Genomic DNA, 98,027 nt, shown 5'->3' with positions numbered 1-98,027 from the left:
GGGTAGAGCCGTGGTCTGCCGAGGTAGAGCCCTGGTCGTCGTGAGCACCGACCGGGTGAGTCGACACCGGGTCGGGGTGGGTGGTGGTGCCGCGTCGTGGTCGGGCCTGGCGGGAGCGACGCGAGGAACGAGCGGCGCGGATGGTAGACGCGGCACCACCACCCACCCCGACCACCCAGGGCAACCACACGCCGTCGTGAAAGGCGACCACGCCTCTACCTCGGCGGACTCCCAGCCGGGACCCAGCGGCGCGCGGTAGGTTGTGCCCTGCGCGCACCGCCGTGCGCCCCGTCACGTCCGGCGCGAGCCGGTGACCCACGAGGAGCGTCCCCGTGAGCAAGAGCGCCACCGCCGGTGCGAGCGTGTCCGCCGACCACGACGACGAGCCGCTGCCGTCGTCCGGTCCCCGCCCGATCAGCACGCGCGCGATGGGCTGGTTGCTCGTCGTGGCCGGCGCGATCGGTCTGGCGGGCTCGGCGGCGCTGGCCATCGAGAAGTTCCTCAAGCTCGCGGACCCGAACCACGTGCCGTCGTGCAGCCTCAACGCGTTGCTCGACTGCGGCGACGCGATGGACTCCTGGCAGGGCTCGCTCCTCGGGTTCCCGAACCCGCTGCTGGGCATCGCGGCGTTCCCCGTCGTCATCACGACGGGCGTCGTGCTGCTCGCGGGCGCGCGGCTCCCACGCTGGTACTGGCTCGCGCTCCTCGGCGGGACGACCCTCGGCATGGGTCTGATCGTCTTCCTCATCTGGACGACGATGTACGCGATCTCGGCGATGTGCCCGTACTGCATGGTCGTGTGGTTCGCCATGCTGCCGCTCTTCTGGTACCAGGTGGTCCACGCCGTCCAGGAGGGGTACCTGCCCGCGGGCGACGGCGTGCGCCGCACGCTCGTGGGCAACCGGCACCTGTTCCTGGCGATCGGCTACGTCGCGCTCGTCGCGTGGATCCTGCTGGTCAAGGGCCCGATCATCATGACGCTGTTCTGACGCGCGCCGCGGCCCCGCGAGGGTCCGGCCGCGCGGACCGCCGCTGGCGTCAGCGCCAGGCCGGCTGGTCCGGCGCGGCGTCCTGCGGGTAGCCGTGACCGCCCGGCTGCGGGGGAGCGGACGGCGCACCTTGGGCCTGGTGGGCGGACTGCGCCGTCGCGCCGGGCTGGCCCGCCGGGATCGGCGTGACGACGACGGCGGTGCCGTACGCGCACACCTCCGAGAACGACGCCGCGATCTCGCCCGTGTCGAAGCGCATGCCGACGACGGCGTTCCCGCCGCGGCGCTGCGCCTCCTGGACCATGCGGTGCATGACCTCCTGGCGGGACTCGTAGACGAGCTTCGTGTACTCCGTCACCTCGCCGCCGCCGATCGAGCGGAACGACGCGACGAAGTTCGCGCCGATGTTCGCGCTGCGCACGGTCATGCCCATCACCTCGCCGAGCACCGCGTCGATGCGGTAGCCGGGCACCTCGTTGGTCGTCACGATGATCACGGCGCACATCCTCGCACGGGCCGGACGGCCGCCGTCGCGCCTCCCGTCGGCCGGTAAACTCGGCCGGGTGACCACGCCTGACACCGCCTCGATCCCGCACGCCTCGGACGCCCCCGCCGCGGGCGGCCCCGCACACCGCTACACGCCGGCGCTCGCGGAGCAGATCGAGCTCAAGTGGCAGGAGCTCTGGGAGCAGCGCGGCACCTTCTGGGCCGCCAACCCCACGGGCGAGCTCACGGACGGCGACGGCCAGGGCCCCGAGGGCGCGAGCCCGTACTTCATCATGGACATGTTCCCGTACCCGTCGGGCGCGGGCCTGCACGTGGGGCACCCCCTCGGGTACATCGCGACGGACGTCGTCGGGCGCTTCCGGCGCATGCGCGGCGAGAACGTGCTGCACGCGCTCGGCTACGACGCGTTCGGCCTGCCCGCCGAGCAGTACGCGGTGCAGACGGGCCAGCACCCGCGCGTGACGACCGAGGCCAACATCGCGAACATGCGGCGCCAGCTGCGCCGCCTCGGCCTGGCGCACGACTCGCGCCGCACGTTCGCGACGATCGACCCCGACTACGTGCGCTGGACGCAGTGGATCTTCCTGCAGATCTTCGACTCCTGGTACGACGCGGAAGCGCTGCGGCCCGACGGCGGTCGCGGCCGGGCGCGCCGCATCGCCGAGCTCGAGGCCGAGCTCGCGTCGGGCGCGCGACCGGTGCCGGGCGGCGTCGACGGTGTCGAGGAGGGGGCCGACTGGGCGACGCTCACGCCCCAGCAGCGCCGCGCCGTCGTCGACTCCCAGCGCCTCGCGTACGTGGACGAGTCGCCCGTGAACTGGGCCCCCGGCCTGGGCACGGTCCTCGCGAACGAGGAGGTCACGGCCGACGGCCGCTCCGAGCGCGGCAACTTCCCGGTCTTCCAGCGCAGCCTGCGCCAGTGGAAGATGCGCATCACGGCGTACGCCGACCGCCTCGCCGACGACCTCGACCTCATCGACTGGCCGGAGAAGGTCACGGCGATGCAGCGGAACTGGATCGGGCGCAGCGAGGGCGCGCTCGTGCGGTTCGCCGTGCTCGGCACGCCCGACGGCGCGAACGACGTCGCGGCGGAGTCCGGCGGCGAGATCGAGGTCTTCACGACCCGCCCGGACACGCTGTTCGGCGCCACGTTCATGGTCGTCTCCCCCGAGCACCCGCTGCTCGACGAGGTCCCGGCGCACTGGCCCGACGGCACGTCGAGCGCGTGGACCGGCGGGCACCGCTCGCCGGTCGAGGCCGTCGCCGCCTACCGTCGCGAGGCCGCGGCGAAGACGGCGGTCGAGCGCCAGGCCGACGCGGGCAAGAAGACGGGCGTGTTCACCGGGCACCTCGCGGTGAACCCGGTGAACGGCCAGACGATCCCGGTCTTCACCGCCGACTACGTCCTCATGGGCTACGGCACCGGCGCGATCATGGCCGTCCCGGGCGGCGACGAGCGCGACTTCGCGTTCGCCGAGGCGTTCGGGCTGCCGGTCGTGCGCACGGTCGAGCCCGAGGGCGGGCTCCCCGAGGACTTCACGGGCCCGTACACGGGCGACGGGGTCGCCGTCGGCTCGTCGAACGACGAGGTGTCGCTCGACGGTCTCGACGTGGCGGAGGCCAAGCGACGCATCACGGAGTGGCTCGTCGCCAAGGGCCTCGGCGAGGGCACCACGACCTACCGCCTCCGCGACTGGCTGTTCAGCCGCCAGCGCTACTGGGGCGAGCCGTTCCCGATCGTCTGGGACGAGAACGACCAGCCCGTCGCGATCCCCGACGCGCTGCTGCCCGTCGACCTGCCGGACGTCCCGGACTACGCGCCCCGCACGTTCGACCCGGACGACGCCGACTCGTCGCCCGAGGCGCCGCTCGGCCGCAACGACGAGTGGGTCAACGTCACGCTCGACCTCGGCGACGGCCCTAAGCAGTACCGCCGCGACACCAACACCATGCCCAACTGGGCGGGGTCGTGCTGGTACTACCTGCGCTACCTCGACCCGCGGTGGGACGGCGGCGCGGACGACGTCGTGGTCGACGGCGGCCTCGAGCGCTACTGGATGGGCCCGGAGCACAACCCGAGCGCGGGCCGCGCCGGGGGCGTGGACCTGTACGTCGGTGGCGTCGAGCACGCCGTCCTGCACCTGCTCTACGCGCGCTTCTGGCACAAGGTCCTCTACGACCTGGGCCACGTGACGAGCGTCGAGCCGTTCCACAAGCTCTTCAACCAGGGCTACGTCCAGGCGTACGCGTTCACCGACGCGCGCGGCCAGTACGTGCCGGCCGCCGAGGTCACGGAGGAGCCCGCGTCCGACGGCTCGGGCGAGGTCGTGTACCGCTGGAACGGCGAGGTCGTGCAGCGCGAGTACGGCAAGATGGGCAAGTCGCTCAAGAACGTCGTCACGCCCGACGAGATGTACGCCGAGTACGGCGCCGACACGTTCCGCGTCTACGAGATGTCGATGGGTCCGCTCGACCTGTCGCGCCCGTGGGAGACGCGCGCCGTCGTGGGGTCGCAGCGGTTCCTGCAGCGGCTGTGGCGCAACGTCGTCTCGGAGGAGACCGGCGAGCTGACGGTCGTCGACGAGCCCGCCGACGCCGCGACCCTGCGTGCCGTGCACCGCGCCATCGCCGACGTGCGCGTCGAGATGGAGCACATGCGCCCCAACACGGCGATCGCGAAGCTCATCACGCTCAACAACCACCTCACGTCGCTCGACCGCGTGCCGCGCGAGGCCGTCGAGCCGCTCGTGCTCATGACCGCTCCCGTCGCGCCGCACATCGCGGAGGAGCTGTGGGAGCGCCTGGGCCACGACCGCTCGCTCGCGCACGAGCCCTTCCCGACGGCCGACGAGCGCTACCTCGTCGAGGACACCGTGACGTGCGTCGTCCAGGTCAAGGGCAAGGTGCGCGCCCGCCTGGAGGTGCCGCCGTCGATCACGGAGGAGGATCTCACCGCCGCCGCGCTCGCAGAGCCGAACGTCGTGCGAGCGATCGACGGCGCCGAGGTCCGCAAGGTCATCGTCCGCGCCCCGAAGCTGGTCAACATCGTCGTCTGAGTCCCCGACCTGGTTGTGGGCATGAAATGGGCCCGGTTTCGACTCCGAAACCGGGCCCATCTCACGCCCACAGCACGTGGGGGTCAGCGGCGGCGGGTGCCGAAGATGGTGCGGGTGAGCTCGCGGCCGAGCTGGGTGCCGGCGGAGCGGAGGAACGAGTCGAGCGGGCTCGACGACCGCGACCGTGACGACCTGCCCGATCCTGAGCGGCTCTTCGCCGCGTCACGCTCGAGCTTCGCGCGCATCGTCTCCAGCTCCGCCTGCTCCTTCTTCGCCGCGCGCTCGGCCTCCTTGGCGGCGTCCTTGGCCGCCTTCTCCTGGGCCGCCGCCTCGGCCTCAGCGGCCGCGGCCGCGTCCCGCGCCGCCGCCTGCTCCTGCACGCGCACCTGCAGGAGCTCGAACGCAGACTCGTTGTCGACCGCCGTGCCGTAGCGCGCGAAGGCCGGCGACGCAGCCACGATCCCCTCGAGCACGGTCGTGGGCGCGGGCTCCATCGACGACTGCGGTGCCCGCACGCGCGTCCAGGCGACCGGGGTCGGTGCGCCCTTCTCCGTGAGGACCGTGACGACGGCCTCGCCCGTGCCGAGCGACTGCAGCAGCCGTTCGAGGTCGTACGGCGAGGTCGGATACGTCCGTACGGCCGCGCGGAGGGCGGCGGCGTCGTCGGGCGTGAAGGCGCGCAGCGCGTGCTGGACGCGGTTGCCGAGCTGCGCGAGCACGTCGGCGGGGACGTCCTTGGGGCTCTGCGTCACGAAGAACACGCCGACGCCCTTCGACCGCACGAGCCGGACGGTCTGCACCACTTGCTGGAGGAACTCCTTCGACGCGCCCGTGAACAGCAGGTGCGCCTCGTCGAAGAAGAAGACGAGCTTCGGCTTCTCCGCGTCCCCGACCTCGGGCAGCTCCTGGAACAGGTCGGCCAGCAGCCACATGAGGAACGTCGAGAACAGCGCGGGGCGGTCCTGCACCGCGGGCAGCTCGAGCGCGGAGATCACGCCCCGGCCGTCGGGTGCGGTGCGCAGCAGGTCCGACGTCGCGAACGCCGGCTCACCGAAGAACACGTCCGCCCCCTGCGCCTGCAGGGCGACGATCTCGCGCAGGATGACCCCCGCCGTCGCGCTCGACACCCCGCCGATCCCCTTGAGCTCCGCCTTGCCCTCGTCCGACGTGAGGTACGCGATCGTCGACTGGAGGTCCTTGAGGTCGAGCAGCGCGAGACCCTGGGTGTCGGCCCAGTGGAAGATCAGCCCGAGGCTCGACTCCTGCGTCTCGTTGAGCCCGAGGACCTTGGACAGCAGCAGCGGACCGAAGTCCGTGACGGTCGTGCGGATCGGCACACCGGTCCCCAGACCGCCGAGCGAGTAGAGCTCGACGGGAAACGTCGTCGGGCTCCAGTCCTGCCCGATCGACGCCGAGCGCTCCACGATCTTCTCGTTCGGCTCGCCGGGCACGGCGAGCCCGGACAGGTCGCCCTTGACGTCCGCGAGGAACACGGGCACACCAGCGGCCGACAGCCCTTCCGCCATGCCCTGGAGCGTCTTCGTCTTGCCGGTCCCGGTCGCGCCCGCGACGAGCCCGTGCCGGTTGAGCATGCTCAGGGCGAACCCCACCTGCACGTCGGCGCGCGGCGTCGGGTCGCCGCCCGGGTCGCCTTCGAGCAGCGCGCCGAGCGCGAGCGTGCCGCCCCGGTACGCGTAGCCGGTCGCGACCTCGGCGGCGTAGCCCTCGAGCGGCCCGGTGCCCGACGGCGCAGCCTCCTCGGCAGGCGCGCGACCCCCCGCGCTCGGCTCGGTGCCCGACGACGTGCCCCCCTCGCGGGATCCGCTCGCCTCGGCTGGACCGGCGATACCCGGGGGCGTGCCGGTCGCCGACGCGTCGGCGCCCTCGGGAGCCGAGGTCTCCGGGGCCGTGTCGGCCCGCGCGGCCGCCTCCGCGGCCTCGAGGGCCGCCTGCGCGGCGGCGGCTCTGGCCTCGGCGGCCTCGGCGGCGGCCTGCGCGGCGGCCGCGCGCAGGGCGGCGAGCTCGGTCGGGGACTGTGCGGCGTCGTCGGCCATGCTCGGATCGTAGGGGCGGCACCGCGGGGGCGCAGCCGGGCCGGGATGCGCGACGGCCCGCGCGGGCCGTAAGGTGGCGCGGCCATGACCGACCACCACGTGCACGTCGTCACCGACTCGACGGCGTCCCTCCCGTCCGTCCCCGAGGAGCGGCTCCGGTCCGTCCCGCTGCACGTGATCGTCGACGACGAGTCCTCGCTCGAGGGAGTCGGGCTCACCGCCGAGGACGTGGCCGCGCACCTGCAGGCCGGTCGCCGGGTCACGACGTCGCAGCCGACGCCCCGGGCGTTCGCCGAGGCGTACGCCGCCGCCGTCGCCGCGGGCGCGCGCGAGATCGTCTCCGTCCATCTCTCGGGCGAGCTGTCGGGCACGGTGCACGCGGCCGCGCTCGCGGCGGCGGACGCACCGGTCCCGGTGCGGGTCGTGGACTCCCGGACCGTCGCGATGGGGCTGGGCTTCGCGGCGCGGGCCGCCGCCCGTGCCGCGGGAGCGGGGGAGAGCGCGGACGTGGTCGCCCGGCGCGCCATCGAGGTCGCCGACGCGAGCCGCGCCGTCTTCCTCGTCGACTCGCTCGACCATCTCCGCCGTGGGGGCCGCCTCAGCGCGGCGTCCGCGGCGTTGGGGACGGTGCTCGGCGTGCGGCCGCTGCTGGCCGTGCGGGAGGGCAGGATCGAGGTCGTGCAGAAGGTCCGGACCAGGGCCGCGGCGGTCGAGCGGCTGACGACGGTCGCCGTCGAGTCCGCGGCGCGCCGGGCGCTGCCCGCGCTCGCGGTCCACCACGTCGGGGACGAGGCGGGCGCGCAGCGGCTCGCGTCCGAGCTGACCGCCCGCACCGGCCTGGACGTCGTGGTCACCCCCGTCAGCGCCGTGCTGGGCGCCCACGTGGGACCGGGCGTGCTGGCCGTCGTCGTCGCCGAGCTCGCGGACCGCGGCTCGGGCGTCGAGGGCGGTTCGACCGCGCGCTGAGACCCGGGCGTCGCGGACAGTTCGACGCGCGCCGAGACCCGTCGGTCCTCCGTCCGCGGCGAGAGCGGGCCGGTCGTGGCCGTGCACAGGGCCGTCGACGGAGCGTCCCGTCCCCAGGAGCCTTCGACGAGCGGGATCCTCCCGACCCATGCTCCGTACGGTCGCGGCGTGAGCACCCCACGACCCGAGCCGCGTCAGCACGCCCGTCCCGGTCGCGACCCCGCCCGAGAGGGTGCGGTCGTCCGCCAGCGCCTGCGCGCGGTGACCGGGGCCGAGCGGCCCGCGCTCGCCTGGCACCCCGCGACCGCGGCGCTCCCGCAGCTCGGACCGCCGCACGACGGCGACGCCGCGCCCGTCGTCGACCCGTGGCCGGACGGTCTCCGCACGGCGGAGCCCGACCCCGTGGGCGACGGCGCGGCGCCCGCCCCCGTCGCGGAGCTCTCCGCACGCCGCAGCGAGCCGCTCATGCGCGAACGGGGCGGTCACCGCGGGCGTGGTCGTGCGGGGGAGCCGGAGCACGCGGGGCCGGGCTGGCTCCCGCCGCGTCCCGACGTGGACGAGGGTCGAGGCACCGACCCGGCGGGAGCAACCGGACCTCACGACCCCGACGGCCTCGCGGGTCCGGACGGCGAGGCGGTCGACCGGCTGCGCTCCCGCGCTGCCCGGACCGCGTCCACGGCCTACACCGCGGCGTACGGGCACCCCACGTCCCACGCGGGGTTCGCGGGGCTCGGCGACGAGGGCAGGCGCCGGTGGGCGCTGCGGCCCCGGGTCGCGGCCGCGGCGCTGGTCGTCGTGCTCCTTCTCGCGGCCGGGGTCGTCGTGCTGCGGTCCCCGGCCGGCGGCGTCACCCCGGTCGCGCCCCTCGACGCGGCGCCCACGGGCGGCTCCTCGACAGAGGCCGCCGTGACCTCGTCGGACGCCGACGGGACGGTGGGCGGCGCGGCCCCGGCCGGGGCGGGCGACGAGGACGCGAGCGCCGCGTCCGAGGGCGTGCCGTCGGGCGGGGTGGTCGTGCACGTGGTGGGCCAGGTCGTCGCGCCGGGCCTCGTGACCGTCGCCGCCGACGCGCGCGTCGCCGACGCGCTCGACGCCGCGGGCGGGGCGACCGCGGAGGCCGACCTCGCCGCGCTGAACCTCGCCCGGACGGTGACCGACGGCGAGCAGATCGTCGTCCCGCGCCCCGGCGAGGCGGTGCCCGCCGCGGGGTCGGCACCACCGTCGGGAGGGTCTGCCGCGGACGGCACGGTCGACCTCAACACGGCCGACGCGGCGGCGCTCGACGCGCTGCCCGGGATCGGGCCCGTGCTCGCCGAGCGCATCGTGGCGTGGCGGGAGGAGAACGGTCCGTTCACCACGGTCGACGAGCTCGGCGAGGTGAGCGGGATCGGGCCTGCCGTCCTCGCGGACGTGCGCGACCTCGTCCGCGTGTGAGCGACCTGCGGCTCGTCCCGGCGGCGCTCGCGGCGTGGGGGACGGCGTTCCTCGCGGCCGGCGCGACGCCGGCGGCGGCCCTGCGCGGTGCGTCGGTCGCCGTCGTGCTGCTGGGCGTCGTGCTCGGGGTGCTGCTGCTCGGAGGACGACGTGGCCGCCGCGGGACGCCGACGGCTCCGCGGACCGCCACCTCCCCGGGCGCCGCGCGCGTGCCGTCGGGGCCGGGAGACCGACGACGTCCGGCGCGCCCCGACCGGCCCACCCGGTCGGGGCGGGCCGGGAGCGTGCTGGCACAGGGCGCACTGGTGGTCGCGTGCGTCGCGGCGGTGCTCCTGTCCGCAGGGGCGCAGCTCGCCGACCGGCAGGCGCTCGCCGACGTGGCCGGCGAGGGCGCGACGGCGACGGTCACCGCGGTGGTGCGCTCCGCCGTCGTGCCGCGGACGAACCCGTGGTCGGGTGCCGCCGACCGTCACGAGGTGCGCGTCTCCCTGCGCGAGCTCACCGCGCGCGGCGTGACCACCGTGGCGGCCGGCACCGTCGTCGTGACGGGGCCCGGCGACGGCTGGGACGACCTCGCCTACGGGGCGGCGGTCGTGGTGACGGGCCGGCTGGCGGTCCAGGGCGACCGGACGTTGCTGCGGACGGAGGGGGCGCCGCGCATCGTGGAGCCACCGGGCGCGTTCCTGCGCGGCGTGCACGCCATGCGTCGGGGGCTCCTCGACGCGACCGACGGGCTGAGCCCGCAGGCGCGGGGGCTCGTCCCGGGCGTGGCGGTCGGTGACACCTCGCGGCTCGACCCCGCGCTGGACGAGGCGATGCGGACGACGTCGCTCACGCACGTCACGGCCGTCTCCGGCGGCCACTTCGCGATCGTCGTCACCTGCGTGGCCGCGCTGTGCGTCCTCGCCCGCGCGCCCCGCGGGGCGCGCGTGGTCGTCACGGGTGCGGCCATGGTCGGGTTCGTCGTGCTGGTCCACCCGGAGCCCAGCGTGCTGCGGGCGGCGGCGATGGGTGCCGTCGGGGTGGTCGGCATCGCGCTCGGCAGGCCGTCGCGCGCCGTCGCCGCGCTCGCGGCGGGCGTCATCGTCCTGCTCGTCCTCGATCCCGGGCTCGCCCGCTCGTACGGGTTCGTGCTCTCCGTCGCGGCGACGGCCGGGCTCGCGCTCCTCGCGGCGCCGCTCGCCCGCCGGATGGCGCCGTGGTGCGGGCGGACCGCCGCGCACGTGGTCGCGGTGCCCGTCGCCGCCCAGGCCGCGTGCGCCCCGGTGCTCGTGCTGCTCGACCCGAGCGTGAGCACCTGGTCCGTCCCCGCCAACCTGGTCGCGGCCCCGGCGCTCGGTCCCGCGACCGTCCTGGGAGTGCTCGCGACCCTCGTCGCGCCGTGGTGGCCGGGCGCGGCGACGGCGCTCGCGTGGGCCGCCGGGATCTTCACGGGGTGGATCGCCGGCGTCGCCGAGGCGTTCGCGGGTCTGCCCGGTGCGCGGCTGCCCTGGCCCGGGGGCGTCGGCGGTCTGGTCCTGCTGGCGCTCGGGACGGTCGTGCTGCTCGCCGTCGTGCTCCGGTCGCGCGCGCTGCACGAGGCGGGGGAGCGGCGCGCCCTCCGACGCGCGTCGTCGCCACCCCTGCGCGACCGCGTCGCCCGGACGGTCCGCGTCGCCCGACGGCGGGTGTCGGGCGGGCGCGGACGCCTCGCGTGGCCGGGTGCGGCGCCGCGGCGCCCTCGCCGGAGCCCGGGTCAGGTCGTCGCCGGCGGGGTCGCCGCGGCGGTCCTGGCGGTGCTCGTCGTCGTGCTCGTGCGACCGCTCGCCGTGTCGGCCGGACCGGTGCCGTCGGACTGGGCCGTGGTCGCGTGCGACGTCGGGCAGGGCGATGCCCTCGTGCTGCGCTCCGGGCCCCGGTCCGCGGTCGTCGTCGACGTGGGGCCACCCGGAACCGCGGCGGGCGGCTGCCTCGACCGGCTCGGCGTCGACCGGGTCGACCTGCTCGTCCTCAGCCACTTCCACGCCGACCACGTGGGCGGTCTCGACGCCGTCCTGCGCGGCCGCGCGGTCGAGCGCGCGCTCGTGACCGCCACGGCGGATCCCCCGGAGCAGGCCGAGAGGACGCTCGCCGCGCTCGCCGAGGCGGGCGTCCCGGTCCAGGTGGCGACGGCGGGCGCCGTCGGCAGCGAGGGCGGTGACGGCACCGCCGCGGGTGTGCGGTGGGAGGTGCTCCAGGCCGGGGTGGGCGGCGGACGCTCGGGAGCCGCGCGGGGACCCGGCCCGTCGCCCGCCGGGTCAGGTGCCGCCTCGTCGGGCGGAGCCCGGACGGAGTCCGACGGCGGGGCGAACGACGCGAGCGTGGCGCTCCTCCTGCGCGTGGCGGGGATGGACGTCGTCGCGCTCGGCGACCTGGAGGACGCCGGCCAGGCAGCCCTCGCGCGGACCCTCGCGCAGCGCGGCTCCGGACCCGTCGACGTCGTCAAGGTCGCGCACCACGGCTCGGCGACGCAGTCCGACCGGCTCGCCGGTCTGCTCGCCCCGACGGTCGCGCTCGTCAGCTCGGGCGAGAACACCTACGGTCACCCGACGGACCGGGCCCTCGACCTCTACCGGGGCGTCGGCGCGACGGTGCTGCGGACGGACGCCTGCGGGACGTTCGCGCTCGTCGTGCGCGACGGCGTCCTCGCCGCGGCGGGCTGCGGCTGAACGGAGCCGGCGTTTCTCGTCCGGTGGGTGGCTCGTGGGAGGCTGGTGCCATGCCCGCGCCGACCCGCACCGCCCGACCGTCCGCCGGCCCGTCGCTCGCGTGGGACGACGTCCGTCTCGCGCCGGTCGTGCTGGTGCAGGGCCCGGAGTCGCTCCTGGCCGAGCGGGCCGTGGACGCGATCGTCGGTCTCGCGCGCGAGCGGGACCCCGAGGTCGAGAAGGTCACGATGGAGGCCGCCACGTACCAGGCGGGGATGCTCACCGTCGCGGCGAGCCCGTCGTTGTTCGGCGAGGCGAAGGTCGTCGTGGTCGAGGGCGCGGAGGCGGCGACGGACGCGCTCGTCGCCGACGTCGTGGACTACGTCCCGACCGCCGACCCGGAGACGACCGTCGTCGTCGTGCACGGGGGCGGGGTGCGGGGCAAGCGCATGCTCGACGCGATCAAGGCCAGCGGGGCGCCCGTCGTCGCGGTCGAGGCGATCAAGAAGGACTCCGACAAGACCGCCTTCGTCACCGCCGAGTTCCGCCGCGCCCGCCGACGCATCGACGCGTCGGGGGTGCGCGCCCTCGTCGAGGCGGTCGGCAACGATCTCCGCGAGCTCGCCGCCGCGTGCAGCCAGCTCGTCACCGACACGGACGGCACCGTGAGCGAGGCCGTCGTGGACCGGTACTACGGAGGCAGGGTCGAGGCGACCGGCTTCCGCGTCGCCGACGCCGCCGTCGCCGGGAACGCGGGGGAGGCCGTCGCGCTCCTGCGCCACGCGCTCGCGACCGGCGCCGACCCGGTGCCGCTCGTCGCGGCGCTCGCCATGAAGCTCCGCGCGCTCGCGAAGGTCGGCGCGATGCGCGGCCGGGGCGGCGTCGCGGCCAAGGACCTGGGGCTGGCCCCCTGGCAGGTCGACCGGGCGCGCCGCGAGCTCGTGGGCTGGACCCCCGAAGGACTCGCCACGGCGATCAGCGCCGTTGCGCAGGCCGACGCGGAGGTCAAGGGCGCGGGCCGGGACCCGGTGTTCGCCGTCGAGCGCGCGGTCCTCACCATCGCCCGTGCCCACGGCCGCTGAGCGCGCGACGGGCTGTCGGCGCCGGACCACGGCTCTACCTCGTCCGACCACGGTTCTACCTCGGGCGGCGTGGGTGCTCTCCCGTCGCACGCACGGAGGGGCGCCGACCCGTGCGGGTCGGCGCCCCTCCGTGGGAAGCCTGTGCGGCCGTCGTGACGTTCAGCGTGTCACGCCGACGCGGGCGAACCGTGCGCTCAGAGAGCGTTGACGGCCTTCGCGATGGCCGACTTGCGGTTCGCGGCCTGGTTCGCGTGGATGACGCCCTTCGAGACGGCCTTGTCGAGCTTGCGCGACGCAGCCTGGAGCGCGGTGCTCGCCGCCTCCTTGTCGCCCGCGGCGACGGCCTCGCGCACGCGGCGCACGTACGTCTTGAGCTCGGACTTGACCGCCTTGTTGCGCAGGCGAGCCTTCTCGTTCGTGCGGATGCGCTTGATCTGGGACTTGATGTTTGCCACGTGTGGACTCTCTGGTTCTGTTCGCCGGAGCGAGCGGATAGGTCGTAGAGGGCGGCCCTAGCTCCGGGACTGGGGTGGGGAACCCGTGGAGAGGTGCTGGGGCTGTGCCCGCCGACCTGGGCGGACACGCGACCACCAAGACTACCAGCGGTCGTGGTCCGAACTCCAATCCGGAGGGACGCTCCCGCTCCGCGGGATCAGCGGTGCTGCGAGATGCCCGCCACCACGCGGTCGAAGACGTCGCGCCCCACGACGGCGCCCTCCCGTCGGACGGCGGCCGGGTCGACGCGGAGCACGCGGTCGAGCCGGACCTCGCTGTCGCGCCCCTTCGCGTCCCAGGGGCCCGACCCGATGTCGAGCCAGTAGCGGCCCCAGCGCGCCTCGTCGCGGGCGTCGCGCGAGTGGTCCTTGCTCGTGAGCATGACGCCAAGCAGCCAGGCGCCGTCCGACCCGACGAGCAGGACCGGCCGGTCCTTGCCCTGCGTGTGGTCCTCCTCGTAGGGCACCCAGGTCCAGACGATCTCTCCGGGGTCCGGGTCGCCGTCGAGCCGCGGCGCGTACTGCGCGCGCACCCGGCCCTCGTAGTCGCCGGGGTACCCGCCGACCGGTCCGTCGCCCGACCCGCCGCGCGCGGGCGTGCGGGGCCGGGCCGGGGACGACGGTCGCGGTCCCGGGCGCGGGGAGGGGGTCCGCGCCGGCGACGGGCGCTCGCGTCCCGGCGCGCGCGTCGCGGCCGTTCCCGAGCCGCCCTGCGCACCCTGCGACGAGCGCGTGAGCCCGGAGACGACGGCGCGGGCCGCGTCGGTGAGAAGTCCCAGCCATCGGTTGCGTGCCACGCGCGCACCCTACCGGGCGGGCGGTGTCGCGGTGCCCGCAGCGTGCGGACGGCGTCGGTCCCCGCCGCAGGTCTCGGCCGCGGGACCGTCGAGCACCGGCCTGCTCAGCCGGCCAGGACGGCGTCCACCTCGCGCAGGAAGGCGTCGAGGTCGCCGGGATCGCGCGACGTGACGAGCGTGTAGCCGTCGTCGTCGCGCACGACGGGGCGGTCCACCCAGGCGCCGCCCGCGTTGAGCACGTCGGTCTCGAGCGACGGGTAGCTCGTGAGGGTCTTGCCCTCGACCGCCGCGGCCTCGACGAGGGCCCAGGGCCCGTGGCAGATCGACGCGACGGGCTTGCCGGCGGTCGTGAACGCGCGGACGAGGCTCACGGCGTCGTCCTGCAGGCGCAGCGCGTCGGCGTTGATCGTCCCTCCGGGCACGAGCAGCAGGTCGTACTCGGCAGGGTCGGCGTCGGCGTGCGTGAGCGTCGGCGTGACGGTGCGGCCGGGGTCCTTGTCGCCGACCAGGGTCTGCACGTCGTCCGCGGACACCGCGGCGACGTCGACCTCCACCCCCTCGCCGCGCAGGTGCTCGAGCGGCACGACGAGCTCGTCCTGCTCGACGCCGTAGTTCGTCACGATCGCCAGCACGCGACGGCCGCGGGGACGGCCGGAGGTCCGGTGCGCGGTGTCCTGGGCCATGAGCGCTCCTCTCGTCGCCGGTCGGCCCGGTGCGGCCGGCCGGTCCTCCACGCTAGGTCGGCTCGCCGCGCCCCGCAGGGCGGGCGGGTGCCGGACGCCGGACGTGGGACAATGGATGCTCCCGCCCGCCCGAGAGCGACCGTCGGCGCGCCGCCCCCGAGCGCGCGGCCCGACCCGCACGCCACTCCCAGGAGCGCACCCGCGTTGTCCCCGATCCCCAGCGCCCAGCTGAGCACCCGCATCCAGCCCGCGGCCACGCCGCCCGAGCTGATCCGGAACTTCTGCATCATCGCCCACATCGACCACGGCAAGTCGACCCTGGCCGACCGCATGCTGCAGCTCACCGGTGTCGTCGAGCCGCGCGCCATGCGTGCCCAGTACCTCGACCGCATGGACATCGAGCGCGAGCGCGGCATCACGATCAAGTCGCAGGCCGTCCGCATGCCGTGGGCGGTCGTCGAGGACGGGGTCGAGACGCCGCACGCGCTGAACATGATCGACACCCCGGGCCACGTCGACTTCACGTACGAGGTCTCCCGGTCGCTCGCGGCGTGCGAGGGCGCGGTGCTGCTCGTCGACGCGGCGCAGGGCATCGAGGCGCAGACCCTCGCGAACCTGTACCTCGCGATGGAGAACGAGCTCGAGATCATCCCGGTGCTCAACAAGATCGACCTGCCGGCCGCGCAGCCCGAGAAGTACGCGGAGGAGCTCGCGAACCTCGTCGGCGGCGACCCGGACGACGTGCTCAAGGTCTCCGGCAAGACGGGCGCGGGCGTCGAGGCGCTCCTCGACCGGATCGTCGAGCGCGTGCCCGCCCCGGTGGGCGACGCCGACGCGCCGGCGCGCGCGATGATCTTCGACTCGGTCTACGACACCTACCGCGGCGTCGTGACGTACGTGCGCGTCGTCGACGGCAACCTCAACCCGCGCGAGCGCATCGTCATGATGTCGACGCGCGCGACGCACGAGCTGCTCGAGATCGGCGTCATCTCGCCGGAGCCGATCGTCACGAAGGGTCTCGGCGTCGGGGAGGTCGGCTACCTCATCACGGGCGTGAAGGACGTGCGCCAGTCGAAGGTCGGCGACACGGTGACGAACTCCGCGAAGCCCGCGGCGGAGGCGCTCGGCGGCTACTCCGACCCCAAGCCCATGGTCTTCTCGGGCCTGTACCCGATCGACGGCACCGACTACCCGGTCCTGCGCGACGCGCTCGACAAGCTCAAGCTCAACGACGCCGCGCTCAACTACGAGCCGGAGACGTCGGTCGCGCTCGGCTTCGGCTTCCGCGTCGGGTTCCTCGGCCTGCTGCACCTGGAGATCGTGCGCGAGCGCCTCGAGCGCGAGTTCGACCTCGACCTCATCTCGACCGCGCCGAACGTCGTCTACGACGTGACGCTCGAGGACGGGACGACCGTCAAGGTGACCAACCCGTCGGAGTTCCCCGGCGGCAAGATCAAGCAGGTCAGCGAGCCCGTCGTGCGGGCGACCATCCTCGCGCCGAGCGAGTTCGTCGGCACGGTCATGGGTCTGTGCAACGACCGCCGCGGGCAGATGCTCGGCATGGACTACCTGTCCGAGGACCGCGTGGAGCTGCGCTTCACCCTGCCGCTCGCCGAGATCGTGTTCGACTTCTTCGACCAGCTCAAGTCCCGCACGCGCGGGTATGCGTCGCTCGACTACGAGCCGTCGGGCGACCAGGTCGCGGACCTCGTCAAGGTCGACATCCTGCTCCAGGGCGAGCAGGTGGACGCGTTCAGCGCGATCGTGCACAAGGACAAGGCGTACGACTACGGCGTCATGATGACCGCCAAGCTCAAGGAGATCATCCCGCGCCAGCAGTTCGAGGTGCCGATCCAGGCGGCCGTCGGCGCGCGCGTCATCGCGCGCGAGACGGTGCGCGCGATGCGCAAGGACGTCCTCGCGAAGTGCTACGGCGGCGACATCAGCCGCAAGCGCAAGCTGCTCGAGAAGCAGAAGGAGGGCAAGAAGCGCATGAAGAACATCGGGTCCGTCGAGGTCCCGAAGGACGCCTTCATCGCCGCGCTCTCCTCCGACGCCGCGGGCGGCAAGGACGCCAAGGACAAGTCCAAGAAGTGAGCCCGGCCCTGCCCGACGGCGAGCCGGTCCCGCCCGACGGCTCGCTCCCCGCGTGGGTCGCGCCGGGCGGGAGCGGGTCCGTCGCGGGGGTGCCCGGCCCGACGGCGCCGCGCGGGTTCGGCGTCTACCTGCACGTCCCGTTCTGCTCGGTGCGGTGCGGGTACTGCGACTTCAACACCTACACGGCGTCCGAGCTCGGCGGCGGCGCGAGCCAGGCGTCCTACGCGAGCACGGCGCTCCTCGAGGTCGACCTCGCGGCGCGCGTCCTGCGCGACGCCGGTCTGCCCGAGCGGCCGGTGTCGACCGTGTTCGTCGGCGGCGGCACGCCCACGCTGCTGCCCGCCGGCGACCTCGCGCGCCTGCTCCACGGCGTGCGGGACGCGTGGGGCCTCGCACCCGACGCCGAGGTGACGACCGAGGCCAACCCGGACTCCGTGACGCCGGAGTCGCTCGCCGAGCTCGCGGCCGCGGGGTTCACGCGCGTCTCGTTCGGCATGCAGTCCGCCGTCCCGCACGTGCTCGCGACGCTCGAGCGCACGCACGACCCGCGCCGCATCCCGGACGTCGTGCGCTGGGCGCGCGACGCGGGCCTCCAGGTCTCGCTCGACCTCATCTACGGCACGCCGGGCGAGAGCCTCGACGACTGGCGGGCGAGCCTCGAGGCCGCGCTCGCGACCGGCGTCGACCACGTGTCCGCGTACGCGCTCGTCGTCGAGGCGGGGACGAAGATGGCCGCCCAGGTGCGGCGCGGGGAGGTCGCGCTCCCGAGCGAGGACGACCAGGCCACGAAGTACGAGCTCGCCGACGAGCTGCTCACCGCCGCCGGGCTGACCTGGTACGAGGTGAGCAACTGGGCCCGCACCGACGACGACCGCTGCCGCCACAACCTCGCGTACTGGCGGGGCGACGACTGGTGGGGGATCGGGCCCGGCGCGCACTCGTACGTCGCGGCGCCGGGGGCGCTCGGCGCGGAGCCGACGTCCGTGACCGACGACACGGGCGCGTCGGTCCAGGAGCCGCGGGTCGGCGTGCGATGGTGGAACGTGAAGCACCCGCGCCGGTACGCGGCGCTGCTCGAGGCGGGCACCAGCCCCGCGGCCGGGCGTGAGCTCCTCACGCGGGACGAGGGACGGCTCGAGCAGGCCATGCTCGGCGTGCGGCTGCACGAGGGTCTCGACCTCGCGGTCCTGTCCCCGGCCGGACGGCGCGCCGTCGCCGGGCTCGTCGCGAACGGGCTGCTCGACGGCCGCGCGGCCGTGGCCGGTCGCGGGGTGCTCACCCTGCGGGGGCGGTTGCTGGCGGACACGGTGGTACGGGAGATCACGGACGAGTGACGACGACCTACGAGGCACCTCGACCCGGGACGACCCCTGCGGGGGCCGGTCGCCCGACGCTCGAGGAGCCTCGCGTCGTCGGGCACGTGCGGGCGCCCGGCGCCGCCCGACGGCCGGGCCGCCCGACCGTGCGCTACCGCCGGATGCCCGGGCTGGACGGGCTGCGGGCGCTGGCCGTCCTCGTGGTCGTCGCGTTCCACCTCGCCCCGGCGACGCTCCCCGGCGGGTACGTCGGGGTCGACGTCTTCTTCGTGCTCTCGGGCTTCCTCATCACGACGCTCCTCGTGCGCGAGCACCGCGACCGGCACCACGTGGGGCTGCGCTCCTTCTGGGCGCGGCGCGCCCGCCGCCTGCTCCCCGCGCTCGGGCTGGTCGTAGCGGTGTGCACGGCTGCCGCGGCCGTCGTCGGGGGTGACGTCCTCGTCGGCATCGGCCCCCAGCTCCTCGGCGCCGCGACGTTCACGAGCAACTGGGTCGACGTCGCGAGCGGGGCCACCTACTCGGGTGCGCTGCTCCCGCACCTCTTCGGCAACCTGTGGTCGCTCGCGGTCGAGGAGCAGTTCTACCTCCTGTGGCCGCTCGTCGTCGTGCTCCTGTGCGTCGTGCGGCCCCTGCGCCGCCGGGCGCCGTGGATCGTCGCCGGTCTGGGGCTCGTGTCCGCGGCCCTCATGGCGCTGCTGTACGCGCCCGGCTCCGACCCGACGCGCGTCTACGTCGGCACCGACACCCATCTCTTCGCGCTCATGGCCGGGGCTGTGCTCGCGTTCTGGCACGTGCGCCCGGTCCAGCGGCCCGACGTCGACCCCCGGGTCGGCGCCGACGCGTCCGCCCTCCTGCCGGGCGGGCCGCGCGTGCGCACGCCGCGCGGCCGGGTCGCCGTCCTCGGCGCCGGGGCGGTCGGCGCCGTCGTCCTCGTCGTCGCCGTCGCGACGATGCGCTGGGACGGCGAGCTCGCCTACCGCGGCGGGCTGCTCGTGTGCGCGGTCGCGGCGACCGCGGTGCTCAACGCCGTCGTGTGCCTGCCCGGCATCGGCACGCAGCTCGACCGCGGTCCGCTCGGCTGGGTCGGACGGCGGTCGTACGGGCTCTACCTGTGGCACTGGCCCGTGCTCGTGCTCGCCGCGGCCGCGCTCGGGACCGTGGTGGGTCCCGTGACCCCGGGTGCCGTGCACCCGCTCGTCGTCGTCGTGACCCTCGCCGTGACGACCGTCGCGGCGGCGCTGTCCTTCCGGTACGTCGAGCGTCCCGTGCTGCGACGCGGGCTGCGCGGCGCGGCGCGCGACCTCGCCCGCCGCCTCCAGCCGACGCCGGGCGAGGCGGGGCCGCGCGTCCTCACCCGCCGCGGCTGGGCGCTGGCGGCGTCGTGCGCGCTCGTCGTCGGCCTCTCCGCGGCCGGGGTCGTCAACGCGCCCGCCACGACGAGCGTGGAGCAGCAGATCGCGGCGGGGGAGCAGGTCGCGCGGGCGACGCAGGCTGCACCGCGCGCCGCGGCGCCCGCGGCCGGCCCGGAGGTGTCGCCCCCGGCAGCGGGTCCCGACCCGGGCCCGGCCGACGCGCCCGCACCGGGACCCGAGGCGGCACCCGCCGAGGCCGCGGCGGCCCCGGTCGCGGCACCGACCGGCGACCAGGTGACCGTCGTGGGGGACTCGGTGACGCTCGCGAGCGCGCCCGCGCTCGCTGCGGCCCTCCCGGGCACGTACGTCGACGGCGCGGTCTCGCGCCAGGTCAAGGACGGGCCGGCGGCGCTCGCCGCCGCGCGCGACGCGGGCGCGCTGCGGCCCTACGTCGTCGTCTCCCTCGGGACGAACAGCACCGCGAGCGCCGCGGCGATGGACGAGCTGCTCGCGGCGGTCGGCCCCGGCCACCGCGTCGTGCTCGTCACCGGGTACGCCGACCGGCCGTGGGTACCGGGCACCAACGCCGAGATCATCGCCGCGGCGGGACGGCACCCCGGTGTGGTCGTCGCGGACTGGTCGGCAGCGGTGGCCGCGGACCCGACCGTGCTCGGTCCGGACGGCGTGCATCCCACGGACGCCGGAGCGACGGCGTACACGGCGGTCGTCGTCGACGGCCTGACCCGTGCGGCGGCGCTGGGCTCCACGACGAGCTGACCCTCCGCGGCGTCGTTCCGGTCCGCCCGGCGTTTCCCCTCGCGCCGCCGTCGGAATCCCGACAGGCTGGAGGGCGACAGCGAAATGTGCGACCGACACACGACGTCCACATCCGGTGCGTGGCCCGGTTCCCCCGCGGCCCGTCGACCGACCGAGGAGACCCATGAGCGACAGCACCGCCGGCGGCCCGCCGCGCGACGAGAACGAGCCGCAGCTCCCGTCGGACGCCCCGGCGCCCGAGAACCCGTACGCGGCGGCCGAGCCACCGGTCCCGCCCCAGGAGCCCGTCGCGCAGGAGCCGCCTGCACCCCAGGCCCCGCCCGTCCCGCAGACGCCGCACGCACCGGCGCAGCCCGCGTCGCCGCCCCCGGCCTCGCCCTCCGGTGCTCCGCCCGCGGGCGCGTACCCGCCGCCGGCCGGGCCGCCGCCGGGACAGCCGTACGGTGCCCCGCCGGCCGGTGCGTACCCGCCCCCGGCGGGACCGCCGCCCGGGCAGCCGTACGGCCAGCAGCCGCCCGGGCAGCCGCCCTACGGCGGGCAGCCCGGGTACCCGCCGCCGGCGGCGCCGTACGGGCAGCCGGGGTACCCGGGTCAGCCGATCCAGGTCCAGGACGCGTTCTCCTACGGCTGGAGCAGGTTCACGCAGAACGCCGGGGTCATCCTCGGCGGCGTCCTCACGTACGTCGTCGTGCTCGCCGGCCTGTCGGTCGCTTTCTGGGCGCTCCTCGTCGGCACGGCGACGACCACGATCGACCCGCAGACGGGCGAGATCAGCACGGCGGGCGGGTTCGCTTTCGGGTTCGGGACGTTCCTGTTCGTCGCGATCCTCGTCGTGCTCGGGTTCCTCGTCCAGGCCGCGGTGGTCAACGTGTCGCTCCTGGTCACCCGCGGGAAGAAGCTCGAGTACGCGGACTTCTTCCGGTACCCGAACCTCGGCACGGTGATCCTCGTGGCGCTGCTGATCGGTCTCGCCACGGGCGTGCTCGCGATCACGATCGTCGGACCGCTCGTCTTCGTGTTCTTCGCCCAGTTCACGCTGTTCTACGTCATCGACAAGAAGCTCGGCGTCCTCGACGCGTTCAAGGCGAGCTTCTCCGTCGTGAGCACGAACCTCGGCACGGTCGTGCTGCTGTTCCTGGGCGTGTACCTGGCCGAGCTCGTCGGGACGCTCCTGTGCTACGTCGGCCTGCTCGTGGCGCTGCCCGTCGCCCAGATCGCGACGGCGTACGTGTACCGCCGGCTCAACGGCGAGCAGCCCGTCTGAGGCGGAGGGTGGCACTGCTCCCCGCGCGCCCAGGCCCCTGAGCAGCCAGGATAGGACCGAGCACGTCGAGGACGCGTGCTGCCCGCAGCACGTGACGACGAGGAACGAGGTGCACGATGACGGACCCCACGAACCCGGGCGGTCAGCCGCCCCGCGACGCCGAGCCGACGCCGGCGGACGGCTCCGGCGCTCCGGAGCAGCCCATCCAGCCGCCGGCCGGTCCGAGCCCGGCGACGCCCGAGGGCGACGTCCCGCCCGCGTCGCCGTACGGCCCGGGCGGCGCGACGCCGCAGGACCCGTCCGCCCCGCCGTCGGGGCCGCCCGCGTACGGCGCGCCGCAGGACCCCGCCGCCCCGCCGTCGGGCCCGCCCGCCTACGGCGCGCCCGGGGCGTACGGCGCTCCCGCGGGCGCACCGGGCGACCCCGCGGCCCCGGGGCCGACCGCCCCGCCGCCGGGCGCGTACCCGCCCCCGTCCGGCGCCTACCCGCCGCCGCCCGGCTCGTACCCGGCCGCGGCCGGCGGCTACGGCGCCCAGCCCGGGTACACGGGGCCCGCCTTCGCGGTGGGCGAGGCGATCTCCTACGGCTGGCGCAAGGTCACCTCGAACCTCGGGCCGTGGATCCTCGTCGCGCTGATCTTCCTCGCGGTGAACGTGGCGTGGAGCTGGATCACGGGCGGGTTCGACCAGTTCCAGGACCAGTACGACTTCAGCGACACGAACTTCGCCGCCGTCAGCGGCATCACGTTCACGAGCATCCTGCTCGGGATCGTGGGCACGGTCATCGGCTACCTGATCACCGCGTTCTTCACGCGCGGCGCGCTCGACGAGGTGGACGGGCGCCGCCCGGACGTCGCGGCGTTCTTCCGCCTCGGCAACGTCGTCAACGTGCTGCTCGCGGCGCTGATCGTCGGCATCCTCACGGGCATCGGCTTCGTGCTGTGCATCCTGCCGGGCTTCGCGGTGCTGCTCTTCTCCGCGTTCGTCTACTACGTCGCGCTCGACCAGGGCGTCGACGCGATCACGGCGATCCGGACGAGCTTCTCGCTCGTCGCCAAGAACTTCGGCCAGGTGTTCCTGCTGCTGCTCGCGCTGTTCGGCATCAACATCCTCGGCGCGATCCCGTGCGGCCTCGGCCTGTTCGTCACGATCCCGCTGAGCTACGTGGCCGTGGGCTTCGCCTACCGTCGCCTCACCGGGGGCGTGCCGGCCGCCTGACGGCCGGTCGTCGTCGTTCACCACGCCCCGGTGCCGCCCGTCGGTGCCGGGGCGCGGCGCGTCCGGACCGGGGCGAGGTCAGGACGCCGTGACGAAGTCGATGAGCTCCTCGACGCGGCCGAGCAGGGACGGCTCGAGGTCCGCGTACGTGCGCACGGTGCCGAGGATGCGCTGCCACGCGCGGCCCACGTCCTCGGCGGTCTCCGCGGGCCAGCCGAGCTCGCGCAGGATGCCGCGCTTCCACTCGGTGCCCCGCTCGATCACGGGCCAGCGCTGCAGGCCGACGCGCGCGGGCTTCACGGCCTGCCACACGTCGACGTACGGGTGCCCGAGCACGAGCACCGTGCCCGCGGGGGAGCGGCGGACCGCGTCGTCGGCGATGCGGCGCTCCTTGCTCCCGGGCACCAGGTGGTCCACGAGCACGCCGACGCGGCGCTGCGGCGTCGGGCCGAAGTCGGCGAGCGCCGCCGCGAGGTCGTCGACGCCGTGCAGGGGCTCGACGACGACGCCCTCGACCCGGAGGTCGTCGCCCCACACCTTCTCGACGAGCTCGGCGTCGTGCTTGCCCTCGACCCAGATGCGGCTGCCGCGAGCCACGCGCGCCCGCTGCCCGACGACGGCGCGCGAGCCGGACGCGGTCCGCGTCGGCGCGGCGGGGGCGCGGGACGTGACCGGGGCGGTGAGCTCGACCGGCTCGCCGTCGACCCAGAACCCGGGCCCGAGCGGGAACGTCCGCGTCCGGCCGGCGCGGTCCTCGAGCACGACGACGTGCATCCCGCCCGACTTCTCGACCCGCACGACGGCGCCGACCCACCCGGTCTGCACCTCCTCGACGACGAGCCCCCGCTCGGCGGCCTGCGGTCGGGACACCGGCCGCGCACGATGATGAACGGGGGCGGGCGTGCCGCCGCCGAGGACGTCGGACCCATAACGATCGAAAGCCACGCCGTCACCCTAGGTCAGCGCCGGACACACCCCGGCGAGATCGGCCCGTGCGTCGCGACATCGACCTCCCGAGGGTCGATCTCGGACGCTCGGGTCGATCTCGGCACGCAGCGCCCGCCGCGCGCGGTCCCGGGGAGGGGTGGTACGACGGAGCGGTGAGCCCGCAGCGCGCCGAGCCGGACCCGAACCGCTGGCGCGTGCTGCCCGTCTGCCTCGCGGTCGGCTTCGTCACGACGCTCGACGTGTCGATCGTCAACGTCGCCCTCCCGTCGATCGAGTCGTCGCTCGACGCGGGGCCGACGCAGCTCCAGCTCGTCGTCGCGGGCTACACGCTCGCGTTCGGGCTCGCGCTCGTGCCCGCCGGCCGGCTCGGCGACGCCGGCGCCCGGCGTACCCTGTTCATCGCCGGGCTGGTCGGGTTCGCGCTCATGAGCCTCGCGTGCGGGCTCGCGCCGACGGACGGGTGGCTCGCCGTCGCGCGCCTGCTGCAGGGCGTGAGCGCTGGCGTCCTCAACCCGCAGGTCGTCGGGCTCATCCAGCAGCAGTTCTCCGGGTTCGAGCGTGGCCGCGCGTTCGGCATGTTCGGCGCGACGATCGGGGTCTCGACGGCGCTGGGCCCGCTGCTCGGCGGCCTCATCATCGCGGCGGCCGGCTCCGCGGACGGGTGGCGGTGGGTCTTCCTCGTCAACCTCCCCGTCGTCGCGGTCCTATTGCCCTTCGCGTGGCGCCTCGTGCCCGCGCCACCGCCCGACGCCGCGCGCTCCGCGCGGGGCCCGCGCCGCCTCGACCTCGTCGGGCTGGCGCTGCTCGGTGCGGCGACGCTCGGCGTCATGATGCCGTTCGTCACGACGACCGGTCGCGGCGACGACGCCTCGCGCTGGTGGTGGCTGGTCGTGGCCGCCGCGGCGGGGACCGCGGCCGTCGTCTGGGAGCGGCGGTACCAGCGGCGCACCGGCGAGGCGGTGCTCGACCCGCAGGTCGTCGGGCTCGGGTCGTTCCGCAACGGCGCGCTGCTCGGCCTCGCCTACTTCGCCGGCTTCACGGGCATCTTCCTCGTGGTCACGCTCTACCTCCAGGACGAGCTCGGCTACACGCCGCTCCAGGCGGGGCTCGTGGGGACGCCGTTCGCCGTCGCGTCCGGGGTGTCCGCGTGGTTCTCGGGGCGCTGGGTCGCGCGCTGGGGCCGGCAGCTCGTCGTCGGCGGGCTGACGCTCGTCCTCGTCGGGGTCGTCGTGGCCGACGCCGTCGTGCGCCTCCTCGGGGACGAGCCGGGCGCCGTGGGGCCGGCGCTCGCGGGAGCCCTGCTGGTCGCCGGGGCGGGCAGCGGGACGGTCATCGCGCCGAACCAGACCCTCACGCTGTCCGAGGTTCCCGTGAGCCGCGCGGGGGTCGCGGGGAGCATGCTGCAGCTCGGGCAGCGCATCGGGTCGGCGGTCGGCATCTCGATCGTGCTCTCCGTGTACTACGGGGGCCTCGCGGGAGGCGACACGGCGGCGCACGCGACGGGGAGGGCGCTGCTCGTGACGATCGCGCTCGTCGCGCTCGCGCTCGTCGTCGGGCTCGCGGACCTGCGTTCGCGGCGAGCGGAGGACCGCGGGACGGGCCGCGCGGACGCGTAGGATTGGCACTCGGAGGTCGAGAGTGCCGACGCCCGCGCGCCCGCCCGGGGCGGCGACGGTGCGGCACACGGAGGTGGACGTGAGCGAGGAGCGCCGGCTCGAGGTGCTGCGGGCGATCGTCGAGGACTACGTCCTCACGCGCGAGCCCGTGGGGTCGCGCGTGCTCACCGAGCGGCACGGCCTCGGCGTGTCGCCCGCGACGATCCGCAACGACATGGCGGCCCTCGAGGACGCCGGGTACATCGCGCAGCCGCACACGTCCGCGGGCCGCATCCCCACGGACAAGGGCTACCGTCTCTTCGTCGACCGGCTCTCGGGCGTCAAGCCGCTGTCCGCGCCGGAGAAGCGCGCCATCGAGACGTTCCTCTCCGAGGGCGTGGACCTCGACGACGTCATCGCGCGCGCCGGCCGGCTGCTGGCGCAGCTCACGGGCCAGGTCGCGGTCGTGCAGTACCCGTCGCTGAGCCGGTCCGGGCTGCGGCACCTCGAGCTCGTGCCGGTCGGGGACTCGCGCCTGCTCGTCGTGATCATCACCGACACCGGGCGCGTCGAGCAGCGCACGCTCGAGGTCGCGAGCGTGCCGGACGAGGGCACCCTCGTCGAGGTCCGTGCGCGGCTCAACGCCGCCGCGGCCGGCAAGCGCCTCACGGACCTCGCCACGGGCCTCGCCGCGGTGACGGAGAGCTTCCACCCCGACGACGCCCCGCTCGTGCGCGCGGTCGGCGACCTCGTCGCCCAGACGCTCGCCGAGGAGAGCGAGGAGCGCCTCGTGCTCGCGGGCACGGCGAACCTGGCCCGTGCGGGCATGCGGTTCGAGCACGCGCTGCGCCCGGTCCTCGAGGCGCTCGAGGAGCAGGTCGTCCTCCTGGGCCTCCTGACGGAGATGGCGGCCGAGTCCGGCGTGAGCGTGCGGATCGGGCACGAGACCCAGCTCGAGGGCCTCGTGGAGACCTCCGTCGTGACGACCGGTTACGGTAACGACGGCGACACGGTCGCCCTCGTCGGCTCGATCGGGCCGACCCGCATGGACTACCCCGGGACCATCGCGGCGGTGCGCGCCGTCGCGCGCTACCTGTCACGGGTGCTCGGCACGTGAGCCTCGCCGCGGCCTCCCCGCGCGCGGCAGGCATCCACGACGACCGACCTCGTGCCGGTCTCACGACCCGCACCAGACCCTTCACGACCGGCCCCCTGCCGGCCTCACGACCCGCACCAGCAGAGAGTGACGTGTGAGCGACTACTACGAGATCCTGGGCGTGGCGCGCGACGCCAGCCAGGACCAGATCAAGAAGGCGTACCGCAAGCTCGCGCGCGAGCTGCACCCCGACGTCGCGGGCGAGGAGGCGGGCGACCGCTTCAAGGACGTGGCGCGCGCGTACGAGGTGCTCTCCAACCCGGAGAAGCGTCAGCAGTACGACCTCGGCGTCGACCCGAGCGCCCCGGGCGGCGGCGCCGGCCCCATGGGCGGCGGGTTCGGCTTCCAGGACATCTTCGAGACGTTCTTCGGCGGCGGCCAGGCGCAGCAGGGGCCCATCCCGCGCGCCCGGCGCGGCCAGGACGCGCTCGTGCGGCTCGACATCGACCTGTCCGAGGCGACGTTCGGCGCGCAGCGCGAGCTCCAGGTCGACACGGCGGTCGTGTGCGGGACGTGCGGCGGCTCGTGCTGTCGCCCGGGCACCTCGCCCCGCACGTGCGACGTCTGCCACGGCCGCGGCACGGTCCAGCGCGTGGCGCGTTCCTTCCTCGGCCAGGTCATGACGAGCGCCCCGTGCGCCGCGTGCCAGGGCTTCGGCACCGTCATCCCCGAGCCGTGCGCGGAGTGCTCTGGCGAGGGCCGCGTGCGCAGCCGCCGCAGCATCACGGTGAACGTCCCCGCGGGCGTCGACACGGGCACGCGCATCAAGCTCACCGCGCAGGGCGAGGTCGGTCCGGCCGGCGGCCCCGCGGGCGACCTGTACGTCGAGATCCGCGAGCGCAACCACGACACGTTCGTGCGCCGCGGCGACGACCTGCACTGCACGCTCCAGGTGCCCATGACCGCGGCCGCGCTCGGCACCGTCCTCGAGCTCGAGACGCTCGACGGCGCGCAGGAGATCGACCTGCGCCCGGGCACGCAGCCGGGCCAGATCGTCACGCTCAAGAACCTCGGCGTGGGGCACCTGCACGGCAGCGGCCGCGGCGACCTCAACGTCCACATCGAGGTCCAGGTGCCGCGCGAGCTCACCGAGGAGCAGGAGCAGCTCCTGCGCTCGCTCGCCGCGATGCGTGGCGAGGAGCGGCCCGAGCCGCGCCTGTCGGCCGCGCACCCCGGCGTGTTCTCGCGCCTGCGCGACAAGCTCTCCGGGCGCTGAGGGGAGCGGTCGCGTGAGTGCTCCGGTGTTCCTCGCCGAGACCGGGCTCGACGCCGTCGCGCCCGGCGACCGCTACGTCCTCGACGGCGCCGAGGGCCGCCACGCGGGCGTCGTCCAGCGCCGCGGGGCGGGGGAGCGGGTCGACGTCGTGGACGGCGACGGCCTGCGCCTGCGCTGCGTCGTCGAGCACGCCGACGCGGGCCGCGTGACCCTGCTCGTCCAGGAGGTCGACCGCGAGCCCGCGCCCGCCGTCGTCGTGACGCTCGTGCAGGCCCTGGCCAAGGGCGACCGCGACGAGATGGCGATCGAGGCGGCGACCGAGATCGGGGTCGACGTCGTAGTGCCCTGGCAGGCGGAGCGCTCCGTCGTCGTGTGGCGCGGCGAGCGCGCCGCGAAGTCCCGTGCGCGCTGGCTCGCGACGGTCCGCACGGCGACCAAGCAGGCGCGGCGCGCGCGCCTGCCGCAGGTCGAGGTGGCCGTCGACTCGCGCGGCCTCGCGGCGCGCGTGACCGACGTCGTCGCGGCCGGCGGCCGGGCGATCGTGCTGCACGAGGAGGCCGTGACGCCGCTCGCCGACGTCGCGCTGCCCGACGGCGCGACCCGTCCCGGCGGCGCGGCGCCCGAGGTGCTGGTCGTCGTCGGCCCCGAGGGCGGGATCTCCGACCGCGAGGTCGCCGACCTCACGGCGGCCGGCGCGGTCGCGGCCCGGCTGGGCCCGCACGTGCTGCGCACGTCGACGGCCGGTCCCGTCGCCGTCGCCCTCCTCGCCGAGCGGCTCGGCCGCTGGGGCGTGGCGGCCGGGCCTGCACTAGCCTCGGGGTCATGACCAGCACCGACGTACGCACGGACCCGGACTGCCTCTTCTGCCGCATCGTCGCGGGCGAGCTGCCCGCCGACGTCGTCGCGACGAGCGACCGCTCGATCGCCTTCCGGGACATCGATCCCCAGGCCCCGGTGCACGTGCTCGTCGTGCCGCGCGACCACCACGGCGACATCGCGCAGCTCGCGGCGGCCGACCCGGCGCTGCTCGCCGACGTCGTCGCGCTCGCCGACGAGGTCGCGGGCGACCAGGCCGACGGCCAGTTCCGCCTCATCTTCAACTCCGGCCCGCGCGCCGGGCAGAGCGTGTTCCACGTGCACGGGCACGTCATCGCCGGCGCGGAGCTCGGCTGGACGCCCGCCTGAGCCCTGCGCGAAAGGACGTGTGGCGCCCCGGCGCGCTCGGTACGATGGAGGCGATCTGCGGGGCCGTGGCGGCCCCGGCCCCACCGTCCGACCGAAGGAGCGCAGCGGCGCAAGCCGGCTCATGACCTCTCTGTCCCGAGAACCCGACCCTCAGCCGCACCGGGTCGAGCACCGCATCGTCATCCCGACCCACGTGCCGATGGTCGCGCTCCTCGGCAGCCGCGACTCCGTGCTCCGGGCCGTCGAGGAGGGATTCCCCTCGGTCGACGTGCACGTGCGCGGCAACGAGATCGCGGTCTCCGGTCCTCCGGGGGACGTCGCGCTCGCCTCCCGCCTGCTCGACGAGCTCGTCGAGGTCGTGGAGGCCGGCACGCAGCTCACGGCGGACGTCGTGTCGCGCTCCATCTCGATGCTCACGGCCGCGACGGCGTCGCGGCCGGCCGAGGTGCTGACGCTCAACATCCTGTCGAGCCGCGGTCGCACGATCCGGCCCAAGACGGTCGGGCAGAAGCGCTACGTCGAGGCGATCGACGCGAGCACCATCACGTTCGGCATCGGGCCCGCGGGCACGGGCAAGACGTACCTCGCGATGGCCAAGGCCGTGCAGGCGCTCCAGTCCAAGCAGGTCAACCGGATCATCCTCACGCGCCCGGCGGTCGAGGCGGGGGAGCGGCTCGGGTTCCTGCCCGGCTCGCTCACGGAGAAGATCGACCCGTACCTGCGCCCGCTGTACGACGCGCTGCACGACATGATCGACCCCGACTCGATCCCCAAGCTCATCGAGGCGGGCACGATCGAGGTCGCGCCGCTGGCGTTCATGAGGGGTCGCTCGTTGAACGATTCCTTCATCATTCTCGACGAGGCGCAGAACACGACGACCGAGCAGATGAAGATGTTCCTCACGCGCCTCGGGTTCGGGTCGCGCATGGTCATCACGGGCGACGCGACGCAGGTGGACCTGCCCGGCGGCACCCAGTCCGGGCTGCGCGTGATCGAGGACGTCCTCACGGGCGTGGACGACGTCGAGTTCTGCCGCCTCACGTCGTCGGACGTGGTGCGCCACCGGCTCGTGAGCGAGATCATCGACGCGTACGCGCGGTGGGACCTCGCGTCCGGCACCGGGGCGCGACAGGGGACGGGCGGCGCACCGCGCCGCCGGGACGACGAGCGCCGCGGACGCCCCGCGGGCAGGGACCGACGGACGAGGGACGACGCGTGAGCATCGAGGTCAACAACGAGACCGAGGCCGAGGTCGACGAGGCCGAGTTCGCGGCGCTCGCGCGCTACGTGCTCGACGCGATGCGCGTGCACCCGCAGAGCGAGCTGTCGATCCTCTTCGTCGACACCGACGTCATGACCGAGCTGCACGTGCGCTGGATGGACGAGCCGGGGCCGACGGACGTGCTCTCGTTCCCCATGGACGAGCTGCGTCCCGGCCGGGACGGCGAGGTGTCCGGCCCCGGCCAGCTCGGCGACGTCGTGCTGTGCCCGGAGGTCGCCGCGCAGCAGGCGGTGACCGCGGGGCACTCGACCGCGGAGGAGATGCTGCTGCTCACGACGCACGGCATCCTGCACCTGCTCGGCTACGACCACGCCGAGCCGGAGGAGGAGAAGGAGATGTTCGCGCTGCAGCGCAAGCTGCTCCTGACCTTCCTCGCGGGCCGGTGAGCGGCGAACCCGTCGCGCTCCTGGCGGTCCTGACCGTCCTGACGGTCGTGCTCGCCGCGGCGCTGAGCGCCGGCGAGGCGGCGGTGCTGCGCGTGACGCGCGCGGCGGTGAGCGAGGCCGCGCTCGGCGACGACCTGACGACCCCGCCGCGGCCGTCCGGGCGTCGCGCGCTGGCGCTGCTCGCGGACCCGGCCGCGACGGCCCGTTCCGTCGGGTTCGTGCGCGTCGTCGCCGAGGTCGCCGCGATCACGTGCCTCACGCTGCTCGTCGCGGCGTGGCTGGAGCCGTGGTTGCAGGTCCTGCTCGTCGCGCTGGCGGTGAGCGTCGTCGTCGGCCTCCTCGTCGTGCGGGTCAGCCCGCGGTCGCTGGGCCGCCGGCACGCCGTCCGCGTCCTGCTCGCGCTCTCGGGGCTCCTCACGGGGATCGTCGCCGCGACCCGCTGGCTCACGCGCCTCGCGCCCGCCCCCGACTCGGGGGCGCACGAGCGCGAGCTCCAGGACATGGTGGACCGCGTGAACGAGTCCGACGTCATCGAGGAGGAGGAGCGCGAGCTCATCCGCTCCGTCTTCGAGCTGGGCAGCACCCTCACGCGCGAGGTCATGGTCCCGCGGACGGACATGGTCACGACCTCGCGGGACACGCCGCTGCGCAAGGCGCTGTCGCTGTTCCTGCGCTCGGGCTTCTCCCGCATCCCCGTGACCGGGACGTCCGCGGACGACCTCGTGGGCGTCGCCTACTTCAAGGACGTCGTGCGGGTGCTGCAGGGCGGCCCGGGGGCGGACGCCCGGCCGGTCGACGACGTCGCGCGCGCCGCGATCTTCGTGCCCGAGTCCAAGCCCGTCGACGATCTCCTGCGCGAGATGCAGGCGTCGTCGTCGCACATCGCCATGGTCGTCGACGAGTACGGCGGCATCGCCGGGCTCGTGACGATCGAGGACGCGCTCGAGGAGATCGTCGGCGAGCTGACCGACGAGCACGACCGCCCCGAGCCCGAGGTCGAGGACATCGGCGAGGGCGTGCTGCGCGTGCCCGCGCGGGTCGGCGTGGACGAGCTCGGCGAGCTCTTCGGGCTCGACCTGGACGACGACGACGTGGACACCGTCGGCGGCCTGCTCGCCAAGGCCCTCGGCAAGGTCCCGCTGCCCGGCTCCGTCGCCGACGTGCACGGCCTGCGGATCGAGGCCGACCGGGTCGAGGGCCGGCGCAAGCAGCTCGCGACCGTCCTCGTGTCCCACGCCGCGGCCCCGACGCCGCCCGCGGCACCCCACGAGCCGGAGACCCCGGCCGACACCCGACCCTCCCTCCCGACCGTGAAGGACACCCCGTGAGCACGACCACCCCCGAGCACCGCTCCGGATTCGCCTGCCTGGTCGGGCGGCCCAACGCGGGCAAGTCGACCCTGACGAACGCGCTGGTCGGCCAGAAGGTCGCCATCACGTCCGGGCGGCCGCAGACGACCCGCCACACGATCCGCGGGATCGTGCACCGCCCCGACGCGCAGCTCGTCCTCGTCGACACCCCGGGCCTGCACCGGCCCCGCACGCTGCTCGGCGAACGCCTCAACGACCTCGTGCGCGAGACGCTGACGGAGGTCGACGTCATCGCGTTCTGCCTGCCCGCGGACCAGAAGATCGGGCCGGGCGACCGGTTCATCGCGAACGAGCTCGCCGAGCTGATGCGCGGGCGCCGCGGCACGCCCGTGGTCGCCGTCGTGACGAAGGCCGACCTCGTGGACCGCGGCACGCTCGCCGCGCACCTGCTCGCCGTGGACCGGCTGGGGGAGACCGCGGGCGGCTGGGCGGACATCGTGCCGGTCTCGGCGCAGGACGGCTACCAGGTGGACGTCCTCACCGACGTCCTGGTCTCGCACCTCCCCGAGGGGCCGGAGCTCTACCCGGGCGGCGAGCTCACCGACGAGCCCGAGGCGGTGATGGTCGCGGAGCTCGTGCGCGAGGCCGCGCTCGAGGGCGTGCGCGACGAGCTGCCGCACTCGCTCGCCGTCCAGGTCGAGGAGATCGTGCCCCGCGAGGGCAGCGGGGACGAGGCCACCGGCCGCCCGCCGCTGCTCGACGTGCGGGTCAACCTCTTCGTCGAGCGCGACTCGCAGAAGGCGATCGTCATCGGCCGGGGCGGCTCGCGGCTGCGCGAGGTCGGGACCCGCGCGCGGCACGGCATCGAGGCGCTGCTCGGCGCGCGCGTCTACCTCGACCTGCACGTGAAGGTCGCCAAGGACTGGCAGCGCGACCCCAAGCAGCTCCACCGGCTCGGGTTCTGAGGCGGGCCGCGCCCGGACGGGGGAGAGCCCCCGTCCGCGCGTCGGGGCCGCACCAGGGACCGGCGTCGTGGGTGCGACGTACGATTCCCCGGTGATCTTCCGGACCGCCGCGACCACCGCCGCGCTCGCGATCGTCCTCGCGATCGTCGGCGCGGTCACGGGACCGCAGTGGGACCCGGTGCCCGTGACCGAGCACCTGGAGCCCACGACGCCCGACACGACGATCGGGGGCCAGCCTCCCGGCGGCGCCGACCCCGTCGGCACGTACGACGTGCGCGAGACGGACGTGACGATCCGGCTCGACGGCGCGACGGTCGGGGGCATCCTGCGCGAGCCCGTCGACGCGGGCGACGACCTTCCGGGCGTGGTGTTCGTGCACGGCGCGGGCACGGGCCTGGCGACGGAGGCCTTCGTGGACGTCGCGGCCGACCTCGCGAGCGCCGGTGTCGTCACCCTCGTGCCGGACAAGCGCCTCGACACGTACACGACGCGTCACCGCGACTACGAGGCGATGGCGCGCGACTACGAGCGCTCCGTGGACCTGCTCCGGGCGCGACCCGGGGTCGACCCGGACCAGGTCGGGCTGTACGGGGAGTCGGAGGGCACGTGGATCGTGCCCGTGATGGCCGTCGAGGACCCGACGATCGCGTTCTCCGTGCTCGTGTCCGCCCCGGTCGTTCCGCCGCGCCAGCAGGCCGCGTTCGCGGTCGACAGCTACCTGCGCAACACGGACGTCCCGCACGGGGTGTTCCGGGCGATCCCGCGGGCGGTCGGCATGGCGATCCCCGGGGGCGGCTTCGAGTACGCCGACTTCGACGTCGAGCCGTTCCTCGAGCGGCTCACCCAGCCCGTCCTCGTGGTCTACGGCACCGCGGACCCGTCGATGCCGGTCGAGCAGGGGGCGCGGCAGATCCTCGACGCGACGGGGCCGTCGTCGGCGTCGGGCGGCGCCGACGTGACCGTGCGGTTCTACGAGGACGCGAACCACGGGATCAAGATCGACGACGTGCTCGTCCCCGACTTCCCGCGCGACCTCGGCGCCTGGATCACGTCCCTCCCCGACAGCGCGACCGCGCAGCCCCAGGTCGCCGGGGCCGAGCCGAACCAGCAGTACCTCGCCGGTCCCGTCCCCACCCCGCGGTGGCTCGGCAACGGCGACCTCCTCGTCGGGCTCGTGCTCGGCGCGGTGGGTCTCCTCGTGCTCGGGCCGCTCGTCGGGCTCGCCGGAGGGTTCGTGCGCCGCCTGCGCCGCGTCGCCGGGCGCCCGAGCGCGCCCGCCGGTCTCGCGCCCGGCTTCCGCGCGCCGCTCGCCGGGCTCGGCGTGGGCGCCCTCGGGACGACGGTGGCCCTCGTGGTCTACCTCGTCGCCGTCGCCCGGCTCGCCCTCGACTACGAGAAGGACGCCTGGGTCGTGCAGGGCGGGTGGATCGGGGTGCGGCTCGTCGGGCTCGCGACGCTCGTCGCCGCGGCCCTCCTGATCAACCGCTCCGCCGAGGTCCGGACGGCCCGGCGCGCCGCGGCGGACCTCGCCGACGCGGCCGGCACCGGCGTCGAGGAGGGCCGGGCCGGGGCGCTGCGGGTCGCGCGGGGCCTGACGACGCGCGTCATGCTGTGGTGCGTCGTCGCGGGTGCGGCGATCCTCCTCGTGATCCTCGCGTACTGGGGCGTGTACCAGCTCGGCATCTGACCGCCCGCCCGGGCGCGGGCGCCTCCGCGTGCGTATCGTGGACAGGTGAGGCGCCGTCGGCTCGCGCAGGACCGGGCGGCTCGTGCCGGGCACGTCACCCACGAGCCGACGACGGACGGTGCCAGCGCGTCGGCGGGTGCCGTCAGCTTCGAGCTCCTGCCCCCCGAGCTGCGCACGGACGACCGCTTCGACGCCGTGTTCGACGGCGAGCCGGAGGCTGCGAGCGACGGCGACCGGTCGGGGCGCACGGCCCCGGGCACCCTCGGCGACGGGCGCCGTGGCCCGCACGCCCGGAGCGCCGGGACCGCCTCGCGACCCGCGACGGCCGCGGCGGGATCCGCCCGGACCGCGCGCGAGCGCGGACGGTCCCGGCGCAGCGACGGCACGGACGCACCGCGGCGCGCCTGGTACGCGCACCCCGTCCCGTGGGTCGCCGTCGCGGTCGCCGCCGCGTTCGCGGGCTCGGTCGCCTTCACCGCCTCGATGGAGGACGCGCGGCCCGTCGACGTCACCGCGCTCGCGGGCGGGCTGCGCCCCCTCGACGCACCGCCCGAGCCGCGGTGGTCCGTGCCGGTCGCGCCGGGCTCCGAGGTCGTCCCGGCAGTGGGCGCCGTCGTCACGGTCGACGGCGCGCTCACGGCGCACTCGGTCGAGGACGGCTCGGTCCTCTGGCGGTCCGAGCGGCTCGGCGACCGGGCCACGTGCCTGCCGGCCCAGGGCGAGCCGGCCCGGGAGGTGGTGGTGTGCGCCGTGCCGTCGGGGTGGCGCGAGCAGGTCGCCCGGCTGGTCACCGTCCGGTCCGCGACGGGCGAGGTCGTCGGCGACCGGACCGTCGAGACCGCGGGCCGCCTGTCGGTCGTGCCCGTCGGCGCCGGCGACGTCGTGCGCGCGTGGTGGCGGGGTGGCGAGGTCGCGCTCGTGCGCGAGGACGCGGCGACCGGAGAGGTCCGCTGGGACCGGTCGCTCCCGCACGACGGGCTCGGGCGCGGGGGCGACGTCGTGCTCGACGTCCGCCGCGGGGTGGTCGACGTCCTGGCGCCGGGCGTCGCCGCGGCGCTCACGGAGGACGGCCGCTCGCTCGTCGAGGACGACGTGTGGACGATCGTGCGGCTCCAGGACGGCCGCTACGTCGGGAACGAGTACGGGCGCGGCACGGCGACCGTCTTCACGGCCGCGGGCGAGCCGGACTTCCGGATCAAGGGTCGCGTCCTCGAGGCACCCCTCTCGGACGGTTCCGCGCCCGGCGTGATCGTCACCAACACGTTCGGGAGCATCGTGGGGGTCGACGCGGCGACCGGCTCGGAGCTCTGGTCCCTCCCGGGCACCGGCCTGCGTGCCGTCGCGCGCGTCGACGGGCGCGTCGTCGTCCAGACGGACTCGGCGTACCGCAGCGTCGACGCGCGCACTGGGGAGGAGGCCTGGGCCGTGACCGTCGACGACAGCGGGCCCTGGCCGGTGCTCACGGACGGACGGTCGCTCTTCGTGACCGAGCGCGGCCGCGAGGGTCAGGGGCTCGTGTCGCTCGCGCTCGACGACGGGGCCGTCGAGTGGCGCTGGGCCCTGCCCGAGAACACGTACCACGTGGTCGCGGTCGAGGGCCGCCTCTTCCTGCTCGGCGCGGACCGGCTGACGGCCGTGTCCTGAGCCGTCCCGTCGTATCGGGGGTCCGCGCCGCGTGGGCGCTTGAAGACGCACGTGATGAACCGGTAGAAACGGTCGGGGCCCGTCGGGCCGGCGTGCGTGCGTACGGCACGGCGCGACAGCGTAGGGAGTGCACGATGACCAACCAGACAGAGCCGGCCGAGGACCCGCAGCCGCGCGCTGCGGGCACCGGGCCGACCACGGCGCCCGACGGCGTCGCGGTGGGTGACGGGGACTCCTCGGCCGAGCGCGCACCGGGTGGGGCGCCTGCGGAGCCGGGCGCGGGGGACGACGGCGGACAGGGCGGCGTCGAGGAGGCCGAGGCTCCCGCGGGGCCGGCCGCCACGGCCACCGCACCAGGTCCGGTCTCGCCCTTCGCCGGGATGCCCGTGAGCGACTACGTGCGTGACGGCGTCGCGGCCCTTCTGCTCCTCGTGTCCCTCGCACTGCCGTGGGACGCCGCGAGCCGCGCGTCCGACAAGATCGAGGTCGTCCTGCTGACGATCCTCTCCCTGCTCACCCTCGCGCTGCCGTACCTCGCCCGCACCGGGGTGCTGCCCGCGACGTGGACCGTGCACACGACGCGGAAGGTCCGTCTGCTCGCCAACGCCCCGTACGTCCTCCTCGTCGGCGTCTACCTCGTCGTCGACGTCGTCGGGGGCGGGGACTTCGGCGACGGCTGGGGCGGCGTCGGCTCCGCGGCCGCACTCGGGCTCGCGGGCGCGATCCTCGCGGCGCAGCCGCGCGAGAGCGAGCTCGGACCGCAGGACCAGGACCGCGCGGTCACGAACCGCTGGCTCCAGGCGCTCCTCGCGGGGGCCGCGGTCCTGGCGGTGACCGTCCTGCTCACGATCATCCTGACCGTCACGGGGACCCGCCTCGGCGGCGCGCTCCTCGTCCTGTTCGTGCTCGTCTCCGCGCTCTTCGTCCTCGCGCTCGTCGGCCTGCCGACGTACGGCACGTGGCGCCGGTCCGAGGCGGCGCGCCTCACGCTCGTCGGGCTGGGGGTCATCCTCGCGGTGGCGTTCGTGCTGGGCTCGGGCAACAACGGGCTCGTCACGATCGAGAGCACGCACCGCGGCCGGTTCGGGCTCGTGCTCGTCCCGGCGCTCGCCGCGATCGCCGCGGCGCCTGCGGTGCACCGCGCGATGACGGTGGCCGACCCCGTGAAGACCTGGGTGCGCGTCGCCGTGAACGCCCTCGACCTCGCGCTCGTCGTCGCCGGGTACGTCGCCGTGAGCGCCGTGCTCACGCTGGCCGAGGGCGCTCGCGGCGTGCCGGTCGTGCTCGCCGTCGTGGTGGGCGTGCTCGCGGCGGCCGTCGCGTTCGTCGCGCGCCGCTCGCTCGCCCGCGACGCGACGACCGGCCGGCCGCTCGCCCTCGGTGGCGCCGGTGTCGTCGCGCTGCTGGGCATCGTCCTGCTCGTCGTGACGTCCAACCGGGTCGTGCTCGGCGGTGGCGTCGAGCACGTGCTCCTCGCGTTCGGGCTCCCGCTGCTCGTCGTCGGTGCCCTGACGGTCCCGCGCGAGGTGCGCGCGTACTTCGCCGAGCACCGTCCGGTCCCGGCCGCTGCCGCCGGGGCGGCGGCGCAGGCGTACGTCTGGCAGCCGCCCGCGCCCAAGCCGGTCCGGCAGGCGCCCGTCGCGCCGTCCGGACCCGCGGCGGCGCCGCCGCCGGCCGGTTCCTACCCCGGGGCGCCGCACGGTGGTGCGGCGTACCCGGTGGCTGCGCAGACCGGTCCGGTCGCCGCGCAGCAGCCGGACCAGGGCCGCTGGGCGCCTGCAGGCGGCGACGCCACCGAGGTCCTCCCGGTCCAGCAGGTCGAGCCCGAGCGCAGCGGGTACGCGGCACGCCCGGGGCTCGACCCCGACCAGGGCCCCGCGACCGCCGTCATGCCGGCGTACCAGGAGGGGCAGCCGGGCACCGGCCCGCAGCCGACCGCGCAGCCCGGCGCCGGGTCGCCCGCGCAGGGCCACCAGGGGTACGGCCAGCAGGGATACCCCCAGCCGGGCTACCAGCAGCAGCCGCAGCAGGGCTACGGCGGTGGCTACGGGCAGCAGCCCACGGCGCAGCCGCAGCAGTCGTACTCCCCGCCCGCCCAGGTCCCGGGCTTCACGGCCGCCCAGGCGCTCGACCCGAGCACGCCGCTCGAGGTCCTCGCGCAGATCGTCCAGGACGCGCCGCACCTGCGTCCCCAGGTGGCGGCGAACCCGTCCACGTACCCGGCGCTGCTGGAGTGGCTCGGCAACCTCGGCGACCCCGCCGTCGACGCCGCGCTGCGCTCGCGCCGCTGACCGAGCGACGACGCCCGGTCGCCCTCCCTCGGAGGCGGCCGGGCGTCGTCGTGCCACCCGGCGAGAGGGACGGGCGGGGCCGAGCCCCGGACCTCCGCGGCCCGCGCGTGCGACGTGCCCGAGGAACGGACGTCCGCGGGGCACGGACCGCGGAGGAGTACAGTGGCGTCGTGCACCTGATGCGGCAGCTCCTCCTTCGTTGCCGCGGCGAGGCTCTCTAGCCGGTCCCTCGTCGCGGTGGTCGGTGTGCCGGCTGACACCCATCAGACGACCCGAAGGACCCACGATGAACGCCTCAGCCCCCTCCTCGACGCCGACCGCCACGGACGCGAACCCGCAGCAGCCGTCGGGCATGCCGATCCACAAGTACCTGCCGTTCCACCGGCAGATCGACGTGTCGGTGCCCGACCGCACGTGGCCCGACAAGCGCATCGAGACCGCCCCCCGCTGGTGCGCGGTGGACCTGCGCGACGGCAACCAGGCCCTCATCGAGCCCATGAACGCGGAGCGCAAGCTGCGCATGTTCGAGCTGCTCGTCGAGATGGGCTACAAGGAGATCGAGGTCGGCTTCCCGTCTGCCTCGCAGACCGACTTCGACTTCGTCCGGATGCTCATCGAGGAGGACCGCATCCCCGACGACGTCGTCATCCAGGTCCTGACGCAGTCGCGCGAGCACCTCATCGCCCGCACCTACGAGGCGATCAAGGGCGCGAAGCAGGCGATCGTCCACCTGTACAACTCGACGTCTGTGCTCCAGCGCGAGGTCGTGTTCCGCTCCGACCCCGAGGGCATCATCGCGATCGCCGTCGACGGCGCGCGGCTGTGCAAGAAGTTCGAGGAGACGGTCCCCGAGACCACGGTCTACTACGAGTACTCGCCCGAGTCGTACACGGGGACCGAGCTCGAGTTCGCCGCCCGCATCTGCAACGAGGTGCTCGACGTCTTCGAGCCCCGCCCGGACCGCAAGGTCATCATCAACCTGCCCGCGACGGTCGAGATGGCGACGCCCAACGTCTACGCCGACTCGATCGAGTGGATGAACCGGCACCTGAACCACCGCGAGAACGTCGTCCTGTCGCTGCACCCGCACAACGACCGCGGCACCGCGGTCGCCGCGGCCGAGCTGGGCTACCAGGCGGGCGCCGACCGCATCGAGGGCTGCCTGTTCGGCAACGGCGAGCGCACCGGCAACGTGTGCCTCGTGACGCTGGGGATGAACCTGTTCAGCCAGGGCATCGACCCGCAGATCGACTTCTCCGACATCGACCACGTGCGCCGCACCGTCGAGTACTGCAACCAGCTCGGCGTGCCCGAGCGCCACCCCTACGCCGGCGACCTCGTCTTCACGGCGTTCTCCGGCTCGCACCAGGACGCCATCAAGAAGGGCTTCGACGCGATGGCCGCCCACGCGGAGGCCGAGGGCAGGACGGTCGACGACCTCGTCTGGGCCGTCCCGTACCTGCCGATCGACCCCAAGGACGTCGGCCGCTCCTACGAGGCCGTCATCCGCGTCAACTCGCAGTCCGGCAAGGGCGGCATCTCCTACCTGCTGAGGTCGGAGCGCCACCTCGACCTGCCGCGGCGCCTGCAGATCGAGTTCAGCCAGGCGGTGCAGCACCACACCGACCAGCAGGGCACCGAGGTCACGGGCGACGACATCTGGCGGATCTTCTCCGACGAGTACCTGCCCGTCGAGCCCGACTCCGGCCTGGAGCCGTGGGGTCGGCTCAAGCTGCGCTCCACGCGCGCGTCGTCGAGCGAGGACGGTCCGGACACCCTGAGCGTCGACGTGCTCGACCGCGGCGAGGAGCTGACGCTCGAAGGCACGGGCAACGGCCCGGTCGCGGCGTTCGTCGACGCGATCGCGCAGGTGGGCGTCGACGTCCGCGTGCTCGACTACGCCGAGCACGCCCTGTCCGAGGGCGGCGACGCGCTCGCCGCCGCCTACGTCGAGTGCCAGGTGGGCGACGACGTCCTGTGGGGCGTCGGGATCGATCCGTCGATCACGACCGCCTCGCTCAAGGCCATCGTGTCCGCGGTGAACCGCGCGGAGCGCACCGCCTCCTGAGACGCAACGCAGCCCCCGCCCGACCCGTCGGGCGGGGGCTGCGTCGTGCTGACGAAAAGCGAGAAGTCGCCCCCGCCGGCAGCCTGGGAGGGGCACCTTCTCGCATCTCACGACCGGGGGCCCGGTGTGGGTCGGCACGGGGCGTGGGTGGGATGGCGGACAATAGGGGCGTGGTGCTGTACCGAGACGACGCGATCGTGCTGCGCGCCCAGAAGCTGGGCGAGGCGGACCGCATCGTCACCCTCCTGACGCGCGAGCACGGGAAGGTGCGCGCCGTCGGCAAGGGCGTGCGTCGCACGTCGTCCCGGTTCGGGGCGCGGCTGGAGCCGTTCATGGTCGTCGACGTCCAGCTCTACGCGGGGCGGTCCCTGGACACGGTGACGCAGGCGGAGACGATCGGCCCGTACGCGCGGCGGATCTGCGAGGACTACGGTCTGTACACGGCGGGCGCCGTGATGCTCGAGACCGCGGAGCGGCTCGTCGCCGACGAGAGAGAACCCGCCGTGCAGCAGTACTGGCTGCTCGCGGGGGCGCTCCGGGCGCTGTCCGAGCAGACGCACGCCCCCGGCCTGGTGCTGGACTCCTACCTCCTGCGCGCGCTCGCCGTCGCCGGCTGGGCGCCGTCGTTCGAGGACTGCGCACGGTGCGGCGAGCCGGGCCCCCACCACGCGTTCGCCGTCGCGCAGGGGGGCGCGGTGTGCTCGCGCTGTCGTCCGCCCGGGTCGACGGCACCCGCCCCCCAGACCTTCGCCCTCCTCGCCGCGCTGCTCGCGGGGGAGTGGGAGACTGCCGACGCCTCGGACGCGCGGCACCGCAAGGAAGCGAGCGGCCTCGTGGCCGCCTACAGCCAATACCACCTGGAGAGAACGTTGCGATCACTGCGCATGGTCGAGCGGGACGCGCCCGCCGCCCCGTCTGCCGCCTCGCCCGCGGGGCCGGTCGGCGTCGTCGCCGACCGCCGGGGTGCGGGGGCGGACGCCTGATGGCGAAGCGGACCTACGCGGCGCCGTTCCCGCACCCGAGCGGTGCGCGGCCCCCGGCGATCCCGGCGCAGTTCGTGCCGAACCACGTGGCCGTCGTCATGGACGGCAACGGCCGCTGGGCCAACGCGCGCGGGCTGCCCCGCACCGCGGGCCACGAGGCCGGCGAGGCGGCGCTGCTCGACGTCGTCGCGGGGGCGATCGAGATCGGCGTCAAGCACGTGTCGGCGTACGCGTTCTCGACGGAGAACTGGAAGCGCTCGCCCGACGAGGTGCGGTTCCTCATGGGCTTCAACCGCGACGTCATCCGGCGACGTCGTGACGAGATGGACTCGTGGGGAGTCCGCGTGCGCTGGGCAGGGCGTCGTCCTCGCCTCTGGGCGTCGGTGATCAAGGAGCTCGAGGTCGCGGAGGAGCAGACGAAGGAGAACGACGTCTGCACCCTGACGATGTGCGTCAACTACGGCGGGCGCGCGGAGATCGCCGACGCCGCGGCCGCCATCGCGCGCGAGGTCGCCGCGGGGCGGCTCGACCCCGGCAAGGTCACCGAGCGGACGATCCAGCAGCACCTCGACGAGCCCGACCTGCCGGACGTCGACCTCTTCCTGCGCAGCTCGGGCGAGCAGCGCACGTCCAACTTCATGATCTGGCAGGCCGCCTACGCGGAGCTCGTGTTCCTCCCCGAGCCGTGGCCCGACGTCGACCGCCGGTCGCTGTGGCGCGCGGTCGAGGAGTACGCGCGGCGCGACCGTCGCTACGGCGGTGCGGTGGACGCGGTGGGCGGCACGGTCTGACGTCGTACGCTCGCCGTGCGGGGCGCGCCGGTCGTCGTCGGGACGCCGTGGGCGCCGGCCGGTAGCGTGCGCGGCATGGCTCTGAGCATCGGCATGGTGACCGTCGACTCCACCGACCCGCGACCGCTCGCGCACTGGTGGGCGCGCCAGCTCGGCGGGCGGGTCGTCGACGAGTCGGACGGATGGTTCCTCGAGGTCGTGCCCGCCGAGGGGGTGACCGCACCCGTCCTCGGCTTCCAGCGCGTCGAGGACCCGACCCCCGGCAAGAACCGCCTGCACCTCGACCTCGGCGCGTCCGACCGCGAGGCGGACGTCGCCGCGCTCGTGGCGGACGGCGCGACGTTCGTCGCGGAGCACACGGTCCCGGGCTACCGCTGGGCCGTGCTCGCGGACCCGCAGGGCAACCAGTTCTGCGTCGGCGCGGCCGACGGCTCCGCGACGACGGTCGGCTGAGGCGCCGGGGGACGTCCGGTCCGTCAGCCCGCGAGCACGTCGAGCCGGGCGGCGAGCTCGACCGGTCGGCTGAGCGCCACGAGGTGCCCGCCGGGCAGCGTCTCGACGTCGGCGCCCAGGCGCTCGCGCGCGACGGCGCGCTGGAAGGCCACGGGGAAGAGGCGGTCGTCGTCACCCTGGAGCACGACCGTGGGCGCTGTCGGCCAGGCGCGGGCCGGCCAGGGCTCGGCGAACGAGCGTTCGGACGGCTGCCGGTCGCTGCGCTGCACGGCGGCCGCGACCGCCTCGGGCACGTCGTGGAGGAAGTCGTCCACGGGGTCGAACGGCCCGAGGCCCGTCGCGGCACGGCGCGCTGCGTGGTCCGTCGCGCGCCACCAGTCGGCGCCCGACTCGCCCGGCAGCGGGATCATCGGGTTGAGCAGCACGAGCAGGCGGACCGGATCGCGCTCGCACACGAGCGGGCCCACGTACGCGCCCATGGACTGGGCCACGACGACGAGGTCGTCCCGCTCGGCGGGTCCGGCCGCGCGGTGCAGGGTCGCGACGGCGACGTCGGTGAGGTCGGCCCAGCCGTAGGCCTCGTCGTGCTGGGGCAGGTCGACGGGGACCGGGAGGTGACCGAGCCGGGCGAGCTCGGGCGCGAGCAGGTCCCAGTACGCGGGGTCGCCGCCGGCGCCGGGCAGCAGGAGGAACGTGGTCATGCCCGTTCGGACGGTCGGGCGCGCGTCATCTCATCGGTCGAGGCGCGGCGCGTCCTGCGTGTCCTGGACGCGGGGGTCGAGGACGAGACCGTCTCCCTCGAGGGCGGCGATCGCACCCGCCGGAGCGACGGTCTCCCGGGCGGCGCGGCGTCGAACCATGACGACCACCCCCACGGCCACGCCGACGACCAGCAGGACCAGGGCCGCGACGCCCCACGGCGACCCGGTCGCCGCGGCGAAGGCGGCCGTCCACACGGCCCAGCCGACGGTCGCGTAGATGGTCGCGTGGACCGCGCACCCGAGCGTCATCGCGGCGAGGTAGCGCCCGAACGGCATCCGGACGACCCCCGCGGCGGCGTTCACGACGGTCTTGGTCCCGGTCGCGAGGAAGGACACGGGGACGGCGAGGACGCCCCAGCGGCGGACGGTCTCGATCCCGCGCGCGGCAGAGCGTCCGGACAGCCAGGCGTGGACGCGCGCGACCCACGGCTTCACGGGCCGCGTGCGGTCGAGCGTCCACGTCGTGACCAGCCGCGCGATCCAGTACGTCGCCTGCGTCCGCACGAACGCGATCGCGAAGAAGAACGCGAAGAGCGCGGCGAACGGGGCGCCGTCCAGCGCGTCGGGCACGGCTCAGTCCCGCGCGGAGGCGCGTGCGCACCCCGCGCACGTGCCGAACAGCTCGATCGTGTGCTGGATGTCGACGAACCCGTGCGACGTGCCCACCTGGTTGGCCCACGTCTCGACGGTCGGGCCGTCGATCTCGACCGTGCGGCCGCACGTGCGGCACACGAGGTGGTGGTGGTGCTCGCGGCGCTCGCACCGGCGGTAGAGGTTCTCGCCCTCCTCGGTGCGCAGCACGTCGACGTCGCCGCCGCCCGCGAGGCTCTGGAGCGTGCGGTAGACGGTCGCGAGCCCCACGTTGTCCCCGCGGGTGCGCAGGATCTCGTGGAGCTGCTGGGCGCTGCGGAAGTCGTCGAGGTCCTCGAGCGCGTCCGAGACGGCGGCGCGCTGCCGGGTCATGCGCTGCACGTGTCACCTCCGGGTGTGCGGTTCGACGCCCCCGAGGGTACGAGGTCGAGCTCGACGTCGTCGGGGATGTCCGGGTGCGGGTCGCGCGCCACGCGCGGGCGTCGGCGGACCCACAGCGACCGCAGGACGGCGACGAGCAGGTAGGTCGCGATCGCGAGGACCACGATGGTCGCACCCGGCGAGACGTTGTTCCAGTAGGTGAAGGACAGCCCCACGACGCACACGACCACGCCGACGACCGACGCGACGAGCATCGTCCGGCGGAACGAGCGCGTGACGAGCTGCGCGACCGCGACGGGCACGATCATCAGCGCGCTCACGAGCAGCAGCCCGACGACCCGCATCGACACCGTCACGGTGAGCGCGGCGACGACGGCGACGGCGATGTTGAGCGTGCGCACGGGCAGGCCCGACGCGCGCGCGAACTCCTCGTCGTGGCTCACGGAGAACAGCGCGGCGCGCAACCCGACCCCGACGAGCAGGATCACCGCGCTGAGCACGACGGTGAGGACGAGGTCCGACGACGTGACGGTCGAGATGGAGCCGAAGAGGTACTGCATGAGGCTCCCGGACGAGCCGCCCGCGAGGCCGATGAGCAGGACGCCGCCCGCGATGCCGCCGTAGAAGAGCAGCGCGAGCGCGAGGTCGCCGCTCGTGCGGCCGCGCTCGCGCACGACCTCGATGGCGACCGCACCGAGCACGGCGGCGACCACCGCGCCGGGGATCGCGAGCGCGTCGTTCGGGACGACGCCCATCGCGGCCCCGACGAGCCACCCGAGCGCGACGCCGGTGAGGGCGACGTGCCCGATGCCGTCGCCGAGGAGCGAGAGCTTGCGCTGCACGAGGTACGTGCCCACCACGGGCGCGCTGACGCCGACCAGGAGCGCGGCGAGGAGGGCGCGCTGCATGAGCGGGTCGGTGAGCATGAGGGAGATCTCGGAGAACAGCGTGGTCATGAGGCCGTCCTGGGTGCGTGACCCGCGGCGAGGTCGGGGTTCAGGGTGTCGGTGAGGCCCGTCTCCGGACCGGCCGTGCGGTTGTCGGTGTCCGCGGGCTCGTGCGGGTGGAGGTGCTGGTGCGTGGCGCCCGCGTGGGTCGACGACGCGCGGGGCGGGGCGCCGTCGTGCACGACGCGGCCGTGCCGCAGCACGACGGCGCGCTCGATGAGCGGGGCGAGCGCGCCGAGCTCGTGGAGGACGACGAGCACCGTGAGCCCGTCGCCGACGAGCCGCGTCATGGTCGCGGCGAACGCCTCCTGGCTGGGCTTGTCCACGCCGGCGACGGGCTCGTCGAGGACGAGGAGGTCGGGCCGGCGGACCAGGGCGCGCGCGATGAGCACGCGCTGCTGCTGGCCGCCCGACAGCTCGGCGGTGGAGTCGTCCGCGCGGTCGGCGAGCCCGACGAGGTCGAGCGCCTCGACCGTGCGCGCACGCCAGCCGCGGGGGAGCCGGAGCCGGCCGCCGCCGAGGAGCCCGGAGGCGACGACCTCGGACGCCGTGGACGGCATGCCCGACGGCGCGGCGACGCGCTGCGGCACGTAGCCCAGACGTTGCCAGGGCAGGCGAGGACCGAGCGGTGCGCCGAACAGGTCGACGGAGCCGCGGGACAGCGGGACGATCCCGACGAGCGCCCGCACGAGCGTCGACTTGCCCGAGCCGTTGGCACCGAGGACCGCGACGACCTCGCCGGCGCCGACGGTCAGGTCGATCCCGCGCAGGATCTCGCTCCCGCTGAGGGTCACGTGGACGTCGCGCGCGGCGACGAGCTCCGCCGCGCCCGTCATGAGCAGGCGAGGCCGGAGGTGAGCGCCTCGAGGTTGGACTCCATGACCTCACGGTAGTCCGTCGCACCCTCCGCGAGGCTCTCGATCGGGTCGAGGAGGGCGGTCTGCACGCCGAGGTCGTCGGCGAGCGTCTGGGTCACCTTGGGGCTCACGAGCGTCTCGAAGAAGATCGTGGTCACGCCGTTCTCGCGGACGATCTCGCCGACCTCGCGCAGGCGCGCGGGCGACGGCTCGGCCTCGGGGTCGATGCCCGAGACGCCCACCTGGTGCAGGTCGTAGCGCTCCGCCAGGTAGCCGAACGCCTCGTGCGACGTCACGAGCGTCGCCCCCGAGCACGGCGCGAGCGACTCGGCGAGCTCGGTGTCGAGGTCGTCGAGGTCGGCGGTGAGGGCGGCGGCTCCGGCGGCGTAGTCGTCCGCGTGGTCGGGGTCGATCGCGGAGAGCTCGTCGGCGACGGCGTCGCCGACCGCGGCGAGGCGCGTCGGGTCGAGCCAGAAGTGCGGGTCGGTCGCGCCGTGGTCGTGGCCGTCGCCGGACTCGTCCGCGTGCTCGGCGTGCTCCTCCGCGCTCTCGTCGGCGTGCTCGCCCTCGCCGCCGGGGTGCTCCTCGAGCCCGGCGGACTCGGCGGCGTCCACGACGTGCTCCGGGGCGCGCTGCTCGATGCCCTCGTCGACGGCGGGCTGGAAGCCGGAGAGGTAGACGACGAGGTCGGCGTCGCCGATCGCACGCACCTGGGCGGGCGCGAGCTCGAGGTCGTGCGGCTCGGCCGCGGGCGGGGTGAGGTTGGAGACGTCGACGTGCTCGCCGCCGACCTGCTCGACGACGTACTGGAGCGGGTAGAACGACGCGAGCACCTGGAGGCGCCCGTCGTCGCTGCCGCCGGCGCCGGGGGAGTCGCCGGGGGAGCACGCCGCGACGAGCGCGGCCGTGGCGAGGGCGGCGGTGGTGGCGAGGGCGCGACGGCGCCGAGCGGGGGAGCGGTGCATGACCACCAGTGTCCGCCTTCTTGAGAATGAATGTCAAAACCGATCCCGGTGAGGCCGGTCACGGCCGGGTACGCTGGTCGGTCGGCGCCCGTGCGGGCGCCGCCCACCCGTCCAGCCCCCACGAGCCACGTGCGGGGCCGTGAGCACCAGGAGTGATGTCCGTGGCCGCAGCGCCCTCACCCACCGCCCGTCTCGACGCCGTCGTCTCCCTCGCCAAGCGGCGTGGGTTCGTCTTCCCCTCGGGCGAGATCTACGGCGGTACCCGCTCCGCCTGGGACTACGGGCCGCTCGGCACCGAGCTCAAGGAGAACATCAAGAAGCAGTGGTGGCGCGCCATGGTCACCAGCCGCGACGACGTCGTCGGCCTCGACTCGTCCGTCATCCTTCCGCGCCAGGTGTGGGTGGCCTCGGGCCACGTCGGCGTCTTCACCGACCCGCTCACGGAGTGCCTGCACTGCCACAAGCGGTTCCGTGAGGACCAGATGATCGAGGAGTTCGAGGAGAAGAAGGGCCGCGCTCCCGAGGGCGGCCTCGCCGAGATCGTGTGCCCCAACTGCGGCACGCGCGGGCAGTGGACCGAGCCCCGCGACTTCAACATGATGCTCAAGACCTACCTCGGCCCGGTCGAGGACGAGTCCGGTCTGCACTACCTGCGCCCCGAGACGGCGCAGGGCATCTTCGTGAACTTCGCCAACGTCATGGGCGCGAGCCGCAAGAAGCCGCCGTTCGGCATCGGCCAGATCGGCAAGTCGTTCCGCAACGAGATCACGCCCGGCAACTTCATCTTCCGCACGCGCGAGTTCGAGCAGATGGAGATGGAGTTCTTCGTCGAGCCCGGCACGGACGCCGAGTGGCACCAGTACTGGATCGACACCCGCACGGACTGGTACGTCGACCTCGGCATCGCGCGCGACAACCTGCGCCTGTACGAGCACCCGCAGGAGAAGCTCTCGCACTACTCGACCCGCACGGTCGACATCGAGTACCGCTTCGGCTTCTCCGGCTCGGAGTGGGGCGAGCTCGAGGGCATCGCGAACCGCACGGACTTCGACCTCAAGACCCACGCCGAGCACTCGGGCAAGGACCTGTCGTACTTCGACCAGACGAAGAACGAGCGCTGGGTCCCCTACGTCATCGAGCCGGCGGCCGGCCTCACGCGCTCGCTCATGGCGTTCCTCGTCGAGGCGTACACCGAGGACGAGGCGCCGAACGCGAAGGGCGGCGTGGACACGCGCACCGTCCTGCGCCTCGACCACCGCCTCGCGCCGGTCAAGGCGGCCGTGCTCCCGCTGAGCCGCAACGAGCAGCTCTCGCCCAAGGCGAAGGATCTCGCGACGGAGCTCCGCAAGTACTGGAACGTCGACTTCGACGACGCCGGCGCCATCGGCCGCCGGTACCGCCGTCAGGACGAGATCGGCACGCCGTTCTGCATCACCGTCGACTTCGACACGCTCGACGACCAGGCCGTGACGATCCGGCACCGCGACTCGATGGCCCAGGAGCGCGTGGCGCTCGACAAGGTCACCGAGTACCTCGCCGGGCACCTGCTCGGCGCCTGACCGTCCGACCGGCCGCGCGGGGAGTCCGCGCGCCGGGCACGCAGGAGGGGCGGGACCTCGCGGTCCCGCCCCTCCGTCGCGTCGTCCGGGACGCGTCGCCCCCTGCGGCCTCGCGCTAGCGGGCCGCCCCCTTCGCCCGGTTGAGCAGGCCGACCACGAGGCTCACGACCAGCACGATGATGCCGATCCAGATGAGGATCCATGCGGCCTTGATAGCGACACCGAGGATGAGCAGCACGGCGCCGACGATGACCAGGATGAGCCAGAGAGGCATGTCGTCCCTTTCGTCCGGGTCCGGCCTGGATCGCCGGACCTTCCCACCGTCACACGGGTCGCGACCACTCGCGCGTTCAGAGACCCTCGCGGGGGAGCGCCGACCGGATGGGACAATGGAGCGCGTGACTGCTCCCGCCCCCGCACTCAGCACGACGCCCGACACGGTCGCCGGCACCGCTCCCGCCGGTGCCGGGCGGCTGCTCGCACCCCTGCGGATCGGTCCGATCGTCGTCGACACCCCGGTTGTGCTCGCCCCGATGGCGGGCGTCACGAACCGCGCCTTCCGCACGCTGTGCCGCGAGGCCGGCGCGAGCGGCGGCGACGACCCCGGTCTCTACGTGGCCGAGATGGTGACGAGCCGTGCGCTCGTCGAGCGCAACACCGAGGCGCTGCGCATCGTGACGTTCGGTGCGGACGAGACGCCGCGCTCCGCACAGGTGTACGGCGTCGACCCGGCGACCGTGCGCGAGGCCGTGCGCATCATCGTCGCCGAGGACCGCGCCGACCACGTCGACCTCAACTTCGGCTGCCCGGTCCCCAAGGTGACGCGCAAGGGCGGGGGAGCGGCGCTGCCCTGGAAGCGCGACCTGTTCACCGCGATCGTGCGGGGCGCCGTCGAGGCGGCGCGCCCCTACGGCGTGCCGGTGACCGTGAAGATGCGCAAGGGCATCGACGACGACCACCTCACCTACCTCGAGGCCGGCCGGATCGCCGAGGGCCTGGGCGTCGCGGCCGTCGCGCTGCACGCCCGCACCGCCGCCGAGCACTACTCCGGCACCGCGGACTGGACCGCGATCGCCCGCCTCAAGGAGGCCGTGACGAGCGTGCCGGTGCTCGGCAACGGCGACATCTGGTCCGCCGAGGACGCGGTCCGCATGGTGCAGGAGACGGGCTGCGACGGCGTCGTCGTCGGCCGGGGCTGCCAGGGTCGTCCCTGGCTGTTCGCCGACCTCGCCGCCGCGTTCGCGGGCCGTCCCGAGCGCGTGCGCCCCGGGCTGCGCGAGGTGGCCGACACGATCTACCGTCACGGCGAGCTCATGATCGACTACTTCGACGGCGACGAGGGCAAGGGCATGCGCGACCTGCGCAAGCACATGGCCTGGTACCTCAAGGGCTACGCCGTGGGCGGCGACGCGCGCCGCGCGCTCGCGATGGTCTCGACGCTCGCCGAGCTGCGCGCTCTCCTCGACGACCTCGACCAGGACGCGCCCTACCCCGGCGAGGCCGCCGAGGGGCAGCGCGGGCGCGCCGGGTCGCCCAAGACGCCGCACCTGCCGTACGGCTGGCTCGACTCGCGCGAGCTCGACGCGGAGCACGAGGAGCGCCTGCGCGAGGCCGAGCTGAGCGTCTCCGGCGGCTGACGCCGGTCGGGCGACGCGAACGAGGGGATCACGGTGCGGTTCGAGGGGCGGCCGTCGTGGCGACTGTCGGTGTCGGACGACGGAGACCTCGGCCTGCTGCTCTGGGTCCGCGACGCGCTCGCGCTCGCCGTCTCGGCCGACGACGCGCCGCCGCGCAGCGAGCCGGGACCGCCCGACCGGTCGGCACTGGTCCCCGCGAACGACCGCGACGCCGCGGCGTCGCGGTGGATCGCCTGGTGGCGCGCCGCCCTCGCGTTCGAGGCCGTCGGCCGGACGCAGGAGCCGCCGGCGAGGGAGGACGCGTTCCTCGGCTGGGTCCGCGCGCGGTCCGTGGCACGGGACGCCGTCGGTTCACCGCCCGCGTTCGCGGCGCTGGACGACGTGCCCGCGCTGCGTGACGCCGCCGCGCACCTGTTCCCCGAGGCGCACCGCGCCCTCGCGGCGCGCGAGGCGGACCGCGCCAGGGCGCTGCACCGACGAACGGCGGCGGACGACCGTCGAGCGCTCGCTGGGGACGTGGCCCGCACGCACGGCGTCGGGATCGGTGAGGTGCGCGGCGCCGTGCTCCTGGTCCCGGTCGCCGGACCATGGTGGCGCGTCGCCGCCCCGGGGGCGGTCGTGTGCTCCGCGTCCGCCTACGTCGACGACGCGGCGTTCGCGGCCGAGGTGGTCCGTGTCGCGTTCGAGTCCGGGCTGCGGGCATGAGGACGGCCGGGGCCCTCGCGGACCCCGGCCGTGCTCGGCTCAGCCCGTCAGCGCGCGCGCAGCCAGACCGTCGTGTCGGACGGGACGCGGACCTGCGGGTCGGCCGAGCGGTCGGTGAGCACCGGGCCCGACGCGACGAGCACCTCAGTGCCGCGCGGCAGCACGACGGGCTCCGTGCCGAGGTTCGCGAGCACGACGACGTCGCGGTTGCGGAGCGCGACGACGTCGGCCGAGCCGGCGTAGTCCTCGACCCACGCGAGGGTGCCCGAGCCGAGGCGCTCCGCACGGCGCGTCGCGAGGGCGGTGCGGTAGGTCTCGTAGGTCGAGCCCTCGACGCCGCGCTGCGCGTCGGTGGCGTACCGCGCGTACGACTCCGGCTGGGGGAGCCACGTCTTCCCGGACGGGCCGAAGCCGAACCCGTCGGCGTCCGCGTGCCAGGGGATCGGGATGCGGCAGCCGTCGCGGCCCGCCTCGGCGCCCTGGGTCCGGAAGAACGCGGGGTCCTCGCGCACGTCGTCGGGCAGCGCGGTGTGCTCGGGAAGGCCCAGCTCCTCGCCCTGGTAGAGGTACGACGACCCGGGCAGGCCGAGCATGAGCAGCGACGCGGCGCGCGCCCGGCGCAGGCCGAGCTCCTCGTCGGGCTGCGGGTCGTGCGCGAAGATCCCGTTGGGGCGCAGACCCGGGTCGGCGAGGCCGAGGCGCGACGCGTGCCGCACGACGTCGTGGTTCGACAGGACCCACGTCGTGGGAGCGCCGACCTCGTCGTTCGCACGCAGCGACGCCGCGATCACGGTGCGCAGCGGCGCCGCCGACCACGCGGTGGTGAGGAAGGAGAAGTTGAACGCCTGGTGCATCTCGTCCGGGCGCACGTAGCGCGCGAGCCGCGAGAGCGGCTCGACCCAGGCCTCGGCGACGAGCGCGCGGTCGCCGTCGTACTCGGCCAGGACCCGGTGCCACGCGCGGTAGATCTCGTGCACGCCGTCCTGGTCGAACATCGGGCCCGAGTTGCCGGCTCCCGTCGACCCGTCCTCGGGAGCGCCCGGGTCGGTCTCCTCCTCGGCGGTGCCCTCCACCATGGACACCGTGCCGTCCCAGTCGGGCAGGCCGTCGGCCTTGATCATGCCGTGCGCGACGTCGACGCGGAACCCGTCCACGCCCTTGTCGAGCCAGAAGCGCAGGACCTGCTCGAACTCCTCGCGGACCTCCGGGTTGTCCCACGCGAGGTCCGGCTGGGTCGAGTCGAACAGGTGCAGGTACCACTGGCCCGGGGTCTCGCCCTCGGCGCCCGTGACGGGGTGCGCGTCGGGACCCGCGGTCACGCGGGTCCACGCGGGGCCGCCGAAGATCGACTGCCAGTTGTTCGGGGGCAGCTCGCCGTGCTCGCCCTCGCCCTCGCGGAACACGTAGCGCGCGCGCTCGGGCGAGCCCTCGGGCGCGGCGAGCGCTGCCCGGAACCACGCGTGCTGGTCCGAGGTGTGGTTCGGGACGAGGTCGACGATCACGCGGATGCCGCGGGCGTGCGCCTGGGCGAGCAGCTCGTCGAAGTCGGCGAGCGTGCCGAACAGCGGGTCGACGTCGCGGTAGTCGGCGACGTCGTAGCCGGCGTCCTTCTGGGGCGAGCGGTAGAACGGGCTCAGCCACACCGCGTCGATCCCGAGCTCGGCGAGGTGGTCGAGCCGGGACGTGATGCCGGGAAGGTCGCCGATGCCGTCGCCGTCGCCGTCCGCGAAGGAGCGGGGGTAGACCTGGTAGATCACGGCGTCGCGCCACCACTCGGGCGCCTCGCCGGGGCCGGCGTGCACGAGCGCCCCGGTGCTGAAGGGCGCGGGCGCGGTGGTGGTGGCGGTCGGCGTCGAATCGATACGAGTCATCGAGCTGTCGGTCCTCACGTGCGTGGTGTCGGGGTTCTCGGGGGGATCGCTCGGCAGGCGGAGCGGGGGTGACGCGACCCGCTGTCGAGTGTAAGCGCTTGCGGTGACGAGTCGACGGCGTGCGGCCCGGGCCGGCGTCGCGACGTCCGTCCGCGCCGGGCGTGCAGCCGCGGCGCGTCGCCGTCAGACGGTGGGCGCGCCCGTCGTCGGGGCGGCGCCCGTGGAGTCGCGGACGATGAGCTCGGGCTGGAACAGCAGCTCGGACCGCGGCGCGCGCTCGCCCGCGATCTCGGTGAGCAGCGCGCTCACCGCGGCGTGCGCCATCGCGTTCACGGGCTGGCGCACCGTGGTCAGGGGCGGGTCGGTGAAGGCGATGAGCGGCGAGTCGTCGTAGCCCACGACCGAGACGTCCTGGGGCACGCGCAGTCCGCGCGAGCGGGCCGCGCGGATCGCGCCGAGGGCCATGAGGTCGGAGCCGCAGACGATCGCGGTGTGGCCGGAGTCGATGAGCTCCCCGGCGGCCGCCTGGCCGCCCTCGACGGTGTAGAGCGTGACGACGACGTGCTGCGCCGCCTCGGACTCGTCGGCCACGAGGCCGTGTCGCACGAGCGAGTCGGCGAAGCTCGCGAGCTTGCGCTGGGCCGGGACGAAGCGGTCGGGCCCGATCGCGAGCCCGACGCTGCGGTGCCCGAGCGAGACCAGGTGGCGCACCGACAGCTCGACGCTCGCGACGTCGTCGGGCGAGACGAACGGCGCGTCGATCCCCTCGGCGAACCCGTTGACCAGCACGATCGGGATGCCCCGGCTGCGCAGCCGCTCGTAGCGCTCGTGGCTCGCCTGGGTGTCGGCGTGCAGGCCGGAGACGAAGACGATGCCGTCGACCGCGTGGTCCATGAGCATGTCGACGTAGTCGTCCTCGGTGGTCCCGCCGGGCGACTGCGTGCACAGGAGCGGGGTGTACCCGTGCTCCGACAGCAGCGACTCGATGGTCTGGGCGAACGCGGGGAAGACGGGGTTCGTCAGCTCGGGGACGACGAGGCCGACGAGGCCGGCTGAGCGGGTGCGCAGCGTCGAGGGGCGTTCGTAGCCCAGCACGTCGAGCGCGGCGAGGACCGCCTGGCGGGTCTCGCTCGCGACGCCGGGCTTCCCGTTGAGGACGCGCGAGACCGTCGCGGTGGAGACGCCGGCCTGGGCGGCGAGATCGCTGAGACGGGTGCGCACATGGGGAAGCGTAGGGGACACCGGACCTCCTCGTCCTGGTCGTCCGGTCGGTGGGCCGCGAGCCTCCGTGCGGAGGCACGCCGACCCGTCGGCCGGGGGAGGCGGGGCGGACGCCGGACGGCGCCCTGTAAAGCGTTGCATGAAAGTTACCGCAACGACTTGCATCGGTGCCACCTCGCGCTCTACCGTCGTCGCATCAGGGCCACGGTCGGTGCGAAACCGACGTCGGCCGCCACCGCACTGCAACATGCTGGGAGTGACCACTGATGCGACGGAGCATCCTTCTTGCCGCCGCGCTGACCACGACGTTGGCGCTGGCCGCCTGCTCGTCCGGCGGCTCGGGAGACGAGAGCACCGACGAGCCGAGCGCCGAGGACACCTCCGCCGGCGGCACGCTCACCGTCTGGGTCGACGAGACCCGCCAGGACGCCGTGACCGCGGCGGCCGAGTCCTTCGAGGCCGAGACGGGGACGACCGTCGAGGTCGTCCTCAAGAACTTCGAGGACATCCGTGCGGACTTCCTCGCGCAGGTCCCGACCGGCGAGGGTCCCGACATCACGGTCGGCGCGCACGACTGGCTCGGTGAGCTCACGACGAACGGCGTCGTGGCGCCGCTCGAGCTCGGCGACAAGGCGGCCGACTTCGAGGACGTCTCGATCGAGGCGTTCACGCAGGACGGCCAGGTCTACGGCCTGCCCTACGCGATCGAGAACATCGCCCTGATCCGCAACACCGCTCTCGCGCCGACCGCTCCGGCGACGTGGGACGAGGCCGTCGCCGCCGGCCAGGCCGCGGGGACGCAGTTCCCGATCCTGGTCCAGTCGGACGGCGACAAGGGTGACCCGTACACCCACTACCCGTTCCAGACGTCGTTCGGTGCCCCGGTCTTCACGCAGAACGAGGACGGCAGCTACACGTCGGAGCTCGCGATGGGCGGCCCCGAGGGCCAGGCGTACGCGCAGTGGCTCGGCGCCCAGGGCGCCGCGGGCGTGCTCAGCCAGGACACCACGTACGACATCGCGGTCGAGGCGTTCAAGAACGGCCAGTCCCCGTTCATCGTCGGCGGCCCGTGGATGATCGACTCGTTCGAGGGCATGGACCTGTCGATCGACCCGATCCCGACCGCCGGCGGCCAGCCCGCGCAGCCGTTCGTCGGGGTGCAGGGCTTCTACCTCAGCGCCGAGAGCAAGAACGCGATCGTCGCGAACGACTTCCTCGTGAACTTCCTGTCCACGGAGGAGGCGCAGCTCGCCCTCTACCAGGCAGGCAACCGTCCGCCGGCGCTGACGGTCGCGGCCGACTCCGCCTCGGCGGGCGACCCGATCGTCGCGGGCTTCCGGGCCGTCGGTGCCGAGGCCGTGCCGATGCCCTCGATCCCCGAGATGGCGTCCGTCTGGAGCTTCTGGGGCGTCACGGAGGCCGCGATCGTCAGCGGTGCCGACCCCGTCCCGACCTGGGACAAGATGATCGCCGACATCCAGGGCGCGATCGACTCCTGACCCGGTTTGGACCGTCGTCGCGGTGCGCAGGGCTCCTGCGCACCGCGGTGGCGTGTCGGCCCACCCACCCGGACCGGCTGCGACGCAGCACGACGACACTCGGGACGACGCGGGACGCACCGCGTCCGACGACCTCGGAGGCACCACGATGTCCGCCCCACAGACCACGGCCGACGCGGGAGTCGGCTCGACCGGAACCGACGGCCCGCCGCCTCGGCGCACCCGCGGGCTACGCGGGGCGGACGCCTCGCACGCACGGGACTACAGCCCCGGGTTCTTCGTCAAGCTCGCGCTCATGGCCGTCGTCGACGCGCTCGGCGTGTACGTGGTCTGGTCCGCGTGGACCGCGGGCTCGTACGGGATCCTCGCGGCGTCCCTGGCGATGCTCGTCGTCGCGAACTGGGTGTACTTCTCGAGGCGCGCGCTGCCGCTCAAGTACATCCTTCCCGGTCTGCTCTTCCTCCTCGTCTACCAGATCTTCGTGGTCGGCTACACGGGGTACGTCGCGTTCACCAACTACGGCACCGGGCACAACGCGACCAAGGAGCAGGCGGTCTCCGCGCTGCTCATCCAGAACGAGCGCCGCGTCGAGGGCTCTCCGTCGTCGGCCCTGACCGTGGTCGAGGACGGCGACGCGCTCGGCTTCGCGGTCGTCACCGAGGACGGAGAGGTCGAGGCCGGGACGGCGGACCGGCCGCTCGCCGTCGTGGACGGCGCGACGGTCGAGGACGGGCGCGCGACCGACGTCCCCGGGTTCACCGTGCTGCCCCGCGACCAGGTGCTCCAGCGCCAGGCCGAGGTGACGGAGCTCCGCGTGCCGGTCTCGGACGACCCCGCGGACGGCTCGATCCGCACGACGGACGCGCGGACCGGCTACGTCTACACCTCGGCGCTCGAGTGGGACCCCGCGGCGGACACCATGACCGACACGACGACCGGGACCGTCTACACCCCGAACGACGAGGGCCAGTTCCAGGCCCCCGACGGCTCGACCCTCGCGGTCGGGTGGCGCGTGCCGGTCGGCTTCGACAACTTCGTCACCGCGTTCTCCGACGCCCGCTACGCGCAGCCGTTCGTCAAGATCCTCGTGTGGACGTTCGTCTTCGCGATCGGCTCGGTCGTCACGACGTTCCTGCTCGGCCTCTTCCTCGCGATCGTCTTCAACGACACGCGCATGCGCGGGCGCAAGGTCTACCGGACGCTCATGATCCTGCCGTACGCGATCCCGGGGTTCCTCGCGGCGCTGCTGTGGTCCGGGCTGCTCAACACGCGGTTCGGGTTCATCAACGAGGTGATCCTCGGCGGCGCGCACATCCCGTGGCTCACGGACCCGTGGCTCGCGAAGCTCTCGGTGCTCGGCGTGAACCTGTGGCTGGGCTTCCCCTACATGTTCCTCATCTGCACGGGCGCGCTGCAGTCGCTGCCGGGCGACGTCATGGAGGCGGCCAAGATCGACGGCGCCGGGCGCTGGCGGACGTGGCGGGCGATCACGCTCCCGCTCCTGCTCATCGCGACCGCGCCGCTGCTCATCTCGTCGTTCGCCTTCAACTTCAACAACTTCACGCTCATCTACATGCTCACCGGCGGCGGTCCACGGTTCGCCGACGCGTCCGTCCCGCTCGGCCACACCGACATCCTCATCTCGATGGTCTACTCGATCTCGGGTGTCGACGGGTCCGCCCAGAAGGACTTCGGTCTCGCGAGCGCGCTGTCGATCGTCATCTTCGTCATCGTGGGGACGATCTCGGCCATCGCCTTCCGCAGCACGCGCAAGTTCGAGGAGATCAGCTGACATGGCGACCACCCAGGCACCCCCCGTCGTCGGCGGTCGTCCCGCCCCGTCCGTGGCCTCGCGGAACCGGATGAAGCCGGGCCGCTGGTTCTCCGAGCTCGGCTGGCGGCACGTCGTCGGCGTGATCGCCGTCGTCTACGCGGCCTTCCCGCTCGTCTACGTCCTCTCGGCGTCCTTGTCGGAGAACGGGACGCTCACCGGCTCCAACACGCTCTTCTCCGACGTGAGCGGCGCGAACTACGCCCAGCTCGGCAGCACGATGTTCTGGACGTGGATGGGCAACACCCTCGTCATCGCGGTCGCGACGTCCGTCGGCACGGTCCTCATGGGCGCGGCCGCCGCCTACGCCTTCTCGCGCTTCCGGTTCGCCGGGCGCCGCATGGGCCTCACGTCGCTGCTCATCGTCCAGATGTTCCCGCAGATGCTCGCGTTCGTGGCGATCTTCCTGCTGCTCATCGGCCTGGGCAACGTCGTCCCGATCCTCGGCCTGAACAGCAAGATCGCCCTCATCGCCGTGTACCTCGGCGGCGCGCTCGGCGTGAACACGTTCCTCATGTACGGGTTCTTCAACACGGTCCCGCGCGAGCTCGACGAGGCCGCCAAGATCGACGGCGCCACGCACTCGCAGATCTACTGGACGATCATCCTGCGCCTGGTGGCGCCGATCCTCGCGGTCGTCGCGCTGCTGTCGTTCATCAGCACGTTCGGCGAGTTCATCATCGCGCGCATCGTCCTCACGTCCGAGCGCAACTGGACGCTCGCCGTCGGGCTCTACGGCTGGGTGTCGTCGCTCAAGGAGGCGAACTGGGGCCTGTTCACGGCCGGCGCCGTGATCTCCGCGCTGCCCGTGCTCGCCCTCTTCCTCTATCTGCAGAAGTACATCGTGGGCGGCCTCACGGCCGGCTCCGTGAAGGGCTGACCGCGTGCGCGACGTCGTCACCACCGTCCCGCACCACGACGGCTCGGCGCTGTACGTCCCCGAGGGCGTCCCCGCCCTCGGGGACACGGTCCCCGTCCGCGTGCGCGTGCCCCGGTCCGCGGGCGTGCGCGACGTGTGGCTGCGCACCGTGCGCGACGGCGAGCCGCGCCTCACCCCGGCGCGCCTCGACCGCTCGGACGAGCACGAGGACTGGTACGTCGCCGAGGTGCTCGTGCACAACCCCGAGACGGGGTACCGGTTCTTCCTCGACGAGGGCGAGCGCGGCTACCGCTGGCTCAACGGCCGCGGGGTGTGGGACCGCGACGTGCCCGACGCCGCGGACTTCCGCCTCACCGTCCACGAGGGCGCGCCCGCGTGGATGCGCGACGGCGTCGTCTACCAGGTCTTCCCGGACCGGTTCGCGCGCTCCGCCGCGGCCGACGGGCGCCCGCTCCCGGAGTGGGCCGTCCCTGCGGCCTGGGACGACGAGCCGCACGGCGCGGGGCCCGACGTCGGCACGCAGTACTACGGGGGCGACCTCGCCGGGGTCGAGGAGCGGCTCGACCACCTCGTCGCGCTCGGCGTCACGACGCTGTACACGACGCCCGTCTTCCCGGGGCGCTCCAACCACCGCTACGACGCGAGCACGTTCGACCACGTCGACCCGCTGCTCGGCGGCGACGCGGCGTACGCGTCGCTCATCCGCGCCGCGCACGCGCGCGGGCTGCGCGTCATGGGCGACCTCACGACCAACCACACGGGCGCCGGGCACGAGTGGTTCGCGCGGGCGCTCGCGGACCCCGCCGCGCCGGAGCGCGACTTCTACTACTGGACCGACGGCGAGCCCGGGTACGTGGGCTGGCTCGAGCACGCGTCGCTGCCCAAGCTGTCGTACGGGTCGGCCGAGCTCGGGGCGCGCATGATCGACGGGCCCGGGTCCGTCGTCGGGCGCTACCTGGGCGAGCCGTTCGGCCTCGACGGCTGGCGGATCGACGTCGCGAACATGACGGGACGCTTCGGTGCGGAGGACCGCACGCTCGAGGTCGCGCGGCGCCTGCGCGCGACCATGCGGGACGCGAACCCCGAGGCCGCGCTCGTCGCGGAGCACTTCCACGACGCGTCGGGCGACCTCGCGGGCGACGGCTGGCACGCGAACATGAACTACTCGGCGTTCACCCGCCCGGCCTGGACGTGGCTGTCCCCGGCGGACTCGCCCGTGCCGTACCTGGGGCTGCCGGTGCGCACGCCGCGGCGCGGCGGCCGCGACGTCGTGGCGACCATGCGCGAGTTCGACGCCGTGCTGCCGTGGCGCGTCACGGCGTCGCAGTGGAACATGCTCGGCTCGCACGACACCCCGCGCCTGCGCTCGATCGTCGGCTCGCGCGAGATGGTCGAGGTCGCGGCGACGCTCCTGCTCACCTACCCCGGCACCCCGGTGATCTTCGCCGGCGACGAGGTCGGCCTCACCGGTCTGAACGGGGAGCACGGTCGCGCGACGATGCCGTGGGACGACGCGGCGACGGGTTCTGGCCGCTGGGACGCCGCGACGTTCGACCTGTACCGCGCCCTGATCGCCGTCCGGCGCGGCTCGGACGCGCTGCGCCACGGCGGCCTGCGCTGGGTGCACGTCGACGACGACGCCCTCGTCTACCTGCGGGAGACGCCCGGCGAGCGCGTGCTCGTCGCGCTCGCCCGCGCACCCTGGGACGGCGTCACCCTGCACCCCGCGCTCGTGGGGCCGGGCGGGGCGGAGCGGCTGCACGGCACGCTGGGCCTCTCCCGGCACGACGGCGGCGCGCGGCTCGCGGGCGACGGCCCGGCCGTCGGGGTGTGGCGCCTGGGTTGAACGGCCCGTCCCGGGCGGCCCCACGGGCGTCCGGGGGGCCCGAGACTCAGGCGAAGAGGTGCGCGACCTGGCGCACGGCGTCGTCGTACCGGGCGCGGTCGAACGTGAACGAGCCCAGCGCGGAGTAGTCCCACTCGGGCCGGAACGGCTGGGTGAGGTCGCGCCAGACGACGGTCGTCGCGTCGGCGTCGACCGTCACCTCGAACGGCCAGCACCCCGCCTCGTGGCAGTCGCACGCGAGCACCCACGCGTGCCCGCCCGACGGCATCCGTCCGCGGCCGTACCACTGGTGCGCGGCGTCGCCGTAGCGGAAGAACGCCGGGACCAGACCCCCGTACGCGCCCGCGGGGGAGTAGCCGCGCGCCGACTCGTGCCGTCCGACGAGCTCGACGAGCGAGCGGCCGTCCACGTACGGGACGACCTCGACCAGGCCGTCGACGGTGACGGCCCGCAGCTCGAGCGCGTGCGCTGCACCCATGTGCGCGAGGCTACGCCCGTGCGGCTCTCCTCGCCGTCCGCCACGGCGGGACGTCGGCGACCGGCGCGCGGCCCTCGGCGCCGCCACGTCCCGACCCGCGTCGTTACGCTGGGGCCCGTGCAGACGTTCGAGCAGGAGGCGTTCGACCCCGCGGTGGTGGGGACCGGGCCGCGCCCGGCGCGCGGCGAGGAGGGCACGGCGTCGTACTCGGACGCCGACACCGAGCGGTGGTTCGTCGAGTCCGCGAAGTCCCGGGCCCGCACGCCGTTCGAGCGCGACCGTGCGCGCATCGTGCACTCGTCCGCCCTGCGCCGACTCGGAGCCAAGACGCAGGTTCTCGGGCCGGGCAGCGACGACTTCGTCCGCACGCGCCTCACGCACACGCTCGAGGTCGCGCAGGTGGGGCGCGAGATCGGCAAGGCGCTCGGCTGCGACCCGGACATCGTCGACACCGCGTGCCTCGCGCACGACCTGGGACACCCGCCGTTCGGGCACAACGGCGAGCGGGCGCTCGCGGACCTCGCGGTCGACGTCGGCGGGTTCGAGGGCAACGCGCAGACCCTGCGGCTGCTCACGCGGCTCGACCCCAAGGTCGTCGACGCGGACGGGCGCTCGTACGGGCTCAACCTCACGCGCGCGAGCCTCGACGCGAGCGTGAAGTACCCGTGGGGCGCGGGCGAGGCGCCGCTGCGCGCGGACGGCCGCCCGACGCACAAGTTCGGCGTCTACGAGGACGACCGACCCGTGTTCGACTGGCTGCGCGCCGGCGCGCCGAGCCAGGTCAAGTGCCTCGAGGCGCAGGTCATGGACCTCGCGGACGACGTGTCGTACTCCGTGCACGACGTCGAGGACGCGATCGTGGGTGGGCGCATCGAGCTCGCCGTGCTGGACGACCCCGACGAGCGGGCCCGGGTCGTGCGCGCGGTCCACTCCTGGTACGGCACCGCGTACGACGAGGCGGCGCTCGACGCGGCGATCACGCGCCTGCAGGGCACGGGTCACCTGGTCACCGGGTTCGACGGGTCGCGCCGCGCGCTCGCGGCGCTCAAGGACGCGACGAGCCAGCTCATCGGCCGGTTCACCGGGGCCGCGCAGGACGCGACGCGCGCCGTCTACGGCGACGGCCCGCTCACCCGGTACGCCGCCCGCCTCGTGGTCCCGGACGAGACCGTCGCCGAGATCCTCGTGCTCAAGGGCGTCGCTGTCGCGTACGTCATGGCACCGCGCGAGCAGGAGCCGCTCTACCAGCGCCAGCGCGAGGTCATCGCCGACCTCGTCCACGTCTTCTCCGACCGCGCTCCCGTCGCGCTCGAGCCGTCGTTCGCGGCGGACTGGGAGGCCGCGCCCGACGACGCGGCCCGCCTGCGCGTGGTGATCGACCAGGTCGCCTCGCTGACGGACGTCTCGGCGATGCAGTTCCACGCACGCCTCGTGCGCCCGCCCGCCTGAGGCCGACGGGCGCGACGCGGTCGGGTCGGAGGGCCGGCTCAGGCCTGCTCGGTCATCCAGGCGTCGCTGGCGCGCTGCACGTCCGCGGCCGTCACGGAGTCCGCGACGGTCACGAAGAACCAGCGGTGCCCGAACGGGTCGCGGACCGCGGCCTGCCGGAACCCCTCGAACCAGTCCGCGGGCTCCGCGATGCTCGACCCGCCGGCAGAGATCGCCCGCGCGTACGCGGCGTCGGCGTCCTCGACCGGGATCGTGAACGACGCGTGCGTCGGCGCCCCGGCCTCGGGCGCGACGGAGTCGGGCGGGAACGCCTCCGCGACCGTGAACGTGGACGTCCCGGCGGGGGAGACGAGCCGCAGGTCGGAGTGGATGATCGTGTCGCCCGCCGTGATCGTGTCGACCACCTCGGCGCCGAGCGCGGCCTCGTAGAACGCGATGGCCTCGCGCGCGCCGCTCACCGTGACGTTGGGGTGCAGTGCCGACATCTCCATGGGGTCCTCCTCGTCGTGGTCGCCCGCGGGGGTGCGGGCCGTACCCCCATGCTCGTGTCGGCGGGCCGTGCCAGTCTTGGAGGAATGCGACAGGTGTTCGAACCCCGGGTCCGCGCCGACGCGAGGGTGGCCCCTCGGCACGGCCCGACGACGTCCCTGCGGGGGCTCGTCGACCCCGCCGCCGCGCCGCGCGGGTTCGAGCTCGTGCGCGTCGACCCGGCGCCGGATCTCGCGGATCTCGTGGAACGGCACTGGGTCGTGCGCTGGGACCTGCCGCCGGGGGAGTCGTTCACGCAGGTCCTGGTGCCGCACCCGGTCGCCAACGTGGTCGCGGAGGCGGCGGGGTACGTCGCGCACGGCATCCCGCCGGGCCTGTTCGAGCGCACCTTGACCGGGTCGGGGGCCGTCGTGGGGACCAAGCTGCGGCCGGGCGCGTTCCGCGTCCTGCTGGGGCACGCGGACGCCGTGCGCCCGGGAGTGCAGGTGCCCGCCGCCGCGTTCCTGGGCCCGACGGCGGAGCGCACCGGCGCCGCCGCGCTCGCCCTCGCCGTCGCCGGCCGGGACGAGGAGGCCGCACGCGGTGTCGAGCCGCTGCTGCGGGCGCGGGCGGAACGCGTCCGCGACGCGCGGACGGCCCGCGACCTCGACCGCGTCGCCCGCGCGTTCGCCGCGCTCGTCGCCGGGGAGCTCGGGCCCGGTGCGGGCGTCGCCGACCTCGCCGCCGTCGTCGGGACCTCCGCCCGCTCGCTCCAGCGGAACTTCGCCGCGTACGTCGGCGTGAGCCCCAAGTGGGCCCTGCAGCGCCACCGCGTGCACCTCGCGGCCGACCTGCTCGCCGCCGACCCGGACCAGGACCTCGCGGCGCTCGCGAGCGCCGTCGGGTACTACGACCAGGCGCACCTCGGCACCGACTTCGCGCGCGCGACCGGGTCCACGCCGGGGGCGTACGCACGACGCTGCGCCGCGTCGCGCGACGCGCTCGTCGGGGCGGGCGCGACGGCGCACCCGGGGTGACCGACGACGCCGTCGCGCCACCCCCGAGGCACCGCCCGGGCGCATAGACTCGCTCCGTGGCCGGCCTGATTCGACGCGAGGACGTGGAAGCCGTCCGCGACCGCGCACGGATCGACGAGATCGTCTCCGCGCACGTCACCCTCAAGACCGCGGGCGTCGGCTCGCTCAAGGGGTTGTGCCCCTTCCACGACGAGCGCTCGCCGTCCTTCCACGTGCGGCCCGGCGTGGGGCGCTGGCACTGCTTCGGGTGCGGCGAGGGCGGCGACGTCATCTCGTTCGTCCAGAAGATCGACGGCCTGACGTTCGTCGAGGCCGTCGAGTACCTCGCCGACCGCGTCGGGATCCAGCTCCGCTACGAGGACTCGGGAGGGCCGCAGCGCCCGCGCGAGGAGCCGGGACGGCGCCAGCGGCTGCTCGAGGCGCACCGCGTCGCCGCGCAGTACTTCTCCGAGCAGCTCTTCGCGCCCGGCGCTCAGGCGGCCCGCGCGTTCCTCGCCGAGCGCAGCTTCGACCGGGCGGACGCCGAGCACTTCGGCGTCGGGTACGCGCCCACCGGCTGGGACAACCTGCAGCGCCACCTCCAGGGGCGCGGCTTCACGCAGCCCGAGCTGATCGCGTCCGGACTCATGAGCCAGGGCCAGCGCGGCATCTACGACCGGTTCCGCGGTCGGCTCGTGTGGCCCATCCGCGACGTCACGGGCGAGATCGTCGGGTTCGGCGCGCGGCGCCTCTACGACGAGGACCAGGGGCCCAAGTACCTCAACACCCCCGAGACCTCGCTCTACAAGAAGTCGCACGTGCTCTACGGCATCGACCTCGCCAAGCGCGAGATCGCCAAGCAGAAGCGCGTCGTCGTCGTCGAGGGGTACACGGACGTCATGGCCGCGCACCTCTCCGGCGTGACGACCGCCGTCGCGACGTGCGGCACGGCGTTCGGGTCCGACCACGCGCGCATCGTGCGCCGGCTCCTCGGCGACACGACGGCCGGGGGCGGCATGCAGCTCGCCTCGGGCGCCTCCGTCGGGGGAGAGGTGGTGTTCACGTTCGACGGCGACGCGGCGGGCCAGAAGGCCGCCGTGCGGGCGTTCGGCGAGGACCAGCGCTTCTACGCCCAGACGTTCGTGGCCGTCGAGCCGAGCGGCATGGACCCGTGCGAGCTGCGCATGGCGCGCGGCCCCGACGCGGTCCGCGCGCTCGTCGACGGGCGCCAGCCCCTCTTCGAGTTCGTCATCCGGACGACGCTCGCGACGTTCGACCTCGACACCGCCGAGGGCCGCGTCGGCGCGCTGCGCGCCGCCGCCCCGGTCGTCGCCGGGATCCGCGACGCCGCGCTGCGCCCCGAGTACGCCCGCATGCTCGCCGGCTGGATCGGCATGGACGCCGAGCGTGTCCGCCGCGAGGTGGCGGCCGCCGCCAAGCGGGGCAGCGCGCCCGGCCCGGTCCGCACCGCGCGGCCCGACGACGCCCGCCCGGGTGCGGAGGCCCCCGCACCCGAGCCGGAGGTCCCGGCGCTGCCGGCGCCCGACCCGCGCGACCCCGTGGCGCGCCGCGAGCGCCTCGCGCTCGTCGCCGTCCTCCAGTACCCCCAGCACGTGCCGCCGGTCTTCGACGACCTCGGCGAGGACGCCTTCGCCGTCCCGGCCTGGCGCGCCGTGCATGCGGCGATCCGTGCCGCGGGCGGGGTGCGCGAGGGTGCGACGCTCGGCGCCGGGCACTGGGTCGAGGCCGTCGTCGAGCAGGCCGCCGAGCCCGTGCGCGGCCTCGTGACCGAGCTCGCCGTCGCGCCGCTGCCGGAGGACCGCGAGAACGTCGTCGGCGGCTACGTCGCCGGGGTCGTGCGCGGCCTCGTCGACCTCGGCCTCACGCGCCGCGTCGCCGACGCGAAGAGCCGCCTCCAGCGCCTCGACCCCACGGCGGACCTCGCCGCGTACCAGGAGGCGTTCGCCGCGCTCCTCGCGGTCGAGGCGGAGCGCCGCACGCTGCGCGAGGGCGAGATCGCCTGAGCCGTCCGGGAGGTCAGGCCGTCGCGTCCGCGGTCGCGGCGGTCGTCGCGGCCCGGCGGTCGCGCGCCGCCTGCCGGTCCGGCGGCATGAGGGCTGCGAGGACGACGAGGACGGCGGCGCTCGCGGCGAGCAGGACGAACACGACGTGGATCGCGCTCATGAGGCCGGGGCCCTCCGGCGTGCCGTCGGCACCGAGCGTCGTGCGGGCGTTGACGATCGCGCCGCAGACCGCGACGCCGACCGCGGAGCCCAGCGACCGCGCGAACATGTTGGTGCCCGTCACGGCGCCGCGCTCCGAGAAGGCGGCCGACGACTGGGCGGCGATGAGCGTCGGGACGGCGGTCAGGCCCATCCCGACACCGACGACGAACGTCGTCGCGGCGACCGCGACGACCGACGACGAGGCGCCCAGCAGCAGCGTGAGCGAGGTGCCGACGAGGACGAGCGCGGAGCCGATGACGGCGGTCCAGCGGAAGCCGATCCGCAGGTAGAGGCGCCCGGCGTTCGAGGCGGAGATCGGCCAGCCGACCGTCATCGCGGCGAGCGCGAAGCCCGCGACGAGCGGCCCGACGCCGAGGACGCCCTGGGCGTAGATCGGTACGTACGTGGACAGCGCGAGGACGATCACCCCGACGAGGAGCGAGACCGCCGTCGAGACGCCGACGACGCGCCGGCGCAGGATCGCGAGGTCGACCACGGGGTAGCGCGTGCGCCGTGCGTGCAGCGCGAAGACGCCGAGCAGGAGGACCGCGGCGCCGAGGACCGCGAGCGACGCGGGGGAGGCCCACGCCCACGTGGACCCGCCCTCGAGCAGCCCGAGCAGCAGCAGCGTGCTGCCGGCGGTGAGGAGCGCGGCGCCGACGTAGTCGATGGGCTCGCGCGCTCCCTCGCGCGGGGACTCGTGGTACCGGCGGTGCAGCATCCACGCCGCCAGCGCGCACAGCGGCACGTTGACGAAGAAGATCCAGCGCCAGCTCACGAACTCGGAGAAGACGCCGCCGAGCGTCGGGCCGACGACCGACGAGATCGCCCACACCGACGCCAGGTAGCCCTGCGCCTTCGCGCGCTCCTCGAGCGTGTAGATGTCGGCGGCGATCGTCTGGGAGACGGGCATCACCGCACCGGCTCCCAGGCCCTGGAGCACGCGGCCCGCGACGAGCGCCGGCATCGACCACGCGAACCCGCACAGCACCGACCCGAGGAAGAACAGGGCGACCCCCGCCAGCATGAGGCGCTTGCGGCCGAGCACGTCGGACAGCCTGCCGAACACCGGCGTCCCGACCGCCTGCGCGAGCAGATAGCTGGAGAAGAGCCAGGGGAGCTGCGCGAACCCACCGAGCTCGCGCGCGATCGTGGCCGACGCCGTCGCGATGATCGTCGCATCGAGCGCGACGAGGGCCGTGGACAGCATGAGCGCGAGGAGGACGGGGCCGCGCTCGGAGCGCAGACCGATCCCGGCAGGGGACGTCGTGGTCACGACAGACGCAAGCCCCGGGCAACGGTCGAGTATTCCCGAGGCGCAGACGTGCGCGGTCCGATCGGTCGACGGGACCGGAGAAACAGCGCGGCCCCGGACCGCTGAGCGATCCGGGGCCGAACCCGTGGGCTCCCGCGGTAGGACTTGAACCTACGACCGTCCGATTAACAGTCGGATGCTCTGCCAGCTGAGCTACGCGGGATCGATCACGGCCGTCGCGGTGTGCACCGCAGCGACCGGGGAAAACTCTAGCAGGCTCAGAGGGGTAGTCCGGACGCCGACCGGACCCGGCCCTCGGCGGCGTCCACGCGGGCCGTCACCTCCGGGTCCGTCAGGTCGACGCCGGGGTCGGCGACGACCTGCGAGAAGAGCTCGCCCTCACCGTCCCGGCGCACCGCGACCCGGGCGGTGAGCCCTGCGGCGAACGTCACGGTCTCGGAGAGCACCACCGACGACTGGACGCGCTCGCGCAGCGTCTGGGCGAGCGACGTGCGACGCGGGTCGGCGAGCGTGAGGGTCAGCGCAGGAGCGCCGTCGACCCACGAGACGGTGATCGTGGCCGTCTCCGGCACGTAGCCCGCGCGGTCGACGTCCGACCACGGGCGTCGCGCGACCGTCCTGCCGGTCGCGTCGCTCGTGAGGAGCTCGGTGCGGGTCGCGACCGCCCACGAGCCGTCGGCCAGCTCGGCCGAGGCGAGCACGCGATCGCTCGCCGGGACGTCGAGCGACCGGCGGACCGGGTCGGGCAGGCTGGGGCGGCGGAACCAGGACACGTCCCCACCGTAGCCGCTCCGGCTCGGCCCGCCGGACGGGCGGTATGCTCGCCCGCGCGCCCCGTTAGCTCAGCTGGTCAGAGCAGGAGACTCATAATCTCTCGGTCGCGGGTTCAAGTCCTGCACGGGGCACAGACCAGGAACGTTGCGGTTCCGTCGCTTGCGCGCCCCTCGCCCCGTCGTCGCTTTCGCGCCGGCGGGGCGTCGTGCTAACGAACGGCTAACAGACGGCTCGAACGGGCGTTCGGACACCGTGTGGGTGGCACCTGGCAGCCTCAGGGCAGGGACGGCGCGACACGGGGAGAAGCTCGATGACCATCAAGAACAACCCGCACGGAGTCGGCTACTCGGGAGAGGGCCGGTGGCGCGACGGCGCTCTGCGTTGCCGCTGTTGCGCTCTTGCGTACCCCGGCCGGTACAACGTCGAGGACGGAGAGCGAGCCGGCATCTGCCCGAAGTGCGTCGACCACCTCGAACGCCCGGACGAGGATCCCGCGGCCCGCGTCGATCGAGCCGAGGCTCATGCAGGCGAGTACTGGCTCCGGATGAAGCGGGCGGCCACCGACGCCGCCGAGCGCAAGCAGGAGGTCGAGGAGGCGCGTCGTCGGGTGCGCTCCGCGCTGGAGACCCGTGCTGGCTACCGGAGACTGCTCGCCGAGGTCGCCAACCTGCATCGGGCGACGGCGACGGGGTGCAGCTGCGGGGTGAAGCGTTGTCGCACGCTCGCGGCGCTCGACCGATCCGGCGGGTACGGACGCGAGGTCCGGGACCTCGCTGACAGCGAGTCACGCTGGGCCGCGTTCCGAGAGCTGGCGGAGGACGCGAGCCAACGGGAACGGCTCGGCGAGTAGCACGGCGTGTAGCCACGTTGCCGGTTGTATCACCGCTCCTCGTCGAGCCTCTCTGGAGATACGGAGCCCCGTGAGATACGCGGGGAGCGGCAGAGGGGTGCGGCATGGCAGGTTATGGGGTCCGGGTCTTCGAGCTGAGTGTCATGCGCGGCGGACGTGCAGGCATCGCATTGCCGGTCGAGGATCCCCTCGGGGATGGTGTCTCGCAGTACGAGCGCATCGTCAACGCTCTTACGGTGCTTTCGCAACCTTCGCCGCGCACGCTCACCACCGTTCCGAGCCTCCGCGACATCGCGCGGTGGGAACCGCCGACCACCGTCGCGCAGCGCGACCCCCGCATCTGGATCGAGAGCTTCGAAACCACGCTCGACGGCCACGTCCTGGTGCGCCTCAAGCACGGCTTGCACGGGGAGTACCCGGAGGCCCGTGGCGAGGACGTCGCTGTAGACCTCAGCGACAAGGCGCCGAATCGCGACTTCCGAGCACTCTTCCTTCTCCCCGCCAGCGGAACCGAGGCGCGCCTCGTCGTCGAGGCCATCAACCGAAGGTGCCCGGTGACCATGCTTCTGCACTGGTTGGCGAAGGCGGACTTTGAGCGTTCGCCGGGCGCGTGGACGAGCATGCGTGCGTACCAGCTGTCAGATCGCGACAAGCTCAAGAAGATGATCCGAGACTCCGAGAAGTTCGAGGTACGCCTGAAGGAGTCGAGGCCGGCAACCCCGGGTCGACGCCGAGGGACACGGAAGACCCTGAGCGTAGAGGTGGAGTCCGAGCTTCAGAGACACAGCCTGATTGCGGCGGTCAGTGACTTGATCGAACACGGAGCCGATCACGAGTACGTCGAGAAGGTCGAGAGGATCGCGGGCCTCGATCCTGCCGAGCTGGATCAAGCGCGCCTCGAGTTCGATGGCGCGAGCGTCGTGGTGACGGATCCGGAGACTGGGCGGCCCAAGACGATCGACCCCGATCGAATCCGGGAGTGGTTCACCTACGAGATCGCTCCGTCTCCACCCACTGACGACAGCGACTGGATCGGCCTCGTGCGCGACCTGCTCGGTGAGACACTGTTGGAGGGCACCGATATACAGGTCTGACACGAGCGAGAGGCAAGGTGGTTGGTGTGTCGGCGCTTAATCCCATGCCTGTCTTCGCCCGGCATTGGGATGGGCTCTCCGACCCGCGCAACGGCCACGCTGGTAAGCCGGATCGGGCCTCGCGCTGGGTGCTGTATGTCACTCCCGTGGCGACTGCCCTGGCCGTCTTCGTGCTCGACGTCGATCTGAGCCGGTCTGCCGAAGCGCTGATAGCCGGGTTCGCACTCACCGCGGGCGTACTTCTTGCCGCGTTCACCCAGCTCGCGTCCTGGCGTAACCGGCTTGACGAGCGGGCGCGAGACCGACCGGACTCTGAGGCCCCCGCGCGCAGGTCGGTCGACGCCGCGGTCGCGCACTCGCTGATGGGTGTCTGGTTCTCGGTCGTCGCGACGGTCCTTGCCGTCGTGCTGAATGCTGGCGCTGCACCGGCCCGCCTATGGAGCGCGTTGACCGCTGCTTCAGGCATCTACTTGGCGCTGATGATGGCTCTCATCGTCGTGTCGGTCTATGTCGGCTACGAGTCATCCGTGGACGAAGCCGTACGCAAGGCCGACGAGGAACTGCTGGAACCCGAGAATCGACCTGTTGTCGCGCCACATCCTCGGAAGTGAGATGGCGGAAATCGCCTGCACCCCGCGGCCCACGGTCAGCCCTCCCTGGCGGCGTCGCGCAGCTGCCGGTACCGGTCGACGTCCTGCACGTACAGGCGCGCCTTCTCCTCCGCGGTCAGGGACGCGAACTCGGCTGGCGTCGTGACCGCGGTCATGTCGCGCGGGGACGGAGGGTCGGGGAAGAACGAGCTCGCGGTCGTGGCTCGTCCGGGCACGGTCTCCTCGCTCATGAGCGCAGCGCCTCGTCGATCGCGTCCCCAGCGACACGCTGCAGGCGCTTCCGGTGCGTCGACGCCATGCTCAGCGACGAGCCGCGGGGGACAGACATCTCACCACCGAGCGCGAGCCCGCCGCTCGTCGTGAGGTAGATCCCCGGCGGCTTCGGGAGCGCGCTCGCCTCGACCTCCGGGACACCGGCGGCGCGCGCCTCCGCGACGAGCGCGTCGTACGCGTCCTCGAGGGCCCGGCGTGTACGCGGACGTGATCCCGCAGGACGACGGTGAGGCCGCGGACCTCTGGTCCCGGCTCGTACGCCGGCGGCAGGCGTGACGGCCTTCGCGGTGCTACTCGGCTGCTAACGGGCCACTCGGGACACCCTGGGCGTGCCGGTGCGCGGCGAGATGAGACCCGCAGAACGGCAACGATCCCGAGACCCAACGGACCAGCCGTGACAGGCCGGGACGTGCCCGTTCCGACTCATAATCTCTCGGTCGCGGGTTCAAGTCCTGCACGGGGCACCATCGGGATGACGGTCCGTCCTGCGGATGCGGTGCGCCCGGCGCAGGGGTGTCATGGCGTCATGACGATCCGGATCAAGCGCGTGTACGAGACGGCTGACGAGGACGACGGGTACCGGGTGCTCGTCGACCGGCTGTGGCCGCGCGGCGAGAGCAAGGAGAAGACGCACGTGGACCTCTGGCTCAAGGAGGTCGCGCCCTCCACGGAGCTGCGACAGTGGTTCCACCACGAGGAGCGGCTGTTCGACGAGTTCGCGGAGCGGTACCGGGCCGAGCTGGACGCGAACGGCGAGGCCGTGGGGGAGCTGCGGGACGTCGTCGGGCAGCATCCCGTGGTGACGCTCGTGTACGGGGCGCGGGACGAGGAGCACAACCAGGCGGTCGTGCTGCGGGACTACCTGGCCGCGACGGGCTCGTCCTGACGCGCCGGGGTGCGTCGGCCCGGACGGCCGGGGTCGCGCCGGAGGTCGCGGTCGAGGGTGCGGCGCAGCCGCGGGCCGAGCGGGCGCTCGACGGCGCGGTGGACCGCCCAGGCGAGCAGGAGGCACGCGGCGACCGCGACGGTGAGCGTCGCGGCCCGGGGCAGGTACGGGTGCACCGACTCGATCACCCACCGCCCCCACGACGCGTGCACGAGGTAGAGCGGGTAGGTGAGCGCACCCAGGGCGGTGAGCCACCCCCACGAGACCCGCGCGAGCGGGGTCAGCGTCGCGACGGCGACGACGGCGAAGCACAGGACGATCGCGACCCACCAGACGGCGGGGGGCACGACGACGTCGGTGCTGTTCTCGATGCGGGCCGCCTGGATCCGGCCCGAGACGGCGGCCGCGAGAGCGACGTCGAGGGCGAGCGCGAGCCAGAGGACCGGCGACCGGCGTTCCCGCGTGAGGAGGTAGAGCACCATCCCGCCGGCGAAGAGCGGGGCGTCGGGTGCGACGAGGACGGTCGCGACGAGGTCCGAGCCCGTCCGTGCCGCGATCTCTCCCGCGACGGGCCACAGCACGACGAACGCGACCACCCGCGCCCGGGTGAGGCCGACGGCGACGAGCACCCCGACGAGGACGTAGAACCGCAGCTCCGACCAGAGCGTCCAGTAGACGGCCTCCAGGTCGGGGATCCCGAACGCGCGCTGGACCATGGTGAGGTTGGCGGCCGCCTGCGGGAGGTCGACGTCGCGCCGACCGGGGATCACGAGGACGAGCAGGGCGAGCGTGAGGAGCACGGCGGCCCAGTACGCGGGGAACAGCCGACCGGCTCGCGAGGCGACGAAGCCGCGGACGTCGCGGCCCCACGCCGTCATGAGGATGACGAAGCCGCTGACGACGAAGAAGAGCTGGACGCCGAACGAGCCGTAGGCGGCGACGCCCTGCACGCCCGGCAGGGAGTCGCTCGTCCGCTCGCCCCACGCGTGGTGGTTGACGGCGACGAAGTGGTACACGAGCACTGCCGACGCGGCGGCGAACCGGAGTCCGTCGAGCACCGCGAGGCGCGGGGTCGTCGTGGGCATTCGAGGCACGTTACCAAACCGTGATCTGAGCTTCCTGGGGACGGCGCTCGGCGTGCGTGCGGGGCGCGGTGCTGGCACGGTGTCCGGGCCGGAGAACCCGGCGGCGCGCTGGGGGCGGCGTCCCGACGACCGAGGAGGTCCAGTGGCACCGAGCATCAGCTCGACGGGCAAGGCGGCCGCGCGCGGCGCGCGGGGCAGCAGGCTGCTCGAGATCCTCGCCCGCGCCGGGTACGCCGTCAGTGGCCTGCTCCACCTCGTGGTCGGGGTGCTCGCCGTGCAGGTGGCGACCGGGTCGACGTCGAGCGAGCAGGCGGACCAGACCGGCGCGCTCACCGCCATCGCGCAGACGCCGGGCGGGACCGTCCTGCTCTGGTTCGCGGTCGTGGCGTTCGCCGCGCTCGCGCTGTGGCAGCTCACCGTGGCGATCAGCGGCGCCGCCGAGACGTCCGACCGGCTCAAGGCCGCCGGCAAGGCGGTGCTCTACCTGGCGCTCGGCGTGCTCGCCGTGCAGGTCGTGAACGGGTCCGCGGGCGGCTCCGGCCAGGAGGAGAGCATGACGGCGACGCTCCTGCAGAAGCCGGGCGGCGTGCTCCTCGTGGGTGCCGTCGGCGTCGGGATCGTCGCCGCGGGCGTGTACCACGTGGTCAAGGGCTGGCGGAAGAAGTTCCTCGAGGACCTGGAGGGCGGTACGGCCGGGAACGTCGGACGTGCCGTCGTCACGCTCGGGCGGGTGGGCTACGTCGCCAAGGGGGTCGCGCTCGGCGTGCTCGGCGCGCTCTTCGTCGTGGCCGCCGTGCAGCACGACCCCGAGCAGGCGGGCGGTCTCGACGCCGCGTTCGCGACCCTCGCGGCCCAGCCGTTCGGCGCGGTGCTGCTCGTCGCCGTCGGGCTCGGCTTCGCCGCGTACGGGCTCTACTCGTTCGCCCGCGCCCGGTACGCCCGCATGTGACGCGGTGGGCAGGGGCGCCGGCCGTGAGGCCGGCCGCCCGTCCGCGCGCGCATGGAAGAATGGCGACCATGGCGATGAGAGAGATCCGGACCATCCCGGACCCCGTGCTCCGCACCCCCTGCGACGAGATCACCACCATCGACGACCGCGTGCGCTCGCTCGTCGCGGACCTCGTCGAGACCGTCGACCACGAGGGACGCGCGGGCCTCGCCGCCAACCAGATCGGCGTGAACCTGCGGGCGTTCTCGTGGAACATCGACGACGAGATCGGGTACGTGCTCAACCCGCGCATCGTCGAGCTCTCCGACGACTACCAGGACGGCGACGAGGGCTGCCTCTCCGTCCCCAACCTCTGGTACCCGACGCGGCGCGCCTGGTACGCGCGCGTCGTGGGGACCGACCTCGACGGCAACGAGGTCGTCGTCGAGGGGACCGAGCTCATGGCCCGCTGCCTCCAGCACGAGTGCGACCACCTGGACGGCATGCTCTACCTGGACCGTCTCGACCGCTCCGTGCGCAAGAAGGCGATGCGGGAGCTGCGCGCCCACCTGTGACGACGCGCGTCGGCCGACCGCGGCCGGGCACGCCCGGCGAATCTCTCGCGCGAACGCGCGATGTCGTGCAAGATGGGCACGAGACACGCCGCGCGATACCTGTGACGTGCTGTGACACCACCCTCGGTGAGGACGTTGGGGAAGACGCAACCTCGACCTAGGGAGGCAGACATGGCCGGTGCCATCACCCGCGGTGTTCTTTACGTGCACTCAGCACCGCGTGCTCTGTGCCCGCACATGGAGTGGGCCGCGGGCAACGTCCTCGGCGTGCGCGTGTCGCTCGACTGGACCGAGCAGCCCGCCGCGCGCGGCCTCTACCGGGCCGAGTACTCGTGGCAGGGCCCGCAGGGGACGGGCGCCAAGCTCGCCTCCGCGCTGCGCGGCTGGTCCCACCTGCGCTACGAGGTCACCGAGGAGCCCAGCCACGGCGTCGACGGCGGCCGCTGGTCCCACACGCCCGACCTCGGCATCTTCTACGCCCAGACCGACGTGCACGGCAACATCGTCGTCCCGGAGGACCGGATCCGTGCCGCGCTGGAGCAGGTGAGCGAGCCCTGGGCCATGCGTGACGCCCTGCACCTCGCGCTCGGCAAGGCGTGGGACGACGAGCTCGAGCCGTTCCGCTACGCCGGTGCCGGCGCCCCGGTGCGCTGGCTCCACCGCGTCGGCTGACGCCGCGTCCGCCACCCCCGGACACGACCGAGGGCGCCTGCCGGAAGAACCGGCAGGCGCCCTCGGTCGTGGTGCGCCTAGCTCGCCCGACGTGCGCGGTGCGTGCGCAGGCGGACGGCAGCGCCGGTGGCCACCAGCAGGAGCGCGGCGACCAGGACCAGCGCCAGGTCGTCGGTGCCGGTCCGGGCGAGGTAGTCCGACCCGGTGCCGTTGCCGGTGTTGTTCGAGCCCGAGCCCGAGCCCGAGCCGGGACCGGAGCCGCCCGGTCCGTCGCCGCCCGAGGCCGTGAGGTAGACCTCGAACGACGCGACCGTGGAGTCGCCGACGGCGACGCTCGTCGCCGTGCCCGTGTGCGGGCCGACCTCGAAGTCCGCCGGGACGACGAACGTCCAGCTGACCTGGCCGTTCGCGTCGGCGGTCGCCACCGGCAGGATCAGCGGCTCCGAGTTGATGACCGCCTGGACCGACTCGCCCGGCTCGAAGCCGGACGCGACGAAGGTCTGCTCCGCGCCGCGCAGCACGCGAGGCGTGACGAACGACGAGACCAGGGCGCGGTCACCGGCCGCGACGACCGTGAGCGGCGTCTCCGCCTCGTTCCCGGTGTCGTCGGACGCGTGGACGGTGTAGTCGCCCGGCGTCGCGTCCTCGGGGACCGTGATCGGGGTGGTGAAGCTCCCCGTGTCGTCGGTCTCCACGTCGACCGTCGCGACGACGTCGCCGTCCTCGTCGAGCAGGTCGACCGTGACGGTCGTGCTCGGCGGCCAGCCCTCGCCCGTCACGGTGACCTCGTCGCCGGGGTTCGCCGTGGTCGGGTCGACCGTGACGGTCGGCTCGGACACCCCGACGCCACCGACGCCGAGCGGGGTCTCCGCCTCGGTCGAGGTGGTGTCGTCGATGCCGACCACCGTGTAGTCGCCGGGGGTGGTGTCCGCGGGGACGGTGATCGGGGTGGTGAAGTTCCCGTCGCCGTCGGTGGGGACGTCGCCCAGGCTGGTGACCACCGCGCCGGAGCCGTCGCGGATCTCGACGGTGACCGTGGCGTCGGGGGTGTAGCCCGTGCCGTCGACGGTGACGTCGTCACCGGGGTTGGCGGTGGTCGGGTCGACGGTGATCGTCGGCTCGATCGCGGCTGCCTCCACCGTGAGGGGCGTCTCGGCCTCGGTGGAGGTGGTGTCGTCGATGCCGACGACGGTGTAGTCACCGGGGGTGGCGTCCGCCGGGACGGTGATGGGCGTCGTGAAGCCGCCGTCGCCGTCGGTCGGGACGTCGGTGAGCGTCGCGACGACCGCCCCGTCAGCGTCCCGGACCTCGACCGTGACCGTCGAGTCGGGCGTGTAGCCGGTGCCGGTGACGGTCGTCGGCGTGCCCGCGGGCACGGTCGTCGGGTCGACGGTCACCACCGGGGTGAGAGCCGCGGCCTCGATCGTGAGCGGGGTCTCCGCCTCGGTCGAGGTGGTGTCGTCGATGCCGACGACGATGTAGTCGCCGGGAGTGGTGTCCGCGGGGACGGTGATCGGGGTCGTGAAGTTCCCGTCGGCGTCGGTGGGGACGTCCTCGACGGTGGCGACGACCGCACCGCTCTCGTCGCGGATCTCGACGGTGACCGTGGCGTCGGGGGTGTACCCCGTGCCGTCGACGGTGACCTCGTCACCGGGGTTCGCGGTCGTCGGGTCCACGGTGAGTGCGGGCTCGATCGCCGCAGCTTCCACGACCAGGGGCGTCTCGGCCTCGGTGGCGGTCGTGTCGTCGATGCCGACGACGGCGTAGTCGCCCGGTGCGGTGTCGACCGGGACGGTGATGGGGCTGGTGAAGCCGCCGTCGCCGTCGGTGGGGACGTCGCTCAGGGTGGCGACGACGGTGCCGGTCGTGTCCCGGACCTCGAGCGTGACGGTCGAGTCGGGCGTGTAGCCGGTGCCGGTGACGGTGGTCGGCGTGCCCGCCGGGACGGTCGTCGGGTCGACCGTGACGGCCGGGGTGAGGGCGGCAGCCTCCACGGTGAGCGGGGTCTCCGCCTCGGTCGAGGTGGTGTCGTCGATGCCGACGACGGTGTAGTCGCCGGGAGTGGTGTCCGCGGGGACCGTGATCGGGCTGGTGAAGTTCCCGTCGGCGTCGGTGGGGACGTCCTCGACGGTGGCGACGACCGCACCGCTCTCGTCGCGGATCTCGACGGTGACCGTGGCGTCCGGGGTGTAGCCCGTGCCGTCGACGGTGACCTCGTCGCCGGGGTTCGCCGTGGTCGGGTCGACCGTGACGGCCGGGGTGAGGGCCGCGGCCTCGACGGTGAGCGGGGTCTCCGCCTCGGTCGAGGTGGTGTCGTCGATGCCGACCACCGCGTAGTCGCCGGGCGTGGTCTCCGCGGGGACGGTGATCGGGGTCGTGAATCCGCCGTCGCCGTCGGTCGGGACGTCGCTCAGGGTGGCGACGACCGTGCCGGTCGTGTCCCGGACCTCGACCGTGACGGTCGAGTCGGGCGTGTAGCCGATGCCGGTGACGGTCGTCGGCGTGCCCGCCGGGACGGTCGTCGGGTCGACGGTGACGGCCGGGGTGAGGGCCGCAGCCTCCACGGTCAGGGGCGTCTCGGCCTCGGTGGAGGTGGTGTCGTCGATGCCGACGACGGTGTAGGTGCCGGGGGTGGTGTCCGCGGGGACGGTGATCGGGGTCGTGAAGTTCCCCTCCCCGTCGGTCGGGACGTCGCCCAGCGTGGCGACCACCGTGCCGCTCTCGTCGCGGACCTCGACGGTGACCGTCGAGTCGGGGGTGTAGCCCGTGCCGTCGACGGTGACGTCGTCACCGGGGTTGGCGGTGGTCGGGTCGACCGTCACGGAGGGCGTGAGCGCTGCTGCCGTCACGGCGAGAGCCGTCTCGGCCTCGGTCGAGGTGGTGTCGTCGATGCCGACGACGGTGTAGTCGCCGGGCGTGGTGTCCACGGGGACGGTGATCGGGGTCGTGAAGCCGCCGTCGCCGTCGGTCGGGACGTCGGAGAGCGTGGCGACGGCGGTGCCGGTCGTGTCCCGGACCTCGACGGTCACGGTGGCGTCCGGCGTGTAGCCGGTGCCGGTGACGGTCGTCGGCGTGCCCGCGGGCACGGTCGACGGGTCGACGGTGACCGCAGGCGTGATCGCTGCGACCGTCGAACCACGGACGGTCGCCGAGGCGAGATGGAGCTCGGCGAGGCCCGTTCCCGTACCGACCTCGAGGAGGGACAGGGTCAGTGCGCGCTGCGTGAACGTCGCGTCCGCGACGGACGGCTCGGGCTCCTGGACGTTGACGACGAGGCTCACGACCTCCGTGAGGATCTCGAACACCGGCGAGAGCGCCGTGAGCACGGGACCGGTGACCTCCGACGTGATCGTCCCGGCGAGCGTGCGCACCAGTCCGGTCCCGTCGGCGAACAGCACGCTGTTGAGCGGACCGGCCAGCGCGCTGACGAGGTCGCCCAGCGGGAGCGTGACCGGCAGGCCGGAGAGCGCGATGGTGATGGTCGCGTCGCCCGGGGCCACCGTCCCGCCGACCACGTCGCCGACGGTCGTGTCGAGGTTGATGTCGAGGTTCAGCAGGTCGGGTGCGAGGGGGATCGGGTTGTCGACGACGGCCTCGACCGACAGCGTCAGGCTCGCGGCGTGCAGGGCCGTGTCGACCGCGCCGACGAGCGCGGTCGTGAGGTCGTCGAGGGCCGCGCCGAGCCCGTCGAGGATCGCGTTGATCGCGGCGTCGTCGAGGACCTCGGTGTTGGGGTCGAACCCGTTCAGCGACCCGGCGCCGCCGAGGATCGTGTCGAGGTCGACCGTGACGGTCCCGTCACCGACGTTGATCACGACGCCCTCGTCGCCGAAGTCCTGGTCGAGCACGGGCGCCAGGGCGCTGTCGAGGTCGACGTCGATCGCGACGGTCGGTTCGAGGTCGGCGCCGAGGACCTCCAGGACGCCGGCCAGCGCGCCGATCGAGTTCAGCGCCTGGGCGAGCAGCCCGTCGGTCCCGACGAGCTGGCCGACGGCGCCGTCCACGAGCGGGACGACCTCGTCGTCGACCGTCGTGGCGATGCCCGAGACGGCGGGGCTGTCGAGCGTGAGGGTCGCACCGGCGATCTGGTAGTCGCCGGTCGGTGCCGTGCCGCCGGTCGCCTCCGCCGTCGCGGACAGCGCGCCGAGCGACAGGTCGAGGTCCGCGACGACCGACTCGAAGCCGGGGCCGAGGAGCTGCGTGAGGTTGAGCTGCGCGTCGGACGGGAACTCCTCGCTGCCGCCGACGGAGATCGCGCCCTGGTCGGAGACGGCGCCGGACGCGGCGCGGGCCGAGCCGTCGTCGTTCGCCTCGCCGTACTGGTTGACCGCGCCGAGCTGCAGGATCCCGTTGGGGCCCAGCAGCTGGAGGGTGCCGGTCAGGTCGATCCCGAGCGTCTGGAAGACCGAGGCGGCCAGGGGGTTCGTGACGACGGGGTTCGCCCCGGAGGGGTTCTCGGCCACGGCCCCGTCGAGGGCAGCGATCGTCGCGAGGTCGAGCCCGGCGACGCTGCCGCTGAGGAACTGCCCGCTGGCCTCCGAGTCGTCGGTGGGGGCGGCCGTCGCGGCGATCCCTCCCGCGAAGGTCAGGGCGCCGACGACACCTCCCACCGCGGCGAGCGCCGTCGCTCGCCTCAAGAGGGGAGGTGGTGCCGGGGTGGAGAGGTGTCTCGCCGTTCGGGTCACGTGCTCTGTCCTTCCGCTCGCCTGCCTCGAGGTCGTGATGTGGCAGAGGCCACATCACGCCCACAGGTTCGGCGATGCGACCTGGGCGCGCTCGGCGGGTGACGAGGGGGGCGGGGGTGAATCCCCCGGATCCTCGGTCGTCCGGGAGACTGCGTCCGGATTTGGGCGACCTTGTCAGGACAAAACGGATGGGTGAAAACGCAACGAACTGGACGGACGTCCATCTCAGGAGCCGAGATCCCCCGTCCGGACGGGCCTCGGACGCACGCGAGCCCCGGCGCGACGGCTGGTGGCCGACGCGCCGGGGCTCGTGAGAGGTCGGTCAGGCGCTCGCGACGGCGAGCGCGACGTTGTGGCCGCCGAACCCGAACGAGTTGTTCACCGCGACGATGTCGCCGGACGGCAGCGGAGCCGGGGTGTCGCGCACGAGCGGCACCTGGAGCTCCGGGTCGGGGTTCGCGACGTTGATCGTCGGCGGAGCGAGGCGCTCGGCGACCGCCTTGATCGTGAAGATCGACTCCAGGGCACCCGCGCCACCGAGGAGGTGGCCCGTCATCGACTTGGTCGCCGACAGCAGCACGTGGTCCGTGTCGGAGCCGAGGAGGGAGCGGATCGAGCGGGTCTCCGTGAGGTCGCCCACCTTGGTCGAGGTCGCGTGCGCGTTGACGTGCACGACGTCGCGGCCGGTCACCCCGGCCTCCTCGATCGCGCGGCGCATCGCCGCGACCTGCCCGCGACCCTCCGGGTCCGGGGAGGTGATGTGGTAGGCGTCCGAGGACAGGCCGACGCCCGCGAGCCGCGCGTACACGCGGGCACCGCGCGCGGCGGCGTGCTCGGCGCTCTCCAGGACGACGACGCCCGAGCCCTCGCCGATGACGAAGCCGTCGCGGTCGACGTCGTAGGGGCGCGACGCGCCCTGCGGGTCGTCGTTGCGCAGCGAGAGCGTGCGCGAGGCGGCGAAGGCCGCGATCGGCATGGGGTGGATGGTCGCCTCGGTGCCGCCTGCGACGACCACGTCGGCGCGGCCGGCGCGGATCATGTCGACGCCGTAGCCGATCGCCTCGGCCCCGGACGCGCAGGCCGAGACGAGCGCGTGGGCGCCCGCACGGGCACCGAGCTCGAGCGACACGTACGCGGTGGGGGAGTTGGGCATCAGCATGGGCACCGTCATCGGGAGCATGCGGCGGGCACCGCGCTCACGCAACGTGTCCCAACCGTCCAGCGTGGTCCAGATGCCGCCGATGCCGGACGACACGACGGTGCCGAGACGGTCGCCGTCGACCTCGGGGCTGCCCGCGTCGGCCCACGCCTCGCGCGCCGCGATGATCGCGTACTGCGTGGACGGGTCCATGCGCTTGATCTCGGGCCGCGCCAGGACCTCGGCGGGGTCCACCTTGAGGGTCGCGGCGAACGTCACCGGGATCTCGTAGCGCTCCGCCCAGTCGTTGTCGAGGGTGCGGGCGCCGGACTCACCGGCGAGCGCCGCCGCCCAGGTCGAGGGCACGTCGCCGCCGAGCGGCGTGGTGGCGCCGAGGCCGGTGACGACGACTTCAGTAGCGGCGGACATGGTGCTCCTCGGGTGGGGTTCTGGGGCGGGAGGACGGGCGGGTCGGCGCGGGTGACGCCGACCCGCCCGTAGGCCTGCGAAGCAGGCGGGGCGTGCTCAGGCCTGGGCGCCCGTGATGAAGGACACGGCGTCGCCGACCGTCGTGAGGTTCTTGACCTCGTCGTCCGGGATGCGGACCCCGAACTTGTCCTCGGCGTGCGTGACGATCGTCATCATCGACAGCGAGTCGATGTCGAGGTCGTCGGTGAAGGACTTCTCGAGCGCGACGGCGTCGGTCGGCAGACCCGTCTCCTCGGCGACGATCTCCGCGAGGCCGGCGAGGACTTCCTGCTCGGTGTAAGCCATGGTTTCTCCTTGTCGTGGGGCCGGCGGCGACCGGTCCCGGTGGCGGTGCCCGGGTGGGTGTCCCGGGCGGTACAGCGATAGACGGTGCGTGCGACGGACGGGTCCGCCGACGGCGTGGGTCCTCCCGCGGGGGAGGGCGGCCGTCCGTCCAGGGTGATTCTCCCCTACGGCAGGACGACCACCTGCGCCGCGTAGACGAGCCCGGCGCCGAACCCGATCTGGAGCGCGAGGTCCCCGGAGCGGACCTGGCCCTCGTCGAGCAGGCGGCGGGTGGCGAGCGGGATCGAGGCGGCCGACGTGTTGCCGGTCTCCGCGATGTCGCGGGCGACCGCCACCGTGTCGGGGAGCTGGAGCTGCTTGATCATCTGGTCGATGATGCGCATGTTCGCCTGGTGCGGCACGAAGGCGCCGATGTCGCCGGGTGCGACCCCGGCCTCCGCCATGGCCTTGGCCGCGACGGGCGCCATCTGGAACGCGGCCCACTTGAACACGCTCTGCCCGTCCTGGCGCAGCGTGGGCCACCCGAGCGAGGGGTCCTCGCGCAGGTCCGACCAGGCGTGCGTCTGGCGGATCGCCTGGGCCTTGCCGCCGTCGGACCCCCACACCGTGGGGCCGATGCCCGGGGTGTCCGACGGGCCGACGACCGCGGCGCCCGCGCCGTCGCCCAGGAGGAACGAGATCGACCGGTCCGTCGGGTCGATGAAGTCGCTCATCTTCTCGGCGCCGACGACGAGCACGTGCGTGGCGATGCCCGCCCGGACGAGCGCGTCGGCCTGCGCGATCGCGTAGGCGTAGCCCGCGCACGCGGCCGAGACGTCGAACGCGGCGGCGGGCGTCGCGCCGAGGCGCTCGGCGAGCACCGCGGCCGCGGCGGGCGTCTGGTGGAAGTACGTGACCGTGGAGACGATGACGGCGTCGACGTCGGCGCCCTGGAGCCCCGCGCGGGCGAGCGCGTCGCGCGCCGCCGCCTCGGACAGGTCGAGCACGTCGACGTCGGCCCCGGCGCGGCGGCGCGTCACGATCCCGGTGCGCTGGCGGATCCACTCGTCGGACGAGTCGATCGGCCCGGCGATGTCGTCGTTCGTGACGACGTTCTCGCCGCGCACGCCACCGATCGCGAGGATCCGCGAGAACGCCGGGCCGGTGGCCTGGCGCAGCGTCACGCCACTCACGCGTCGTCGCCCGGGGCAGGTGCGCCGCCCACGACGGAATGGCGGGCGATCAGGTCGCGGGCCGCCTCGACGTCGTCGGGCGACTTCACGGCCACCGACTCCACGCCCTTGAGCGTGCGGCGCGCGAGGCCCGTGAGGACACCGCCCGGCGCGAGCTCGAGGATCGCGGTGACGCCCAGCTCGGCGAGCGTCTCCTGGCACAGGTCCCAGCGCACGGGCGCGGCGATCTGCGCGGTGAGGCGCCGGACGACGTCGCGTGCCTTGCCGGACGTGCTGCCCTCGATGTCGATGGTCGCGTACGACTCGCCGTCGGCGTTCGAGAGGAACGGCAGGCGCGGGTCGGCGACGTCCCACGCCGCGGCGACCGGCTCGAACTCCTCGAGCGCGGGCTGCATGAACGGCGTGTGGAACGCCCCGGCGACCTGGAGCGGGATGACGCGCGCCTTGGCGGGCGGGTTCTCGGCGAGCGCCGCGAGGTGGTCGAGCGCCCCGGCGGCGACGACCTGGCCGCCGCCGTTGACGTTCGCCGGCCACAGGTGCGCGGCCTCGATCGCGGCGAGGACCTCCTCGGGGTCGCCCCCGACGACCGCGCTCATGCCGGTGGGCGTCGCGGCGGCGGCCGCGGCCATGGCACGAGCACGGTGCGCGACGAGCCCGACCGCGCCGACGTCGGTCAGCGCGCCCGCGACCGCGGCGGCGGCGAGCTCCCCGACCGAGTGGCCCGCGGTCACGTCGACGACGTCGGCGGTGTCGCGGCCGTCGAGGATCGCCCGCAGGGCGACGAGGGACGACGCGACGATGAGCGGCTGGGCGACCGCGGTGTCACGGATCGTGTCGGCGTCGGACTCCGTCCCGTGCGCACGCAGGTCGAGGCTCGCGGCCTCGCCGAACGCGGCGACCTGGTCGGCGACGCCGGGCAGCTCGAGCCAAGGGGCGAGCATTCCGGGGGACTGGGAGCCCTGTCCAGGGCACAAGACGGCGAGCACCCGTCAACTGTGCCAACCCGCTGCTCCCGCGCCACGTCACGACCCGCACCAACCTTGCGGAAGGTGATTGTGCCGAACCTACAAGGCGACCCGGACGGCGCACCCCACGAGCGCCGCTCCGCCCGCCCGGGCTCAGCGCGCGGTGGAGAGCTGCCCGAGGGCGAGCGCGACCTGCAGGACGAACGACTCGCGCGCGTCGAGCGGGTCCCACCCGGTGATCTCGGAGACCTTGCGCAGGCGGTAGCGCACGGTGTTGGGGTGCACGTACAGCGAGCGGGCCGCCGCCTCGAGCGACCGTCCCGTGCCGAGGTAGGCCGACAGGGTCTCGAGCACGGATCCCGTCGCCTCCGCGAGCGGCCGGTACGCCTGCGCGACGAGCGTGCGGCGCGCGGTCGTGTCGCCCGTGAGCACGCGTTCGGGGAGCAGGTCGTCCGCGAGGACCGGGCGCGGTGCCTGGGGCCACGCCGGTGCGGCCCGCAGGCCCGCGAGCGCGGCCTGGGCCGAGCGCGCCGCCTCCTCCAGGCCGGGGACGGTCGGGCCGATGACGACGGGGCCGGGCCCGAACCGCGGCAGGAGCGACGCGGCCGCGGCCTGCAGGTCGCCCTCCCCGCCGAGGACGAGGACGAGGCGGTCGCCGTGGATGCCCACGAGCGCGTCGCCCGCCGCGCGGCGCGTCGCGCGGCGCAGCTCGGCCGTGCGCACCTCGTCGAGCGTCGAGGCGATCGTCCCCGCCATGACCAGGGTCGGGCCGTGGCCGCCCCAGCCGAGCGCCGAGACGCGCGAGCGCAGCGAGTCGTCGCCGTCGCCGCGGATCAGCGCGTCGACGACGAGGGCCTCGAGGCGCGCGTCCCACGCGCCGCGGACCTCCGCGGCGCGCGCGTAGACCTCGGCGGCGGAGAACGCGACCTCGCGCGAGTAGCGCAGGACCGCCTCGCGCAGGTCGCGCTCGCCTCCCGGGGCGGCGAGCTGGTCGGAGTACGCCTCGACGACCTCGACGACGATGCGGACGAGCTGGAGCGTGTTCTGCAGCGAGATCGAGCGGGTCAGCTCCGGAGGGGCGGCCGCGAAGATGTCGCTCACGCCGTGCGGCGGGGCCAGCGGGTCGGCGTACCAGGTGACGAAGGCGGTGATGCCGGACTGCGCCACGAGACCGACGTACGAGCGGTCCTCGGCGGGCAGCTCGCGGTACCACGGGATCTCGTCGTCCAGGCGGCGCAGGGCCGCGGACATGAGCAGGCCGCTCCCGTCGCGCAGGCGCTGGAGGTTGTCCGCGTTGCCCGTCGGGCCGCTCGGGGCGGACGCGCTCGCGGGCGTCCTGGGGGTGGCCGTCACGCGCCGAGCATACGGTCCGCGCTTGTGGACAGTCCACAAAGGGCCGCGCCCGCACACGAGCCCGCGCGGAGCCCGACGGCGTCCGACCCGGGCCGCTGGGTGAGCGTCCGGACGACCCGCTAGGGTCGGGACATGGCCCTCATGCCCCGACTCCGCCAGCTCATGCGTCGGCCGACGTCCGCGTCGACCGTCGGCACGCGCCGCCCGCGGTCCGGGGAGAAGCGCGGGGACACGGTCCACGAGGACGCCCTGCGGGCGATGCTCGTCGACGACCCCAACGACGAGCGCGCGTTCCGGGCGCTCGCCGAGCTGGTCCGGCGCCGCGCCGCCGAGGGGCCGGCCGCGGACGACCCGCTCGCCGCGCCTGCGGACGAGACGGAGAAGCAGCGCGCCGCGGACCTCGCGGTCTGGGCGCTCGCGGAGGAGCTCGCCGGGCACCCCAAGGGGTGGTACCCGCTCGTCGAGCTGGGGCGGCTGTCCCTCGACGACGACCAGGAGGCCGCGCTGCGCCGGTTCGCCACCGCGGCCGAGCGCGACCCGTCCGGCCGCGCGCTCGCACAGTCGATGGAGGTGCTGCGCACGGCGGGTCTGCCCGTCGAGGCGCTGGGCCTGGGCGTCGGGCACTGGCGCGCGCGCGAGCACGAGCCGGAGGTCGGGCGCCAGCTCGTCCTCGCGGCGATCGAGGCCGACCGTCCCCTCGATGCCCGGCACCACCTGGAGTCGCTGGTCGAGTACGGCGACCCTCAGGGTGTGGCGTCCCTGCGCACGGACCTCGAGCGCACCGTCGCGCAGGCCGAGCAGCACCGCGCCGGGACCTGACCCGCGCCGCCCGGGCGAGGACGCGGCGCGGGACCGCCGCTGCGCCGTCGGGCCGCCCACTGCCCGCACGACGACGGCCGGTCACCCCGCGGGGCGACCGGCCGTCGTCGTGCTACCGGGCGGGGACCGTCAGGACTCGCCGCCCGCGTTGCCGGACGTGCCGGCGGTGACGTCCATGAGGCGGTACTTCTCGATCGCCTGGGCGGACGCGTCCGCGGGGACCTTGCCCTGCTTGGCGAGCGCCTGCAGCGTGCGGACCACGACGGACGGGCCGTCGATCTTGAAGTGCCGGCGGGCGGCCGCGCGGGTGTCGGAGAACCCGAAGCCGTCGGCCCCGAGCACCTCGTAGTCGCCCGGGACCCACTTGCGGATCTGGTCGGGCACGAGGTGGTCGTAGTCGCTCGTCGCGACGAACGGGCCCTCGGCTCCGGACAGCTTCTCGGTCACGTACGCGACGCGCGGCTCGGCGGCCGGGTCGAGGAACGCGGCCTGGTCGGCGGCGAGGCCGTCGCGGCGCAGCTCGTTCCAGCTCGTCACGCTCCACACGTCGGCCGCCACGCCCCAGTCGTCGTGGAGGAGCTGCTGCGCCTCCAGCGCCCACGGGACGCCCACGCCCGAGGCGAGGATCTGGGCCCGCGGGCCGTCGCCCTCGCCGACGGAGATGCGGTGGATGCCCTTGAGGATGCCCTCGACGTCCACGTCCTCCGGCTCGGCCGGCTGGACCATCGGCTCGTTGTACACCGTGAGGTAGTACATGACGTTCTGGTCGCGCCCGTCCGCGCCGACGCCGTGCTCACCGGGGCCGAACATGCGCTCGATGCCGTCGCGCACGATGTGGCGGATCTCGTACCCGTAGGCCGGGTCGTACTGGACCATGGCCGTGTTCGTGCCCGCGAGGAGCGGCGAGTGGCCGTCGGCGTGCTGCAGGCCCTCGCCGGTCAGCGTCGTGCGGCCCGCGGTCGCGCCGATGATGAAGCCGCGCGTGAGCTGGTCGCCCGCCGCCCAGAACTGGTCGCCCGTGCGCTGGAAGCCGAACATCGAGTAGAAGATGTAGAACGGCACCATGATCTCGCCCTGCGTGGCGTAGGACGTGCCGACCGACTGGAACGCGGCCGCGGAACCGGCCTCGTTGATGCCGGTGTGCATGATCTGGCCGGCTTCGGACTCCTTGTAGCTCAGCATGAGCTCGCGGTCCACGGCGAGGTAGTGCTGGCCCTGGGTGTTGAAGATCTTCGCCGACGGGAAGATCGAGTCCAGGCCGAACGTGCGCGCCTCGTCCGGGATGATCGGCACGATGCGCTTGCCGAACTCCTTGTCCTTGATGAGGTCCTTGAGGAGCCGGACGAAGGCCATCGTCGTGGCGATCTCCTGCTGGCCCGAGCCCTTCTTGAGGATCTCGTAGGACTTGTCGCCCGGCAGGGTGATCGGCTTGGGCGACGAGCGGCGCTCGGGGACGAACCCGCCGAGCTGCTGGCGACGGTTCAGCAGGTACTGGATCTCCGGCGCGTCGGGGCCCGGGTGGTAGTACGGGGGCTCGTACGGGTTGGCGTCGAGCTCCTCGTCCGTGATCGGGATGCGCAGGGAGTCGCGCAGCGCCTTGAGGTCGGCGAGGCCGACCTTCTTCATCTGGTGCGTCGCGTTGCGGCCGGCGAACGTCGGGCCGAGCGCGTAGCCCTTGACCGTGTGCGCGAGGATCACCGTCGGCTGGCCCGTGTGGGCGCGTGCCGCGGCGTAGGCCGCGTAGATCTTGCGGTAGTCGTGGCCGCCGCGCTTGAGGTTCCAGATGTCGTCGTCGGTCATGTTCTCGACGAGCTGCTTGGTCCGCGGGTCGCGGCCGAAGAAGTGCTCGCGGATGAACGCGCCGGACTCCGCGCGGTACGTCTGGTAGTCGCCGTCGGGCGTGACGTTCATGAGGTTGACCAGGGCGCGGTCCTTGTCCGCGTTGAGCAGGACGTCCCACTCGCGGCCCCAGATGACCTTGATGACGTTCCAGCCCGCACCGCGGAACTGCGCCTCGAGCTCCTGGATGATCTTGCCGTTGCCGCGCACCGGGCCGTCGAGGCGCTGCAGGTTGCAGTTCACGACGAACGTCAGGTTGTCGAGCTGCTGCTGCGCCGCGAGCTGGAGCATGCCGCGCGACTCGGGCTCGTCCATCTCGCCGTCGCCGAGGAACGCCCACACGTCCTGCTGCTCCGTGTCACGGATGCCGCGGTTGTGCAGGTACTTGTCCGTCCACGCCTGGTAGATCGCGCTCGCCGGGCCGAGGCCCATGGAGACCGTCGGGTACTCCCAGAAGTCGGGCATGAGCCGCGGGTGCGGGTACGACGGCAGGCCGCCGCCCGGGTGCGACTTCTCCTGGCGGAACCCGTCGAGCTGGTCCGCCGAGAGGCGGCCCTCGAGGAACGCGCGCGCGTACACGCCGGGGGAGGCGTGGCCCTGGAAGTAGACCTGGTCGCCGCCGCCGGGGTGGTCCTTGCCGCGGAAGAAGTGGTTGAGGCCCACCTCGTACAGCGTCGCCACCGACGCGTAGGAGGAGATGTGGCCGCCGACGCCGATGCCGGGCCGCTGCGCGCGCGTCACCATGACGGCGGCGTTCCAGCGGATCCACGAGCGGTAGCGGCGCTCGAGCGCCTCGTCGCCGGGGAAGTAGGGCTCCTCGTGCACACCGATGGTGTTCACGTAGGGGGTGGTCAGGGACGTCGGGACGGCGACGTTGCGCTCCCGGGCCCTCTTGAGCAGGTTCAGCAGGACGTAGCGGGCGCGCGGGCCCCCGCGGTCGTCGATCAGGCCGTCGAGGGCCTCGACCCACTCGCCGGTCTCGGCGGGGTCGAAGTCCGGAACCTGGCTGAGCAGACCGTTGATCAGCGGTCCGGTCTCGTCGTACGAAGCCACCAGCAACCTCATATCTCGTCGGATGCCGGGCGCACGGCCGCGCGGTACACGGCCGACACCCGTCTCGGGGCCACTCCGGGCACGCGGCCGCGGCCGCTGGTGGCGACCGCGCCTCTTCACGAGACCAGGGTGGTCTACCCATTGTGTTCACAACGCGCGCGTAAGTCACACCATCGGGTGGTCAAGAGGGCGTGATTTCGGCGACACGGCCGGGAGGTGAGGTGTCCCGGCGTCGTGCGGGTGCGGTGCCCGACGGAGGTCCGGGCACCACGTGCCCGGCCGGTGTCCGTGGGAGGCACCTTGCCAAGCAACGGATCCTCCGGTGGGCTACCTTTGCCAGACACGGCAGGTCGTCGTGCGCGCGGGCGTCCGCCCGCGCGTCGGTCGGCCCGCCGCACGGACGGACAGGACGAGGAAAGGAACGACACGACAGTGACCGACACCGCAGGGCCCAGCGGGGCGGACCGCCTGGGGTTCGCGCCCGGCAACGTGGTGCAGGAGTTCGGCTGGTCGGAGGACGTCGACGACGACCTGCGCGGTGAGCTCGAGGAGCTCGTCGGCGGCGAGCTCGTGGACGAGGACTACGACGACGTCACCGACGGCGTGATCGTGTGGTTCCGCGAGGACGACGGCGACCTCACCGACCTGCTCGTGGACGTCCAGACCGTGCTCGACGACGGCGGCCTCATCTGGGTGCTCACGCCCAAGCCGGGCCGGTCCGGGCACGTGGGCCACAACGACATCCAGGAGGCCGCGACCACGGCCGGGCTGCACGCGACGAGCACGTTCGCCATCGCGCCCGACTGGTCCGCGACGAAGCTCGGGACCCGTGGCCGCGGTCGCTGACGGCGCGAGCGCACCGACCGTCGGGGGCGCGGTGCGTCCTGGTCCGGGGGACCCGGCGCCCGACTTCACGCTGCCCGACACGCACGGCACGCCCGTCCACCTCGCCGACCTGCGCGGCGGCCCGGTGCTCCTCGTGTTCTACCCGTTCGCGTTCTCCGGCATCTGCACGGGCGAGCTCTGCGAGCTGCGGGACAACCTCGAGGACTTCGAGGCCGCCGGCGTGACCCTGCTGGGCATCTCCTGCGACTCGGTGTTCACGCAGAAGGCGTGGGCGGCCCAGGAGGGCTTCGAGTTCGACCTCCTCTCCGACTTCTGGCCCCACGGCGACGTCGCCCGGGCCTACGGCGTGCTGGACGAGGAGAACGGGCTCGCCCTGCGCGGCTCGTTCCTGCTCGACGCCGACGGGATCGTGCGCTGGTCCGTCGTCAACCCGCGCGGGCAGCGCCGCGACCTCGACGGGTACCGGCGGGCGCTCGAACAGCTCTGACGCGGGAGCGCGCATGGGGCGCGGCGCACGTGTGGGCTCCGCAGGGTGGGGCCTACATCTAGTCCCCGCGTCGAGCGGACGCGCCTCGGTGTGGCCAGTGGCGGGGCGTCGACCCGGTAGGCTGTGCTCCGCTGTTCCGGGGCCTGTAGCTCAGTTGGTTAGAGCGCCACGCTTACACCGTGGATGTCGGGGGTTCGAGTCCCTCCGGGCCCACCATCAAGGAAGTGCGGGTTTGTTGCCCAACGTCGTACTCCGGGACCGAACCACTGGGACCGTCTGCTCCCATCCGGCTTTGCCGAGGTCGTAAGAGCCTCAATCGCGCTGCATGCCGCCCGGCCCTGCTCTCAGAGGGCGGTGGCACGAGGGTAGGCGACCGACTTCGGCCTGTTGAGTCCGGTCTGAGCAGGACGACGAACAGGGGGTCAGGCGCCCGGTAAGCAACGCGGTGCGGATGCTTAGCACTCCTCCCAGGCACTCGGCGACGTGCTATTGGCGCGGAAACTGCTCGTCTAAGGGGCCGCTGAGCCTACGGGATGTCGAAGCGCGTGACCCAGCGTCGCTGCGATCACAGTGCACGCGAACGCCACGCAGGGCGGCAAGGACTGCCCGCGATGGTCAGGAGACTGAAGCGTGGACTGGACAACCCCATCGGGAACTTTGCCGTCGCAGAAACCCTCGCCGAGCACTGACGACGCTAGCGGGGGTGTGAAGGACCGCCAGCGACTCGCTCGACGGCCTCGCCGGGCAAGCCTCCGGCCACCCTTCAGCCTTCGTTCGTCGTCACACCGGCGGGCTGCTGTCCCACGGAACCCCGCGCCTGGGCATGGACAAGCCTGAGCAGAGGTCCGCTCTCGGGGAGGGCCCCTTGCCGCAACAATCCGGGACACCGACCGAGTTGAGTTCGCGCCGCGCGCAGCATCCGAAGTATCCGGCCGTCGTCCCGACCGCGTCGCATGAGCAAATCGCTAACCGAGATGAACCCTGTGACGAAGTGCCAATTGTTTCATTGACCTCCACCGCCTACTTGCCGAGCGCCGGATTCATGGAAGCGATCGGCAGGGCGCTAGTAGACTTGGTATGTCCAAACGGCGTCAGGTCAGCTCGTCCTCAAGATTCTGGCGGTCAATAGGTTTAAGGCCCCAGCCCTGAGCGGACCGAGCGCTCGCGGAGACTCGCTCATTGCTCGCCATCAATCGACTCGCGCTGCCGACGGCAAGTCTCCCCTGGTGCCAAAGAGAAAGAAGGAGGACGACAAGAAGGCCGATGGCGCAGAATGTAATCGTGCCTGACGCCGAGGTAAGTGCGCTGTCCAGACCCTGGCCAATCGACCAGACGCACAATGGCCCCCAAAGCAGTAACCCTGCTAGGACTCGAATGTCTGTCAATGTCCGCACGGTGTCTGAACTGCCAGGCAGTTCGGACATCGACGTATCGGACGTATGAATCACCTCGGAAAGAAACTTGACGTGAGCACCCTTCTGATCGGCTTTCAGGAGGTCGACATAGTCGGGGGACGCTGAAATGGTTCGCTGCAATTGCGAAAGATCACCAAAGGGAATCGGGCTGAAGAGGCGTTGCCAACGGTTCCACTCGTTGACCGGCCTGTCAATCGGCAGGGCATGTAGAGCGGCGATTTGAGTCCACCCGAAGCACCACACCGCGAACGCACACCACCAACTTCCCACTAGGAGAATTAGCACGACTCCCACAACCGCGATTGTTGCGGCGGGGAACAGGGTAACACTCTGACCCAGAGTGCTCGCCTGAAGCGAGTCCTCGCTTGCGCTGGGTGCCTTGCGAAGCCACTCAAGAATGACAAAAGCGGCAGCGAAGATGCCGGTCGGGACCGCGGCGCGCCAGTGGCGAAGTTCCGTTAGGAGCGAGATGGCTTTATCCATCAGCCTTCGCGCATTCCGAACGGGCGCGACCAAGCGTGTGTGAGTGCATTATGGAGCACCAGTGTACCCTGAACGTTGAGATCAACGTCATTCCGTCGATGGTAGAAGACCATATATCTTTCACTGCCGTTATCGAACAGATTTCCCAATGCGCCAGCGAAGAAGAAGAGCCGGAGGAAATCGTCTGCCTTTACTTCCAGCCCCGGTGCAGTCGCTGAAATTGTTCGACGGTAGTCTGATCGGGTGAATCGCGGCGAATCGAGCGACTTGAGTGCATTCAGCGCAGCGGTCGTCTCCGCGACGCCACCCTCGTACCCAGCAAGTTCTCCCCTGACAGCGTCGACAAAGTACTTGGTTGAATACTGGAGAACGCCTTCGCGAATGACTTGTTGATCGAGCAATGCGCTTCCATTGCTCGAAGGGTTGGTGGCCTCGGTTAGCCGTACGTACTCCATGAGTTGGAGAATGTCTCTCGGTGTGTGCCGGGTGAGGTTGAGAAGGTACTTGAGCCTCTTCGGCTGGCGGCGATTACGATTTCGGTTATGCCCGCGTCCTCCGATCGTAATGGTCTCGGGGAAGTATGAGAGAACATCGACTTCCGTCTCCCCGACGCCCTGCGCTGCTTTCTGGTTCACCAGTCTGATGAGAGGCGCGTTTTCGCTGGCGCCCCCCGACAGGATCCGCCAATCGAGGTCGTACGCAAAGTCGCGCATCTTATGTGCGTCGGGCAGAATAAGCGAGATCCTGGAAAAGATATCATTCCGCAGAAGCAGTACTATGCTGCCAGTCGCTTGGCCCTCGCGAAGGTCAAGGTTGATGTCGTATGCCGCCTGTGAGAGGCCCGCGATCGATTCGTCGTACCTGGGGTCGTTCAGCAGAATTGAGTCGAGCCCGTCGAGAATAAGAATGTGTCGACGTGTGGATCGCAGTGACCGTGCCCATTTCTCCAAGTAGGGCGTCAAGGTAGAGATATCAACGCGGGAGCCTATTTCGTCTTTGAACAGACTGCCCGCCGATGAAGGATCGATAGAGTAGGAGATGTTGGTGATTTGTTGGAGTTTCCGCCCCGACTCGCCCCCCATGAAGCCGGCATCGCGCAGCGTTCGAATTACTCGCTTGACGTCACGCAACTGACTGATTCGCGTGTTTGGGTCGCTAAGTGCAACATCGAGATAGTTGCAGAGAAGGATGAACTTCCAGGCACCGTACGTCCGTTGAGCGCCCTTGGGTTGCCCGGTCCTAAGTTCCGGAATGTCGCCGATTGGAAGATTTCTGGCGCTCCGCATTTGGCAACGATATAGCGAGCTGTCGCTGCGTCCGTTTCTCTCAAGGTAGAGGCCGAGCGCGGATTTGCCGGTGCCTTTGGGGCCCAGGATTAGTGTCTTCTCGCCGGAAGTGACCTGCTGGACGGCTCCACCGATGTCAACGTAGCTGCGTATGAAGTCTGCCTCGCTCGTCAGCGCTTCGTTGACGGAGTCACTCTTGCCGAAGTAGAGATCGCGAAACTCTGCTTTCACCGTTGGTGTCTTCCCGCTCGTAGGGCCACGTTGGGGCAGAGTACCGCTTAGGGGCGGTGTCTGGTCGATAGACCCACGTGGACTCGTGGGTGAAGTGTCGGACCCGCATCTCCTCCACGAGCGGTGATAGGTGCCGGAGGGAGGCAACGTATGTTGCGGGATGCCACCGTAGTGTCGACGACGTCACGCGTTCGGGGAGCACGCTGGATCTGGCGCTGGATTGATGTCGTGTGCGGGCTCTCCGCCGGGTACGGTGGCCTTGAGGCGAGGCGTGCGCAGGAGTGGTCGAAGGCTCGCGCGTCTCGCAGGACCAGGATATCGGCGACCTCTGTGAAGGTGCGCCGTTCCAGCCGGGCGTTACCTCTAGACGCAGTACTGGCAATGTCTGAGGGTTCGCAGTTGTGGCCGTTGCCAATCGTCGGTGCGCGTCACGGGTGCCGTGGCTGCGTTCTTGTCGGCAGTGCGACCCGGTCACGCCGTGGCGGCCCCTAGCCGGTGGTGAAGTCCTAGAGCGATACGGACTGCGCGGTGTAGTGGCACGTCTTTGTCGGGGTTGCCGATTACCGGGTTTCGAGTCTCTTGAGCCCTTTAGAGCAACTTACGGTCAGGCCGTCCCGCGGAGCCCTGTGAGGTACCCCACGATGGGCGAGGACGGCCCAAGCTGGTCCTGTGGGTGCCTGGAGACGCAAAGTCCTGTCGGCACCGCCCCCTAGCATCGGCCGCACCAGCAGCGACGACGTGACGGTGAGGTAGAGGGTGCTCGAGAAGGTCAAGGGTCTGTTCCGGCGGGACGAGGAGCAGGCGGGAGGGGGCCGGCCGAGCGCTCGGCTCGTCGACGCGCTGAAGGTGCTCGCCGTCGAGTCGCCGGGCCTCGCAGACCGCGCGGTCGCCTACGTGCACCGGGGCGAGGGGCCGGAGGTCCTGCTGGAGCTCGAGGCCCTGCGCGGCGGTGACGTCGAGGCGCTGCTGGGGCGGCCGGGCCAGTCCGGCATCTACTCGTGGACGACGCCCGCACAGGACGACCGGCTGAAGGCCGCGGTGCCGGGCTGGACGTCCGCGAAGGCCGTCACGGCCCGGTCCAACCTCTACACGCTGAGCGACTCCGTGACGATCCCCGAGCTCGTTCGCCTCGGCCGGGTGCTGAGCGCCGTGTCGTCGGAGGTGGACCGCGAGCGCCCCGCCGACCCGCGCTGGCTCACGGTGCTGGTCAACGACATGTCGCGGCGCGCGAACGACCGCCGCAAGGGCAGGAACGGCAAGCAGACGCCCGACCGCTGGACGCCGGACCTGCTGGTGGCGCTCGCGGTCGAGGGCGGCGTGCCGGAGGCCGACGCGCCGGCCGTCGTGCTGCGCGAGCTGTTCGAGCGCCCGACGTCGTCGGGCTGGGCGTCGCGGCACCTCGGCCCGGCGCTGCTCGGCGACCCGGCGCGCGACTTCGTGGTCGCGCACGTGGACGTCGCGACCCAGGCGCTGCCGGGCGTGAGCGCCGCGGGCCGGACGGAGCTGGTCGAGCTCGTGGCGTCCGACCCGGCGGCGACCGACGCGCTCGCCCCGCTCCTGGCGCGGCTCGCGGCGGACACGAGCAAGGGCGTCCGTGAGGCGGCGGTGGCCGCCGTCGCGCAGCTCCCGGGCGAGCGCCAGCGCGAGATCCTCACCCCGCTCCTCACGGCCCTCGCGCCGTCCCGGCTCGGGACGGTCGTGACGCGCCTCGCGCAGGTCGACGGCGGGCTGGCCGACCTCGAGCAGGCCGCCGAGCAGTCGACCGGGGCGCGCGCGACGCTCCTGCGCGACACCGTCGAGCGCGCCCGCGTGCTCGACGCCGCGCAGGAGGACGAGCCGGCGATCGAGGTCCCGCCCTTCGAGCCCTTGCCGGAGACGGTGCTGGGCGACGAGTTCGTGCAGGCCGCGCGGGCCGCGATCGACACCGCCCTCGAGCGCGCCCGCGCCGAGCAGGCGGCGCACCCCGGGAGGAAGGACGACGCCGGGTGGCCGCGGTGGCGTCGACAGGCCGTCGAGCAGGACCTCAAGGAGCTGCCCGGCATCTCCGACGAGGACCTCCGGGTCTTCGCGGGGTTCCTGTCCGGGACGAGCACGCGTCGCCCGGGCGGCGTCGCGATGCGCCGGCTGTCCGCACCGGGCGTCTTCTCGCGCCTCCCGGGCATCACCCTCCTGCACCGGCTGCGGCTCCAGGCGAACGAGGCGCGCGGGCGCAGCGAGCGGTTCGGCTGGTATCGGCTCAACGAGGGCGACACGTTCGACGTCGACCTGCGCGTCCTCGACGAGGCGCTGCGACGCATCGGTCGCGACGACGCCGAGGCGCTGATCGACGAGCTGTACTTCTCCACGTGGTGGGCCATGGACACGGTGACGCCCGAGAATGCGTGGCCGTACTACGCGGGGCGCCTCGACCGGCTCGCCGCGGCGCTCGACGATCGCGAGCGCACCTACGGCACGACCAAGCCGGCCCGGGCGCTCGCGGTGCTCGCGCAGCTCCCGCACGTCCCGCGCCGGTTCCTGCCGCGACTGACCGAGCTCGCGCTCGGCGAGGGCCGCACCTACCGCGCGACGGCGCAGGCGGCGCTGAGCACGCACCCCGGCGTGCGGGGGCTGGCCGAGCAGGGGCTCGGCAACGGCCGGTCCGAGGTGCGCCGCACCGCCGCGGAGTGGCTGGCCCGGCTCGGCGACGCCGACGCGGTGCCTGCCCTGCGGGCCGCGCTCGCGAAGGAGCGCAGCGAGGTCGTCCGTGCGGCGCTCCTCACGTCGCTCGAGAGCCTCGGGGAGGACATCTCGGTCGATCTCGCGCCGGAGGTGCTGCTCGCGGAGGCGACCAAGGGACTGCGCGGCAAGGCGCCGGTGAGCATGTCTTGGTTCGACCTGGGCTCCCTCCCGGACGCGCGCTGGGCGGCGGACGGCTCGCCGGTGGACCCGACGATCCTGCGCTGGTGGGTCGTGCTCGCGGTCAAGCTCAAGGACCCGAGCGGCGCGGGGCTGCTCGAGCGATACCTGTCGCTCCTGCAGGAGGAGGACCGCGCGCGCCTCGGCAGCCACGTGCTGGCCGCGTGGGTCGCGCAGGACACGCGCAACCCGTCGCCCCAGGAGAGCGACGCGCACGCGACGGCCGGTGCCCAGCAGCGCTACGACCAGTTCCAGGCGTGGGCCAAGCGATCGCCGGAGTACTACTCGGTCGAGGCGTCCAAGTCGGTCGAGGACCATCACCGTGACCTGTACCGGGAGCACCAGGCGACCTACCTCGGCTCCGCGGTCAAGGACAAGGGGATGCTGGCGCTCACGGTCGCGATGCAGGGCGGCGAGCTCGCCGCGACCTTCCAGCGCTACGCCAAGGCGCACATCGGCCGCCGGGCGCAGACCGAGGCCCTCGTCCAGGCGCTCGCGGCGAACGGTCAGCCCGCCGCGATCCAGGAGCTCCTCGCGGTCTCGCGCCGCTTCCGGCAGGCGACCGTGCAGGAGACCGCGCAGCGGCTCGCCGCCGAGCTCGCGGACCGGCGCGGCTGGACGGCGGACCAGCTCGCGGACCGGACGGTCCAGACGGCGGGCTTCGAGGACGACGGTCTGCTCCACCTCGACCTCGGGTCGCGCGAGTACGTCGGGCGCATCACTCCCGCGTTCACCCTCGAGCTCACGAGCGACGCCGGGAAGGTCGTCAAGGCGCTCCCGGCCGCGCGGGCGCAGGACGACCCCGAGCTCGTCGCGGCCGCGAAGAAGCAGCTCACCGCGAGCCGCAGAGAGCTCAAGGCGGTCGTCACGCTCCAGACGCAGCGGCTCTACGAGGCGATGTGCGTGGGCCGCACGTGGACCGCGCAGGAGTGGCAGGAGTACCTGCTCGGTCACCCGGTGATGTCGCGGCTCGTCGAGCGGCTCGTGTGGGTCGAGAACCCTGGCACGGACGAGGCTCGCCCGTTCCGTCCCGACGGCGGCGCGCTCGTCGACGCGGACGACGAGGACGTCGAGCTCGGCGAGGGTTCGACGGTCGGTCTCGCCCACGCGGTGCTGCTCGGTCAGGAAGCCACGGCCGCATGGGCGGCACACCTCACGGACTACGAGGTCACCCCGCTCTTCGCGCAGCTCGACGTCGCGACGCCGGACGTCCCGGCGGGCGCGACGGCGATCGACGACCACAAGGGCTGGTTCTCCGACAGCTTCTCCATCCGGGGGCGCGCCACCAAGCGCGGCTACACGCGCTCGCAGGCGGAGGACGCCGGGTGGTTCAGCGCGTACACGAAGTCGTTCGCGAGCGCGGGGATCGTCGTGCAGATCGAGTTCACGGGGTCGTTCGTCCCGGAGGAGAACATCGCGGCCGCGGTGACCGCGCTGACGTTCGAGCGGACCGGCCGCGGGTCGGGTCGCGGGACCGCGCGGATCGCGGACCTCCCGCCCGTGCTCGTCGCGGAGGCGTACCGCGACTACGTCGCCGTCGCCGAGGCAGGCGCCTTCGACCCCGACTGGGAGCGGAAGAGCCAGTACTGACCGTGCCGGTCGGCCCGCACCAGGGCCGACCGGTACGGCGCGGGGGGGGGGGGGGGGGGGGGGGGGGATAACCC

78 protein-coding genes and 3 tRNA genes are annotated in these 98,027 nt (G+C 73.5%); 50 read left to right on the top strand and 31 right to left on the bottom strand.

The window, feature by feature from the left end:
* The first annotated feature begins 332 nt into the window (after positions 1 to 332).
* The gene (locus ACTJIY_RS15125; RefSeq protein ID WP_440674482.1) at positions 333 to 989 is read left to right on the top strand and encodes a vitamin K epoxide reductase family protein; all 657 of its coding nucleotides are present in this window, start codon (positions 333 to 335) and stop codon (positions 987 to 989) included.
* A 49-nt stretch (positions 990 to 1,038) separates the two neighbouring features.
* On the opposite strand, the gene ACTJIY_RS15120 is transcribed toward ACTJIY_RS15125, so the two are convergent.
* Positions 1,039 to 1,485: a YbjQ family protein gene (locus tag ACTJIY_RS15120; protein WP_253050354.1), complete on the bottom strand. Its 447-nt coding sequence runs from the start codon at positions 1,483 to 1,485 to the stop codon at positions 1,039 to 1,041.
* Positions 1,486 to 1,552: 67 nt separating this feature from the next.
* Between ACTJIY_RS15120 and leuS the strand changes: the two genes are divergently transcribed.
* Positions 1,553 to 4,552: a leucine--tRNA ligase gene (leuS, locus tag ACTJIY_RS15115; RefSeq protein ID WP_440674483.1), complete on the top strand. Its 3,000-nt coding sequence runs from the start codon at positions 1,553 to 1,555 to the stop codon at positions 4,550 to 4,552.
* An 83-nt stretch (positions 4,553 to 4,635) separates the two neighbouring features.
* On the opposite strand, the gene ACTJIY_RS15110 is transcribed toward leuS, so the two are convergent.
* Positions 4,636 to 6,606 (bottom strand): helicase HerA-like domain-containing protein, encoded by a 1,971-nt coding sequence (locus ACTJIY_RS15110; RefSeq protein WP_440674484.1) that lies wholly within the window; start codon positions 6,604 to 6,606, stop codon positions 4,636 to 4,638.
* Between the two features lie 84 nt (positions 6,607 to 6,690).
* On the opposite strand from ACTJIY_RS15110, the gene ACTJIY_RS15105 reads away from it, so the two are divergent.
* The 4 genes from ACTJIY_RS15105 (at position 6,691) to holA (ending at position 12,754) form a co-directional block, all read left to right on the top strand.
* Complete coding sequence (locus tag ACTJIY_RS15105; protein ID WP_253050351.1) at positions 6,691 to 7,572, top strand: DegV family protein; 882 nt, start codon at positions 6,691 to 6,693, stop codon at positions 7,570 to 7,572.
* Positions 7,573 to 7,740: 168 nt separating this feature from the next.
* Positions 7,741 to 9,006, top strand: a complete 1,266-nt coding sequence (locus ACTJIY_RS15100; RefSeq protein ID WP_440674485.1) for a ComEA family DNA-binding protein — start codon at positions 7,741 to 7,743, stop codon at positions 9,004 to 9,006.
* Entirely contained in the window at positions 9,003 to 11,693 is a 2,691-nt protein-coding gene (locus ACTJIY_RS15095; RefSeq protein WP_440674486.1) for a ComEC/Rec2 family competence protein, read from the top strand. Before ACTJIY_RS15100 ends, ACTJIY_RS15095 begins: the two co-directional genes overlap by 4 nt.
* 50 nt (positions 11,694 to 11,743) lie before the next feature.
* Entirely contained in the window at positions 11,744 to 12,754 is a 1,011-nt protein-coding gene (gene holA / locus ACTJIY_RS15090) for a DNA polymerase III subunit delta (protein ID WP_440674487.1), read from the top strand.
* A gap of 194 nt (positions 12,755 to 12,948) precedes the next feature.
* On the opposite strand, the gene rpsT is transcribed toward holA, so the two are convergent.
* The 3 genes from rpsT to ACTJIY_RS15075 form a co-directional block, all read right to left on the bottom strand.
* Entirely contained in the window at positions 12,949 to 13,209 is a 261-nt protein-coding gene (gene rpsT / locus ACTJIY_RS15085; protein WP_253050343.1) for a 30S ribosomal protein S20, read from the bottom strand.
* A 197-nt stretch (positions 13,210 to 13,406) separates the two neighbouring features.
* Positions 13,407 to 14,045, bottom strand: a complete 639-nt coding sequence (locus ACTJIY_RS15080) for a type II toxin-antitoxin system PemK/MazF family toxin (protein ID WP_439157281.1) — start codon at positions 14,043 to 14,045, stop codon at positions 13,407 to 13,409.
* Positions 14,046 to 14,149: 104 nt separating this feature from the next.
* Complete coding sequence (locus ACTJIY_RS15075; protein ID WP_253050339.1) at positions 14,150 to 14,728, bottom strand: type 1 glutamine amidotransferase domain-containing protein; 579 nt, start codon at positions 14,726 to 14,728, stop codon at positions 14,150 to 14,152.
* A gap of 204 nt (positions 14,729 to 14,932) precedes the next feature.
* Between ACTJIY_RS15075 and lepA the strand changes: the two genes are divergently transcribed.
* From lepA to ACTJIY_RS15050, 5 genes are all read left to right on the top strand, one after another.
* Positions 14,933 to 16,825 (top strand): translation elongation factor 4, encoded by a 1,893-nt coding sequence (gene lepA, locus ACTJIY_RS15070; RefSeq protein WP_290444608.1) that lies wholly within the window; start codon positions 14,933 to 14,935, stop codon positions 16,823 to 16,825.
* Positions 16,822 to 18,159 carry a radical SAM family heme chaperone HemW gene (gene hemW, locus ACTJIY_RS15065; RefSeq protein WP_440674488.1) on the top strand — a complete coding sequence of 446 codons (1,338 nt, stop codon included), beginning with the start codon at positions 16,822 to 16,824 and terminating at the stop codon, positions 18,157 to 18,159. Before lepA ends, hemW begins: the two co-directional genes overlap by 4 nt.
* Positions 18,156 to 20,270 carry an acyltransferase family protein gene (locus ACTJIY_RS15060; RefSeq protein ID WP_440674489.1) on the top strand — a complete coding sequence of 705 codons (2,115 nt, stop codon included), beginning with the start codon at positions 18,156 to 18,158 and terminating at the stop codon, positions 20,268 to 20,270. Before hemW ends, ACTJIY_RS15060 begins: the two co-directional genes overlap by 4 nt.
* 163 nt (positions 20,271 to 20,433) lie before the next feature.
* Positions 20,434 to 21,534 (top strand): hypothetical protein, encoded by a 1,101-nt coding sequence (locus tag ACTJIY_RS15055; RefSeq protein WP_440674490.1) that lies wholly within the window; start codon positions 20,434 to 20,436, stop codon positions 21,532 to 21,534.
* A gap of 116 nt (positions 21,535 to 21,650) precedes the next feature.
* On the top strand, positions 21,651 to 22,751 hold the full coding sequence (locus tag ACTJIY_RS15050; RefSeq protein WP_440674491.1) for a hypothetical protein: 1,101 nt from the start codon (positions 21,651 to 21,653) through the stop codon (positions 22,749 to 22,751).
* Between the two features lie 78 nt (positions 22,752 to 22,829).
* Here ACTJIY_RS15050 and ACTJIY_RS15045 read toward each other — a convergent pair whose 3' ends face one another.
* On the bottom strand, positions 22,830 to 23,696 hold the full coding sequence (locus ACTJIY_RS15045) for a DUF3097 domain-containing protein (RefSeq protein WP_440674492.1): 867 nt from the start codon (positions 23,694 to 23,696) through the stop codon (positions 22,830 to 22,832).
* Positions 23,697 to 23,851: 155 nt separating this feature from the next.
* On the opposite strand from ACTJIY_RS15045, the gene ACTJIY_RS15040 reads away from it, so the two are divergent.
* The 16 genes from ACTJIY_RS15040 to ACTJIY_RS14965 all read left to right on the top strand — a co-directional run bounded on the left by ACTJIY_RS15040 (position 23,852) and on the right by ACTJIY_RS14965 (position 42,711).
* Positions 23,852 to 25,315: an MFS transporter gene (locus ACTJIY_RS15040; RefSeq protein WP_440674493.1), complete on the top strand. Its 1,464-nt coding sequence runs from the start codon at positions 23,852 to 23,854 to the stop codon at positions 25,313 to 25,315.
* Positions 25,316 to 25,394: 79 nt separating this feature from the next.
* Positions 25,395 to 26,411 carry a heat-inducible transcriptional repressor HrcA gene (gene hrcA, locus ACTJIY_RS15035; protein WP_439157287.1) on the top strand — a complete coding sequence of 339 codons (1,017 nt, stop codon included), beginning with the start codon at positions 25,395 to 25,397 and terminating at the stop codon, positions 26,409 to 26,411.
* A gap of 133 nt (positions 26,412 to 26,544) precedes the next feature.
* Positions 26,545 to 27,666, top strand: a complete 1,122-nt coding sequence (dnaJ, locus tag ACTJIY_RS15030) for a molecular chaperone DnaJ (protein ID WP_253050324.1) — start codon at positions 26,545 to 26,547, stop codon at positions 27,664 to 27,666.
* A 13-nt stretch (positions 27,667 to 27,679) separates the two neighbouring features.
* A complete protein-coding gene (locus ACTJIY_RS15025; RefSeq protein ID WP_440674494.1) occupies positions 27,680 to 28,492 on the top strand; it encodes a 16S rRNA (uracil(1498)-N(3))-methyltransferase in 813 nt (270 codons plus the stop codon).
* Positions 28,489 to 28,851 (top strand): HIT domain-containing protein, encoded by a 363-nt coding sequence (locus ACTJIY_RS15020; protein ID WP_440674495.1) that lies wholly within the window; start codon positions 28,489 to 28,491, stop codon positions 28,849 to 28,851. The genes ACTJIY_RS15025 and ACTJIY_RS15020 overlap by 4 nt, the downstream gene beginning before the upstream one ends.
* Positions 28,852 to 28,972: 121 nt before the next feature.
* Positions 28,973 to 30,070, top strand: coding sequence for a PhoH family protein (locus tag ACTJIY_RS15015; RefSeq protein ID WP_253050319.1), 1,098 nt, complete (start codon positions 28,973 to 28,975; stop codon positions 30,068 to 30,070).
* A complete protein-coding gene (gene ybeY / locus ACTJIY_RS15010) occupies positions 30,067 to 30,519 on the top strand; it encodes an rRNA maturation RNase YbeY (RefSeq protein ID WP_087469283.1) in 453 nt (150 codons plus the stop codon). The genes ACTJIY_RS15015 and ybeY overlap by 4 nt, the downstream gene beginning before the upstream one ends.
* Positions 30,516 to 31,847 (top strand): hemolysin family protein, encoded by a 1,332-nt coding sequence (locus tag ACTJIY_RS15005; protein WP_440674496.1) that lies wholly within the window; start codon positions 30,516 to 30,518, stop codon positions 31,845 to 31,847. The genes ybeY and ACTJIY_RS15005 overlap by 4 nt, the downstream gene beginning before the upstream one ends.
* Positions 31,844 to 32,794: a GTPase Era gene (gene era, locus ACTJIY_RS15000; protein WP_043651768.1), complete on the top strand. Its 951-nt coding sequence runs from the start codon at positions 31,844 to 31,846 to the stop codon at positions 32,792 to 32,794. The genes ACTJIY_RS15005 and era overlap by 4 nt, the downstream gene beginning before the upstream one ends.
* Positions 32,795 to 32,885: 91 nt before the next feature.
* Entirely contained in the window at positions 32,886 to 34,481 is a 1,596-nt protein-coding gene (locus tag ACTJIY_RS14995) for an alpha/beta hydrolase family protein (RefSeq protein ID WP_440674497.1), read from the top strand.
* 45 nt (positions 34,482 to 34,526) lie between these two features.
* The gene (locus ACTJIY_RS14990; RefSeq protein WP_440674498.1) at positions 34,527 to 36,125 is read left to right on the top strand and encodes an outer membrane protein assembly factor BamB family protein; all 1,599 of its coding nucleotides are present in this window, start codon (positions 34,527 to 34,529) and stop codon (positions 36,123 to 36,125) included.
* A 134-nt stretch (positions 36,126 to 36,259) separates the two neighbouring features.
* Complete coding sequence (locus ACTJIY_RS14985; protein WP_440674499.1) at positions 36,260 to 38,416, top strand: hypothetical protein; 2,157 nt, start codon at positions 36,260 to 36,262, stop codon at positions 38,414 to 38,416.
* A gap of 286 nt (positions 38,417 to 38,702) precedes the next feature.
* The gene (gene leuA, locus ACTJIY_RS14980) at positions 38,703 to 40,484 is read left to right on the top strand and encodes a 2-isopropylmalate synthase (RefSeq protein ID WP_253050307.1); all 1,782 of its coding nucleotides are present in this window, start codon (positions 38,703 to 38,705) and stop codon (positions 40,482 to 40,484) included.
* A gap of 170 nt (positions 40,485 to 40,654) precedes the next feature.
* Complete coding sequence (recO, locus tag ACTJIY_RS14975; RefSeq protein WP_253050305.1) at positions 40,655 to 41,467, top strand: DNA repair protein RecO; 813 nt, start codon at positions 40,655 to 40,657, stop codon at positions 41,465 to 41,467.
* On the top strand, positions 41,467 to 42,258 hold the full coding sequence (locus tag ACTJIY_RS14970) for an isoprenyl transferase (RefSeq protein ID WP_253050303.1): 792 nt from the start codon (positions 41,467 to 41,469) through the stop codon (positions 42,256 to 42,258). Before recO ends, ACTJIY_RS14970 begins: the two co-directional genes overlap by 1 nt.
* Before the next feature lie 75 nt (positions 42,259 to 42,333).
* Complete coding sequence (locus ACTJIY_RS14965; protein ID WP_253050301.1) at positions 42,334 to 42,711, top strand: VOC family protein; 378 nt, start codon at positions 42,334 to 42,336, stop codon at positions 42,709 to 42,711.
* A gap of 23 nt (positions 42,712 to 42,734) precedes the next feature.
* Here ACTJIY_RS14965 and ACTJIY_RS14960 read toward each other — a convergent pair whose 3' ends face one another.
* From ACTJIY_RS14960 to ACTJIY_RS14935, 6 genes are read right to left on the bottom strand one after another with little or no spacing between them, the layout of a single operon-like run.
* A complete protein-coding gene (locus ACTJIY_RS14960; RefSeq protein ID WP_440674500.1) occupies positions 42,735 to 43,412 on the bottom strand; it encodes an alpha/beta fold hydrolase in 678 nt (225 codons plus the stop codon).
* Positions 43,413 to 43,442: 30 nt separating this feature from the next.
* A complete protein-coding gene (locus ACTJIY_RS14955; RefSeq protein ID WP_253050297.1) occupies positions 43,443 to 44,042 on the bottom strand; it encodes a DedA family protein in 600 nt (199 codons plus the stop codon).
* Positions 44,043 to 44,045: 3 nt separating this feature from the next.
* Positions 44,046 to 44,435: a Fur family transcriptional regulator gene (locus tag ACTJIY_RS14950; protein WP_440674501.1), complete on the bottom strand. Its 390-nt coding sequence runs from the start codon at positions 44,433 to 44,435 to the stop codon at positions 44,046 to 44,048.
* Positions 44,432 to 45,400, bottom strand: a complete 969-nt coding sequence (locus ACTJIY_RS14945; RefSeq protein ID WP_440674502.1) for a metal ABC transporter permease — start codon at positions 45,398 to 45,400, stop codon at positions 44,432 to 44,434. Before ACTJIY_RS14945 ends, ACTJIY_RS14950 begins: the two co-directional genes overlap by 4 nt.
* Positions 45,397 to 46,227 carry a metal ABC transporter ATP-binding protein gene (locus ACTJIY_RS14940; protein ID WP_440674503.1) on the bottom strand — a complete coding sequence of 277 codons (831 nt, stop codon included), beginning with the start codon at positions 46,225 to 46,227 and terminating at the stop codon, positions 45,397 to 45,399. Before ACTJIY_RS14940 ends, ACTJIY_RS14945 begins: the two co-directional genes overlap by 4 nt.
* Positions 46,224 to 47,213 (bottom strand): metal ABC transporter substrate-binding protein, encoded by a 990-nt coding sequence (locus tag ACTJIY_RS14935; protein WP_440674504.1) that lies wholly within the window; start codon positions 47,211 to 47,213, stop codon positions 46,224 to 46,226. The genes ACTJIY_RS14940 and ACTJIY_RS14935 overlap by 4 nt, the downstream gene beginning before the upstream one ends.
* A 161-nt stretch (positions 47,214 to 47,374) precedes the next feature.
* Between ACTJIY_RS14935 and ACTJIY_RS14930 the strand changes: the two genes are divergently transcribed.
* A complete protein-coding gene (locus ACTJIY_RS14930) occupies positions 47,375 to 48,772 on the top strand; it encodes a glycine--tRNA ligase (RefSeq protein ID WP_237843107.1) in 1,398 nt (465 codons plus the stop codon).
* A 115-nt stretch (positions 48,773 to 48,887) separates the two neighbouring features.
* Here ACTJIY_RS14930 and ACTJIY_RS14925 read toward each other — a convergent pair whose 3' ends face one another.
* Positions 48,888 to 49,046, bottom strand: a complete 159-nt coding sequence (locus tag ACTJIY_RS14925; RefSeq protein ID WP_253050286.1) for a hypothetical protein — start codon at positions 49,044 to 49,046, stop codon at positions 48,888 to 48,890.
* 115 nt (positions 49,047 to 49,161) lie between these two features.
* On the opposite strand from ACTJIY_RS14925, the gene dusB reads away from it, so the two are divergent.
* Together dusB and ACTJIY_RS14915 are read left to right on the top strand one after the other, a co-directional pair.
* Positions 49,162 to 50,409, top strand: coding sequence for a tRNA dihydrouridine synthase DusB (dusB, locus tag ACTJIY_RS14920; RefSeq protein WP_253050285.1), 1,248 nt, complete (start codon positions 49,162 to 49,164; stop codon positions 50,407 to 50,409).
* 69 nt (positions 50,410 to 50,478) lie between these two features.
* A complete protein-coding gene (locus ACTJIY_RS14915) occupies positions 50,479 to 51,114 on the top strand; it encodes a hypothetical protein (protein ID WP_440674505.1) in 636 nt (211 codons plus the stop codon).
* 47 nt (positions 51,115 to 51,161) lie between these two features.
* Here ACTJIY_RS14915 and ACTJIY_RS14910 read toward each other — a convergent pair whose 3' ends face one another.
* Entirely contained in the window at positions 51,162 to 52,985 is a 1,824-nt protein-coding gene (locus tag ACTJIY_RS14910; RefSeq protein WP_440674506.1) for a glycoside hydrolase family 13 protein, read from the bottom strand.
* Between the two features lie 183 nt (positions 52,986 to 53,168).
* Entirely contained in the window at positions 53,169 to 54,206 is a 1,038-nt protein-coding gene (locus ACTJIY_RS14905) for a LacI family DNA-binding transcriptional regulator (protein WP_440674507.1), read from the bottom strand.
* 266 nt (positions 54,207 to 54,472) lie between these two features.
* On the opposite strand from ACTJIY_RS14905, the gene ACTJIY_RS14900 reads away from it, so the two are divergent.
* The 4 genes from ACTJIY_RS14900 to ACTJIY_RS14885 all read left to right on the top strand — a co-directional run bounded on the left by ACTJIY_RS14900 (position 54,473) and on the right by ACTJIY_RS14885 (position 60,262).
* Positions 54,473 to 55,705, top strand: coding sequence for a sugar ABC transporter substrate-binding protein (locus ACTJIY_RS14900; protein WP_353708950.1), 1,233 nt, complete (start codon positions 54,473 to 54,475; stop codon positions 55,703 to 55,705).
* Positions 55,706 to 55,853: 148 nt separating this feature from the next.
* Positions 55,854 to 57,497 (top strand): ABC transporter permease subunit, encoded by a 1,644-nt coding sequence (locus tag ACTJIY_RS14895; protein ID WP_440674508.1) that lies wholly within the window; start codon positions 55,854 to 55,856, stop codon positions 57,495 to 57,497.
* Between the two features lies 1 nt (position 57,498).
* Complete coding sequence (locus tag ACTJIY_RS14890; RefSeq protein ID WP_439157818.1) at positions 57,499 to 58,416, top strand: sugar ABC transporter permease; 918 nt, start codon at positions 57,499 to 57,501, stop codon at positions 58,414 to 58,416.
* A 4-nt stretch (positions 58,417 to 58,420) separates the two neighbouring features.
* The gene (locus tag ACTJIY_RS14885) at positions 58,421 to 60,262 is read left to right on the top strand and encodes a glycoside hydrolase family 13 protein (protein WP_440674509.1); all 1,842 of its coding nucleotides are present in this window, start codon (positions 58,421 to 58,423) and stop codon (positions 60,260 to 60,262) included.
* 46 nt (positions 60,263 to 60,308) lie between these two features.
* On the opposite strand, the gene ACTJIY_RS14880 is transcribed toward ACTJIY_RS14885, so the two are convergent.
* Positions 60,309 to 60,740, bottom strand: a complete 432-nt coding sequence (locus ACTJIY_RS14880) for a hypothetical protein (protein ID WP_353708953.1) — start codon at positions 60,738 to 60,740, stop codon at positions 60,309 to 60,311.
* A 156-nt stretch (positions 60,741 to 60,896) separates the two neighbouring features.
* On the opposite strand from ACTJIY_RS14880, the gene ACTJIY_RS14875 reads away from it, so the two are divergent.
* A complete protein-coding gene (locus ACTJIY_RS14875) occupies positions 60,897 to 62,189 on the top strand; it encodes a deoxyguanosinetriphosphate triphosphohydrolase (RefSeq protein WP_374614243.1) in 1,293 nt (430 codons plus the stop codon).
* A gap of 38 nt (positions 62,190 to 62,227) precedes the next feature.
* Here ACTJIY_RS14875 and ACTJIY_RS14870 read toward each other — a convergent pair whose 3' ends face one another.
* On the bottom strand, positions 62,228 to 62,680 hold the full coding sequence (locus ACTJIY_RS14870) for a VOC family protein (RefSeq protein WP_439157816.1): 453 nt from the start codon (positions 62,678 to 62,680) through the stop codon (positions 62,228 to 62,230).
* A 93-nt stretch (positions 62,681 to 62,773) separates the two neighbouring features.
* Here ACTJIY_RS14870 and ACTJIY_RS14865 point away from each other — a divergent pair, with 93 nt between their 5' ends.
* Together ACTJIY_RS14865 and dnaG are read left to right on the top strand one after the other, a co-directional pair.
* Positions 62,774 to 63,694 carry a helix-turn-helix domain-containing protein gene (locus ACTJIY_RS14865; protein WP_440674510.1) on the top strand — a complete coding sequence of 307 codons (921 nt, stop codon included), beginning with the start codon at positions 62,774 to 62,776 and terminating at the stop codon, positions 63,692 to 63,694.
* 56 nt (positions 63,695 to 63,750) lie between these two features.
* Positions 63,751 to 65,697 (top strand): DNA primase, encoded by a 1,947-nt coding sequence (gene dnaG, locus ACTJIY_RS14860; RefSeq protein ID WP_439157814.1) that lies wholly within the window; start codon positions 63,751 to 63,753, stop codon positions 65,695 to 65,697.
* A gap of 13 nt (positions 65,698 to 65,710) precedes the next feature.
* Here the strand turns inward: dnaG and ACTJIY_RS14855 are convergent, their stop codons facing one another.
* From ACTJIY_RS14855 to ACTJIY_RS14845, 3 genes are all read right to left on the bottom strand, one after another.
* On the bottom strand, positions 65,711 to 67,174 hold the full coding sequence (locus ACTJIY_RS14855; protein ID WP_253050269.1) for an MDR family MFS transporter: 1,464 nt from the start codon (positions 67,172 to 67,174) through the stop codon (positions 65,711 to 65,713).
* 129 nt (positions 67,175 to 67,303) lie between these two features.
* Positions 67,304 to 67,376: transfer RNA gene (locus tag ACTJIY_RS14850), tRNA-Asn, on the bottom strand.
* A gap of 55 nt (positions 67,377 to 67,431) precedes the next feature.
* Positions 67,432 to 67,947, bottom strand: a complete 516-nt coding sequence (locus tag ACTJIY_RS14845; RefSeq protein ID WP_253050267.1) for a hypothetical protein — start codon at positions 67,945 to 67,947, stop codon at positions 67,432 to 67,434.
* A gap of 58 nt (positions 67,948 to 68,005) precedes the next feature.
* On the opposite strand from ACTJIY_RS14845, the gene ACTJIY_RS14840 reads away from it, so the two are divergent.
* The 4 genes from ACTJIY_RS14840 (at position 68,006) to ACTJIY_RS14825 (ending at position 70,503) form a co-directional block, all read left to right on the top strand.
* Positions 68,006 to 68,079 (top strand) — tRNA-Ile (locus tag ACTJIY_RS14840).
* Positions 68,080 to 68,258: 179 nt separating this feature from the next.
* Positions 68,259 to 68,798, top strand: a complete 540-nt coding sequence (locus ACTJIY_RS14835; RefSeq protein ID WP_440674511.1) for a hypothetical protein — start codon at positions 68,259 to 68,261, stop codon at positions 68,796 to 68,798.
* Positions 68,799 to 68,902: 104 nt separating this feature from the next.
* On the top strand, positions 68,903 to 69,892 hold the full coding sequence (locus ACTJIY_RS14830) for a hypothetical protein (RefSeq protein WP_440674512.1): 990 nt from the start codon (positions 68,903 to 68,905) through the stop codon (positions 69,890 to 69,892).
* A gap of 44 nt (positions 69,893 to 69,936) precedes the next feature.
* Entirely contained in the window at positions 69,937 to 70,503 is a 567-nt protein-coding gene (locus ACTJIY_RS14825) for a hypothetical protein (protein WP_440674513.1), read from the top strand.
* Between the two features lie 35 nt (positions 70,504 to 70,538).
* Here ACTJIY_RS14825 and ACTJIY_RS14820 read toward each other — a convergent pair whose 3' ends face one another.
* Positions 70,539 to 70,733 (bottom strand): hypothetical protein, encoded by a 195-nt coding sequence (locus tag ACTJIY_RS14820; protein WP_440674514.1) that lies wholly within the window; start codon positions 70,731 to 70,733, stop codon positions 70,539 to 70,541.
* Positions 70,734 to 71,302: 569 nt separating this feature from the next.
* On the opposite strand from ACTJIY_RS14820, the gene ACTJIY_RS14815 reads away from it, so the two are divergent.
* Positions 71,303 to 71,662 carry a DUF488 domain-containing protein gene (locus tag ACTJIY_RS14815; protein WP_440674515.1) on the top strand — a complete coding sequence of 120 codons (360 nt, stop codon included), beginning with the start codon at positions 71,303 to 71,305 and terminating at the stop codon, positions 71,660 to 71,662.
* Here ACTJIY_RS14815 and ACTJIY_RS14810 read toward each other — a convergent pair.
* Entirely contained in the window at positions 71,635 to 72,747 is a 1,113-nt protein-coding gene (locus tag ACTJIY_RS14810) for an acyltransferase family protein (RefSeq protein ID WP_440674516.1), read from the bottom strand. The two genes, ACTJIY_RS14815 and ACTJIY_RS14810, sit on opposite strands and share 28 nt — an antisense overlap.
* Positions 72,748 to 72,889: 142 nt before the next feature.
* On the opposite strand from ACTJIY_RS14810, the gene ACTJIY_RS14805 reads away from it, so the two are divergent.
* From ACTJIY_RS14805 to ACTJIY_RS14795, 3 genes are all read left to right on the top strand, one after another.
* On the top strand, positions 72,890 to 73,696 hold the full coding sequence (locus ACTJIY_RS14805) for a DUF1206 domain-containing protein (protein ID WP_253050260.1): 807 nt from the start codon (positions 72,890 to 72,892) through the stop codon (positions 73,694 to 73,696).
* A gap of 68 nt (positions 73,697 to 73,764) precedes the next feature.
* A complete protein-coding gene (gene def / locus ACTJIY_RS14800; protein ID WP_047233027.1) occupies positions 73,765 to 74,250 on the top strand; it encodes a peptide deformylase in 486 nt (161 codons plus the stop codon).
* A 171-nt stretch (positions 74,251 to 74,421) separates the two neighbouring features.
* Entirely contained in the window at positions 74,422 to 74,922 is a 501-nt protein-coding gene (locus ACTJIY_RS14795; RefSeq protein WP_047233028.1) for a DUF3145 domain-containing protein, read from the top strand.
* Between the two features lie 77 nt (positions 74,923 to 74,999).
* On the opposite strand, the gene ACTJIY_RS14790 is transcribed toward ACTJIY_RS14795, so the two are convergent.
* The 6 genes from ACTJIY_RS14790 to ACTJIY_RS14765 all read right to left on the bottom strand — a co-directional run bounded on the left by ACTJIY_RS14790 (position 75,000) and on the right by ACTJIY_RS14765 (position 85,009).
* Positions 75,000 to 79,559 (bottom strand): choice-of-anchor G family protein, encoded by a 4,560-nt coding sequence (locus ACTJIY_RS14790; RefSeq protein ID WP_440674517.1) that lies wholly within the window; start codon positions 79,557 to 79,559, stop codon positions 75,000 to 75,002.
* A 370-nt stretch (positions 79,560 to 79,929) separates the two neighbouring features.
* Positions 79,930 to 81,174 (bottom strand): beta-ketoacyl-[acyl-carrier-protein] synthase family protein, encoded by a 1,245-nt coding sequence (locus tag ACTJIY_RS14785; RefSeq protein ID WP_439157812.1) that lies wholly within the window; start codon positions 81,172 to 81,174, stop codon positions 79,930 to 79,932.
* 96 nt (positions 81,175 to 81,270) lie between these two features.
* A complete protein-coding gene (locus tag ACTJIY_RS14780) occupies positions 81,271 to 81,519 on the bottom strand; it encodes an acyl carrier protein (protein WP_021482065.1) in 249 nt (82 codons plus the stop codon).
* A gap of 164 nt (positions 81,520 to 81,683) precedes the next feature.
* On the bottom strand, positions 81,684 to 82,691 hold the full coding sequence (locus ACTJIY_RS14775) for a beta-ketoacyl-ACP synthase III (RefSeq protein WP_253050254.1): 1,008 nt from the start codon (positions 82,689 to 82,691) through the stop codon (positions 81,684 to 81,686).
* Positions 82,688 to 83,677 (bottom strand): ACP S-malonyltransferase, encoded by a 990-nt coding sequence (locus ACTJIY_RS14770; RefSeq protein WP_440674518.1) that lies wholly within the window; start codon positions 83,675 to 83,677, stop codon positions 82,688 to 82,690. Before ACTJIY_RS14770 ends, ACTJIY_RS14775 begins: the two co-directional genes overlap by 4 nt.
* Before the next feature lie 132 nt (positions 83,678 to 83,809).
* Complete coding sequence (locus ACTJIY_RS14765; RefSeq protein WP_440674519.1) at positions 83,810 to 85,009, bottom strand: PucR family transcriptional regulator; 1,200 nt, start codon at positions 85,007 to 85,009, stop codon at positions 83,810 to 83,812.
* Positions 85,010 to 85,141: 132 nt separating this feature from the next.
* On the opposite strand from ACTJIY_RS14765, the gene ACTJIY_RS14760 reads away from it, so the two are divergent.
* Positions 85,142 to 85,828: a hypothetical protein gene (locus ACTJIY_RS14760; protein WP_440674520.1), complete on the top strand. Its 687-nt coding sequence runs from the start codon at positions 85,142 to 85,144 to the stop codon at positions 85,826 to 85,828.
* A 129-nt stretch (positions 85,829 to 85,957) separates the two neighbouring features.
* Here the strand turns inward: ACTJIY_RS14760 and aceE are convergent, their stop codons facing one another.
* Entirely contained in the window at positions 85,958 to 88,720 is a 2,763-nt protein-coding gene (gene aceE, locus ACTJIY_RS14755) for a pyruvate dehydrogenase (acetyl-transferring), homodimeric type (protein ID WP_253050248.1), read from the bottom strand.
* A gap of 432 nt (positions 88,721 to 89,152) precedes the next feature.
* On the opposite strand from aceE, the gene ACTJIY_RS14750 reads away from it, so the two are divergent.
* The 3 genes from ACTJIY_RS14750 to ACTJIY_RS14740 all read left to right on the top strand — a co-directional run bounded on the left by ACTJIY_RS14750 (position 89,153) and on the right by ACTJIY_RS14740 (position 90,269).
* Positions 89,153 to 89,566, top strand: coding sequence for a DUF3052 domain-containing protein (locus ACTJIY_RS14750; protein ID WP_253050246.1), 414 nt, complete (start codon positions 89,153 to 89,155; stop codon positions 89,564 to 89,566).
* The gene (locus ACTJIY_RS14745; RefSeq protein WP_439157810.1) at positions 89,550 to 90,053 is read left to right on the top strand and encodes a peroxiredoxin; all 504 of its coding nucleotides are present in this window, start codon (positions 89,550 to 89,552) and stop codon (positions 90,051 to 90,053) included. The genes ACTJIY_RS14750 and ACTJIY_RS14745 overlap by 17 nt, the downstream gene beginning before the upstream one ends.
* Positions 90,054 to 90,192: 139 nt before the next feature.
* A tRNA-Val gene (locus tag ACTJIY_RS14740) sits at positions 90,193 to 90,269 on the top strand.
* A gap of 875 nt (positions 90,270 to 91,144) precedes the next feature.
* Here the strand turns inward: ACTJIY_RS14740 and ACTJIY_RS14735 are convergent.
* Together ACTJIY_RS14735 and ACTJIY_RS14730 are read right to left on the bottom strand one after the other, a co-directional pair.
* Positions 91,145 to 91,951, bottom strand: a complete 807-nt coding sequence (locus ACTJIY_RS14735; RefSeq protein ID WP_440674521.1) for a hypothetical protein — start codon at positions 91,949 to 91,951, stop codon at positions 91,145 to 91,147.
* Positions 91,951 to 93,468: a P-loop ATPase, Sll1717 family gene (locus ACTJIY_RS14730; protein WP_440674522.1), complete on the bottom strand. Its 1,518-nt coding sequence runs from the start codon at positions 93,466 to 93,468 to the stop codon at positions 91,951 to 91,953. Before ACTJIY_RS14730 ends, ACTJIY_RS14735 begins: the two co-directional genes overlap by 1 nt.
* 756 nt (positions 93,469 to 94,224) lie before the next feature.
* On the opposite strand from ACTJIY_RS14730, the gene ACTJIY_RS14725 reads away from it, so the two are divergent.
* On the top strand, positions 94,225 to 97,953 hold the full coding sequence (locus ACTJIY_RS14725; RefSeq protein WP_440674523.1) for a DUF4132 domain-containing protein: 3,729 nt from the start codon (positions 94,225 to 94,227) through the stop codon (positions 97,951 to 97,953).
* Positions 97,954 to 98,027 lie beyond the last annotated feature (74 nt).

Origin of the sequence: Cellulosimicrobium sp. 22598 (assembly GCF_052044445.1) — a bacterium.
Taxonomy (GTDB): domain Bacteria; phylum Actinomycetota; class Actinomycetes; order Actinomycetales; family Cellulomonadaceae; genus Cellulosimicrobium; species Cellulosimicrobium cellulans_G.
The sequence above is the reverse complement of the archived record's forward strand: the minus strand, read 5'-3'. Positions and strand labels throughout refer to the sequence as shown.

What these genes read in the sequence shown, in the direction of transcription:
- ACTJIY_RS15110 (WP_440674484.1), bottom strand. Translation starts at nt 6,606, where the DNA reads ATGGCCGACGACGCCGCACAGTCCCCGACCGAGCTCGCCGCCCTGCGC.
- ACTJIY_RS15105 (WP_253050351.1), top strand. Translation starts at nt 6,691, where the DNA reads ATGACCGACCACCACGTGCACGTCGTCACCGACTCGACGGCGTCCCTC.
- holA (WP_440674487.1), top strand. Translation starts at nt 11,744, where the DNA reads ATGCCCGCGCCGACCCGCACCGCCCGACCGTCCGCCGGCCCGTCGCTC.
- ACTJIY_RS15075 (WP_253050339.1), bottom strand. Translation starts at nt 14,728, where the DNA reads ATGGCCCAGGACACCGCGCACCGGACCTCCGGCCGTCCCCGCGGCCGT.
- ACTJIY_RS15055 (WP_440674490.1), top strand. Translation starts at nt 20,434, where the DNA reads ATGAGCGACAGCACCGCCGGCGGCCCGCCGCGCGACGAGAACGAGCCG.
- ACTJIY_RS15050 (WP_440674491.1), top strand. Translation starts at nt 21,651, where the DNA reads ATGACGGACCCCACGAACCCGGGCGGTCAGCCGCCCCGCGACGCCGAG.
- ACTJIY_RS15020 (WP_440674495.1), top strand. Translation starts at nt 28,489, where the DNA reads ATGACCAGCACCGACGTACGCACGGACCCGGACTGCCTCTTCTGCCGC.
- ACTJIY_RS15015 (WP_253050319.1), top strand. Translation starts at nt 28,973, where the DNA reads ATGACCTCTCTGTCCCGAGAACCCGACCCTCAGCCGCACCGGGTCGAG.
- ACTJIY_RS14985 (WP_440674499.1), top strand. Translation starts at nt 36,260, where the DNA reads ATGACCAACCAGACAGAGCCGGCCGAGGACCCGCAGCCGCGCGCTGCG.
- leuA (WP_253050307.1), top strand. Translation starts at nt 38,703, where the DNA reads ATGAACGCCTCAGCCCCCTCCTCGACGCCGACCGCCACGGACGCGAAC.
- ACTJIY_RS14970 (WP_253050303.1), top strand. Translation starts at nt 41,467, where the DNA reads ATGGCGAAGCGGACCTACGCGGCGCCGTTCCCGCACCCGAGCGGTGCG.
- ACTJIY_RS14965 (WP_253050301.1), top strand. Translation starts at nt 42,334, where the DNA reads ATGGCTCTGAGCATCGGCATGGTGACCGTCGACTCCACCGACCCGCGA.
- ACTJIY_RS14960 (WP_440674500.1), bottom strand. Translation starts at nt 43,412, where the DNA reads ATGACCACGTTCCTCCTGCTGCCCGGCGCCGGCGGCGACCCCGCGTAC.
- ACTJIY_RS14950 (WP_440674501.1), bottom strand. Translation starts at nt 44,435, where the DNA reads ATGACCCGGCAGCGCGCCGCCGTCTCGGACGCGCTCGAGGACCTCGAC.
- ACTJIY_RS14945 (WP_440674502.1), bottom strand. Translation starts at nt 45,400, where the DNA reads ATGACCACGCTGTTCTCCGAGATCTCCCTCATGCTCACCGACCCGCTC.
- ACTJIY_RS14940 (WP_440674503.1), bottom strand. Translation starts at nt 46,227, where the DNA reads ATGACGGGCGCGGCGGAGCTCGTCGCCGCGCGCGACGTCCACGTGACC.
- ACTJIY_RS14935 (WP_440674504.1), bottom strand. Translation starts at nt 47,213, where the DNA reads ATGCACCGCTCCCCCGCTCGGCGCCGTCGCGCCCTCGCCACCACCGCC.
- ACTJIY_RS14925 (WP_253050286.1), bottom strand. Translation starts at nt 49,046, where the DNA reads ATGCCTCTCTGGCTCATCCTGGTCATCGTCGGCGCCGTGCTGCTCATC.
- dusB (WP_253050285.1), top strand. Translation starts at nt 49,162, where the DNA reads ATGGAGCGCGTGACTGCTCCCGCCCCCGCACTCAGCACGACGCCCGAC.
- ACTJIY_RS14910 (WP_440674506.1), bottom strand. Translation starts at nt 52,985, where the DNA reads ATGACTCGTATCGATTCGACGCCGACCGCCACCACCACCGCGCCCGCG.
- ACTJIY_RS14900 (WP_353708950.1), top strand. Translation starts at nt 54,473, where the DNA reads ATGCGACGGAGCATCCTTCTTGCCGCCGCGCTGACCACGACGTTGGCG.
- ACTJIY_RS14895 (WP_440674508.1), top strand. Translation starts at nt 55,854, where the DNA reads ATGTCCGCCCCACAGACCACGGCCGACGCGGGAGTCGGCTCGACCGGA.
- ACTJIY_RS14890 (WP_439157818.1), top strand. Translation starts at nt 57,499, where the DNA reads ATGGCGACCACCCAGGCACCCCCCGTCGTCGGCGGTCGTCCCGCCCCG.
- ACTJIY_RS14880 (WP_353708953.1), bottom strand. Translation starts at nt 60,740, where the DNA reads ATGGGTGCAGCGCACGCGCTCGAGCTGCGGGCCGTCACCGTCGACGGC.
- ACTJIY_RS14870 (WP_439157816.1), bottom strand. Translation starts at nt 62,680, where the DNA reads ATGGAGATGTCGGCACTGCACCCCAACGTCACGGTGAGCGGCGCGCGC.
- ACTJIY_RS14835 (WP_440674511.1), top strand. Translation starts at nt 68,259, where the DNA reads ATGACCATCAAGAACAACCCGCACGGAGTCGGCTACTCGGGAGAGGGC.
- ACTJIY_RS14830 (WP_440674512.1), top strand. Translation starts at nt 68,903, where the DNA reads ATGGCAGGTTATGGGGTCCGGGTCTTCGAGCTGAGTGTCATGCGCGGC.
- ACTJIY_RS14825 (WP_440674513.1), top strand. Translation starts at nt 69,937, where the DNA reads ATGCCTGTCTTCGCCCGGCATTGGGATGGGCTCTCCGACCCGCGCAAC.
- ACTJIY_RS14820 (WP_440674514.1), bottom strand. Translation starts at nt 70,733, where the DNA reads ATGAGCGAGGAGACCGTGCCCGGACGAGCCACGACCGCGAGCTCGTTC.
- ACTJIY_RS14815 (WP_440674515.1), top strand. Translation starts at nt 71,303, where the DNA reads ATGACGATCCGGATCAAGCGCGTGTACGAGACGGCTGACGAGGACGAC.
- ACTJIY_RS14810 (WP_440674516.1), bottom strand. Translation starts at nt 72,747, where the DNA reads ATGCCCACGACGACCCCGCGCCTCGCGGTGCTCGACGGACTCCGGTTC.
- def (WP_047233027.1), top strand. Translation starts at nt 73,765, where the DNA reads ATGGCGATGAGAGAGATCCGGACCATCCCGGACCCCGTGCTCCGCACC.
- ACTJIY_RS14795 (WP_047233028.1), top strand. Translation starts at nt 74,422, where the DNA reads ATGGCCGGTGCCATCACCCGCGGTGTTCTTTACGTGCACTCAGCACCG.
- ACTJIY_RS14785 (WP_439157812.1), bottom strand. Translation starts at nt 81,174, where the DNA reads ATGTCCGCCGCTACTGAAGTCGTCGTCACCGGCCTCGGCGCCACCACG.
- ACTJIY_RS14780 (WP_021482065.1), bottom strand. Translation starts at nt 81,519, where the DNA reads ATGGCTTACACCGAGCAGGAAGTCCTCGCCGGCCTCGCGGAGATCGTC.
- ACTJIY_RS14760 (WP_440674520.1), top strand. Translation starts at nt 85,142, where the DNA reads ATGGCCCTCATGCCCCGACTCCGCCAGCTCATGCGTCGGCCGACGTCC.
- ACTJIY_RS14735 (WP_440674521.1), bottom strand. Translation starts at nt 91,951, where the DNA reads ATGGATAAAGCCATCTCGCTCCTAACGGAACTTCGCCACTGGCGCGCC.